This is a genomic window from Nakamurella sp. GG22, assembly GCF_052976845.2.
Genome location: NZ_JBRIIO020000005.1, coordinates 99402 through 213909 on the forward strand (window position 1 = coordinate 99402; position 114508 = coordinate 213909).

Annotated in this window: 104 protein-coding genes and 4 pseudogenes (2 of these 108 only partly in view); 42 read left to right on the forward strand and 66 right to left on the reverse strand. The window is 67.3% G+C overall.

Annotated elements, in window-relative coordinates:
• Positions 1 to 163 carry the end of a TetR/AcrR family transcriptional regulator gene (locus tag ACVBEQ_RS07795; protein WP_447152754.1) on the forward strand. The gene continues 557 nt to the left of window position 1, outside the view, so 163 of the gene's 720 nt are visible here — the last part of the coding sequence; the start codon falls outside the window, past its left edge; the stop codon is at positions 161 to 163.
• A 94-nt stretch (positions 164 to 257) separates the two neighbouring features.
• Positions 258 to 1430, forward strand: a complete 1173-nt coding sequence (locus ACVBEQ_RS07800) for a glycosyltransferase (RefSeq protein WP_473163169.1) — start codon at positions 258 to 260, stop codon at positions 1428 to 1430.
• Positions 1431 to 1714: 284 nt separating this feature from the next.
• Here ACVBEQ_RS07800 and ACVBEQ_RS07805 read toward each other — a convergent pair whose 3' ends face one another.
• Positions 1715 to 2437 (reverse strand): SDR family oxidoreductase, encoded by a 723-nt coding sequence (locus ACVBEQ_RS07805; RefSeq protein WP_447152756.1) that lies wholly within the window; start codon positions 2435 to 2437, stop codon positions 1715 to 1717.
• Between the two features lie 607 nt (positions 2438 to 3044).
• Between ACVBEQ_RS07805 and ACVBEQ_RS07810 the strand changes: the two genes are divergently transcribed.
• On the forward strand, positions 3045 to 3668 hold the full coding sequence (locus ACVBEQ_RS07810; protein ID WP_447152757.1) for an MBL fold metallo-hydrolase: 624 nt from the start codon (positions 3045 to 3047) through the stop codon (positions 3666 to 3668).
• Positions 3669 to 3840: 172 nt separating this feature from the next.
• Here the strand turns inward: ACVBEQ_RS07810 and ACVBEQ_RS07815 are convergent, their stop codons facing one another.
• From ACVBEQ_RS07815 to ACVBEQ_RS07825, 3 genes are all read right to left on the reverse strand, one after another.
• Positions 3841 to 4422: a dihydrofolate reductase family protein gene (locus ACVBEQ_RS07815; protein ID WP_447152758.1), complete on the reverse strand. Its 582-nt coding sequence runs from the start codon at positions 4420 to 4422 to the stop codon at positions 3841 to 3843.
• Between the two features lie 419 nt (positions 4423 to 4841).
• Positions 4842 to 5174: a hypothetical protein gene (locus ACVBEQ_RS07820; protein WP_447152759.1), complete on the reverse strand. Its 333-nt coding sequence runs from the start codon at positions 5172 to 5174 to the stop codon at positions 4842 to 4844.
• A 328-nt stretch (positions 5175 to 5502) separates the two neighbouring features.
• On the reverse strand, positions 5503 to 6051 hold the full coding sequence (locus tag ACVBEQ_RS07825) for a MarR family winged helix-turn-helix transcriptional regulator (RefSeq protein ID WP_447152760.1): 549 nt from the start codon (positions 6049 to 6051) through the stop codon (positions 5503 to 5505).
• A 103-nt stretch (positions 6052 to 6154) separates the two neighbouring features.
• On the opposite strand from ACVBEQ_RS07825, the gene ACVBEQ_RS07830 reads away from it, so the two are divergent.
• Together ACVBEQ_RS07830 and ACVBEQ_RS07835 are read left to right on the forward strand one after the other, a co-directional pair.
• A complete protein-coding gene (locus tag ACVBEQ_RS07830; protein ID WP_447152761.1) occupies positions 6155 to 6793 on the forward strand; it encodes an FMN-dependent NADH-azoreductase in 639 nt (212 codons plus the stop codon).
• 114 nt (positions 6794 to 6907) lie between these two features.
• Positions 6908 to 7177, forward strand: coding sequence for a hypothetical protein (locus tag ACVBEQ_RS07835; protein WP_447152879.1), 270 nt, complete (start codon positions 6908 to 6910; stop codon positions 7175 to 7177).
• A 36-nt stretch (positions 7178 to 7213) separates the two neighbouring features.
• On the opposite strand, the gene ACVBEQ_RS07840 is transcribed toward ACVBEQ_RS07835, so the two are convergent.
• From ACVBEQ_RS07840 to ACVBEQ_RS07850, 3 genes are all read right to left on the reverse strand, one after another.
• Positions 7214 to 7717, reverse strand: coding sequence for an SDR family NAD(P)-dependent oxidoreductase (locus ACVBEQ_RS07840; RefSeq protein ID WP_447152762.1), 504 nt, complete (start codon positions 7715 to 7717; stop codon positions 7214 to 7216).
• Positions 7675 to 8328 carry a ZIP family metal transporter gene (locus tag ACVBEQ_RS07845; protein ID WP_447152880.1) on the reverse strand — a complete coding sequence of 218 codons (654 nt, stop codon included), beginning with the start codon at positions 8326 to 8328 and terminating at the stop codon, positions 7675 to 7677. Before ACVBEQ_RS07845 ends, ACVBEQ_RS07840 begins: the two co-directional genes overlap by 43 nt.
• Before the next feature lie 96 nt (positions 8329 to 8424).
• Complete coding sequence (locus tag ACVBEQ_RS07850) at positions 8425 to 9183, reverse strand: alpha/beta fold hydrolase (RefSeq protein ID WP_447152763.1); 759 nt, start codon at positions 9181 to 9183, stop codon at positions 8425 to 8427.
• A 381-nt stretch (positions 9184 to 9564) separates the two neighbouring features.
• Here ACVBEQ_RS07850 and ACVBEQ_RS07855 point away from each other — a divergent pair, with 381 nt between their 5' ends.
• From ACVBEQ_RS07855 to ACVBEQ_RS07890, 8 genes are all read left to right on the forward strand, one after another.
• Complete coding sequence (locus ACVBEQ_RS07855) at positions 9565 to 13599, forward strand: GAF domain-containing protein (RefSeq protein WP_447152764.1); 4035 nt, start codon at positions 9565 to 9567, stop codon at positions 13597 to 13599.
• 232 nt (positions 13600 to 13831) lie between these two features.
• On the forward strand, positions 13832 to 14665 hold the full coding sequence (locus ACVBEQ_RS07860; protein ID WP_447152765.1) for an alpha/beta fold hydrolase: 834 nt from the start codon (positions 13832 to 13834) through the stop codon (positions 14663 to 14665).
• A complete protein-coding gene (locus tag ACVBEQ_RS07865; protein WP_447152766.1) occupies positions 14652 to 15143 on the forward strand; it encodes an alpha/beta fold hydrolase in 492 nt (163 codons plus the stop codon). The genes ACVBEQ_RS07860 and ACVBEQ_RS07865 overlap by 14 nt, the downstream gene beginning before the upstream one ends.
• A gap of 27 nt (positions 15144 to 15170) precedes the next feature.
• Positions 15171 to 15440, forward strand: a complete 270-nt coding sequence (locus ACVBEQ_RS07870) for a hypothetical protein (RefSeq protein WP_447152767.1) — start codon at positions 15171 to 15173, stop codon at positions 15438 to 15440.
• A 162-nt stretch (positions 15441 to 15602) separates the two neighbouring features.
• Complete coding sequence (bglX, locus tag ACVBEQ_RS07875; RefSeq protein WP_447152881.1) at positions 15603 to 17861, forward strand: beta-glucosidase BglX; 2259 nt, start codon at positions 15603 to 15605, stop codon at positions 17859 to 17861.
• A 174-nt stretch (positions 17862 to 18035) separates the two neighbouring features.
• Positions 18036 to 18377, forward strand: coding sequence for an ArsR/SmtB family transcription factor (locus tag ACVBEQ_RS07880; RefSeq protein WP_447152768.1), 342 nt, complete (start codon positions 18036 to 18038; stop codon positions 18375 to 18377).
• Positions 18378 to 18380: 3 nt separating this feature from the next.
• On the forward strand, positions 18381 to 18884 hold the full coding sequence (locus ACVBEQ_RS07885; RefSeq protein ID WP_447152769.1) for an SRPBCC family protein: 504 nt from the start codon (positions 18381 to 18383) through the stop codon (positions 18882 to 18884).
• Complete coding sequence (locus tag ACVBEQ_RS07890) at positions 18884 to 19504, forward strand: dihydrofolate reductase family protein (protein WP_447152770.1); 621 nt, start codon at positions 18884 to 18886, stop codon at positions 19502 to 19504. Before ACVBEQ_RS07885 ends, ACVBEQ_RS07890 begins: the two co-directional genes overlap by 1 nt.
• A 362-nt stretch (positions 19505 to 19866) precedes the next feature.
• On the opposite strand, the gene ACVBEQ_RS07895 is transcribed toward ACVBEQ_RS07890, so the two are convergent.
• Complete coding sequence (locus ACVBEQ_RS07895) at positions 19867 to 20520, reverse strand: phosphatase PAP2 family protein (RefSeq protein WP_447152771.1); 654 nt, start codon at positions 20518 to 20520, stop codon at positions 19867 to 19869.
• A 157-nt stretch (positions 20521 to 20677) separates the two neighbouring features.
• Between ACVBEQ_RS07895 and ACVBEQ_RS07900 the strand changes: the two genes are divergently transcribed.
• Together ACVBEQ_RS07900 and ACVBEQ_RS07905 are read left to right on the forward strand one after the other, a co-directional pair.
• Complete coding sequence (locus ACVBEQ_RS07900) at positions 20678 to 22024, forward strand: FAD-binding oxidoreductase (protein ID WP_447152882.1); 1347 nt, start codon at positions 20678 to 20680, stop codon at positions 22022 to 22024.
• Positions 22025 to 22041: 17 nt separating this feature from the next.
• The gene (locus tag ACVBEQ_RS07905) at positions 22042 to 22515 is read left to right on the forward strand and encodes a VOC family protein (protein ID WP_447152772.1); all 474 of its coding nucleotides are present in this window, start codon (positions 22042 to 22044) and stop codon (positions 22513 to 22515) included.
• Here ACVBEQ_RS07905 and ACVBEQ_RS07910 read toward each other — a convergent pair.
• Genes ACVBEQ_RS07910 through ACVBEQ_RS07925 form a run of 4 tightly spaced genes read right to left on the reverse strand, consistent with a single transcriptional unit; the run spans position 22487 to position 25778 of the window.
• Positions 22487 to 23611, reverse strand: a complete 1125-nt coding sequence (locus ACVBEQ_RS07910; protein WP_447152773.1) for an SLAC1 family transporter — start codon at positions 23609 to 23611, stop codon at positions 22487 to 22489. The two genes, ACVBEQ_RS07905 and ACVBEQ_RS07910, sit on opposite strands and share 29 nt — an antisense overlap.
• On the reverse strand, positions 23611 to 23976 hold the full coding sequence (locus tag ACVBEQ_RS07915; protein WP_447152774.1) for a cupin domain-containing protein: 366 nt from the start codon (positions 23974 to 23976) through the stop codon (positions 23611 to 23613). Before ACVBEQ_RS07915 ends, ACVBEQ_RS07910 begins: the two co-directional genes overlap by 1 nt.
• Positions 23973 to 24908 (reverse strand): alpha/beta fold hydrolase, encoded by a 936-nt coding sequence (locus ACVBEQ_RS07920; protein ID WP_447152775.1) that lies wholly within the window; start codon positions 24906 to 24908, stop codon positions 23973 to 23975. The genes ACVBEQ_RS07915 and ACVBEQ_RS07920 overlap by 4 nt, the downstream gene beginning before the upstream one ends.
• 6 nt (positions 24909 to 24914) lie before the next feature.
• Positions 24915 to 25778, reverse strand: coding sequence for an alpha/beta fold hydrolase (locus tag ACVBEQ_RS07925; RefSeq protein WP_447152776.1), 864 nt, complete (start codon positions 25776 to 25778; stop codon positions 24915 to 24917).
• 135 nt (positions 25779 to 25913) lie between these two features.
• On the opposite strand from ACVBEQ_RS07925, the gene ACVBEQ_RS07930 reads away from it, so the two are divergent.
• The 4 genes from ACVBEQ_RS07930 to ACVBEQ_RS07945 all read left to right on the forward strand — a co-directional run bounded on the left by ACVBEQ_RS07930 (position 25914) and on the right by ACVBEQ_RS07945 (position 31547).
• On the forward strand, positions 25914 to 26273 hold the full coding sequence (locus tag ACVBEQ_RS07930; RefSeq protein WP_447152777.1) for a response regulator: 360 nt from the start codon (positions 25914 to 25916) through the stop codon (positions 26271 to 26273).
• Between the two features lie 4 nt (positions 26274 to 26277).
• Positions 26278 to 26961, forward strand: a complete 684-nt coding sequence (locus ACVBEQ_RS07935; protein WP_447152778.1) for a response regulator transcription factor — start codon at positions 26278 to 26280, stop codon at positions 26959 to 26961.
• Positions 26958 to 31094: a GAF domain-containing protein gene (locus ACVBEQ_RS07940; RefSeq protein ID WP_447152779.1), complete on the forward strand. Its 4137-nt coding sequence runs from the start codon at positions 26958 to 26960 to the stop codon at positions 31092 to 31094. The genes ACVBEQ_RS07935 and ACVBEQ_RS07940 overlap by 4 nt, the downstream gene beginning before the upstream one ends.
• A gap of 90 nt (positions 31095 to 31184) precedes the next feature.
• Positions 31185 to 31547 (forward strand): VOC family protein, encoded by a 363-nt coding sequence (locus ACVBEQ_RS07945; protein WP_447152780.1) that lies wholly within the window; start codon positions 31185 to 31187, stop codon positions 31545 to 31547.
• 72 nt (positions 31548 to 31619) lie between these two features.
• On the opposite strand, the gene ACVBEQ_RS07950 is transcribed toward ACVBEQ_RS07945, so the two are convergent.
• The 3 genes from ACVBEQ_RS07950 to ACVBEQ_RS07960 all read right to left on the reverse strand — a co-directional run bounded on the left by ACVBEQ_RS07950 (position 31620) and on the right by ACVBEQ_RS07960 (position 35247).
• Positions 31620 to 32441, reverse strand: coding sequence for a class II glutamine amidotransferase (locus tag ACVBEQ_RS07950; protein ID WP_447152781.1), 822 nt, complete (start codon positions 32439 to 32441; stop codon positions 31620 to 31622).
• 207 nt (positions 32442 to 32648) lie between these two features.
• On the reverse strand, positions 32649 to 34034 hold the full coding sequence (locus tag ACVBEQ_RS07955; RefSeq protein ID WP_447152782.1) for an MFS transporter: 1386 nt from the start codon (positions 34032 to 34034) through the stop codon (positions 32649 to 32651).
• A gap of 286 nt (positions 34035 to 34320) precedes the next feature.
• Positions 34321 to 35247 (reverse strand): dihydrodipicolinate synthase family protein, encoded by a 927-nt coding sequence (locus ACVBEQ_RS07960; protein WP_447152783.1) that lies wholly within the window; start codon positions 35245 to 35247, stop codon positions 34321 to 34323.
• 159 nt (positions 35248 to 35406) lie between these two features.
• Between ACVBEQ_RS07960 and ACVBEQ_RS07965 the strand changes: the two genes are divergently transcribed.
• Positions 35407 to 36402, forward strand: a complete 996-nt coding sequence (locus tag ACVBEQ_RS07965; RefSeq protein ID WP_447152883.1) for a LacI family DNA-binding transcriptional regulator — start codon at positions 35407 to 35409, stop codon at positions 36400 to 36402.
• 121 nt (positions 36403 to 36523) lie between these two features.
• Here ACVBEQ_RS07965 and ACVBEQ_RS07970 read toward each other — a convergent pair whose 3' ends face one another.
• Positions 36524 to 36940, reverse strand: coding sequence for a DUF6223 family protein (locus ACVBEQ_RS07970; RefSeq protein ID WP_447152784.1), 417 nt, complete (start codon positions 36938 to 36940; stop codon positions 36524 to 36526).
• 240 nt (positions 36941 to 37180) lie between these two features.
• Between ACVBEQ_RS07970 and ACVBEQ_RS07975 the strand changes: the two genes are divergently transcribed.
• On the forward strand, positions 37181 to 38293 hold the full coding sequence (locus ACVBEQ_RS07975; RefSeq protein WP_447152785.1) for a sensor histidine kinase: 1113 nt from the start codon (positions 37181 to 37183) through the stop codon (positions 38291 to 38293).
• Positions 38290 to 38949: a response regulator gene (locus ACVBEQ_RS07980; protein ID WP_447152786.1), complete on the forward strand. Its 660-nt coding sequence runs from the start codon at positions 38290 to 38292 to the stop codon at positions 38947 to 38949. The genes ACVBEQ_RS07975 and ACVBEQ_RS07980 overlap by 4 nt, the downstream gene beginning before the upstream one ends.
• A 15-nt stretch (positions 38950 to 38964) precedes the next feature.
• Here the strand turns inward: ACVBEQ_RS07980 and ACVBEQ_RS07985 are convergent, their stop codons facing one another.
• The 3 genes from ACVBEQ_RS07985 to ACVBEQ_RS07995 form a co-directional block, all read right to left on the reverse strand.
• The gene (locus ACVBEQ_RS07985; RefSeq protein ID WP_447152787.1) at positions 38965 to 40236 is read right to left on the reverse strand and encodes a M23 family metallopeptidase; all 1272 of its coding nucleotides are present in this window, start codon (positions 40234 to 40236) and stop codon (positions 38965 to 38967) included.
• 91 nt (positions 40237 to 40327) lie between these two features.
• Positions 40328 to 40708, reverse strand: coding sequence for a hypothetical protein (locus ACVBEQ_RS07990; RefSeq protein WP_447152788.1), 381 nt, complete (start codon positions 40706 to 40708; stop codon positions 40328 to 40330).
• A gap of 177 nt (positions 40709 to 40885) precedes the next feature.
• Positions 40886 to 41470: an alpha/beta fold hydrolase gene (locus ACVBEQ_RS07995; RefSeq protein ID WP_447152789.1), complete on the reverse strand. Its 585-nt coding sequence runs from the start codon at positions 41468 to 41470 to the stop codon at positions 40886 to 40888.
• Positions 41471 to 41761: 291 nt separating this feature from the next.
• Between ACVBEQ_RS07995 and ACVBEQ_RS08000 the strand changes: the two genes are divergently transcribed.
• Positions 41762 to 42985, forward strand: coding sequence for an IS110 family RNA-guided transposase (locus ACVBEQ_RS08000; RefSeq protein ID WP_447152790.1), 1224 nt, complete (start codon positions 41762 to 41764; stop codon positions 42983 to 42985).
• 56 nt (positions 42986 to 43041) lie between these two features.
• Here the strand turns inward: ACVBEQ_RS08000 and ACVBEQ_RS08005 are convergent, their stop codons facing one another.
• Together ACVBEQ_RS08005 and ACVBEQ_RS08010 are read right to left on the reverse strand one after the other, a co-directional pair.
• On the reverse strand, positions 43042 to 43605 hold the full coding sequence (locus ACVBEQ_RS08005) for a dihydrofolate reductase family protein (protein ID WP_447152884.1): 564 nt from the start codon (positions 43603 to 43605) through the stop codon (positions 43042 to 43044).
• 144 nt (positions 43606 to 43749) lie between these two features.
• Positions 43750 to 44220 carry a class I SAM-dependent methyltransferase gene (locus ACVBEQ_RS08010; protein ID WP_447152791.1) on the reverse strand — a complete coding sequence of 157 codons (471 nt, stop codon included), beginning with the start codon at positions 44218 to 44220 and terminating at the stop codon, positions 43750 to 43752.
• Between the two features lie 272 nt (positions 44221 to 44492).
• Between ACVBEQ_RS08010 and ACVBEQ_RS08015 the strand changes: the two genes are divergently transcribed.
• Complete coding sequence (locus ACVBEQ_RS08015; protein ID WP_447152792.1) at positions 44493 to 45005, forward strand: putative immunity protein; 513 nt, start codon at positions 44493 to 44495, stop codon at positions 45003 to 45005.
• Between the two features lie 25 nt (positions 45006 to 45030).
• On the opposite strand, the gene ACVBEQ_RS08020 is transcribed toward ACVBEQ_RS08015, so the two are convergent.
• A complete protein-coding gene (locus ACVBEQ_RS08020; protein WP_447152793.1) occupies positions 45031 to 45375 on the reverse strand; it encodes a histone-like nucleoid-structuring protein Lsr2 in 345 nt (114 codons plus the stop codon).
• 184 nt (positions 45376 to 45559) lie between these two features.
• Here ACVBEQ_RS08020 and ACVBEQ_RS08025 point away from each other — a divergent pair.
• Positions 45560 to 46814 (forward strand): annotated as a pseudogene (locus tag ACVBEQ_RS08025) (MFS transporter).
• A 63-nt stretch (positions 46815 to 46877) separates the two neighbouring features.
• Positions 46878 to 47759 (forward strand): HAD hydrolase family protein, encoded by an 882-nt coding sequence (locus ACVBEQ_RS08030; RefSeq protein WP_447152794.1) that lies wholly within the window; start codon positions 46878 to 46880, stop codon positions 47757 to 47759.
• Positions 47760 to 47868: 109 nt separating this feature from the next.
• On the opposite strand, the gene ACVBEQ_RS08035 is transcribed toward ACVBEQ_RS08030, so the two are convergent.
• Entirely contained in the window at positions 47869 to 50235 is a 2367-nt protein-coding gene (locus ACVBEQ_RS08035) for a sulfatase-like hydrolase/transferase (protein WP_447152795.1), read from the reverse strand.
• 172 nt (positions 50236 to 50407) lie between these two features.
• Positions 50408 to 51679, reverse strand: a complete 1272-nt coding sequence (locus tag ACVBEQ_RS08040; protein ID WP_447152796.1) for an MFS transporter — start codon at positions 51677 to 51679, stop codon at positions 50408 to 50410.
• 285 nt (positions 51680 to 51964) lie between these two features.
• Here ACVBEQ_RS08040 and ACVBEQ_RS08045 point away from each other — a divergent pair, with 285 nt between their 5' ends.
• Genes ACVBEQ_RS08045 through ACVBEQ_RS08055 form a run of 3 tightly spaced genes read left to right on the forward strand, consistent with a single transcriptional unit; the run spans position 51965 to position 55166 of the window.
• Complete coding sequence (locus tag ACVBEQ_RS08045) at positions 51965 to 53338, forward strand: ABC transporter substrate-binding protein (protein ID WP_447152797.1); 1374 nt, start codon at positions 51965 to 51967, stop codon at positions 53336 to 53338.
• Positions 53339 to 53342: 4 nt separating this feature from the next.
• Positions 53343 to 54239 carry a carbohydrate ABC transporter permease gene (locus tag ACVBEQ_RS08050; RefSeq protein ID WP_447152798.1) on the forward strand — a complete coding sequence of 299 codons (897 nt, stop codon included), beginning with the start codon at positions 53343 to 53345 and terminating at the stop codon, positions 54237 to 54239.
• A complete protein-coding gene (locus tag ACVBEQ_RS08055) occupies positions 54240 to 55166 on the forward strand; it encodes a carbohydrate ABC transporter permease (protein ID WP_447152799.1) in 927 nt (308 codons plus the stop codon).
• 3 nt (positions 55167 to 55169) lie between these two features.
• Here ACVBEQ_RS08055 and alc read toward each other — a convergent pair whose 3' ends face one another.
• The 20 genes and pseudogenes from alc to aceB all read right to left on the reverse strand — a co-directional run bounded on the left by alc (position 55170) and on the right by aceB (position 79387).
• Positions 55170 to 56225: an allantoicase gene (alc, locus tag ACVBEQ_RS08060; RefSeq protein ID WP_447152800.1), complete on the reverse strand. Its 1056-nt coding sequence runs from the start codon at positions 56223 to 56225 to the stop codon at positions 55170 to 55172.
• Positions 56222 to 57577, reverse strand: a complete 1356-nt coding sequence (allB, locus tag ACVBEQ_RS08065) for an allantoinase AllB (protein WP_447152801.1) — start codon at positions 57575 to 57577, stop codon at positions 56222 to 56224. The genes alc and allB overlap by 4 nt, the downstream gene beginning before the upstream one ends.
• Complete coding sequence (locus ACVBEQ_RS08070) at positions 57574 to 58791, reverse strand: glycerate kinase (protein WP_447152802.1); 1218 nt, start codon at positions 58789 to 58791, stop codon at positions 57574 to 57576. The genes allB and ACVBEQ_RS08070 overlap by 4 nt, the downstream gene beginning before the upstream one ends.
• A gap of 8 nt (positions 58792 to 58799) precedes the next feature.
• Complete coding sequence (gene gcl / locus ACVBEQ_RS08075; protein ID WP_447152803.1) at positions 58800 to 60578, reverse strand: glyoxylate carboligase; 1779 nt, start codon at positions 60576 to 60578, stop codon at positions 58800 to 58802.
• Positions 60579 to 60632: 54 nt separating this feature from the next.
• Positions 60633 to 61529, reverse strand: a pseudogene (locus ACVBEQ_RS08080) (2-hydroxy-3-oxopropionate reductase); the annotation flags it as partial.
• An 81-nt stretch (positions 61530 to 61610) separates the two neighbouring features.
• Positions 61611 to 62465: a hydroxypyruvate isomerase family protein gene (locus ACVBEQ_RS08085; protein WP_447152804.1), complete on the reverse strand. Its 855-nt coding sequence runs from the start codon at positions 62463 to 62465 to the stop codon at positions 61611 to 61613.
• 112 nt (positions 62466 to 62577) lie between these two features.
• Complete coding sequence (locus ACVBEQ_RS08090; protein ID WP_447152805.1) at positions 62578 to 63894, reverse strand: guanine deaminase; 1317 nt, start codon at positions 63892 to 63894, stop codon at positions 62578 to 62580.
• Between the two features lie 89 nt (positions 63895 to 63983).
• The gene (gene xdhC, locus ACVBEQ_RS08095) at positions 63984 to 64847 is read right to left on the reverse strand and encodes a xanthine dehydrogenase accessory protein XdhC (RefSeq protein WP_447152806.1); all 864 of its coding nucleotides are present in this window, start codon (positions 64845 to 64847) and stop codon (positions 63984 to 63986) included.
• A gap of 3 nt (positions 64848 to 64850) precedes the next feature.
• A complete protein-coding gene (xdhB, locus tag ACVBEQ_RS08100) occupies positions 64851 to 67265 on the reverse strand; it encodes a xanthine dehydrogenase molybdopterin binding subunit (protein WP_447152807.1) in 2415 nt (804 codons plus the stop codon).
• Entirely contained in the window at positions 67262 to 68923 is a 1662-nt protein-coding gene (locus ACVBEQ_RS08105) for a xanthine dehydrogenase small subunit (RefSeq protein WP_447152808.1), read from the reverse strand. Before ACVBEQ_RS08105 ends, xdhB begins: the two co-directional genes overlap by 4 nt.
• 64 nt (positions 68924 to 68987) lie before the next feature.
• Complete coding sequence (locus ACVBEQ_RS08110) at positions 68988 to 70361, reverse strand: 8-oxoguanine deaminase (protein ID WP_447152809.1); 1374 nt, start codon at positions 70359 to 70361, stop codon at positions 68988 to 68990.
• Positions 70361 to 70912: a 2-oxo-4-hydroxy-4-carboxy-5-ureidoimidazoline decarboxylase gene (gene uraD / locus ACVBEQ_RS08115; RefSeq protein WP_447152885.1), complete on the reverse strand. Its 552-nt coding sequence runs from the start codon at positions 70910 to 70912 to the stop codon at positions 70361 to 70363. Before uraD (ACVBEQ_RS08115) ends, ACVBEQ_RS08110 begins: the two co-directional genes overlap by 1 nt.
• A pseudogene (gene uraD, locus ACVBEQ_RS08120) lies at positions 70910 to 72769 on the reverse strand (2-oxo-4-hydroxy-4-carboxy-5-ureidoimidazoline decarboxylase); the annotation flags it as partial. The pseudogene uraD (ACVBEQ_RS08120) and the gene uraD (ACVBEQ_RS08115), both read right to left, overlap by 3 nt.
• 165 nt (positions 72770 to 72934) lie before the next feature.
• Positions 72935 to 74350 carry a nucleobase:cation symporter-2 family protein gene (locus tag ACVBEQ_RS08125; protein WP_447152810.1) on the reverse strand — a complete coding sequence of 472 codons (1416 nt, stop codon included), beginning with the start codon at positions 74348 to 74350 and terminating at the stop codon, positions 72935 to 72937.
• A gap of 15 nt (positions 74351 to 74365) precedes the next feature.
• Positions 74366 to 75271, reverse strand: coding sequence for a factor-independent urate hydroxylase (pucL, locus tag ACVBEQ_RS08130; protein ID WP_447152811.1), 906 nt, complete (start codon positions 75269 to 75271; stop codon positions 74366 to 74368).
• A 5-nt stretch (positions 75272 to 75276) separates the two neighbouring features.
• The gene (gene uraH, locus ACVBEQ_RS08135) at positions 75277 to 75630 is read right to left on the reverse strand and encodes a hydroxyisourate hydrolase (protein ID WP_447152886.1); all 354 of its coding nucleotides are present in this window, start codon (positions 75628 to 75630) and stop codon (positions 75277 to 75279) included.
• A gap of 158 nt (positions 75631 to 75788) precedes the next feature.
• Positions 75789 to 76205 (reverse strand): helix-turn-helix domain-containing protein, encoded by a 417-nt coding sequence (locus ACVBEQ_RS08140; protein WP_447152887.1) that lies wholly within the window; start codon positions 76203 to 76205, stop codon positions 75789 to 75791.
• Positions 76206 to 76207: 2 nt separating this feature from the next.
• Positions 76208 to 76447, reverse strand: coding sequence for a thiamine-binding protein (locus ACVBEQ_RS08145; RefSeq protein WP_447152812.1), 240 nt, complete (start codon positions 76445 to 76447; stop codon positions 76208 to 76210).
• A 2-nt stretch (positions 76448 to 76449) separates the two neighbouring features.
• The gene (locus ACVBEQ_RS08150) at positions 76450 to 77739 is read right to left on the reverse strand and encodes a DUF6986 family protein (RefSeq protein WP_447152888.1); all 1290 of its coding nucleotides are present in this window, start codon (positions 77737 to 77739) and stop codon (positions 76450 to 76452) included.
• 64 nt (positions 77740 to 77803) lie between these two features.
• On the reverse strand, positions 77804 to 79387 hold the full coding sequence (gene aceB, locus ACVBEQ_RS08155) for a malate synthase A (RefSeq protein ID WP_447152813.1): 1584 nt from the start codon (positions 79385 to 79387) through the stop codon (positions 77804 to 77806).
• 254 nt (positions 79388 to 79641) lie between these two features.
• Between aceB and ACVBEQ_RS08160 the strand changes: the two genes are divergently transcribed.
• Positions 79642 to 80445 carry an IclR family transcriptional regulator gene (locus tag ACVBEQ_RS08160; protein WP_447152814.1) on the forward strand — a complete coding sequence of 268 codons (804 nt, stop codon included), beginning with the start codon at positions 79642 to 79644 and terminating at the stop codon, positions 80443 to 80445.
• 72 nt (positions 80446 to 80517) lie between these two features.
• Here ACVBEQ_RS08160 and ACVBEQ_RS08165 read toward each other — a convergent pair whose 3' ends face one another.
• From ACVBEQ_RS08165 to ACVBEQ_RS08180, 4 genes are all read right to left on the reverse strand, one after another.
• Positions 80518 to 81153 carry an MOSC domain-containing protein gene (locus ACVBEQ_RS08165; RefSeq protein ID WP_447152815.1) on the reverse strand — a complete coding sequence of 212 codons (636 nt, stop codon included), beginning with the start codon at positions 81151 to 81153 and terminating at the stop codon, positions 80518 to 80520.
• A gap of 178 nt (positions 81154 to 81331) precedes the next feature.
• Positions 81332 to 83608: a catalase/peroxidase HPI gene (gene katG / locus ACVBEQ_RS08170; RefSeq protein ID WP_447152816.1), complete on the reverse strand. Its 2277-nt coding sequence runs from the start codon at positions 83606 to 83608 to the stop codon at positions 81332 to 81334.
• Positions 83605 to 84060 (reverse strand): Fur family transcriptional regulator, encoded by a 456-nt coding sequence (locus tag ACVBEQ_RS08175; protein ID WP_447152817.1) that lies wholly within the window; start codon positions 84058 to 84060, stop codon positions 83605 to 83607. The genes katG and ACVBEQ_RS08175 overlap by 4 nt, the downstream gene beginning before the upstream one ends.
• Before the next feature lie 73 nt (positions 84061 to 84133).
• Positions 84134 to 85336, reverse strand: coding sequence for an ROK family protein (locus ACVBEQ_RS08180; RefSeq protein WP_447152818.1), 1203 nt, complete (start codon positions 85334 to 85336; stop codon positions 84134 to 84136).
• Positions 85337 to 85355: 19 nt separating this feature from the next.
• On the opposite strand from ACVBEQ_RS08180, the gene ACVBEQ_RS08185 reads away from it, so the two are divergent.
• Positions 85356 to 86570 carry an MFS transporter gene (locus tag ACVBEQ_RS08185; RefSeq protein ID WP_447152819.1) on the forward strand — a complete coding sequence of 405 codons (1215 nt, stop codon included), beginning with the start codon at positions 85356 to 85358 and terminating at the stop codon, positions 86568 to 86570.
• Between the two features lie 51 nt (positions 86571 to 86621).
• On the opposite strand, the gene ACVBEQ_RS08190 is transcribed toward ACVBEQ_RS08185, so the two are convergent.
• The gene (locus tag ACVBEQ_RS08190; protein ID WP_447152820.1) at positions 86622 to 87413 is read right to left on the reverse strand and encodes a hypothetical protein; all 792 of its coding nucleotides are present in this window, start codon (positions 87411 to 87413) and stop codon (positions 86622 to 86624) included.
• The gene (locus ACVBEQ_RS08195; RefSeq protein ID WP_447152821.1) at positions 87410 to 88330 is read right to left on the reverse strand and encodes a tail fiber domain-containing protein; all 921 of its coding nucleotides are present in this window, start codon (positions 88328 to 88330) and stop codon (positions 87410 to 87412) included. The genes ACVBEQ_RS08190 and ACVBEQ_RS08195 overlap by 4 nt, the downstream gene beginning before the upstream one ends.
• A gap of 294 nt (positions 88331 to 88624) precedes the next feature.
• Between ACVBEQ_RS08195 and ACVBEQ_RS08200 the strand changes: the two genes are divergently transcribed.
• Both ACVBEQ_RS08200 and ACVBEQ_RS08205 read left to right on the forward strand, forming a co-directional pair.
• A complete protein-coding gene (locus ACVBEQ_RS08200) occupies positions 88625 to 89041 on the forward strand; it encodes a hypothetical protein (protein ID WP_447152822.1) in 417 nt (138 codons plus the stop codon).
• A gap of 77 nt (positions 89042 to 89118) precedes the next feature.
• The gene (locus ACVBEQ_RS08205) at positions 89119 to 89613 is read left to right on the forward strand and encodes a nitroreductase/quinone reductase family protein (RefSeq protein WP_447152823.1); all 495 of its coding nucleotides are present in this window, start codon (positions 89119 to 89121) and stop codon (positions 89611 to 89613) included.
• A 21-nt stretch (positions 89614 to 89634) separates the two neighbouring features.
• Here the strand turns inward: ACVBEQ_RS08205 and ACVBEQ_RS08210 are convergent, their stop codons facing one another.
• Positions 89635 to 90603 (reverse strand): hypothetical protein, encoded by a 969-nt coding sequence (locus ACVBEQ_RS08210; protein WP_447152824.1) that lies wholly within the window; start codon positions 90601 to 90603, stop codon positions 89635 to 89637.
• 103 nt (positions 90604 to 90706) lie between these two features.
• Here ACVBEQ_RS08210 and ACVBEQ_RS08215 point away from each other — a divergent pair, with 103 nt between their 5' ends.
• Positions 90707 to 91528 (forward strand): dimethylarginine dimethylaminohydrolase family protein, encoded by an 822-nt coding sequence (locus ACVBEQ_RS08215; protein WP_447152889.1) that lies wholly within the window; start codon positions 90707 to 90709, stop codon positions 91526 to 91528.
• Here ACVBEQ_RS08215 and ACVBEQ_RS08220 read toward each other — a convergent pair.
• Positions 91515 to 92393, reverse strand: a complete 879-nt coding sequence (locus ACVBEQ_RS08220; protein WP_447152825.1) for an NmrA family NAD(P)-binding protein — start codon at positions 92391 to 92393, stop codon at positions 91515 to 91517. The genes ACVBEQ_RS08215 and ACVBEQ_RS08220 overlap by 14 nt on opposite strands.
• Positions 92394 to 92491: 98 nt before the next feature.
• Here ACVBEQ_RS08220 and ACVBEQ_RS08225 point away from each other — a divergent pair, with 98 nt between their 5' ends.
• Entirely contained in the window at positions 92492 to 93112 is a 621-nt protein-coding gene (locus ACVBEQ_RS08225; protein ID WP_447152826.1) for a DJ-1/PfpI family protein, read from the forward strand.
• Between the two features lie 56 nt (positions 93113 to 93168).
• On the forward strand, positions 93169 to 93615 hold the full coding sequence (locus ACVBEQ_RS08230) for a MarR family winged helix-turn-helix transcriptional regulator (protein ID WP_447152890.1): 447 nt from the start codon (positions 93169 to 93171) through the stop codon (positions 93613 to 93615).
• Here the strand turns inward: ACVBEQ_RS08230 and ACVBEQ_RS08235 are convergent.
• The 3 genes and pseudogenes from ACVBEQ_RS08235 to ACVBEQ_RS08245 form a co-directional block, all read right to left on the reverse strand.
• Positions 93584 to 94489 carry an aminoglycoside phosphotransferase family protein gene (locus ACVBEQ_RS08235; protein ID WP_447152827.1) on the reverse strand — a complete coding sequence of 302 codons (906 nt, stop codon included), beginning with the start codon at positions 94487 to 94489 and terminating at the stop codon, positions 93584 to 93586. The genes ACVBEQ_RS08230 and ACVBEQ_RS08235 overlap by 32 nt on opposite strands.
• Positions 94490 to 94543: 54 nt before the next feature.
• Positions 94544 to 95623, reverse strand: a complete 1080-nt coding sequence (locus ACVBEQ_RS08240) for an NADH:flavin oxidoreductase/NADH oxidase (RefSeq protein WP_447152828.1) — start codon at positions 95621 to 95623, stop codon at positions 94544 to 94546.
• 81 nt (positions 95624 to 95704) lie between these two features.
• Positions 95705 to 96040, reverse strand: a pseudogene (locus tag ACVBEQ_RS08245) (amidohydrolase family protein); the annotation flags it as partial.
• Between ACVBEQ_RS08245 and ACVBEQ_RS08250 the strand changes: the two are divergent.
• A complete protein-coding gene (locus ACVBEQ_RS08250) occupies positions 95979 to 96884 on the forward strand; it encodes a PucR family transcriptional regulator (RefSeq protein ID WP_447152829.1) in 906 nt (301 codons plus the stop codon). The pseudogene ACVBEQ_RS08245 and the gene ACVBEQ_RS08250 overlap by 62 nt on opposite strands.
• Before the next feature lie 95 nt (positions 96885 to 96979).
• Here ACVBEQ_RS08250 and ACVBEQ_RS08255 read toward each other — a convergent pair whose 3' ends face one another.
• Positions 96980 to 97840 (reverse strand): DMT family transporter, encoded by an 861-nt coding sequence (locus ACVBEQ_RS08255; protein WP_447152830.1) that lies wholly within the window; start codon positions 97838 to 97840, stop codon positions 96980 to 96982.
• A 225-nt stretch (positions 97841 to 98065) separates the two neighbouring features.
• Between ACVBEQ_RS08255 and pdxR the strand changes: the two genes are divergently transcribed.
• On the forward strand, positions 98066 to 99487 hold the full coding sequence (gene pdxR, locus ACVBEQ_RS08260; RefSeq protein ID WP_447152831.1) for a MocR-like pyridoxine biosynthesis transcription factor PdxR: 1422 nt from the start codon (positions 98066 to 98068) through the stop codon (positions 99485 to 99487).
• On the opposite strand, the gene ACVBEQ_RS08265 is transcribed toward pdxR, so the two are convergent.
• Positions 99459 to 100073, reverse strand: a complete 615-nt coding sequence (locus tag ACVBEQ_RS08265) for a hypothetical protein (RefSeq protein ID WP_447152832.1) — start codon at positions 100071 to 100073, stop codon at positions 99459 to 99461. The two genes, pdxR and ACVBEQ_RS08265, sit on opposite strands and share 29 nt — an antisense overlap.
• A gap of 71 nt (positions 100074 to 100144) precedes the next feature.
• Here ACVBEQ_RS08265 and ACVBEQ_RS08270 point away from each other — a divergent pair, with 71 nt between their 5' ends.
• Entirely contained in the window at positions 100145 to 100759 is a 615-nt protein-coding gene (locus ACVBEQ_RS08270; RefSeq protein WP_447152833.1) for a TetR/AcrR family transcriptional regulator, read from the forward strand.
• Between the two features lie 8 nt (positions 100760 to 100767).
• On the opposite strand, the gene ACVBEQ_RS08275 is transcribed toward ACVBEQ_RS08270, so the two are convergent.
• Positions 100768 to 100977 carry a hypothetical protein gene (locus tag ACVBEQ_RS08275; RefSeq protein ID WP_447152834.1) on the reverse strand — a complete coding sequence of 70 codons (210 nt, stop codon included), beginning with the start codon at positions 100975 to 100977 and terminating at the stop codon, positions 100768 to 100770.
• Positions 100978 to 101135: 158 nt separating this feature from the next.
• On the opposite strand from ACVBEQ_RS08275, the gene ACVBEQ_RS08280 reads away from it, so the two are divergent.
• Positions 101136 to 103937 (forward strand): helix-turn-helix transcriptional regulator, encoded by a 2802-nt coding sequence (locus tag ACVBEQ_RS08280; RefSeq protein WP_447152835.1) that lies wholly within the window; start codon positions 101136 to 101138, stop codon positions 103935 to 103937.
• A 215-nt stretch (positions 103938 to 104152) separates the two neighbouring features.
• Here ACVBEQ_RS08280 and ACVBEQ_RS08285 read toward each other — a convergent pair whose 3' ends face one another.
• The 8 genes from ACVBEQ_RS08285 to ACVBEQ_RS08320 form a co-directional block, all read right to left on the reverse strand.
• Positions 104153 to 104734 (reverse strand): dihydrofolate reductase family protein, encoded by a 582-nt coding sequence (locus ACVBEQ_RS08285; protein ID WP_447152836.1) that lies wholly within the window; start codon positions 104732 to 104734, stop codon positions 104153 to 104155.
• 63 nt (positions 104735 to 104797) lie between these two features.
• Positions 104798 to 105688: a helix-turn-helix domain-containing protein gene (locus ACVBEQ_RS08290; protein ID WP_447152891.1), complete on the reverse strand. Its 891-nt coding sequence runs from the start codon at positions 105686 to 105688 to the stop codon at positions 104798 to 104800.
• A gap of 98 nt (positions 105689 to 105786) precedes the next feature.
• On the reverse strand, positions 105787 to 107835 hold the full coding sequence (locus tag ACVBEQ_RS08295) for a hypothetical protein (protein WP_447152837.1): 2049 nt from the start codon (positions 107833 to 107835) through the stop codon (positions 105787 to 105789).
• Positions 107832 to 108857: a glycoside hydrolase family 130 protein gene (locus ACVBEQ_RS08300; RefSeq protein ID WP_447152892.1), complete on the reverse strand. Its 1026-nt coding sequence runs from the start codon at positions 108855 to 108857 to the stop codon at positions 107832 to 107834. Before ACVBEQ_RS08300 ends, ACVBEQ_RS08295 begins: the two co-directional genes overlap by 4 nt.
• Positions 108858 to 108919: 62 nt before the next feature.
• The gene (locus tag ACVBEQ_RS08305; RefSeq protein ID WP_447152893.1) at positions 108920 to 109756 is read right to left on the reverse strand and encodes a carbohydrate ABC transporter permease; all 837 of its coding nucleotides are present in this window, start codon (positions 109754 to 109756) and stop codon (positions 108920 to 108922) included.
• Between the two features lie 125 nt (positions 109757 to 109881).
• Positions 109882 to 110841 carry a carbohydrate ABC transporter permease gene (locus tag ACVBEQ_RS08310; protein ID WP_447152838.1) on the reverse strand — a complete coding sequence of 320 codons (960 nt, stop codon included), beginning with the start codon at positions 110839 to 110841 and terminating at the stop codon, positions 109882 to 109884.
• The gene (locus ACVBEQ_RS08315) at positions 110838 to 112142 is read right to left on the reverse strand and encodes an extracellular solute-binding protein (RefSeq protein ID WP_447152839.1); all 1305 of its coding nucleotides are present in this window, start codon (positions 112140 to 112142) and stop codon (positions 110838 to 110840) included. The genes ACVBEQ_RS08310 and ACVBEQ_RS08315 overlap by 4 nt, the downstream gene beginning before the upstream one ends.
• Entirely contained in the window at positions 112139 to 113287 is a 1149-nt protein-coding gene (locus tag ACVBEQ_RS08320) for a LacI family DNA-binding transcriptional regulator (RefSeq protein ID WP_447152840.1), read from the reverse strand. Before ACVBEQ_RS08320 ends, ACVBEQ_RS08315 begins: the two co-directional genes overlap by 4 nt.
• A gap of 562 nt (positions 113288 to 113849) precedes the next feature.
• On the opposite strand from ACVBEQ_RS08320, the gene ACVBEQ_RS08325 reads away from it, so the two are divergent.
• Together ACVBEQ_RS08325 and ACVBEQ_RS08330 are read left to right on the forward strand one after the other, a co-directional pair.
• Positions 113850 to 114506, forward strand: a complete 657-nt coding sequence (locus tag ACVBEQ_RS08325) for a YkoF family thiamine/hydroxymethylpyrimidine-binding protein (RefSeq protein ID WP_447152841.1) — start codon at positions 113850 to 113852, stop codon at positions 114504 to 114506.
• On the forward strand, positions 114503 to 114508 hold the beginning of the coding sequence (locus ACVBEQ_RS08330; RefSeq protein ID WP_447152842.1) for an ECF transporter S component. 621 nt of this gene lie beyond the right edge of the window; 6 of the gene's 627 nt are visible here — the first part of the coding sequence; its start codon is at positions 114503 to 114505; its stop codon lies beyond the right edge, outside the window. Before ACVBEQ_RS08325 ends, ACVBEQ_RS08330 begins: the two co-directional genes overlap by 4 nt.

The window sequence follows — 114508 nt, forward strand, 5'->3', positions numbered from 1 at the left end:
CAGCGCTATCGATCCGGAATCACACCCAAACCTCACCGCCGCGCTCGCCCGGTCCGATCCGTCCCCGCATGAAGTGGACCTCTTCGAACGGACGATTCGGAGCGTCCTGCTGGGCTTGTTGACCGATGCGCCGGTGGGGCGCCCCTTGAATGAACCGGGTTGACCCAGGTGACAGACACCTGTTGTACCGCAACGCGTTCACGAATTGGCCATTTTAATTGATGGCGTCGATGCGTTTTCCGCGATTGACTTGACGGGTGAGGATCTTGTTCAGCTCATGGCCGGCGTACGGCCACGCGTTACCCATGCTGCCGCTGGCCAGAGCCGCGGTACGGGCCGGTCACGATGTTGTGTTTTCTTCCGGTAACGACGTGACCCGGCTCATCGAGCGGCGCGGGTTCACCGCGCACCCTGCGGGCCCGACGCTCGAGCAGTCCTATGCTGCGGCCGCCAAGAGCATGGCCGAACTCGGTGGCCCGTCCCAGTTCGGCGACCTCGCACCCGAACAAGAAATGGCGCTGTCCGCGGAGTACTTCTTCGGTGCGGCAGCCGTCCTCCGTGCTCGCGACCTCCTGCCGACGTTGACCGACCGCAGACTGGATCTCGTGATCCACGACAACCTGGAACTGGGCGCGCCGGCAGCGGCGGAGGTACTGGGTATCCCACATGTCACGCATTCCTACGGGCCGATCGTTCCAGGCACCGACTGGTTCGCCGACGTCCTGGGTCGCACCCTGGCGGCGGCCGATCTACCCGACCCGATCCACAGTGTCTTCCAAGCTCCTTACGTCGATATCTGCCCGCCAAGTCTCCAACCCGGCGGGAGCAGCGCGCCGTGGTCCCAGCGGGTCGCGCTGCGCCCTGCTGCGGGCGAGATCGGTGCTGATGACAAGCTTCCCGCCGTATTCGCCGACCTGCCGCATCCATGGACGGTCTACCTGACGTTGGGCACGATTCTGAACCAACGGCCCGAAGTGTTCCGCGCTGTGCTGGCCGGCTGCGCCGACCATCCGGTGAACGTGGTGACCACCGTCGGTCCGGGTGTCGACCCTGCCGTCCTGGGTCCGCAGCCTGCCAGCGTGCTGATCGCGTCCTATCTGCCGCAGGCCCTGGTCCTGCCGCGCTGTACGGCCGTCGTCTCGCATGTCGGGGCCGGCACCATGCTCGGCGCGTTGTGCTTCGGGCTACCCCAACTTGCACTGCCACAAGGCACTGATCAGCCGAACAACGCCGCGGCGCTGGTCGCCTCGGGAGCCGGTATCGCGCTCGCACCCGCAGAGATCAGTCCCGACAGTGTCTCGGCGGCGTTGGGCCGGGTGCTGACCGAACCGGGCATCCGTGCGCGGGCGGAGGACATCAAGGCCGAGATCGACGGAATGCCGAACGCCGACACGGTGCTCGCCGAGCTGATTGCCACCTTCGCCCGCTGACGTCGGTAGACACCGCCCAGTGCGGACATCAGCTTGTCGAGCTGTGACGCTCTGCGCCCGGATGAGTTCCAGCACGACCGGACATTGCGGTCACCGTGCAACGGCCGAGTCATAAGGATGTACGACGTCAGCGGTTCCATTGTTGACTCCCGCTCGCTCACAGCCCCCAGGCGCCCAACCCTGTCGTCGACGGTCGCCGGGGCGAGCGCATCCGGGGACGCCGGCCATCGCCGGACGGCCGGCGCCCACAACCGGGACGCTGACCTGTCATCCCACGGCGCTGATCATTCGGAAGGTCTGCGTTGAGGCTGCAGCGTGATCTCGGTGGGACAGCCGGTGCCGGGGAAAGTGACCACGAATGCGACTGCCGCGGCAACGTCGCTGGGCTGCAGCAGAGTGTCGGGACTCTGACCCGCCGGTGAGGTCAGACCCGCTCCGGCCGCAACGAGCCCGGGAGAGACAAGGCTGACCCTCACTCCTCGATCACGGACGTCCAGAAAGACCCCACCGGCGAGTCCGGCGAGCCCGTGTTTGCTGGCGATGTACGCGGCGTTGTTCGGGAAGACCTGGCGTGAACTGCCCGAACCGATATAGACAAGGGCGCTGGGACTGGCAGCGATCAACCCAGGCAGTACCAAACGTGTCAGCGCGGCCGCAGACACAAGGTTGACATCGAACAGCCGATCCCAGGTTTCGACGTCGGCAGCATCCGCCGTCGCCCAATCGAAGAGGCCCGCCGCCCAAATCACCGCAGTGAGCGGCCCTCTCGCTGCCACCGCTTGAGCCGCCGAAGTCAGCTGACCACGATCGGTGACGTCGACGTGGTCGACGACCGCCTGGCTGTAGCGCAGGCAGTCCTTTCTGGTCTTTGCCAAACGGGTGCCGTCCCGTCCCCAAAGGGTCAGGTCGTAGCCCAGGCGTCCGAGGCTCACCGCAATCGCTCGGCCGATGTCGCTGGACGCACCGACGACCAGAGCCTGCCCCTTCCTCTGCGGTCCATCGGTCACTGGCCCATGATCGCAGATCGTCACTGAGACATGACGCCGCCGCTGAGTGCCGATCCTCGGTGGCCGCGGTCGACAGGCAATGCCAATACCGCAATTCCCATTCGAATGGAGAAGGACCCGGACGGCGATCACTCGGACACGATGCGATCAGAAGCAGGTCTACGCCGACCACCCGGCGATCAATCAGCTGCCGGGAACTACTCCCGGCGTGCCGATGGGGCTGCCCGAGAACGCAACTACGGTCCGAGTGGAAGGCGGCAAGGTCGTGCCAACGGCCGGACCGTTTCTCAACACGCATGAGGCTGTCGGCGGATGGTTCATCCTCGAGGCCGACAACATCGACGCAGCCGTGGAGGTGGGCGGCCGGCGTCCCCGCAGCGCGCTACAGCGGCGCGGTCGAGATCCGCCCCTCGGAGGTGTATTGGTAGCGGGCATGTCGCATCGCGGTCGAGGATGTTGCACGACCGTGGGGATGAGTTTTCCACCCGTTCGCCGTCATACACAGCATGAACTCCGTGACCGACGAACTCCGGCCGCCCGACGACCTCGACCGAGCGTTGTTCAAGCACTTCGATCTGCCCGCCATCGACGCGTCAGGTGGTTCTCGATGAATACCCCCGGCTCCATCACCGTTACGCCGGTCTTCGTGGCCGACCTGCTCGCCGAGGAGGAACGGATGCCGGTGTACGTCCACGTCATCGACCACCCCGATGCGCGTGTCCTGGTCGACACCGGCCTGACGGCGCAACACCCGTTGGTGGCCGATATGGATCCTCGCCTGCAGCCGCTCAACGAGCAGGAGTTCGATCTCTCCGGCATCGACATCATCGTCAACACCCACCTGCATTTCGACCACTGCGGCGGCAATCATCTCTTCGCGGGCAAGCCGATCTACGTTCAGCGTCGTGAATTGGAGGATGCCCGCACCCAGGACGACTACACCATCCGCGAGTGGGTCGACCCACCCGGCGTGCGCTACGTGGCGGTCGACGGCGAGCTCGAGCTGCTGCCCGGACTACGACTCGTCCCGGCGCCGGGCCACACCCGCGGCTCCCAGGTGGTGGTGATCGACAATGGCGGCCCCCCGACCGTCATCGGCGGCGACATGGCAGTCTGGTTCGGCGAACTCGACGATCCGCACACCGAAGGCCAGCTGCTGGTGCGGGCGCTTGACCCCGAGCTGGTCTGGCTCGCGCACGAGCACCAGCCCTGGCGACCCCGCTCCGTCTGAGGCAACGGCGGTGATGCCTGCAGGCAGCTGTTCGTCCTACGCCGTCATCAGCTCGACCGGGGGCGGCACGATTCCATGGTGGCGGAAGAATCGAGCGACACCGCGCGCTGCCACCGGTTCATCAATTGCATCCAGCGGGGGACTCGATGGCCGACGATGCCCGGTTCGATGATCAGGCGCGGTCGTAGGTCGGGACGCGCACGCCCCCATCCAGCAGGACCTCGCCTGCAGGGCGGAACACATGTGGCACGAACGGACCCTCGAACATCGGCACTCCCGCGCCGATGACAGACGGGCTGATCTTGAGCACCAGCCGATCGATCTCGGGGAGCAGAGAGTGCGCCAGCGTTCCGCCGCCGACAAGCCAGATATCCAAACCGTCTTCGGTCTTCAGTTCGCGGATACGGCTGCACGGATCGCTGCGGACAAGCTCGACACGGGGATCGGGCAGCTCCGCGAGTGTGGTGGAGAACACGACGTGACGAAGGTGCGGATACGCGTCGGTGAGACCGGCCGCGAGCCCGATCTCGTAGGACACCCGGCCCTCGACCACCGTGTCGAATTGCCGTCCCGGACCGGTGATGGCCATCGCTTCACGCGCGGGTGCGGGCATCGTCTCCGGGTAGTGCTGGACGATGAAGCTGACGAGGTCACCGGTGATCGGGAAGAACGACTGCCCGGTGGGGTCGCCACGGTCCGGGGCAGCAATGAACCCGTCGAGTGTGGTCGCGACGAAATAGACCAGCCTCCGCATCTTATCCTCCCGCCGTCGCCCCCGGGTATCGGTTCAACCCCGGCCCGGCCTCCGGAGGCGGTTGACCAACCCCGCGATGAGCGGGGATCAGACCCTTCTCCGGCCGCCGCGTCCCATTCTGTACAACTTTGGGAGCGGTCGGCCACCCGAAGCCCAACCCTCACCGAAGGAAGCCGGTTAACGCCGTGTTTCCGTCATCTTTGACCGTTTCGATACTTCCCGGGCGGCGAATACTCAATCACGCTGAGCACAGCAATGGGGCTACCCGCCACCGCCGGGCCGGGAGTCAGGCACACCCCACCGGTGCCTGACTCACGGCCCGACCCCGACAGGCGGGCGATCACCGATCAGCCGCTGGGCCTCCCGCGTCAAGCCGGGCAGTGAACCCTGGTGATCGGCCCCGTCGCCGGCTCACCCGCTCAGACACAAGCCGGGACAGCTGAGTCCAATTGGATTGCCGCGCGCGGACCGAATCCCAGTCCGCCGGCCAACATGAACCATTTGTCGCTACCGCCGACCACTTGGCCGTTCACCCAGCAGCGGGCCTCGACAGGGGTTCCCTTGTGCAGGGTGGCAGTCAGCGGCGCTGACAACAGCGGGTGCGTATGTGTTGTCGTGAGGGACGTGACGACACCCTTTGTCGTCGCTGCGACCGCCGGATTCGCCTGTTCCGCCGACGAGATGCCGACCGCGGTCAACGAGATTGCGGCAATACCTACCCCGGTCACAATTGCCTTGGAAAGTGCTCGCATGGTTTCCTCCTGCGATGGTGGTGTGGAGTTCTGCGCTCCCGAACAACTCCAAGACTGCTATCTGCAGCGCGAAGTCGACATCCACCGATCCCCTGATGAACCGGTTGATCCCGGTGTCCACCGATCGGTGGACACCGGGGCATCACGGCGTTGAACAGCCGCGCCGATCGCGGTGACGGGCCGGTGGCCGAGTGGCCAGAAGATCGCCAGAGTCGGGATGACGCGCCCCTGGGCTCAGGACCCGGGCGTAGCGCAGGCACACTGTCCAGCCGTGCAGGACAACCGGATCAAGAGCGGTTCGTCATGCAGCACATCCCGTGCCGATTGCTCAGCAGACGCCTTGACTCGCGGTGGAATCGGGCTGCTCGACTGCCGACGGGGTGGCACAGCGAATGCGTTCTGCGATGAGACAAGTGATGGTGCGGAGAGCTTCGACCTGGTCGGCGGAGAGCGGGTCGAAGATGAATTGCCGAACAGTGTTCACGTGTCCGGGGGCGGCCCTCACCACGCACTCCCAACCATTCTCGGTGAGAAATGCGTTGGTGTAACGACCGTTTGTCGGGTCAGGTGCGCGGCGGACGAGTTCTCGTTGTTCCAGGCGTTTGACGACATTGGACAGCCTGGACAGTGATCCTCTGGTCAACTCCGCCAGTTTGCTCATGCGAAGGGTGCGTTCGGGCGACATCGACAGCCAGGACAGCACCGAGTATTCGTAGAACCCGATGCCGGAATCGCGTTGCAGTTGGGTATCCAGGACCCCGGTCAATTGCGTCGCGATGGTCGCGACGCCCAGCCAGGCCTCGGTTTCTCGCTCGGTCAGCCATGCAGGCTCGGGGTCGACGACGGCCTGTACACCGGGCAGCAGCGCTTCGGTCATCCGCACACAGTATCGGCAGCAGGCACTTGACTTCAAGCATGAAGTGTTGCAAGCTCACTTCAGCCTTGAAGTGACAAGGTTCCACCGTGGTCGAGGAGAAGACATGACGTTGTTCCGTTTGGACGCCAGCATCCGGGTGGCGGGATCCGCCAGTCGCGAGATCGCCGACATCGTCGAGGCCGAGTGGCTTTCCAATCATCCCGGCGACACGGTGGAGCGCAGGCACATCGGTGTCGACGTCCTACCGTCAGAAGCCTGGCCGCATGCGGTCGCCGCCGCCGTGGTGCCGGAAGCCGAACGCACGCCGGAGCAGAAGTCGGCCGTCGCATTGGCCGCAGCCCTGGTGGACGAGTTGCTCGCCGCGGACGCCATCCTGCTGGCGGTACCGCTGTACAACTTCGGTGTCTCACAACACTTCAAGACGTGGGTCGACCTGATCATCACCGATCCGCGCGCCACGCCCGGCGGTCCGGGTCTGCTGGCGGGCAAGAAGGTGGTGCTGTGCACGGTGCGCGGCGGTGCCTACGGAGCCGGCACGCCACGCGAAGGCTGGGACCACTCCACCAGCTACCTGCGCCGCATCATCGGTGATGTCTGGGCCGCCGACCTGACCGTGGTCGAGCGCGAGTTCACGCTGGTCGGGGTCAACCCTGCGCTGGACTCTTTCACCGACCTGGCCGCGTCGCTTCATCAGGGGGCTCTCGACTCCGCACGCGAAGCCGGTAAAGCGCTGGCCGCCTGACCGACCCGCCACACTGATCGGGACCGGCGGGGCACGTCATACGGTGGGTGTCCGGCCGCCCGACGCCGGCCGGATACCTCCACGTCCACGAGCCTTATGCTGCCGCGCATGGACATCGATGATGACCTCGCTCGCCTCAGCCAGGAGGAGCTGATTGCCGAGGTGCGACGACTCCGGGCGGGGATCCGCGCCCATCGTGACAGCTCGGGACACGACCTCTGCTGGCACCACCCGCAGCTGTGGGGCCTCCTCCCGGAACCCACTGATCCGGAGGTTGCCGTGCCTCCGTGGCCGCGCTTCATGCAGGGCTGCGTCCGCTATCGGGAGTCGCTTGATCGTGAGTTGCCCGGCGCCGCCGTTCATGACCGTGAGTACGAGGCATAGTGGCCATGTTTCGGGCGACGATCTGCAGTCGTGGGGTCAGACCTGGTTGACGCCGCCGTCGACGAACAGTTCGATGCCGGTGATGAAACTGGCCTCATCGGAGGCGAGGAAGGCCACGGCATTCGCGATCTCCATGGGTCGCCCCACTCGGCCGAGAGGGATCTCGGAGGCGAACTTCTGCAACATCTTCCGTCCGTCTTCCGGGGTTGACGCCAGGCCGACGAGGCCGGGTGTCTCCACCGGGCCGGGAACCAGGGTGTTGACCCGGATCCGGCGCCCGGCCAGTTCGGCGGCCCAGGTTCGCCCGAACGATCGAATCGCTGCCTTTGAAGCGGCGTAAACACCGAATGCAGCGCTGCTCCGGGTGGCAGAGGTCGAGCCGGACAAAATGATCGAGGCCCCATCGTTGAGTACGCGCAACGATTTCTGCACCGTGAACAAGGTGCCGGCGACATTGCGTTCGAACGTGTGGTGGTAGTGCTCGCGCGTGATGTCGCTCAGTGCACCGAACTCCCCGCCTCCGGCGTTGGTGAACAGCACGTCTCCTGCTGTCTTGCCGGTGATGGAAGCCGCGGCGGCGTCCAGGGCGTCCGGCCGTCGCCCGGTGATGACGATGTGTGCTCCTTCGGCGGCCACCGCTGCGCGGCGGCGAGACCGATTCCGCTGGTGGCGCCGGTGACCAGAGCTGTCCTGCCGTCCAGTAGTCCCATGTTCGGCGCCTCTGTTGTCCACTGCGATGTGTGGGGTCGATTCATCAGGACACCCGCGAAGAACCCGAGATAGGCGCCCAGCACGGATTGTGAGATGGTGACGGCAAGCGACAAGGTCGCCCCGAGGATCGGCGCCGCGGCGTCGGCGCCGAGCAGGAGCAGGCCCCGACGACGGTCATTGCCGTACAGAGTGGTCAGTGTGTAGGTGTTGAAGCCGTCAGCGAAGTCGTGGGCGATGACCGCGATCGAGACGGCGACGCCGATCTGCATGTCGACCTGGAATGCGCACGGGCGTGACATCACCTGTGTCTTGTTCTGCTGCAACGATTCCGGTAACAGTTCGAAGCCAACCACCCCGAGCATGACACCAGCTGCCATGCCGAGGACGAGGTGGCGATAGCGATCGGCGCGAAGGGCGGCCAATCCACCGGCGAGCGTCATGACCGCCGACCCGAATGCCACGATGACGGCTGTCACCCGCTGTTCCTCCTGCCGTGCGCGTCATCACGAGGTGAGCCTGCAGGGGACGAGGACCGATCAGTGCTGCGATGGTGCGGCCGATGAGGACATGCTGTTGGACATGACAGACGTCGCCGCTTCCTTGATCAGGCCCACGACAGTGGCCGCCTCGGGAATGGCGACCGTGTGCGAACCGCCGGCCAGTTCGACCGTGCGTTGGGAATCGGCGCGTTCGGCCATGAATCGGTGCACGGCGGCGGGAATGTTCCGGTCCTCTGCACCGAACAGGAACCACGACGGCACCCGCCGCCAGGCCGCGTCTGCGGACTGTTCTTCGAGGCCGGACTGGGTGATGGGGCGTTGTGTTGCGGCCATCACCGCTGCGTCGGCGGCGGAGGAGTCGGCGGCGAACTGGCCGTGATACCGGTTGGCACGGATGTAGAGCTCCGTCCCACCGTCGGGCAAGGAGACGGATCGCAAAGTATCGGCCAGAGTGCTTCCCGGGAAGCGCGCTGACAGGGTGGCGGCGCTGTCGCCGACATCGGGAGCGAATGCGCCGACGAAGACCAACGCCCTCACCCGGGTGCTGGTGACATTGCTGGTCACCATTCCCCCGTAAGAATGAGCGACGAGAACGACCTCACCGTCGACGTTGTCGAGCACGCTCGACAGGTAAGCGGCGTCGCTCCGGACCCCTCGGAGGGGGTTCGCCACGGCCAGCACCGGGTACCCGTCGTCGATGAGTCCGCTGATCACGCCGTTCCAGCTGGCGGATTCCGCAAACGCGCCGTGCACCAGCACGATGGTCGGCTTGCTTGTCGTGGATGAGTGGGTCACTGTGCGCCTCCGTTGGGATGATGATGTCCGGCGGCACTACGGCCGCCTTTTGCTGCTGCCCGTTTCTGTCGAAGCTGCCGTCGTTCGGTGACGGTTCGGACCAGTGGTGATGACGATGCCGCCCATCGCCGTGATTGACGATCTGGCCCGCCATAAAAGGGGTAGGGCTAGCCCGATCTCTGTCGGCGAAGTTTCCGGTCAGCCCTACCTCATGCCTCCGAAGTCCGTGAAACCCTGAGCCTGTGGCGTATCAGGTGTTGTTGTGGATGACGACCTTGCCTTCCGTGACGTTGCCTTTCGTGACGTTGCCTTCCGTGACGTCGCCGCGACGGCGGCGGGGGCGGACGCAGTGGCGTGCCACCTGAAGCGTCGGGCACGTCGATGACCGAGCCCTCAGCGCCCGGCGATACCGCTCCGCTGACACTTGCTGATCGGTACTACGCCGCATTCAACGCCCGGGATCTCGACGCGTGGCTGGAGATCCTTGACGAAGACGTGGAGGTCGTTGTCGATGCCAGGGTGATGCGGGGCCGGCAGGCGGCCCTCGCCTACATGAGCGGCATCCTGCAGGCATACCCCGGGGTCACCGTCTCCTCCCGCAGGGTTGTCGCCGCTTCCAGCGACGCGGTGGTGTCGGAATTCCAGCTCACCAACCCGATAGCGGTGCCGGAGGCTCATGGTTCGAGTCCAACCGACCCAACTGCCGCGTGGAATCTTGACGGTGTGAACTGTGAGGTCCTCCGGGTGCGAGGGAACCGGCTGGTCTCGCTGCACAGTTATTACTCCCCGGCTGTCACCGACCGAACCCCGATCGCCCTGGTGCCGTCGCGCGCAGAGGCCGCCCGAATAGCCCACCGGCAGGCGGCGCTCGGGCGGGTCGCGACCCAGGTTGCCGGCGGTGCCACGGAACGAGACCTCGTTGCGGTGATCAACGAGGTGATCGCGGAGTTCGCCGGTGTCGACGTCAGCCTGATGATGCGTGTGGAAGCCGACGACACAGCGGTGCTCATCGCAGTGTCGGGCTTGCTGGATGGCCCCGTCCCCATCGGCGAACGGTTGGTCATCTCCGATGACATTCGAGCGGTACGGGACAGCGGGCGCACACTGCGATTCGGTGCGAACGGATGGCCCCTTCAGAAGTCCGCCACCCACTCGGCACCCGGCCAGAGACTTCGTTGGTGTGTCGGTGTCCCGATCATGCTGCACGGCAGGGTGTGGGGGATCAGTCTGCTCGGCTCCAGTCAGCATGAGTCGTTTGCCGACGACATCGAGGACGGCATCATCGCTTTCACCCAGTTGGCATCCACCGCCCTGGCCAACGCGCAAGCCAATGACGAACTGCGGGAACGAGCGCGCGAACAAACGGAGCTTCTCCACGTCGCGGAGATCGCGGCGGCCGGTGCGGACCCGATGGAGGTCTTCGCCGCAGTCGTACGATCAGCATCCACGGTGCTGAACGGTCAGCTGACCACCCTGATGCGGTTTGTCGACTCCGAGGTGGCGGACGTCCTCGCGTTCAGTGGCCCGGGGATTCCGGCGACCGGTGAAAGACTGGTGATCGACCCGGGAAGCGTCACGGCGCGGGTCCAGCGCACCGGCCGGCCTGCCCGCATCGACAACTACCGAGATGCACCGGGCAACCGATTCGCCAACGACATCGCCAAACTCCATGCGTCCGCCGGGGTGCCGGTCTCGGTGGATGGTCAGTTGTGGGGCGTGCTGGCCGCGACATCGATGGACGGGCCGCTGCCGTCCGACATCGAGAGTCGGCTCACCCAGTTTGCCGGGACCGTCGCCACGGCCATCGCCGGTGCTCAAGCGCGCGCCGAGCTGCGGGCTCTCGCCGAGAAACAAGCGGCGCTGCGGCGTGTCGCAGAAGTCATCGCGCGCGCGCCGGAGGACAACCAGATATACGACGCCGTCTGCGCGGAGGCGGCGAGGATCATCGACGAGGACACCACGCTGGTTCGACTCGACGAAGCGAACTCCTGCACAGTGGTCGGAAGCAGCAGCGATATGGCGGCGATCGGCACTCGCATCGAATTGCCAACGGACGACGACAGCGTGGTGTCGGAGGTCCTGCGGACGCGAAGTGCGGCCAGGGTAGAGCGGTTCGTCGAGGCACCCGAACAGCATGGTTACCACCTTGACGGTCTCACATCCAGCGTGGGCGTGCCGATCATTGTCGGTGTCCGAGTGTGGGGTGTGCTGAGTGCAGCGACAGCCCGTCGCCGGCTTCTGACGACCGCGGAACAGAGCCTGCAGCAGTTCGGCGGTCTGATGGCTGTTGCCGTCGCGAACGCCGAGGCACATGGCCGGCTCAGGGATTTCGCCGATGAACAAGCCGCACTCCGCAGGGTTGCAGAACTCGCCGCTCACGACGCTCCAGCAGAAGAGGTGCTGCGGGCCGTGGCGGTCGAGGCGTCCGGACTTGCGGGTGTCGAGTTCGGAATGGTGCTGAAGTACGAGGGCATGGACGGTGCGAACCGCATCGTTGCGCTCAACGGTGCGCCCGACAACTTCGCGGTCGGGATGCGGGCGCCAGGCACTGGGGAAAGTGCGGTGCAACGGGATTGGGGCACCGGCCGGGTCGCGCGGGTCGACGACCTCGGCGAGATGACCGGTCTGTGGCCGGGGTTGGCCCACGAGCGCGGGTTCAAGGCCAGTGCCGGGGTGCCGATCGTCATTCACGGCGTGCTGTGGGGTGCCTTGATCGTCTGCGGTCGCGACGGCCCCGTCCCGCGGGCAGTCGAGGAGCACCTGGTGAATTTCGCCGAGCTTGCCGCGACGGCCATTGGCGCCGCCAACGCACGGCAGGAACTCAGGTTGCTGGCTGACGAGCAGGCCGCGCTCCGACGCGTCGCCGAGCTTGCCGCGCGCGAGGCGCCGGCCGAGGACGTTCTTGCGGCTGTCGCCGCAGAAGCGTCGGCGTTGGCCGGGGTCGAGTTCACCACCCTGCTGCGCTACGGCCGGGATGGCAGCACCGTCATCGTCGCTGCGGCCGGAGCTCCGGAAGGCATCACGGTCGGTATGCGTTCGCCAGGGACGGGTGATGCTGCCGTGCAACGAGTCTGGCGCACCGGGCGACCCGCCAGGGTGGACAAGCTCGCCGAGATGACGGGAGTCTGGCCGCTGCTGGCGCACAGTAAAGGGTTCACTGCGAGCGCAGCGGTGCCGGTCGTCCTGCACGGACAACTCTGGGGAGCGTTGGTCGTGGTCGGACGAGCCGAGGCTTTCCCGCTGCCCATCGAGGAGCACCTGGCCAACTTCGCTGACTTGGCGGCAACGGCGGTGTCCGCAGCCGACGCACGCCAGGGGCTCAGGCAGCTCGCCGGCGAACAAGCCGCCGTGCGACGGGTGGCAGAGCTCGTCGCCCGCAGTGTCGAGTTGGATCAGATCTTCAACGCCGTGACGACCGAGACCTCCTCGCTGCTCGGTGATGCGGCCGCGACACTGCTGCGTTACGAGCGAGCCGCAGATGCCACTGTGGTCGCGAGTACCAACGATCGAACACCCCGCGAACGTCGAATGCCCGTTAAGCCAAGCTTTGAACGCGACCCCGATGTCCTCCGCCCCACGGGCCCGCGCGTCCCGGGCGGAATTCCCGTGGACGCGGGCGACAGGGTGGTCAAGGTGCCGGTCACCGTCGAAGGGCACACCTGGGGTGCCCTCACCGTGGTCACTTCGGGTCCACCGCTTCCAGCAGGAAGTGAGGAGAAGCTGAGACCCTTCGCCGAGTTGACCGCCGTCGCTGTCGTGAATGCCGAGAACAAATCGAAGCTCACCGCCTCCCGTGCGCGCGTCATCGCCACTGCCGACGAGACCCGTCGACGGATTCAACGGGACGTCCACGACGGTGCCCAACAACGGTTGGTGCACACCATCATCGTCCTGAAACTGGCGCGCGAGGCTGCGTTGGAGGGCCGGTCCACCAACGAGTTGGTGAACGAGGCCCTGAGTAATGCCGAACGGGCGAGCAAAGAACTGCGGGACATCGTCCACGGCATCCTGCCCGCTTCACTGACCCGCGGCGGCCTGCGCAGCGGCCTGGAGTCGCTCCTGCTCGACCTCGCGCTACCGGTCGAGCTCACGGTGGGCGCCCCGAGGCTCTCACCGCAGATAGAAACAACCGCGTACTTCATCGTTGCCGAAGCGATCACCAATGTCGTGAAACACGCGCAGGCGAACCGCGCCACCGTGGACATCAAGGTCGAGAATTCGACCTTGATCATCCATATCGCAGATGACGGCGTGGGTGGTGCGGTCCCCGGTGACGGATCCGGCCTGACCGGACTACTCGACCGGGTCGAAGCCGGAAACGGAACCTTGACGGTGACCAGCCCCGCGGGAGGTGGGACCATGTTGCGCGCGAAGCTCCCGCTCGATGGGCAGTCCTACGCTCTGATTGCGCCCTAGCGCTTCTCGCGCACTCACTGCGGCGGCATGAGACACGCCCACTCGACCCTTGTGCTCGAAGCGGGCCCATCGAAACGAGTGTCCGGGGTAGGGCTGTCCGGAGACATGAGATCCGGGCAGCCCCACTCACCTGTCGGGCCAGTGGGGATGTGGTCCGTCCCGCGAATTGCCATTCTGAATGCGCCTCCGACACAACCATTTCCCGTCAGAAACCAACAGAAGGGCAACCCCAATGCCAACAGTCACCGTCGGCCAGGAAAACGGCCACGACATCGACATCTTCCACAAGGACTGGGGGAGCGGGCAGCCGGTGGTGTTCAGCCACGGGTGGCCCTTGACCTCGGACGTGTGGGACGGCCCCGCCAACTATGTGGCCTCGCAGGGCTTCCGGGCCGTCGCGCACGACCGTCGCGGCGGTGGCCGCTCCAGCCAACCGTGGGGCGGAAATGACCTGGATCACTACGCCGACGACCTCGCCGCAGTCATCGAGTCGCTGGACCTCGAGAACGTCGTTCTGGTGGGTCACTCCACCGGCGGCGGAGAAGTCACCCGGTACATCGGCCGCCATGGAACGGCGCGAGTGGCGAAAGTGGTCCTCCTCAGCGCCATCCCGCCCCTGATGCTCAAGACCGACGCCAACCCTGAAGGGCTCCCCATCGCACCGTTCGACGAGATCCGCAACGGACTGCTCACCGATCGATCCCAGTACTACCGCGACCTGGCGTACCCGTTCTACGGAGCCAACCGGGACGGGTCCACGGTTTCAGCAGGGGCAAGAGACGCATTCTGGCTGATGTCGATGACAGTCGGTCTCAAAGGCGCCTACGACTGCGTGAAGGCCTTCTCTGAGACAGATCTCATCGAGGACCTCAAGAGGATCGACGTCCCCACCCTCATCCTCCACGGAGATGACGACCAGATCGTCCCGATCGGGGCAGCGGCCCTCAAGTCATCCAGGATCGTGCCGAACGCGACCCTCAAGATCTATCCCGGTGCCCCCCACGGACTCACCGGCGCCCACGAGCAGGAATTCAACAAAGACCTGTTGACCTTTGTCGACAGCTGATAGGTCCACGCCCCGCGCCGAAGCCGACCATCGTTCTCGTCCACGGAGCGTTCGCGACGCGCCCGGCTGGAACGGTGTCGCTGAGCGGCTGATCCGAAAGGGCTATCCGGTCATAGCACCCGCCAATCCGCTACGCGGTCTCAGCGCTGACTCGGCTTATCTGCACAGCTTTCTCAGCCAGGTCGACGGGCCGGTGCTGCTGGTGGGCCACTCCTATGGAGCCGCCGTGATCACCAACGCCGCCGTCGGCGCGAGCAACGTCGTCGGCTTGGTGTATGTCTCCGGGTTTGCGCCGGACGAAGGTGAACGATTGATCGATGTCGAGGCCGGGTCGAAGGACAGCGTCCTGGATACCGCTCTGGTATCGACGAACTATCCCACAGGGTCGGCTCGCAAATCGCTGTCGAGTATTCGATCGACCGCGCAAAATTCCGCGCAGTGTTCGCCGCCGACCTCCCTGCCCGGCAGACCAGGCTGATGGCGATCACGCAGCGGCCGACCGCCGATGCGGCGTTTCCGAGGCGTCGGGCCCGGCGGTATGGAAGTCGCTGCCGAGCTGGGCTGTGATGCCACCGGCGACAAGGCCGCCGGGAGCGACGTCCTTGTGTCCATGGCTCACAGGGCCGGCGCCGAGATCACCATGCTCAAGGGCTCCCACGTCATCATGATCTCCAAGCCGAAGCGGGTCGCCGACGTCATCATCGACGCCGCGGAGACGACGCGTCGGCACTCCTGGACACTGCCCCGAGCACCCGGTCGAGGTCCCTCTGAGTGAGTCACAGCCGTCGGGGTTTGGGCTCAAACCGGACTTCTGACGCGGACGGGCGTATTGATCCGATCGTCATGCCGCCCGCAACCTGCGCGAGCAAAATCGACTCGTTGCCAGTCGCCCCGGCCGGCACTCCGCTGGGAGGAGTCAACGATGACTGATCATCAGATGTCCCGTCGCTCGGCACTGGTCGGCCTCGGCGGAACCGCCGTCGGGGCTGCACTCTCGACCTCCCTGCTGGCCGCCCCCGGCGCTGCTGCCACCACCACCCAGCACGCGGCTCCGGTCACTTCCGCGGGGCGGTCGCGTACCGACCGAAGAATTGAGCGACTGCTGAGCAGGATGACGTTGGAGGAAAAGCTGGGTCAGCTACAACTGCTGAGCACGCCGGAATTGGCGACGGCGTCGCTGGCCACCGGAGCGCCCTGTGGTGGGGTCTTCTCGGTGGTCGGCGCCGCCACACTCAACCGGTTGCAGAGGCTGTCGGTCCAGAACACCCGACTGCGCATCCCGCTGATCTTCGGCCTGGACGTCATCCACGGATACACCACCAACTTTCCGATCCCGTTGGCGCAGGCCTCCAGCTTCGACCCGGGAGTCGCCAAGACCGACGCAGTGGTCTCGGCGGCGGAGGCCCGGCGCAGTGGGATCACCTGGACGTATTCCCCGATGATGGATGTCACGCACGAACCGCGCTGGGGGCGGATCGCCGAGGGGAGCGGGGAGGACCCGTACCTCACCACCCGGATGGCTGTCGCCAAGGTACGGGGGTATCAGGGTGACGACTATTCCGCCCGCGACAAGCTGGCCGCGTGTGCCAAGCATTACGTCGCCTACGGCGGCGCTGAGGGAGGACGCGATTACAACACTGTGGACGTCTCTGTCCACGAACTGCACAACCAGTACCTTCCGCCGTTCAAGGCCTCGGTGGAGGCGGGCGTGGCGACGGTGATGGCGGCGTTCAACGCCATTTCTGGCGTGCCGGCGCATGCCAATTCCTACACGCTCCGCGACATCCTCAAAGGTGCCTATGGTTTCGACGGATTCGTCGTGAGCGACTACACCGGCATCCAGGAACTGATCATGCACGGAGTGGCGGGCGACGGCGCCGATGCAGCAGCGGCGGGTCTGACCGCCGGGGTCGACATGGAAATGGTGTCCACCAATTACGTGGACTTCGGCCGGTCCCTGCTGGATCAGGGGCGTGTCACCCGGCGGGAGATCGACGACGCGGTCCGCCGGATCTTGCGGGTGAAGTTCGCACTCGGCCTTTTCGACCGTCCCTACGTCGATGAATCAAGAGAAGTGGTCAGCGTCTCCCCAGCGGCGCGGGCCAAGGCCCGGGCGGCCGCCGGGAGGTCGATGGTCCTCATGAAGAACGACAACGCTCTGCTGCCGTTGCCCGCGGCGACCAGGGTCGCAGTGATCGGCCCGTTGGCCACTGCGACCTACGACCTCAACGGCACCTGGTCAGGGCTCGGAACCGGCGCCGGCACCACACCGCCGGTCACCGTGCTGGACGGCATCAGGGCTGCGGCGGCAGATCCATCGGCGGTCAGTTATTCCCAGGGCTGCGAGATCGAGTCCGACGACACCAGTGGGTTCGCTGCGGCCGCAGCTGCGGCGGCTGCGGCGGATGTGGTCGTCCTCGCGCTCGGCGAGAGCGCAGCGATGAGCGGGGAGGCCTCGGCCCGCAGCGACATCGACCTGCCCGGCGTCCAGGAGGGTTTGCTCGCAGCGGTGGTGGGTGCCGGAAAGCCCGTTGCGGTGGTGCTTTTCAACGGCCGGCCGCTCACCCTGCAGTCGACACAAGACACGGCGACCGCGATCCTGGAGGCGTGGGCCCCGGGTGTCGAGGGCGGGAACGCTGTTGCGGACGTCCTGTACGGCAAAGTGAACCCGGGCGGCAAATTGCCGGTGTCGTTCCCACGGGCGGTGGGTCAGGTCCCGATCTACTACAACCACCTGAACACCGGACGGCCGGCGGACCCGAACAACAAGTACACCTCCAAGTATCTCGACCTGCCGAGCGGGCCGCTCTACACCTTCGGCTTCGGGTTGAGCTATACGACATTCACCATCAGCGCCCCGCGGCTCAGCTCCAACCGGATGAAGCGGCGCGGCGGCCGGATCGAGGTCGCGGTGGACGTCAGTAACACCGGCGCCGTGGCCGGTGACGAGGTCGTGCAGCTCTACCTGCACGATCCGGTGGCCTCCATCTCCCAACCGGTGCGGCGGTTGCGCGGATTCCGCCGGGTCACGCTGGAGTCCGGGGAAATGAGGACGGTGAGGTTCACCGTCAGCACGGCCGACGTCGGCTTCTACGACAACCAGGCCACGTTCATTGTCGAGACCGGGGCCATCGAGGTTTATGTCGGTAACAGCTCCGACGCAGATCAGAAGGCCACGTTCACTGTGGTGTCCTGACACCGGGCCGACCGGGAAATGCGTTTGTCAGTCAAACGCGGCCGGGAACTCCCGACGGTAGAGGGGATCGACTGAACGTACCGACCTCGGCATCGTTGGTGACAGACGCGGATTCGTCGCTTGTCGTGCCGGGCGTCGCTTGACGTATGCCCATATCGGCATATGATTGCCGACATGGCTCGGGCAGCGACGACGTCGGACGTGTTCAACGCGATTGCCGAGCCGCAGCGCCGGAAGATCCTGGTGCTGCTGCGCGGCGGTGAGCGGCCGGTGACGGAACTGGCGAGGGAGCTGGGGATGACCCAGCCGGGCGCGTCCAAACATCTGCGGGTGCTGCGGGAGGTCGGTCTGGTCCGGGACCGGACGGCGGGCAAGCAGCGCGTGTACAGCCTTGACGTCCGCGGGCTGCGACCGGTCCACGAGTGGACCGGGGGGTTCGAGCGGTTCTGGAACGAGAGTTTCGATCGGCTGGACGAGTACGTGCAGGACCTGAAGGCGACCAAACAGGAGGACTGACTGATGACAGCAGCAGCTCGGAGAGCAACGGCGCAGTCCGTTGCAGATCGTGAGATCGTGATCTCCCGGACGATCAGCGCCCCACGGGAGTTGGTGTTCGAGGCGTTCTCCGAGGTCCGCCACCTGTCCCGTTGGTGGGGACCGGAGGGGTTCACGACCACCACCCGGGCGTTTGAGTTCCGGGTCGGCGGGGAGTGGGACTTCGTGATGCACGGACCGGACGGGACGGACTACCAGGAGTGGATCCGCTGGACCGAGATCGCCGCGCCGGATCGAATCACGCTGCGGCACGGAGAGTCTCGCGATGACCCGAACGCCTTCGAGTCGGTCCTCGCGTTCGCGTCCGACGGTGCGGGAACCCGCATCGAGATGCGCACCGTGTTCCCCACCAAGGAACTGCGAGACGAGGCGGTAGAGAGGTACCACGCGATCGAGGGCGGCCAACAGACACTGGGCAACCTGGCTGACTACGTCACCGAGTTGCTGGGGAACCACGTGGAGGGCTGATGGCCGGGCGGGTCTTCTTCAGCGTCTCGATGTCGCTGGACGGGTTCATCGCGCCGGGGTCGCTCGGGGAGTTGATGGGTCGGCAGTGGGTGGAGTTGCAGCGGTGGGTGTTCCCGACGCGGTTCTTCCGGGAGAACCTGAAGCTCGGCGAGGGCGGCGAGGAAGGGCGCGACAACGAGATCCTGCGGGAAACCTTCGAGCGCACCGGTGCGAGCGTCATGGGTAAGCGGATGTTCGACGCCGGCGAGCAGATGTGGCCGGCGGAGGCGCCCTTCCACACACCGGTTTTCGTCGTGACGCATCAGAAGCGTGACCCGTGGGAACGCCCGGGTGGGACCACCTTCCACTTCGTCAACGACGGCATCGGGGCGGCGCTCGACCGGGCCCGCGAGGCCGCCGGCGACCGGGACGTGCGCATCGCGGGCGGCGGCCGGGCGATCCTGGAGTACCTGAACGCCGGCCTGATCGACGAATTCACGATCGCCCTCTCGCCCGTGTTGTTCGGCTCGGGAATCCGCCTGTTCGACGGTGTAGACGCAGGCAGGGTGGCACTGGAACCGGTCCGCACGGAATCGACACAGCGGGTCACCCACCTGACCTACGCGGTCCGGCAGCGCTGACAAATCTGCCTCCTCTTGCCGCCGTTGAAGCCCGGCAGGCACACGATTGTTTTCGGCGGGGCAGGGATCCTCGGCGAGAGTCTCGTCCAGAACACGACCTACCATCTCAGGGTGCGTGAGAAATTGCGCCGATGGAGTCCTGCCATTGTGTTCCCGGCAGACCGTTCGATCGGGCCGGTGCGTCGTCCCCGGCCGGCAGGCTGTGCCAGATGTCGTAGGCCACAGATGCCGCCTGTTGCACAGCCACGCGCTGTTCGTCTCGCAGTCCGGCGTCGTTTCCGACGTCATTGCCACTGCGGCACAGAACGCGGCGGTCAGCGTCGGCTGAGTGCACCGGTTGTTGCTTGCGACTCTGGGCGCATTCAGTCGGTGTTCCGCCGTGACCGGCGAAGAGCGTCCGACGTGGCCGCCACAATGGCCGCGGTGCCGGCTCCGAGAATGGACCCGATGGCGACGTCTCCCGGGTAATGCACCCCGGTGTGCACTCGGGAGTAGGCCACCCCGCCGGCGAGCAACCGGATCGGCACGGCCAGCACGGGCACATGTCGGCCGACCGCGTAGGCAAACGCGAACGCCGAAGCGGAATGTCCCGACGGGAACGACGTGGACTTCGGCATTGATACGAACCGGGCGTCGGACGAGGTGGCCGATGCCCGTTCGGGCCGTTTCCGCGAGGCGATCGGTTTGATCCCGAGATTGACGGCTGCCGAGGTGGCACCGATCGCCAGGACACCTTCCAACGCGGCTCGGCGTCCGCGTTGACCGCCGACTATTGCTACAGCGGCGGATATTCCGAGCCACAGACGGGAGTAATTCGCCGCGTTCGAGAGCCGCCGCACGTGAGCGTCCAGCAGTGGTGTCGGTGTGTCGGCGACGGCCCGGTAGACGGCCCGGTCAACAGCGCCGAGTTCCCGTAGCGCTCTGGCGACGGGGGAGCCTGCACCCCGGCGGGCCTGGACACCGTCTGCGAGTGCGTCTTCCGGTGGACGCTGCTCTTCGTCGACCCGCTCCGTCATCCCTCGCACCTTTCCCTCACTCCGATGGTGGCGGTGCGAGCTTCTCATTCTCATCACTTCGCCGCTCGGTACCCAGTCCATGTGCCTTCAGCGCCAACCGCGAGCTCAGCGGAGCATCGCACCGATGACTCGCCGGGAGGATCTCGGTCTGAGGATGATGGACGCTGCCACGCACGCGCTTTCCGGCTCACTCGACGGGTCGGTGCTGCTCCCCGGCGACCCGGAGTACGACGACGCCAGGAGGGTCTGGAACGCCATCGTGGACCGACGTCCGCGGGTGATCGTCCGGTGCGCCAGTGTTCGGGACGTCGTCACGGCAGTCCGGACGGCGACCGAGTTAGGCCTGGAGATCGGCATCAAGTGCGGTGGACACAGCGCTGCCGGTCACGCCGTCCCCGACGGCGGGCTGATGATCGACCTGACGCCCCTGCGCGCGGTGCGGGTCGACCCGGGCCGGCGCACGGCGGTCATCCAGGGCGGCGCACTGCTCGGTGTGCTCGACCGGGCAACGCAGCAGTACGGGCTGGCGGTGACCGCCGGCAACGTGTCGCACACCGGTGTCGGCGGACTGACCCTGGGCGGCGGAATGGGTTGGCTCGCAAGGCAAGCGGGCCTGGCCTGCGACAACGTCACGTCGTTCGAGGTCGTCACCTCGGCGGGCGAGGTGCTGCGGGTGAGCGAGGGGCAGAACCCCGACCTCTACTGGGCGTTGCGCGGCGGCGGAGGCAACTTCGGTGTGGTCACCGAATTCGAGTTCCGGCTGCATGACATCGGCACCAGAGCATTGTCGGTCGAGGTGGACTTCCCGGTCGACCAGGCGGTGTCCGCACTGCGGGGGTGGCGGGACCTCGCGGAAGGGGCACCACGGGAGGCGACGTTCACCGCGGGGATCGGCGGCGGCATCGCGACGCTGGGCTATGTCTGGGTGGGGGAAACGCACCTGGGTGAGGCTCTGCTTCCCGCGGTGCGCGCGTTGGGCCGCCCGTCATCCGAGCGCGTGACAGAAATGACGTACCTCGAATTGCAGTCCCGCGACGACGTTCTCGACGGTCACGCACGGCGGAGGTATTCGAAGGGACACTACTTCCGCGGGCTGACCGACGAGGCCATCGACGCGATCGCGGCCGTGGTCGACGTCGGCCCCTTCGCTCCGGGGGTCGGGCTGCAGGCCTACGGCGGGGCGATCCGTGACGTGGCCGAGGACGACACCGCATTCAGCCACCGCCAGACGGCTTTCGAGCTCGGTGCCAGCACCGGGTGGACCGACCCAGGCGAGGACGACGTACGGATCGGCACCGCGCGGACCTACGCGGCCACCCTGGAGCCGTTCGCTTCCGGGGTCTATGTCAATGTCCTGGGCAACGAGGGAACCGCCGGTGTCCGGCGTGCCTACTCGGCCGAGAAGCTCACCCGACTGACGGCGGTCAAGGACATCTACGATCCGCACAACGTGTTCCACCTCAACCAGAACATTCCACCGTCCGGTGCTCCGATACCCGGCTGATGCGGGCATCACCCCACGTGCGGGACCGGATGCCGACACGACGAACCATGGGCCGTTCAGCTGAACGCTGGGGGATCGGTGTTGTGGTCAATGCGGTTGGGTATCAGCTCGGCATGCACAGGATCCTGCTGCGGGAAGTCGTTGTCGATGCACCGGCCGACACGTTCGCTGCAACGCGCGACTTCTGGGCGGCCGCACTGCTGACCGAGGCAAGGCAGGTCGAAGCTCATCCGGAATTCACAGCTCTGCCTGATGCGGCGTCGCTGTCCTGGGTGGGACTGCAGAACATCGGCACCGGCGTGGCGCGCTTTCATCTGGATATCGAGACCGACGATGTGGCCGCTGAGGTCGACCGGTTGACCGGCCTGGGCGCGGTGAAGATCGCTGATGGCCGGACGTGGGTGGTGATGCAGGACCCCTCGGGCCTGGTGTTCGACGTGGTGCCGTACCAGTCGCCATTCTTCACCGAGCGAGCCCGCCAGGTCGGGTAGCTGGGTTCAGATCTCGGGTGGCATTCTGGTGGATCTGCTCCGACGCGTTCGGCGGCAACGACTCAGCGCGCCGCCCGGTTGGCGACGGAACCTGTGCGGGCGTGGTGCGCCTTGCTGCTTCCGGCGGTTCGCGGGAGATACGTGCGCCGACGAGGCCGCGAATGGTCATCACGAGAAGCAGTCCGATGGCCAGCGTGATCAGGGCCAGAAGTGCGTAGGCCAGTGCGAGCTGCTGGCTGACCTCGGCTGCGGCCAGCCACCGCACGGCCACCGTGACTGCCGCGGCGTAGGAAAATGCATACGCCCATGCGCCTGGACCGAAAGGCACCCGACGATAGGCGGAGACAAGGCGGAACTGCATCATCACCATGAGAATTCCGTATCCGGCCAGCAGGTAGGCGACGGAGTCAGGCCGATTCCCGTTGATGGCGAACCAGGCGGTGCCTGCGACGACAGGTGGAGCCAGCTCGATCGCCATCGTCGGGATCAATGGCGTCGGCAGCGCGGGCTGGGTGAACAGACGCAGCATCAGGATTGATCCGAGAACAAGCCAGCTCACCAGGCCGTAGCCGAACATCAGCATTGCCAGCTGGTCGTAACCCATGGCGGCACTCCCGCCTGCCGCGACCAGACCGCCCGCCACCGTGGGGAGAAAGTATCCGGGATGCCACTGCGCCAGGGTGATGTCCTGCAGGATCCAGCCGCCGGTCAACCAGCCGCCGAGCAGAACGGTGACGATCAGCCCAGCAAAGAACAGGACGTCTCCCGCCACGGGCTGGTAGCTCGCCAGAGGCACCCCGATCAGCATCGGCACGATGCCGATCAATGCCGTGAACGGCGTGAAGATCGGGTCGGTCAGTTCGGTTCGGAGTCGGCCGGTGGCAACCACATTGGCGCCGTAGCCGACCACCGTGATCAGCCATGCCAGGCCGGCCAGGGCCCACAGCAGAAGACCCGGCCACGCCGGCACACCACCCTCCAGTGCGCTTGCGGTGGACCAACACTGAGCCAGGCCGCAGAGCCCGAAGGACAGACCGAACAGATTGGCCGTCAGGTGCACGGTGGAGAGCTCCTGCTGTGGTCGCGACGGCGGCATCAGTGCGTGAACGACGCTAGCGGCTCGTTCGGATCGACGATGTAGGTGGACAGCATCTGGCCGGTGCCGGGGCCGAGGTCGAGCGCGTTGTGCGGAACGCCCGGGGGGATCAGGAACCCGTCACCGGCCTGCAACTGCAGTGTGGGTTGGTCCTTGATCTCCATCTGAACGGAGCCCTCGACGATGTACCCGACTTCTTCCCCGGGATGGACGTGCCAACCCGATGACACCCCTACCGGGATCTCGGTCCGCACCTGCACGATGATCCGACCGGGAATCGAGGAATCATGGCGTTGAATTTCCGTGCGTTGCAGGCCGGCGGTCAGGTCGTCCTTACGGTTCGATGAATCGACATCCGTTGTCATGATGAGCCTCTCGATGATCCAGATAAAGGGGAAAGGAAATCCGAACGACCAGCCGAGAGCAGCGCCAGGATCTCCCTGGCGACTTCCTCCGGTTGGTCCTCGACCAGGAAGTGCGTGGCATCGAGGCCGCGGCCGGTGACGTTGTCCGCCCAGGGGCGCCACACCTCCAGCACGTCGCCGTAGAGGCGGGGCAGCGCCCCGCGGCTGCTCCACAGCAGCAGGAGCGGGCACTCGATGCGGCGCTTGCCGACATCGGCGTCGTCGTGCTCGCGGTCGAGGGTGGCGCCGGCCCGGTAGTCCTCGCAGATCGCCTGCACCGTGCTCGGATCGTCGAGCAACTCCCGGTAGGCGGTGACGAGCTCCGCGGGATACCGTCCCGGCGTTCTCCCGATCCCCAGTGCCCGCACGTGATGGTCGAAGAACGCGCCGGGATCGGCATCGATGAGCCGCTCCGGAAGCGGGGCCGGCTGCGCGAGAAACGACCAGTGCCAGTACAGCAGCGAGAGCTGGGCGTCGGCCCGCGCCCACACATCCCCGGTCGGCACCACGTCGAAGGCCGCGGCCGCGGTGATCCGGGTGGGGTGGTCCAGTGCCATCCGGTAGGCGATCCGCCCGCCGCGATCGTGGCCGGCGACAGCCCAGCTCTCGTGGCCGAGCTCCCGCATCACCTGGACCAGGTCGACCGCGAGGGCTCGCTTGGAATGCGGCGCATGATCGGGCTCCGGCGTGGGCCGGAACGATGCACCGTAACCGGGTAGGTCGACGACGACGACCGTGTACTGCTCCGCCAGCAGACCCGCGGCGGCATGCCACATGAGATGGGTCTGCGGGTATCCGTGCAACAGCAGCAGCGGGGGACCGTCACCGCCCACCCGGGCGAACACCGACCCGCGGTCGGTCGGCACGCGCTGTTCGGTGAATCCGGCGAACATGAGCACTCAGCTCGAGGTTGTGGGCGTGGCGGCGCCTGCGTCGGCGAGGAACGTCAGCAGCGCGCTGTTGACCTCCTCGGCGTGGGTCACCACCCCCAGGTGCGGTCCGCCGTCGATCTCGACGTAGGTCGCATCCGGCAGCGCGGCGTGCAGGCGTCGGCCCTGCCCGTCGATCGGCAGGATGCGATCGGCGGTGCCGTGGATGATCAGCGTCGGCACGTCGACATGCGTGATGTCGTCGCTGAAATCGGTCAGCCAGCCGGGCGGGCACGCCCAGGTCGCGTACGCGCCTGCTTCGACGCCTGCGTTCCACAACGCCCGGACGGTGGCCTCGCTGACCCGTTTGCCCTGGTAGTCCTCCAGGTTGAGGAAGTCGTTGATCAGTCCGGTCAGCCAGGTGTAGCGGTCGTCCAGGATGGCGCTCTGGACGCCCGCGACACCTGCGGCGTCGACGCCCTGCGGGTTGGCCTCGGACTTGGCGAAAGACGGTGCGAGGCTTTCGATGAACACGCAACTGCGCAGTCGCTCGGTGCCGCTGGTCCCGATGTACCTGGCCAGTTCACCGGTGCCGAGGGACAGCCCGACAACGGTCGCGTCGCGCAGGTCGAGCTGCGTCATCACCTGGTCCAGGTCCGCGGCCAGGGTGTCCCAGTCGTACCCCACCGTCGGGCGGCTCGATCGTCCGAAACCCCGCCGGTCGTAGGTGATCACGCGGTACCCGGCGGAGATCAGCGGGTGGAATTGCGGTTCCCAGGACCGGCTGTCCAGCGGCCACCCGTGGAGCAGGACCACCGGCCTGCCGTCGCCGTTGTCCTCCACGTACAGCTCGATCGGCTGCGAATTCTGCTGCCCTACAGAGATTGTCGCCATTTCAGGCCTCCCGGGTCGGTGTGTTGACCTCATGAGGTTCCAACGCTGGACGCGAAGCCAGTAGGCCCGCTCGCCGGAAAAACATTTCCGGCCAGCCCTACCCTCGGGCGAGGATGTCCGTGCGATCCTCGATTGGTGGCGCATTCGGTGTTGATCGTCGATGACGATGCGGACTTCCGTGACCTCGCGTCCCGGGTCGTCGTCGGCTGGGGTCATACCGTGGTCGGCCTCGCCGGGAGCGTTGCCGAGGCGCTGCAGCGGGCCGCGGAGCTACAGCCCGACACGGCGCTGGTCGACATCGGTCTGCCCGACGGTGACGGTTTCGCCCTCACCGCACGACTGGTCGCCCTACCGTGGCCGGTCCGCGTCGTCCTGATCTCCTCGGACTCCGACCCGTCGAATGCCACCGCTGCGAGGAGGGTGGGCGCGTGGGGATTCGTGCCGAAGGACGAACTCTCGGGTGCTGAGCTCCGCCGCTGGATCGAACAGGGCTGATCAGATGGCGTCGACACTGCCCAGGCAGGGGCTGCGGGTGTGCATCGGTGAGGACGATGTGCTGCTGCGGGAAGGGATCGTCCGGATCCTGGTGGGCGCTGGGCTCGACGTGGTGGCGCAATCGGGCGATGCCGAGGAGTTGTTGCGTGAGGTACTGGCCTTCCGGCCGGACGTGGCGATCTTCGACGTGCGCATGCCGCCGCGGCACGAGGACGACGGATTGGTCGCTGCCATGCAGGTGCGCCGGCAGCTGCCCGGCACCGGTGTGCTGATCCTGTCTCAGTTCTGCGAGCCGAGTTTCGTCATCGATCTGATCGGTGATCGTCCGGAGGGTGTCGGGTATCTGCTCAAGGAACGGGTCGGTGATGTCTCGGCCTTTCTCGATGCCGTCGAGCGGGTGGCCGGCGGTGGAAGCGCGCTCGATCCCGAGGTCGTCGCCCGGATGTTGGGGCGTCCCGCACCGGGTGACGCGCTGTATCCGCTGACGCCGCGCGAGCGGAGCGTTCTGGCCGCCATGGCGGAAGGCCTGTCGAACCTGGGGATCTCGAGGTCGTTGCTGATGAGCCAGGCGGCGGTGGAGAAACATGTGACGGCGATCTTCCGCAAGTTGGGTATCGCCGCCGCGGACACCGAGCACCGACGGGTGCTGGCCGCTCTCACCTATCTGCATTCCCGGGACCGCCGGTGACACCGAGCCAGGCCGGGACCGATCCGAGTCGGCCACCTGGCGCCGGCGCTGCCGCAGGCGGTCCACCGGCCGGCAGAACATCGACGGGGGACTCGGTCGTCGACCGATACTACGAGGCGTTCAACGCTCGCGATTTCGATGCCTGGGTGGAGACGCTGGACGAGGACGTGGAGGTCCTCATCGACGCCGGGGTGTTGCGTGGACGAGTGGTCGCGCGCACCTACCTCATCGGGATAACCCGGGCCTACCCCGGGATCGCAGTCGCCAACCGACGTGTCGTCGCCGAGTCGCCCAACGCCGTGGTGTCGGAGTTCCAGCTCCTCAACCCGACGGCGGCACTGGTTCCGGATCCTTCGCGTCCGGACCGGCCGGGCGTGCCCTGGCGCTTGGACGGTGTGACGTGCGAGGTGCTCAGGTTGCGCGGCGGCCGGATCAGTTCCCTGCACAGCTATTACTCGCCCGCTCCGACCGACCGGACTCCGGTCGCCGAGGTTCCGTCGCGCGCTGAGGCGGCACGAATAGCCCATCGGCAGGCTGCTCTGGGGCGAGTCGCGACCCAGGTCGCGGTCGGCGGGTCGGAGCGGGACCTCGTCACGGTGATCAACCAGGTGATCGCGGAGTTCGCCGGTGTCGATGTCAGCCTGATGATGCGCTTCGAGACCGGTGACACCGCGGTCGTGCTCGCAGTTTCGGACATGGTCGAAGACCCGTCCGCGCTTGGCCGACGACTGGTGCTCCACGACGACATCCGCGCGGTGCGCGACAGCGGCCTCGCCCTCCGGTTCGGGGCGAACGGATGGCCCCTGCGTGGACCACTCGACCGGTCGGCGCCGGCAAAGAAGCTGCGGTGGTGCGTCGGTGTCCCGATCACGCTGCACGGCACGGTGTGGGGCGTCAGTCTGCTGGGTTCAACCCAGAACGAGCCATTTGCTGACGACATCGAAGACGGCATCGCTGCTTTCACTCAATTGGTGTCCACCGCCCTGGCCAACGCGCAGGCCAACGACGAGCTGCGGGAACGGGCGCGGGAGCAAGCTGAATTGCTGGAGATCGCCGAAATCGCGGCCGCCGGTGCACAGCCGCCTGAGGTGTTCGCAGCGATTGCCAGGTCGGCTTCCGCGCTGCTGGATGGCCTGCCGACCGTCCTGATGCGGTTCGTCGACGAGGGCTCGGCGGATCTGCTCGCGGTCAACGGCATCGACGCGGATGTTCCCCGGGCCGGTAGGAGGGTCATCGTTGATCCGGGCGGCGTGGCGGCCGAGGTGCATCGGACCGGTCAACCCGCGCGCATCGACGATTACCGCAAGCCACCCGGCAACCGACTGGCCGAGCAGGTCGGGCTCCGCGCGTCGGTGGGGGTTCCGGTTGCGGTCGGCAGCCGACCGTGGGGCGTCCTGGTGGCGAGTTCCATGGAGACAGCGCTTCAGCCGGCGGCCGAAGGGCGTCTGGCGCTCATCGCGGACACGGGCGCGGCGGCGATCGCCGGCGCCCAGGCCCGCGGCGAACTGCTTGCCCTGGCCGAGGAGCAGGCCGCTTTGCGCCGGGTTGCCGAATTGGTGGCGCGGGGGGTCGGCCAGTACGAGGTCTTCGACGCGCTCACCGCCGAGGCGACCGGCTTGATCGACGAGCCGACCACCCTGATCCGATTTGACGAGGCACAGGATTACACCGTCGTCGCCACCAGCGGCGGTCTGCTGCCGGTCGGCGCGCGGGTCGGCATCGCCGAGGGAAGTCTGTTGGCAGCGATCGTGCGAACCAGGCGCCCCGCTCGGATCGACGCCGCCGAACGAACCGGACGGATCGACGGGACCGACGGTCGTGATCATGATGGTGGCTCTTCCGAGGTCGGCGTGCCGATCATCGTCGGCGTCCGGTTGTGGGGCGTGTTGAGCGCGACGAGTACTGACCACCGGCTGGCGACCACCATCGAGCACCGCCTGCGGCAATTCGTCGGAATCATGGCCGTGGCGGTGGTCAACGGTGAGGCCCGTGGACAACTGCAGGCTCTGGCCGCCGAACAAGCCGCGTTGCGACGGGTTGCCGAGTTGGCCGCCCGTGACGCACGGGCGCAAGAGGTTCTTGCGGTCGTTGCCAGAGAAACATCCGTGCTCGCAGGCGTGGAGTTCGGGATGGTGGTCCGCTACGCCGACCGTCACGGCGCAAGCCAGATCGTGGCCCTGGACCGGGCTCCCGCCGATTTCGTCATCGGGATGCACGCACCGGGCACCGGTGACGGCGCGGCGCAACGGGTCTGGCGCACCGGACGGTCGGCCCTGATCGACGACCTGGGTCAGATGGACGGCCGCTGGCCCCAGATGGCGAGCGCCCACGGCTTCACGACCAGCGCCGGGGTGCCGATCGTCATCCGTGGCGAACTCTGGGGTGCGTTGATCGTCCTGGGACACCAGCGAGGCTTCCGCCAGGACATCGAGGAGCACCTTGCCCATTTCGCCGAACTCGCAGGCACCGCGATTGCCACCACCGAGGCGCGTCAGACGCTGCGGGACCTCGCCGACGAGCAGGCCGCTCTTCGCCGGGTGGCTGAACTGGCAGCCCATAACGCGCCGGCGGAACAGGTGCTGCAAGCCGTTGCCAGCGAAGCAGCGGCGCTGACCGGCGTCGAGTTCACGACCCTGCTCCGATACGGCCCGGAGGGCAGCAGCCAGATCATTGCACTCGACGGGGCACCCGAAGGCATCGCGGTCGGGATGCGCTCACCAGGGACCGGTGACGGTGCGGTGCAACGGGTGTGGCGCACAGCGCAGCCGGCACGCATCGACAACCTTGCCGAAATGTCCGGCGCCTGGCCGCAGCTTGCCGCGCGTCACGGGTTCACCGCCAGCGCGGCCGTTCCGATCGTCATCCGCGGCGCGCTGTGGGGCGCTCTGGTCGCGGTGGGCCGGGGTGAGGCTTTCCCGCGGCCGATCGAGCAACACCTGGCCAACTTCGCCGAACTCGCCGCGACCGCGGTCTCCGCTGCCGACGCGCGCCAAGAACTGACGCTGCTGGCCGAGGAGCAGGCAGCGCTGCGTCGCGTCGCGGAACTGGTCGCGCGCGGCGCGGTCCTCGACGAGATCTTCCGCGCAGCCGCCACCGAGGCGTCGACCCTGTTGGGGAACCTGTCCGGGGCCCTGTTGCGGTTCGAGGCAGACAACGCGGTGGTCGTCGCGGCCTGCAACAGCCCGGTGGCGCTGGGACTGACCGTGCCGATCGACGACGAGAACAATCTGGGCACAGTCCGTCGCACCGCGCGGCCCAGTCGGGCCGACACTTTCGAGGGGACCTCGCTGGCGGAGATCGCCACCGCGGTCGGCGTCGGCGCGGGCGTCGCCGTTCCCGTCGTCGTCGAGGGCCGCGTCTGGGGCGCGCTCACCGCGAGCACCCCGGCCACACCGTTACCGGATGGAAGCGAGGAGCGGCTCACCCCGTTCGCGGAACTCGTCGCGGCGGCCATTGCCAACGCCGAGAACAGGGCCAAGCTGACCGCGTCCCGTGCGCGGGTGGTGGCCACCGCCGACGAAACCCGCCGCCGCCTGCAACGCGATGTCCACGACGGAGCGCAGCAACGGTTGGTGCACACCATCATCGCGCTGAAACTGGCGCGGGACCTGTTGTCCCCCGAAGACCCGGCGTCTGCACTGCTGCGAGAGGGACTGAGTAATGCCGAACGGGCGAACAGCGAGTTGCGGGACGTCGTCCGCGGAATCCTGCCTGCCGCGCTGACGCGCGGCGGACTCCGCAGCGGGCTCGAGTCGCTGTTGGCTGATCTCGCCCTGCCCGTCGACCTGTCGGTCGTCGCGCCACGCCTCCCAGCGCATATCGAGACGACCGCCTATTTCCTGGTGGCCGAGGCGATGACCAACGTGGCCAAGCATTCTCATGCGAATCGGGCAAGTGTCGATGTCCGTGTCGACGACAGCACGCTTGTCATCGACGTTCGCGACAACGGCGTCGGTGGGGCGGATCCGAATGGCGGTACCGGACTCACGGGGTTGTTCGACCGGGTCGAGGCCAGTGATGGCACGTTGTCGGTGACCAGTTCCGCCGGCGCTGGAACACTGGTCCACGCCGAAATTCCCTTTCAGGAACATATGACGATCACCCGCTTCGACGACGTCGGCCTCAGCCCGTGATGTGGTCGACCACCGCAGAGATCGTCCCCCGGGTCCTCGACGGCGGGTGGACCCGTTCGCTGTCCGGAGTCGGGGATCTACCCTTCGGTGATGCCGGTGGAGTGGGAACAGGTCGTCATCGATTGCGCAGATCCGCTGACTCTCGGGCGGTGGTGGGCGGACGCGTTGGGATGGACCTACTTGAGTGAGGCCACCGACGAGGTGGAGATCCGGCCCACCGAGGACCGTTTGCCGGGTTTGATCTTCGGTGTCGTGCCCGAGCCGAAGACGGTCAAGAACCGGCTCCATCTCGACCTTCGACCGGACAACCAGAACGCCGAGGTGGAACGGTTCCTGGCGCTCGGCGCCACCAGGGCCGATGTGGGGCAACGCAGCCAGTCGTGGGTGGTCCTCGCGGACCCGGAGGGCAACGAGTTCTGCATCCTCGGGTCACGCCGCCCCGCCGGCCAGTGATCCCGTGCTGACCGCCGCGGCGCCGTCGGTGATGACGTCGATCGCACGGTCGCGGCCGCGACGCCTGGACCGCTATCCCGGCGGAGCGGGTCGGAACGGATGGAGTTCGTCCTGGCCCGCTTTGACGACTCCCCACGATGCCTCGGGCACCTCGTTCCAGGCTCCCTCCAGATCCCCCAGTGGCTCGGAGACCACCAGGCGGGCCTCATCGCTGAGTGTCCGCAGCACAGGCACTTCCGGATGCTGCTGGCGAAGGGTCACCACATCGGTGGAATAGAACAGCGACCGCGACCGGCCCGCGCTGGAGTAGCGGAACGCCCAGATCGACGAACCGTCACTGGTGGCAACGGTCATCTGAATCGGATGGTCGACACCATGACGGCGGCCGACGTCTTCGACGAATCCGACCGCCCGCTCGACCGCACCTGGTGGGTCGTCCTTCAAACCGAAGGTCAATGCGAGGAAGAACAAGGTCTCAGAATCCGTCGATCCCTCGATGTCCGGGTACAGCATCGGATCGATGGCGAGAACCAGATCGCGCTTCACCTTGTGGAAGTCGCTGATCGACCCGTTGTGCATCCACAACCACCGGTCGTACCGGAAGGGGTGACAGTTGCTGCGCTGGATCTCGGTGCCGGTCGATGCCCGGATGTGCGCGAACAGCAAGCGGGTACTCACCTGGCCGGCGAGTTCACGCAGATTCTGGTCGTTCCACGCAGGTTCGATCGCCTTGAACACCGCGGGTGAACCCCTATCGCCGTACCAGCCGATGCCGAACCCGTCGCCATTGGTGGTCGTCGCGCCCAACCGGGAGTGCAGACTCTGGTCGATCAACGAATGTCTTGGCCGGAAGAGCAAGTCCTCAGCCAGGACCGGGTCACCTGAATAAGCCATCCACCGGCACATCGCCGCTCACTCCACCGCCTGTCGTCCACTTCACCAGCCTCCGGGCATCCGCGCTACTCCGCGGGCGACAGCATTCAGGGACGAGCCCGACCCGGCGTCGCGTGCCCGGGGAGCGTGCAAGGCGCAGGACGGGGAGACGAGCGCGTCCCGCCCGCAGATGCTTCCTGCGGGCGGGACGGCTGCATTCGGTTTGGGTCAGGGTGAGAGTTCTTCCAGGACCTGTCCTTTGGTCTCGACCCCGAAGAACTTGGTGGTGAGTCCGCCGACGACCGCGATGACGGCGAAGAGCATGAACACCCATTGGATTCCCACGCCGGCGACGATGAAGCCGACCAGCACAGGGCCGAGCGAGGATCCTGCGCGGAGCCACGCGCTGCCGAATCCGGTACCGACTGCGCGGAGCCGGGTCGGGTAGAGCTCGGCGGAGTACAGGTAGAGGGAGAACGCGATCGTCTGCAGGATGGCGTAAGTGACTGTTGCGCCGACCAGGACCTGCACAGCGGAGGTGGCGCCGAGCAGGGCGAGCGCGACCAGCGGGACCACGGCGAGCAGGAAAGCCGCGGTGTACCAGCGTTTCCGGCCGACCTTGTCGATCAGCAGAGCACAGGCGACGGATGCGGCGACACCGAACGCGGAGGTGGTCCACCCGTAGAGCAGGCTGGTCTGCAGGGGCACGTCGAACACCTGGGTGTACAGGGTGGGCAGCCAGGTGATCATGCCGTTGTTGATGGTGTACACGGCGATCCACAGGACCCAGATCATCAGGGTTCGCTTGAGGTAGATGCCCTTGAAAAGCTCCCGCCAGTCCGACTTCTGGGTCGCTCTCGGGTCGACCGGGCGGATGACCGGTTCGGGCAGCGGCTTGCCCTCCTTGACCGCTTCGTTCTCCAGCATGGAGACAATCTTGTCGGCCTTGCCGATCCGGCCCTTGGAGGCCAGCCAGCGGGGGGATTCGGGCATCAGAACCCGCAACGGGATCATGATGAGCGCCGGGATGATGCCGACGATGAACAATGCCTTCCAGCCGAAGTTCGGGACCAGGAAGTAGGCGGAGATGCCGGCGAACAGCAGGCCGATCGGGAAGATCAATTCGTAGAGCAGGAAGAACCTGCCACGCTTCTTGGCGCCGATGAATTCGTTGATGTAGGCGGAGGCCACCGGGACCTCGCCGCCGGTTCCGATGCCCTGCAGGAACCGGAACAGCATCATCGATGCCCCGTTGAAGGCGAACAGGCAGGCGACGTCCATCGAGACGAACAGGATGATGGTGATCAACAGGGTGGGAAGCCGGCCGATGCGTTCGGCCAAGTAGCCGAAGCCGATCGCGCCCACGAGTTGCCCGACATACCCTGCGGACAGGATCATCCCGACCTCGGCCGGGCTCAGGCTCCATTCCTTCACCAGCTGTGGCATCGCGAAAGCGATGACCAGCACGGTGTAAGCATCGAAGAAGGTGGCGGATCCGATGATGACGCGGATCCACAGCAATCGTCGGGTGACCGGAATCCGTTCCAGCCGGCCGACCAAAAGGGCGTTCGCATTGGCGTTGGCTTCTGCCTCGCCGGTGACATGAGTTGTCATGATCGTTGGTTTCCTCGCCCTCCGCTGGGCGCGGAGTCCGTCGGGACTGCATTGTCTCCGAACCAGGTCCCACAGACGGCGCTGAGCGCCTCTTGCATATTTGGGGTGTGGTCCCGGTGGCCGGGGCCGCCGCGGCGTGCGGCGGCCCCAGCCCTGATCCGCGCAGGCGACTGCCCAAAGGCGGATCGGTGCAGGGCTCGGTCGATCGGCCCGGGCGGCATGCCCTGGTCCGGTACCGACCGGCCGGACCATCAGCGGGCGTCGGCCGATACTGATGGTCGGTGGGTCAGATGATGCCCGCGGCCTTGAGGGCGTCGGCGATCTCGACGTCGGCACCCTCGGCCAGCGGCAGCAGCGGGCTGCGGACGGTGGCGTGGGCCAGGACGCCGCGGGAGACCAGGGCGTGCTTGAGGGCGACGGTGCCCTCCATGTGCGAGCCCCGGTGGTAAACGGCCTTGGTCAGCGGCAGCAGCTGATCGTGGATCTTCTTGGCGGCGGTCCAGTCCTGCGCCTTGCCGGCCTTGATGAACTCGACCAGCAGTTCGGGGGCCATGTTGCCGTAACCGACCAACAGGCCGTCGACGTCCATGATGGTGTGCAGCAGATACTCGTCGTGGCAGGAGAAGATCTGCAGGTCCGGGTACTCGCGGCGGAGCACCGGGATCTCGGTGTCCCAGCGGCGCATGTTGCGCACACCGTTCTTCGTCCAGAACACGCCTTCCTGGCCGGCGATCTCCAGCTGGGTGTCCAGGTTGTAGTTGGCCTTGGTGTTGTCCGGGTACTGGAACATGATCTGCGGCAGCCCGGCACCTTCCCAGATGGCCTTGTACCGGTCCTGCGGGGCGCCGTCCTGGTAGCCGAAACGCAGCCAGCCGTGTGACGGGTAGGTCAGGGCGGCCTTGGCGCCGGCGGCGACGGCCCGCTGGGCCTCCTCGACGGCGACCTTGGTGCCCTCACCAGTGATGCCGGCGATGATCGCGACCTGGTCGCCGACCTCGTCGACGAGGGTTTCGATGACCTTGACCTGCTCGTCCTGGGTCAGGAAGGTGCCCTCACCGGCGTGCCCGAGCACGACCAGTGACTTGACCCCGTCGACCGAGGCCAGGAACTTGCCCAGGTCGGACAGAGCGGCGTAGTCCACGTCGCCGTCGACCGTGAACGGGGTGACCGGGGCCGGGTTCAGACCACGCAGGTCCAGATTTCCGAGAGACATCGTCGGCTCCTCCTAAGAAGCTTTGCGGGAACGTTCCGGTCAGGCGGCGCCTTGACTGCTGGAACGTTTACGGGAACGATTGCAACTATGACCGCTGAGCGTGCCGACGTCAACCCCCTCTTCGACGAGACCGCCGTCACACCGATTAGGCTCGCCGGTGTGGTGACGCTGCGGGATGTGGCCCGGGTGGCCGGTGTGAGCATCTCCACCGCATCCCGGGTGCTGGACGAACGGCTGCCGGCCTCGAAGTCCGCTGCCGCGGAACGGGTTCGGGTGGCAGCCGCCGACCTCGGCTATGTCCGGGATCCGCTGGCGTCCGGACTGCGGCGTTCCGGCACCAGCACCGTCGGGGTGATCGTGCCGAGGCTCACCGACACCGTGATGGCGATGCTCTACGAAGAGATCGCGGCCGCTGCCGCCGCGCGCGGCCTCTTCGCTGTTGTCGCCACCACAGGTGACCGGCCCGAGGCGGAACGCGTTGCGGTGCAGTCGCTGCTGCACCGCCGCGTCGACGGGATCATCCGGGCCACCGCCCGCACAGGTTCCCCGCTTCACCTGGACGGGGACAGTCGGCAGGTCCTGGTCCTGCGTACCGACGGCATCCACCCGGCCTCGATCGGCGACGACCACCTCGGCGGGTACCTGGCCACCCGAAAACTCATCGACCACGGCCACCGCAGGATCGGCCTGATCATGGGCCCGGAGTACGCGACGACCGCCGTGCAACGCCGTGCCGGGTACCGGGCCGCCCTCACCGAAGCCGGCATCGGCCTAGACGACTCACTGATTGCCGGCGACGCGTACACGATGGAGGCCGGCGAGGCTGCGGCGACCATCCTGCTCGATCGCCCCGACCCGCCCACCGCGATCTTCGCCGTCAACGACAACAACGCCATCGGCGCGATGGCAACGGCAGCCGCCCGGGGTCTGGTGATCCCCGATGACCTGTCGATCATCGGCTACAACGACATCCCGGTCGTCAGCCGCCTACCGGTTCCGCTGACGACGATCCGCGAGCCCTTCAACCACATCGCCCGCGGTGCGATCGATCTCCTGCTGGACGAGTCGCCCCACCACGACGGTGAAGTCCGCACCGTCGTGGCCACCCCCACCCTCATCCCCCGGAAGTCCACCGCCGCACCTCGGTCGCGCTGACACCTGCGGCGTCAGGGCTGACCGAGACAATCCGCAAATGCGGGGTTCACGTTGCGGAAGTTGTCGACGCTGCACCAACCGTTGAGGTGCTCTTGGCGAACTGACGTCCGCTCCCGACAGATCAGGCTCGAGACGTGATCCCGACCGGTTGATCGGCTCGGTGGGACCGTTTCAAGACGCGGCCACCGACCGCCATGGCGAGCAATCCGATCAGGACGGCCAGGAGTCCACCGACAATTCCCGACCCGCTGCCGGGACCACCGTCGGCGAACAGCACGACGGTTCCGCCGATCACCGAGCCGGCCAGCCCGGCCACCAGTGCCAGGATGGCTTTTCTCCGCTGAGTTCTGGGACCACCAAGAATGCGGGCCCGTGCCGCCCCGCCCGTGACCAACCCGATCAGCCCGACCGCGGCTGCGACCAGGGACCAGAGACGGCCCGCGGTCAGCGTGTAGGCAGAGGTGTCGGCCTGCTGTAGTGCCGTGTCGGCAGCCGCCGGTGAGGCAAGCGCGAGGAATGCGATGAGAAACGCGACCATTGTGACTGCTTTGCGCACGGACATGAAATGTCCCTCTCTCCGTCGGATTGGATGTCATCAATCCTTTCCGACGGGCACATCACTCGTCGTCCGGCAGGCGCCGACAATTCGAACGGCACCCGCGACGTATCCGGGCTACCGCGGACGCGGTGCAGGCGCCGAAAGTACCGCTGCGGCGGTAGGCGAATGCTCATCCCGGCGGTGGACGCGACGACGCCGGTGACTGGCTATCGTGAGAATGTGGCCAAGAGACGTTCCAGCGTCGTGGACTGGGCGGTCGCCGCGGCTGTGACAGCGGCGTTAATGATCACTGCGCTGCCCGCTGCGCCATTCTCGGGCACCCTGGAACTCCTGGGTGTGGGGCTGGTGGTCATATCCGGTTTGGCCCTGGCTGCGAGCCGGTGGGCATCGGTGCCGGTGCTCGCCGTCACCGGGTCGTGCGCGCTGGGTTACGTCGCCGTTGGTGTCGACGTCCCTGCGATCGCCTTTCTGGTGGCGGTGTACGGCGCATTCCGGGCAGGACATCGAATGGTCGCGGTCGCCGCATCGGTGGTCATGCTGATTGCCGTTCCCTTCGCCTTGTGGGCAGCACATCAGGATTGGCCCTTCGCTGACGTGCTCATGCAGTCGCGGGACATCCTGCCGCTGGCCTGGTTGGTCGCCGCTGGTGCGGCGGGTGAAGCCCTGCGGCAGGCCGAACGCCGGGCCGAAGAGGCCGAGCGCACTCGTGAGGAGGTGGCTCTGCGCCGGGCGGACGAGGAGCGGCTGCGCATCGCGCGCGAGCTGCACGACTCGCTCACCCACCAGATCTCGGTCATCAAGGTGCAAGCGGAAGTCGCCGTTCATCTCGCTCGCAAACAGGGAAAACCGGTGCCGGAGTCCCTACTGGCCATCCTCGAAGCCGGCCGGGAAGCGACCAGGGAATTGCGGTCGACCCTGGAGGCGCTCCGGCACGACGAGACACCGGCGCCCGGACTCGACAGCCTCCCGGCCCTCGTGCGGCAGGCCCACAGTTCGGGTCTGGAAACGCATCTCACCATCGACGGGGACCAGACCAGTGTTCCGACGGCGGTGGACCGAACCGCGTACCGGATCGTTCAGGAATCGCTGACGAACATCACCCGGCACGCCGCCGCCACAATTGCGTCGGTACGCCTCGATTACCGTCCTGACGCTCTTGTCATCCAGATCGATGACGACGGAACCGCCACGTCGGACGCCGCACCGGCGCCCGGCGTCGGGCTGCTCGGCATGCGTGAAAGGGTGACCGCCCTCGGGGGACAGTTGCACGCGGCACCGCGCAGTGAGGGCGGTTTCAGCGTGCACGCCGAGCTTCCGGTGCGTCCGACATGATCCGCGTCCTGCTGGTCGACGACCAGCCCCTGATCCGTAGCGGGTTCCGTGCGCTGCTCGCGGCCGAGGACGACATCCAGGTGGTGGCAGAGGCTTCGGACGGCCGGCAGGCGCTCGAGCTGGCGAGGGAACACCTGCCCGACGTCGCGCTCGTCGATATTCAGATGCCGGTCCTCGACGGCATCGAGGTGACCCGGGGCATCGCCGCGGACCCGACACTGGCGACGGTGCAGGTCGTCATCCTGACCAACTACGGGATCGACGAGTATGTGTTCCAGGCCCTCCGCGCCGGCGCCGCCGGATTTCTGGTCAAGGACATCGTTCCGGAGGACTTCCTGCACGCCGTCCGGGTCGCCGCAAGGGGTGATGCGCTGCTTGCGCCGTCCATCACCCGCAAACTGATCGAGACCTATGTCAGCAGGCCGACTGTGGCCCGCGGCGATGCTGACCTGAGCGGACTGACCAACCGGGAGAGTGAAGCCGTCGCCCTCGTCGCACAAGGACTGTCCGACAGCGAGATCGGTCACCGGATGGTGATCAGCTCGGCGACCGCCAAAACCCACGTCAACCGCGCCATGACCAAACTGCACGCTCGCGACCGGGCTCAGCTTGTCATTTTCGCGTACGAATCCGGTCTCGTCGGGCGCACGGCCTGAGTGGGACGCTCGGGTTCACGGAGTCGGGAACTGCACGATGTCCGCGCTGAGCGGCAGCTGGTCGGTGCGGGGACCGGAGCCTGTGGTGTCGACCTCGATGGGAGTGGTGGCCGGGTCGTTGGCCAGCAGGTCGGCGAGCGCGGGGCCGCGTCCGGTCAGGGTGAAACTGTCGAACTCGTACGGTAGGCCGTCGGCGGCCAGCGCCGACGGCCGGTCCATCAGTTGGAAATGCAGGTGCGGCCCGGTGGAGCTGCCCGAATTCCCGGTGCGGGCTATTTCCTGGGCATTGGTCACGCGGTCTCCCGTCGTGACCCGGACGGACCCGGGTTTCAAGTGCGCGTAGAACGCGTATCGGCCGTCCGCCAGTTCGAGGATGACGAAATTGCCGTTTGCCTGCTCGAGGGTGACAGGCTTTGCCGCTTCCGGGATCTGATCCGGGTAGCCATCTTGGGCGGCCGCAACCTTCGCGTCGGCAATGGCCAGCACCGGTTGGTCGTAGGTCGGCCAGCTCTCGTTCTTCGCCTTGTCTCCGACCACCAGGAAACCCTGTTGATTGATTTTGTTGAAATCGATGGCGAATCGTTGCGCTACCCACAATCCGTTGTTGACCGGTTGGGCGGTCCTGCGGTGCGGGCCATCGCAGCAGCTGCCCACCGCGAACCAACCGGCACCTTCCAGCGGTGGTCCGATGACGGTGGGCGGGTTGGTGTCGACGTCGGCGGCGCCGCCCTCGGACGTGATGGATTCGGGCACGGGCAGATCCGGCGGCACGCTGACGGTGAGCCGGTGGTCGATGCGGGCGGGCACTGCGACCGGGTCGTCCAGCGTGACGTCCATCCAGAGGACGCCCACCGTCGACGGCGCAAGTTCGGTAGTCGGTGTGCTGCTGGCGGTGAGCACGGACATGGCCGCGGTGAGCCGGTCCGCGGTCAAGGTCTGCAGTACGGTGCCCGTTGCCGCGTCTCTGACGGCGACCTCCGTGATGGTGGAGGCGACCGGGAATGCATTGGTCAGGTGCAGCTCGTAGACCAGATGCACCTTGGCATCGGTGCCGGTGAACCAGCGGGGTGTCGACGGCACTCTCATGAGTGCCGGGGTGAATTGGTCCGTCTGCCCGTCGGAGGGTGCCGTCGTCGGTGCGGTGGTCGATGCGGTCGTCGCGCTGACATTCGCTTGATCTGCAACGGTGCCGGTGGTGCACGCGGCCAGCAGCAGGACCACGCATCCGAATGCGGCGATCCGCACGATGTTCGTCGCCCCTGTGCTGCGGTGACCTCGACGCGTCATGCTCGGCCTCCCCGGATCCGGTCGCATCCGGTCGAGCCTAAGCGGAGGATCCGGCCTTCGCCGGTGTCACGACCGGTCCCCGCAGCCGGGGTCAGTTCGACCGGGAGGCAAAGAATGCATTTGCTCTCGACGAATACAGGATCAGCAGGATGACCAGGCTGACGATGGCGGAGCCCAACGCGGAGTTCCGGGTCTGATTGTTGTCGGAACTGATCCACGTGAGGACGGCCGACCCGATTTGAATGACCGACACCACGGCGACGATGAGCCGGGCCGTGTTGTTGCCGTCGGCCAACCCCTTCGCCACCGCGAGGTAGATGAGGCCGAGAACAATGAACAGGATGCCGGCCCAGGCAACGCCGGTTGCCGTGACGGCGATGATCCCGGCGATGATCGACCCGATGCCGCCGATGACGGTCAGCACGACCACCACCGTCACGAGCCCGGGCCTGCGAACTGTTGGTGCTGTCATGACGGCGAGCCTTTCGTCCGGGACCGCTACATCGCGGCGTGATCCTGATGACTCTGTCCGACGGTACGAGCGAATACTTGTCCTGCCATTGAGTCCGCCCCCCAATGTTGTGGCCGGGCTGAACCCCTGTAACCCCTAGGGGAGCGCCAAATCCACGTCCGAAGCCAGCGGCCGCCGTCAGCCGTTGAGAACGCGCTTGTCGATGAAGTCCAAGACCGACGCGGCCAGCGCGTCCGGGTGGGTCACCGGCACCATGTGCGCACCACCGTGCAGTGTCTCGGAGGACCCCCGCCCGGTGGACGCGGCCAGTTCGGCGGCCCAGTCGGCCGGGCAGATCGCGTCGTGTGGGCCCCGGACGACCAGCACCGGGCAGGTCACATCGGCCAACGTGCGGTCAATGCGATGCTGCCGCGCGGCGTTCATCCCCCGTGCCATGGAGACCGGACCGGTCCGTGCGTAAGCCCCCACCAGAAGTGGCACCTGGCTGGGGCGCTCGTGGACCGCGGTACGCAGCCAGCGGCCGCCGAGCGCCGACCAGGTGGTCGCGCGGGGGTCTGTGGTCGGGCCCACCAATACGAGACCGGCGACGCGGTCGGGTGCGAGAACCGCTGCTTCGGCAGCGATCTGGCAACTCGCCGAATGCCCGATGATCACCACCGGGCCGCCGACCGGCACCTCACCCAGAAGGAGCGTCGCAAGCCGCTCCGGTGCCGGGTCGATCCTGCCGGACGCGCGGCGGCCGAACGCCGGGAGCAGGATCACGGTGCGGGCAAAGCCGATGAGCCGGTCCAGCGTGGGCCGTGCGACGGCGACCGAGAGCCCTAATGGGAGTACAGCCGACGGTGTGCAAGTCTGCTGTCCGAGCCGCCGGCGCGGTGAACACTTTGCCAAACCCAGGCACGCGATGCCTAGGGCTAGATCGTGTCCCGCGCTGGTTGGTGAGGAGTCTGTAGGGCTGGTGGGATGTCGTGCCGATGTGAGCACTGATCCATTAGGTAGCACCCGGTCTCCTCGTGGCTCGCCGATGTTCCTGCGGCGTGAGGAGGACGCCAGGTGTTGTTCGTGGGTGATGACTGGGCCGAGGACCACCACGACGTCGACCTCGTCGGCGACGACGGCCGCCGGCTGGGTAAGAAGCGGTTCCCGGAGGGTGTGACGGGGCTGGCCGGTTTTCACGCGTTGATCGCTGATCACTTACCGGAGGATGCTGATCCGTCGGACGTGGTGATCGGGATCGAGACCGACCGCGGTCCGTGGGTGCAGGCGTTGATCGCAGCCGGGTACACCGTGTATGCGGTCAACCCGTTGCAGGCAGCCAGGTATCGGGAACGGCACGGCACCTCCGGATCGAAGAGCGACCCGGGCGATGCGCATGTGCTGGCCGAGCTGGTGCGGCTGGACCGGGCGCATCACCGACCCGTGGCCGGTGACAGCGACACCGCCGAACACGTCAAGATCCTGGCCCGCACGCACCAGAGCATGATCTGGTCCCGGCAGCGGCAGGCGAACATGCTGCGCTCGATGCTGCGGGAGTTCTACCCCGCTGCGTTGCTCGCCTTCGGTGACGACCTGACCGGGAGGGACGCACTCGCGGTTCTCGCGGCCGCGCCAAGCCCGGACCAGGGCAAACGGCTGACCACCGCACGGGTGATCACCTTGCTGCGGCGAGCAGGACGGCAACGCAACCATCAGGCCGCGGCGGAGCGGATCGTTGCCGCGTTACACACCGAGCAGCTGACCGCGCGACCCGGCGTGGTCACCGCCTACGCGGCGAGTACCTCGGCGTTGGTCGCGATCCTGTCGGAGCTGTCCCGGCAGGTCGAGGCGCTGGCCGAGCAGGTGGGTGCGGGTTTTGGCCGGCACCCGGACGTTGAGATCTACCTGAGCCAGCCCGGGCTCGGACAGATCCTCGGTGCCCGGGTGCTTGCCGAGTTCGGCGACGACCCCAAGCGTTACGCCGATTCCAGGGCCCGGAAGAACTACTCCGGGATGGCCCCGGTGACCAAGACGTCCGGGAAAAGCCGGGTCGTGCTCGCCCGGCACACCCGAAACCGACGCTTGGCAGATGCGTTGTACCAGCAGGCGTTCAGCGCACTCACCACATCGCCCGGCGCTCGCGCGTACTACGACGCGCACCGAGCCCGCGGCAACACCCACCACCAAGCCCTCCGCGCCCTGGGCAACCGCCTTGTCGGGATCCTCGACGGCTGCCTTCGGCACCACACGAGATACGACGAGCAGATTGCCTGGCGCATCCTGACCGCGGCAGCCGCTTGACAAGTTGCAGCCGTGGGATATCTAGCCCGGGCACCGCGACGATGGTCGGGGATGGGTCAATGCGCCTGCTCGCGGACTCGTCGGTAGCACTCATAGATCACCCGCGATCCGAAGGTCCTGGTGTCAACTAAATCCAGCGTGATCTCACGGGTGACCGGCGGCAGGAAGGGCGTCCCGCCACCCACAACGACCGGATTCCGGAACATGCGCAGCTCATCGACGAGGTCGAGTTCGATCGCTGCGGCGGCCAGGCCGGCGCCGCCGATCGAGATGTGCTTGTCGGTCGCGTGGAGTGCCGCGGCGACCTCCTCGGCGATCGATCCCTCGGCCAGCCGTGCGTTGCCCTGAACACTGTCGAGTGTGCGGCTGAAGACGACCTTCGGGATCGCAGACCAGATGTCGGCGAACGCCGCCCCGTCCTCGTCGTCGCGCATCGACGGGTCCGTCTCCCACGGCAGCATCGTCTCGTAGAGCCTGCGGCCGCACAGATGGACGCCAAGTTCACGTATCTCGTCGGTATGGAACCGGAATTGCTCCTCGTTGGGGACCGACCACCCGAACCCGCCGGCGCGGTCGGCGATGAACCCGTCCGCCGACACGCTCATCGAATAGATCAACATCATTCACGCCCGTCCCGGGCGGGGGACGGACATGGCCGCGACGAATTGTCCTGATGAGGCTGACATCGGCGATCTCCGTTTCTGTGCAGGCGGCCGGACCGGGGCCGGGACAGATCATCCGGCGGCACGACCATAGCGCGACGTTCACATGGCCCGTCGCTGGGCGATGTGCGCTCCGAGCGGGCGGTGGTCGGCCGATCGTCGGGAATGGATCGCGGTCACGATCAGGCCGAGACCGTTCAGGCGTCGCGTCAGCTCGGCTGCCGACCACCACCAGGCCGAAAACCAGGTGAGCACGCCGCCAAGTGATCCGTCTTTGACACCGAGGTCATCGAAGGCGCCGGTCCGGAACGTCGCATTCGGGAAGTTCCGGTGTGCCATTTCGACGAAGCTCGTGGTCGGGTCGATACCGATCGCGTCGATGCCCACGTCATTCAGCAGAGCCGTCCATTGTCCTGGGCCACATCCTGCATCCACCAGCGGACCGGCCACGGAGTCGGCCCACTGCAGGACAAACTCGCGGTCGTCCGGATGCAGGGCATCCACCGACCCGAACAGGGCGGCGTACTCGTCCGCCCGTGCGGCGTAGGCGTCGAAAACCCGGGTGTCAGCCACACCGGCAGCCTAGGAGAGCATTTGGCTCACCGTGGCATGCCGCCCCGAGGTCTGGAGCGCCGGATGATCGGAATTATCGGGATGAAGATCATCAACCGCGGCATACCTGTTAGGCGCGCGGCATTCGCGGGAATTGTGAGAACAGGTCGCTGTGTTCCCATGCCCCGCGTCCTAGGCCCGCGCGGTACAACAGCGCGCCGCCGGGCCGCCCCCACAACCGGTGCGGCCGCGACCCGGCACGGTCGTCGGCTCTGGGTGATACAAGTGCCACCATGATCCTGCCGAAGGTCCGCGACCCTCGCTTCGTGACGATCCGCCGCGGTGGGACCCTTACCGACGCGGATCACCATCACCTCGCGCTCTGGGCCGCGACGTGCGCAGAACACGTCCTGCACCTTTTCGAATCGGCTCGTCCGGCGGATCCCCGGCCGCGTCAGGCGATCGAGCACGCCCGCGCCTGGGTACGCGGCGAGGTCACGATGACCCAAGCCCGCGCGGCCGGCGGCCATGCGATGGGGGCGGCCAGGGACTTGCGGGGTGCCGAACGGCATGCCGCCTATGCAGCGGGCCAGGCCGGTGCGGTTGCGCACGTTGCCGCGCACGAACTCGGCGCGGCTGCCTACGCGATCAAGGCCGTACGGGCGGCGGCGGACGGCGATGTCGAGCCTGCAGGACGACGTGAGTGCCACTGGCAGCGTGACCAGCTTCCGGTGGCGATCCGTGAACTGGTGTTGGACGACCAGCGGCTGCGCAACGACATCTGTTGGTCGGTGTTCGACTGCTGAGATCCACTCCGACCGACGGCTCCGCTCAGTGCGCGGCGTCGAACGCTTCCTGGATCGACTTCGAGATCCGGCCGCGGTTGGAAATCTCGAACCCGTTGCTGCGTGCCCATTCCCGGACGGCCTGCGTCTGGTCGCGGCTCGGCCGGGCCACGGGCGCCTTTGCGCCACGCTTCACCGGGCGGGCCTTGACGGGCTTGACCGGCGACGCCGCGTCCACGAACTTCGCCAGCTTCGCGCGGAGACGCTCTGCATTGGCGGCGCTGAGATCGATTTCGTAGTCGGTGCCGTCGAGGTTGAACGTCACCCTGCTGACGTCGTCCTCGGAACCGTCGAGGTCGTCGGCCAGGTAGGTGCGGGTGATGAGAGCCATGCCCGCGACCGTACCTTTGTCGCCGATATGTCAGGCACTCAATGGCGGAGTGTCGGGAGCTTTCCTGGCGTATATCTCGCAGCAGGAACGTCCCCTTCGCGGTGGACCGCCGACATGACGGCGAGAACCGTTGCCCACAGCGAGTCGCAAGCGGCCGAATGCCTCGGCTCCGTGCGACTAGGCTCTGCCGATTGTGATTCGACTGGCCGAGTTGGTGGCCCCGTCCCGATTGGGCGTCGGGTTCCGCTGGCTGTTGCCGTCATCGTGGCTGACGAACCTGGGCGACGGGTTCGCACTGGCGGCGGGTCCATTGCTGGTGGCGTCACTCACCGACGACGCATTCCTGGTCGCGTTGGCGGCGACGTTCCAGTGGTTGCCGCCGCTGCTCTTCGCGCCGATTGCGGGTGCCGTGACTGACCGGCACAACAGGCTCCGGATTGTCGTGCTGGTCAACCTTGCGCGGGTCGGCATGCTGGCCGTGCTCGTGCTCGTGCTCGCGATCGTCACCGGCAGAGGATCCATTGGGGTCGTGCTGGCGGCGCTGTTCCTGCTGTCCACCGCCGAGGTCTTCGCCGATACCAGCACCCAGACCCTGCTGCCGATGCTCGTGGCCCGAGACGACCTGGCAATCGCCAATTCTCGGCTCCAGACGGGCATGATCACCTTCAATCAACTGGCCGGCCCGCCGCTGGGTGCGGCGCTGTTCGTCATCGGGTCGGCGTGGCCGTTCGGTGCGGAGGCGCTGGTCGTGGGGCTGGGCGCGGTCCTGGTCTCCCGGGTTGTGCTGCCGGCGAATTCCGTTGCCGAGCGCCGGGACAGCCCGCCTGCACCACGACATCGCGGAAGGCTTCCGTTGGGTGGTTCATCACCCGGCGGTGCGGACCTTGGTGCTGACGATCTTCATCTTCAACATCACCTTCGGCGCGGCGTGGTCCGTCCTGGTGCTGTACGCCTCTCAACGGCTGGGGCTCGGCGACATCGGATTCGGTCTGCTGACCACCGTGATGGCGGCCGGTGGTCTGCTGGGTACGGCAAGCTACGGCTGCATCACCCGCCGGGTCAGCCTGGGCAACATCATGCGCGCCGGGCTCATCGTCGAGACGCTGACTCATCTGGCGCTGGCGCTGACCACCACCGCATGGGTCGCGGTGCCGGTCTTCCTGGCGTTCGGCGCACACGCCTTCATCTGGGGCACCACCTCGATCACCATTCGTCAGCGGGTGGTGCCGACGCATCTGCAGGGCCGGGTGGGCAGCGTGAACATGGTCGGCACGTATGGCGGCCTGGTGATCGGCTCGGGGATCGGCGGTGTGCTCGCCCAGCATTACGGTGTCACCGCGCCGTTCTGGTTCGCCTTCGTCGGTTCGGCCGTCTTCGTGGTGGTCATCTGGCGTCAGCTGAGCCATATCGCCCATGAGGATCGGCGGCCGAGCCGGTGACGGCGCCCGGTCATACATCGCTCGGCCACAGGTGAACCGTCGCGGCAGGTAGCGTCTCCAGGCGTGCAGGCTGGGGCGAACGCGCGAACAACCACCGGGAGTCGGGCAGTCTTTCTCGATTTCGACGGGACCTACGCGGACCACGGAGTCGTACCGGACGGCCACGTCCGGGCGGTGCGTGCGGTGCGCGCAGCGGGCCACCGGGTCTTCCTGTGCACCGGACGGCCGCGCTCGATGATCGATCCGGCCGTGCTGGCCGAGTTGGACGGGTTCGTCGCGGCGGCCGGCGGCTACGTCGAGATCGACGGAAAAGTGTTGACAGATCACCGATTCCCCCGGGATTTGGCTGCGCAGGTGGTGTCCCTCCTGGACGAGCATGACGTCGCGTACCTGCTGGAGGCACCCGAGGCGGTGTACGGCCCGCTCGGCGTCGACCGGCGTCTGGCTGCCCTGTTGCTCGTACACCTGCGGTCCGCCGATCAGCCGGAGCGGGAAGGACCACGGGACATCCTGGACGTGCTGCGCATGTCGGACGACCTGACCGGCGCTTCCTTCAGCAAGATCACCTGCTTCGAATCCCCGGCACCCGTCACAACCATCGCCGAACAGATCGGACCCGAGATCGGTGCGCTGCCCAGCTCGATCCCAGATATGGGAGATTCCGCAGGCGAGCTCTACCTGTCCCGCATCAACAAAGCACTCGGGATTCAAACGGTCATCGATCACTTCGGAATCGGGCGGGACGATGTCGTCGCGGTCGGGGACGGACTGAACGACATCGAGATGTTGCAATTCGCCGGTACGCCCGTCGCGATCGAGGGGAGCGATCCACGGGTGATGACCGTGGCCGACCATATCGCCGCGGGACCACATCAGGAGGGCCTTGTTCCGCTTTTCGCCCAGCTCGGATTGATCGATGCGGCCCCACGCCAAAGCTCGCGATAGCGGCCCGGTGGTCTGTTCCGGTTCAACGCCATTACCCGCTTCGAGCTCGCACCAAGGCTCTGCAGTCGTCGATCACCCCGTACAGCGCAGCCTGATTCGCGGCTGCCGATCACTGTCGCGAGATCGCCACCATGGCGACCTGTTCGGGGTCGATCAGGTGGGAGTGATCGTCGTCGCCGACGTCGATCTGAACGACATCGATGCGTCCGTTGAACCGGCTGGCACCGGCGTAGTCAGGGCTGACGGGCATGCCGTAGTCGTCGCCGATATCCGTGGTTTCATCCGCGGAGAAGATCAGCGGCTGTGTCATATCGACCCGGCCGGTGCCGACACCGGTGCCGTCGTAGTACAGCGTGACGGTGCCGCCCTTTGCGAGGCCACCGCCGTCGTAGGCGAACTCGGCGCGGACCTGGTGCTTTCCGGCCGAAAGGTCCTCAGTCGCCTCGGTGACGAATTCCTGCATGCCCAGGACGTTGTAGACAAATTTGACCCGGTTCTGTTTGAGATAGAACGCCCAGCCACCGAACCGACCGCCCTGAGCGATCAGCACGCCGCTCGAGGGATCGTCGGAGGTCGTGTGGATGGACGCGGTCACACTGAACGACCGGTTCTTGATGTCGATGACGCTGCCTTCGCTGAGCCGTTTCATCCCAGCGAACAACACCTGGCTGGTGCCGGTGATCAGCTGCGGTCGGCCGGCGATGGTCGCGTTGAGCCTCTCGAACCGGCGGTCGTCGATCGGCAGCACGTTGTACTTGACAGCTTCGATCAGCCAGAGCCGTTGCAGTTTGGCGAGCCGCTCCGGCTGCTCCGCAGCAAGGTCCCTGGCCTGGGACCAGTCGGCGCTGCCGTCGTAGAGCTCCCACACGTCATCGTCCAACGCGGGCACCGCCGCCGCAGGCAACCAGGGAATGCTGTGCTGGGTGACGGCGCTCCAGCCCTTGAAATAGATGCCCCGATTGCCGGCCATCTCGAAGTACTGCAGGTCGTGACGTTCTGGGGCATCCTGCGCCTCGAAGGTGTACACCATGCTGGTGCCCTCGATCGGCGATTGCTGCACACCGTTGACGAAGTCCGGCTCTGGGAGGCCCGCCGCCTCGAGAATGGTTGGAGCAACGTCGATGACGTGGCAGAACTGTGACCGGAGCGCACCCTTGGCGGTGATCCCGGCGGGCCAGTGCACGATGGTGCCGTTGCGGGTGCCACCCCAGTGCGAGGCGACCTGCTTGGTCCACTGGTACGGGGTGCACATCGCCCACGCCCAGCCCACGGCGTAGTGGTTGTAGGCGTCCACGGTGCCGAGTTTGTCTTTCACCGATTCCATGAATTCGGGTGTCTCGATGGCGGACATGCCGTTGAAATTCGCCATTTCGTTGAACGCGCCGTTGACCGTGCCCTCGGCGGACGCACCGTTGTCACCGATGATGTAGTACACCAGTGTGTTGTCCAGGGCGCCGATGCTCTCGACGGTGTCAATCAGCCGTCCGACGTGGTAATCGGTGTGTTCCAGGAACCCGGCGTAGATCTCCATCTGCCGTTCAAGCACAGGTTTGAGTGAGTCGTCCATGTCTGCCCAGGCCGGGATCTCCTGCGGCCGCGTAGTCAGTTCAGCGTCCTGGGGCACGACCCCGAGCTGTTTCTGCCGGGCGATGATGGCTTCGCGCTCCGCGTCCCATCCCGCGGCGAACTTGCCCGCGTATTTGTCGGCCCATTCCAGCGGCACGTGGTGCGGGGCGTGCGTGGCACCCGGGGCGAAGTAGACGAAGAAGGGCTTCTCCGGGGCAAGCGCCTTCTGGGTGCGGATCCAGTCAATGGCCTGGTCGGTCAAGTCCTCTGTCAGGTGGTATCCCTGCTCCGGGGTCTTCTCCGGCTCGATCGGAGCCGTCCCGTCGTAAAGGGCGGGGTAGTACTGATTGTTCTCGCCGCCGATGAAGCCGTAGAAGTGTTCGAACCCACCACCACCCGTCGGCCACGCGTCGAACGGGCCGATCGGCGAGGTCTGCCACGGCGGCACCTCGTGGCACTTGCCGAACTGGGCGGTCGAGTAGCCGTTGAGTTTCAGTGTCATCGCCAACGCGGCTTTTGTGTTGGGTCGTACGCCGCTCGAACCAGGTGCCGCCGTCGCTGTCTCGGTAATCAGGCCCATCCCGACGGAGTGGTGATTGCGGCCGCTGAGCAACGCCGCACGGGTCGGCGCGCACAGTGCGGTCGTGTGGAAACGGTTGTAAGTCAGCCCGCCGCCCTGCAACCGTTCCGCCGTAGGCATCTGCGCGGGCCCACCGAACGGACTGCCGGCGCCGTACCCCACGTCGTCGAGCAGGACGATCAGGACGTTGGGCGCTCCCTCGGGTGGCAGCAGGGGCTCGATCGGAGGGAACGTGGTGTCAGGGTCTTTCGCGTCGTACGTGGTCAGTCCCAGGTGTTGGCGATCTGGAATAGGCAGACTTCCTCGACGCGCACCCAAACGATCCACCATCACGGCTCCTCCACCTCGATCAACTCCGGATAACTGTGCCCGACCACCCGGACCCGCGGATGACACAAAGAGGATGAGACCACCAGCCCGCACCGGCGAAGTTCGGTCGCACGCGACCCGGCTGACGATGCGGACGCGCGGCGCGGTCGCCGCTGCTGTCAGGACCGGGGAATCAACCTCGTCGTCTCGGACTGAATGCGGTTCCCTCCCGCGGAACGACCAGGTCCGGCTGAGCGGGCGGTTTCGCGGCGGGTGCGGTTTCCGGGGAGCGAACAATGGCAACCAGTGCGGCCAGCGCCCAGAGCGCGAGATAGGCAGGGACGGCCGCCGGGGGAGCATGACGGCTCAGCAGGGTGGCCACCAGCGGTGCGGTGCCGCCGACGACAGCACTGCTGATCCCGTAGGCCAGTCCGACACCGGTGGCCCGGAACTCGGTCCGGAATTGCTCGGCGAGGAACGCCGGCAAGACGAACGCCCCGATGACGGTCCCGATGATCACGCTCCCGGCGAGGCCGGCCAGCATCGACCCGCTGCTCATCCACCAGTACAGCGGCACGGCAGCAATGGCGAGTGCCCCGGCAGCGGCAATCAGCACCGGCCGCCGGCCGATCGAGTCCGACACTCGGCCGAACACAGGGGCGGTCACAGCAATGGCCAGCAACCCGGCCAGTGCTGCGACCAGTGCGGCCGCCAGCGACGTTGCACCGGTTCCGGTCAGGTAACTCGGCAGGAACAGGAACCACACCGTGAACGACGCGCTGTAGGACCCCGAGATGAGGAAGCACCGCCGCACCGTCGGAAGATTCCCGATCAGCACGTGCAGCGGGCGAATGGCGTGTTCCGCAGCGCGGAAGACCGGCGATTCCACCTGACGGCTGCGCAGGTACACGCCGACGGCGCCGAGCGGCAGTGCCAACAGAAATGGAATCCGCCATCCCCAGGACTGCAAGTCGGTCGGATCGAGCAGTGCGGCGAGGACAGCGGAGATGCCGATCCCCGCCGCGAATCCCGCGGCCACCGTCGCGACGTACCACTGGCCGTATCGCCCGCGTTCGCCAGGGGTGCTCGTCTCCGTCAGGTAGGCGACCGATACGGCGATCTCGCCGCCGGCCGAGAATGCCTGCAACGCCCGCAGAGCGAGCAGGCACAGCGGTGCGGCGACGCCGATCACCGCCCACGGGGGCAGCGCGCCGATCGCCGCCGTGGCGGCCGACATCAGCAGGATTGTCGCTGCAAGGGTGTGGCGCCGGCCCGATCGGTCGGCCCGCATCCCGATGAGCAACGAACCGATCGGCCGGAACAGGCAGGAGACGGCCAAGACGGCGAACACCGTGAGGAATCCGTCCCACCCCCCGGGCGTCAGCACCACGGACAACACGGTCGCGAGGCCGGTGTACAGCGCGAAGTCGTACCACTCGATGACGTTGCCCAGGCACGCAACCACGCGTGCACGCTTCCCGCCGTCAGGCGGAACTATCTGTGGCGATGCTTCCGCAGTCACTACGCGAGCGTAACGATCAGGTGACATCCGGACAATCTGCAATTCCGCTCGCCGTCAGTACCGATCCGAAAAGACGCTTTCTCATCATTGTCCGTTTGACTCATCCTGTGTGGCAGCCACTTTGCATCCGGCGCGGCAACTCGGGCGGTAGTACTGCGGTCCCACCTCGGATGTTCATCGAGGGTCGGATCTCCGTTCCAGTTCCGTTCTTGCCGAGAGGTCCTCGCCATGACCATGTCCCGCCGCCGTTTTCTGTTCGGTTCCGTCGGATCCGTCGCAGCGCTCGGGTTGGCCGCCTGCTCGTCCGGCGACACCGGGATGGGCGGCAACAACGCCGACAGTGGCGGCTCGGCGTCGGCCGCCCCGGCCGAACTCGGCGCGAAGGCCGACACCGGTCCCGTGACCGGGACGATCTCCTTCGCATTCTGGGGCGGCAGCGCCGCCGAACAGGCGGGCTTCGAATACGCCAAGTCGATCTTCGAGAAAGAGAACCCGGGCGCCACCGTCAACCTGAAGGTCTCGCCCTACGACGGGTTCTACTCCGGCGTCGACCGCAGCATCCAGGCGGGCAGCGCGCCCGACGTCTTCCGGGTGGACTACACGACGTTCGGGCGCTACGCATCCAAGAAGGTGCTGCTCGACATGTCGCCGTACTACACCCAGGAGGAAGTGGACGAGTTCATTCCCTCTTTCTGGAATGCGATCTCGGTCGACGGCGCGCCGTACGGGGTGCCGCATCAGACGGATACGTCGGCGATCATCTTCGACGTCGCGGCACTGGAGAAAGCCGGGATCAGCAGCGTGCCGACCACGCTGGAGACAGCGTGGACGTGGGACGAATTCGGCGAGGTGGCGCAAAAGCTCCGCGGAAGCCTCGGCGGCAATCAATTCCCCTTCGCGTACAACTGGACCCAGGCCGGCGCCTACCGCTGGCTGTCCTGGCTGTACCAGGCGGGCGGCACCCTGCTGAACGCCGATCTGCGCTCGGCGGCGATCCCGAGCGAACCGGCTACCACGGCACTCGATTTCACCAAGAGCTTCTTCACCCAGAAGTGGGTCCCGGACACCAACACCATCCAGGGCACCCGCTACTCCGATGATTTCTTCCTCAAGCAGACCACCGTCATGTCGTTCATCGGCGACTTCTCGATTCCGGCGGTTGCGGACAAGGCGCAGGGGTACAAGGCCGAATGGGGAGCAACCTTCATGCCCCGGAACGCCGGTGCGGCCTCCGACCTCGGTGGCAATTCCATCGTCGCCTACGCAAAGACCGAGCAGGCCGACACCGCGGCGGCTTTCGTCAAACTGATGGGCCGCGAAGACGTCATGAAGTATTTCTGTGCCAATGCAATGGAGTTGCCGACGCGCAAGCGGCTGGCCGACACCGGGATCGACTTCGTGTACGTCCCCGACAAGATGGCTGTCTTCTCGCAGCAGGCGACCACGGTGTCGGAACAGGTGGTGGCATCAACGGTGACCCCCGCCTTCAACGACATCAACACGGCCCTGCAGGCCCAGCTCGAGTCGGCGTTCAAGGGCGCATCGACAGCGGAATCGCTGGAGAAGCTGGCTGCAGCGGTCAACTCGGCTGTCGGGGCCTGACAGAATGACGGTTCTCACCCGCCGAGCGAAGGGTGAAGGCCGGGCGGCTCTGGGGTTCCTGGCGCCCAACCTGATCATGATCACGCTGTTCCTGTTGGTGCCGTTGGGATACGCGTTCGTCATCAGCACGCAGCGCTACGAATCGCTGGGGGATCCGGTCAACATCGGGCCGGCGAATTTCATCGGGTTGCTCAACGACGCATTGTTCTGGCGATCAATCCTGAACACTGTGGTGTTCACGATCTGCACCGTACCGGTGGGGATGGCCGCGGGGTTGGCCGTCGCCGTCCTGCTCAATTCGGTCGTCCCCGCGCGGGCGTTCGTCCGGTCCGCGGTGTTCCTGCCGCTGGTCATCGCCGGGGTCAGCGTCGGGATGCTCGGGGCGTGGATCTTCGACCAGTACGACGGGTTCGTGAACAATCTGCTCCGCGTGTTCGGAATCCAGGGGCCGGACTGGCAGTCCAGCCCCGGCTGGGCGATGGTCGCCGTCGTGCTGGTCACGCTGTGGATCCGGATCGGCTTCGACATGATCATCTATCTGGCCGGTCTGCAGGCCATCGATCCGCAGCTCTACGAGGCGGCCCAGCTGGACGGTGCGACAGGCTGGCGCCGGTTCACCTCGTTGACCTGGCCGCTGCTGGGGCCGTCGACGTTCTTCCTGCTCATCATGAATCTCATCTACTCGTTCCAGGTCTTCGACACCGTCTTCGCCATGACCAGCGGCGGGCCTGACAACGCGACCACCATGCTGGTGACCTACGCGTACCGCACCGGTTTCGACGAGCACGGTCCGGGACAGCTGGGGTATGCAGCGGCGGTCGGTGTCGTCATTTTCGCGATCACCATGCTGATCACGACGATGCAGTGGCGGTACAGCAGAAGTAGGGACCAGGTGGGCTGAGTGAGCGCGATTCCATCCTTTCCCTCCGTCACCGGTAGCGATACGCCGCCGCGACGAGCGGAGGACTCTCAGCAGCGAACCGTCGTGGCCCGGGGTCGTCGCCGGCGGCACTCGGCCGGCTACTGGGTGCGGTTCGGCGTTGCCATGCTACTGGCGGTGGTCATGCTGTTCCCGTTCTACTGGATGGTGCAGACCGCGTTCTCCACCCGGGATGCGTTGTACGCGCCGGGACTGCACCTGTGGCCGACCGAGTTCACCTTCGAGAACTTCACCGAGCCGTTCACCCGTTATCCGGTGGGGCAGTGGTTCCGCAATTCACTGCTGATCGCGACCGTGACCACCGCCATCACCGTGGTGATCAACCTGCTGGCCGGCTACGCGTTCGCGAAGATGAACTTCCGGTTTCAGGGCCTGCTGTTCCTGGTCTTGTTGTCCACGATGATGATCCCGGTGCAGGCGATCATGGTGCCGCAGTTCAGGCTGATCGCGACAGTCGGCCTGTACGGCAACATCTGGGCGGTCATCCTGCCGACGGCGGCGGCCGCGTTCGGGATCTTCCTCGCTCGACAGTTCTTCCTGGCGATCCCGGACGAGTTGCTCGAGGCGGCCCGGGTCGATGGTGCCGGACGGATCCGGACCTTCGTGAGCATCGTGCTCCCGCTCAGCAAACCGTTGATCGCGACGCTGACCCTGTTGACCTTCATGGGGGTGTGGAACGACTTCGCCTGGCCGCTGATCGTCTTCTTCGGCAACGAACAGGCCTTCACCCTGCCCATCGGGTTGGTCACCGACTTCCGCGGTCAGTACTCCGCCAACTACGGCGCCATCATGGCGCTCACCTTGGTGATGGTGACTCCGATGGTGGTGCTGTTCCTGCTCTTCCAGCGCTACTTCGTCCAGGGACTGGCGCGGACCGGGATCCGCTGACGATCAGAGATCAGCCGCCGAGGCCGCGCGGAAGTGCACGTCCGGCAGGCTCTCCTGCCACACCGTGGTCAGCTCACCGAGGGTGGCGTCGTCGATCTCGCCATTGATCCGCAGCCGGGCCAGTCCCCCGTCGGGAAAGACGTCCAGCCGAACGTGGGTCACCGGAAGTGTGCTGGCGGAACCGAAGAAGTGCCGGGTGTCCGGCTGCAGCCTGGTCTTCGGCACGATCTGAACCCAGGCAGCGGCGTCATCGAGATCCGCTGCGGTGGCGTCGATCCCGTACAGCGCGGCCCAACCGGCCGAATTGCCGATGAAGTACGAGGTGTCGATCTCCACCCGCCGGATCGAACCCCTCGCGGCCAGTCGGACCGTCACATGGTCGTTGCCGTTGTCGCGTCGCCGTGCGTTCTCCCAGCCGTCGCCCATGATCCGCGCCCGGTCGGGTCGCAGGATGTTCAAGGGGGATGAGTAGAACATGTTCGAGCAGTCGACGACCGTTCCGCCGTTCTCCAGGCCGGCCAGGTCGATGGTGCCGGTCAACAGCCGCGGATCGGGCAGCGGATCGCCGTGCACCCGGAACCGTGCCACTCCGCCGTCCGGGTAGATCGTCAGCCGGACGTGGGTGTAGCGGTGCCGGTCGCTGACGTCTAACGGATTCTCGCTGTCTCCCTTGACCTCCGACTTCTCGACCAGGGTGACCCAGCCGGCGGATTCCAATTCGGAGACGGTGGGGAACCCTTCGATGCTGGTCGCCTCGACGGAGATGTGCGGCGGGTAATTGCCCTTGAACCACGCCGTGTCGACGACGACGCCGTGGATGATGCCGGGAACGCCGAGCCGGACGATCGCGTAGTCGAACCCCGCCTCGCGCCGCCGCCGGGTCTCCCAGCCGTCGTAGATCTTGCCCTTGTGCCCGAAGCTCTCTGTCGAGAACACCGCCGGTTCCGGCTTGATCAGGTTCTCCCGCTCGGCGAAGAGTTCGTCGTTGGCGTACACCACACTGCCGGCCAGGGTTCGGGATGCCAGATCGGGTAGCGGGCGGAAGTCGTTGGTCCTCATGCGTCTCCTCTGCTCAGGAGACGGCCGCGGCGGTCTCCGTTCGTCTCGACATCGGCACTGATGTCGGTTCCACGGAGCCAGGTGCGACGCACCCGCCCCGTGAGCGTTCGGCCGGCGTACGGCGTCACGGCGTTCTTGTGGTACAGCAATTCCGGGTCGACCACCATCTTCTCGTCGGGGGCGAAGACCGCGAAGTCCGCGTCGTTCCCCACCGCGATCACGCCCTTGTGCGTCAGGCCGGCCTGGGCGGCGGGGTGTTCGGCCATCCACCGGATCACATCTGTCAGCCGGTGACCGCGCGTGCGGGCCTCGGTCCAGACGGCCGGCAGTCCCAGCTGCAGGGACGAGATCCCGCCCCATGCCTCGGCGAAGTCGCCCAGGTCAAGCCGCTTGAGTTCGGGGGTGCAGGGCGAATGGTCGGACACGATGCAGTCAATGGTCCCGTCGGCCACGGCGGCCCACAGCTCGTCCCGGTTGGCCGCCTCCCGGATCGGCGGGCAGCACTTGAATTGGGTTGCGCCGTCGGGGATCTCCTCGGCAGCGAAGATCAGGTAGTGCGGGCACACCTCCACCGTCAACCGCAGGCCGTCCCGCCGGGCGGACCGGATCATCGGCATCGCGTCGGCCGAGGACACGTGCAGGATGTGCAACCGGCAGCCGGTCCACCGGGCGGCCTCGATCGCTTCCGCGATGGCCAGGTTCTCCACTCCGCGCGGCCGGGAGGCCAGGAACCCGCCGTACTCACGTCCCGCGGCGGCCGGTGCGTGTTCCAGCGCGTGCCCGTCTTCGGCGTGCACGATCATCAATCCGTCGAAGGTCGCCACCTCGCGCAGCGCCGCGACGAATTGCCCGGATTCCAGTTGCGGGAATTCCTCGACTCCGGAATCGGCCAGGAAACACTTGAATCCGAAGACCCCGGCGTTGTGCAGCGGGCGCAGGTCACCGACATTGCCTGGAATGGCACCGCCCCAGAAGCCGACATCGATGAAGCAGTTGTCCTGCGCAGCCTTGCGTTTCACCTCCAGTGCGGCGACGTCGACGGTCGGCGGCAGGCTGTTCAACGGCATGTCGATGATGGTCGTCACCCCGCCCGCAGCCGCGGCCCTGGTGGCGCTGACGAAGCCCTCCCATTCGGTGCGTCCGGGGTCGTTGACGTGCACATGGGTGTCGACCAGGCCGGGGAGCAGAACCTCATCCGCATCCAGCCGCAGCACCTGCCTGCCCGCGAGATCGGAACCGGATGGCTCGACGGCTGCGATCACGCCGTTCCGCACCCCAACGGTGCAACCGATTTCCTGCCCGCCGACCATGGCGCGCCGCGCATGGATCACCAGGTCGTAGGTGCCGGTCATCTTCCTCCCGCCCTTCTTGATGCTTGCAGTTGATCGGCTGCGACGGCCTCGGCGAGCCGCTCCAGCAGCGGCCCGGCGTCGCTCATGCAGCGCGCCGGGTCCGGTTCGATGTCGAGAAGGCTGTAGGCGGCAACGATGCCGGCCGCGCGAAGTTGCTCGCCAGACAGCAGGTTCCGCCCGCAGACCGCCACCACCGGGACGCCGGCGGCAGCCGCCGCCGTCGCCACTCCCGCCGGAGCCTTGCCGTGCAGGGTCTGTTCGTCCAGGGAGCCCTCACCGGTGATGACGAGCTCCGCTCCCCGCAGCTGATCGTGGAAGCCGACCAGGTCGAGCACCAGGTCGATCCCGGGGCGCAGCGACGCGCCGAGCAACGCCAGCGCCGCGAACCCGACCCCGCCCGCCGCGCCGGCCCCTGGGGAATTGCGAAGATCGGAACCGGTGGCCGCTGCGACGGCATCAGCCCAATGACCCACCGCGGCATCGAGCACGACGACGTCCTGACCGTGCGCCCCCTTCTGCGGGCCGTACACCGCGGCTGCGCCCCGGGGGCCGGTGAGCGGGTTGTCCACATCGCACGCCACCACGATCTCGGCGCCGGCCAGACCGGGATGCAACGCACTGAGATCGATCCGATCGAGGTCGGCGAGTGCGGCTCCACCCTCGGCGATCTCCCGACCGTCAGCGCCGAACAGCCTGGCGCCGAGGGCGCGGGCCATGCCGGCCCCGCCGTCGGTCCCCGCGCTGCCGCCGATGCCGACCACGACGCGCCGGCAGCCGGCGTCCAGTGCCGCGGCAATGACCTCGCCGGTACCCCTCGAACCGGCGGTCAGCGGGGCGAGCCGTCCACCGGGTAACTGCGACAGCCCGCACACATCCGCGAGTTCCACCACCGCAACGTCACCGAGCCTGGCGTAACAGGTGTCGACCCGTTCACCGGTCGGCCCGGCCGCTGACACCGGGACCCGCAGGTACCCGGCCGCGAGCGCGGCCGCGAGAGTGCCGTCACCCCCGTCGGCCACCGGAACCACGACGACATCGAGGTCCGGCAGCACCCGCAGCAGCCCGCTGCCGACGGCCGCCCCGACCTGGGCGGCGGTCAGTGAACCCTTGAACTTGTCCGAGGCGATCAGGACACGTCTGCCACCGGTGGGCAGGCCTGTGCTGCTGCCCGGGGTGTGCGCTGCCTCGCTGCGGGCGCTGGGGACGGAGGTCATCGATCAGCTCAGTCCAGCATGGAGATCGCGGTGGGGGCGTGCTCGCCGCGCTCGGCCAGTTCTTCGAACTCCACGACGTTCGCGATGTCGGCGCCGCCCATGGAGATGTTGGTGACGCGCTCCAGGATGACCTCGACGACGACCGGAACCCGGAACTCGTGCATCATCGCCTTCGCCTTCTCCAGTGCCGGCGCGATCTGGTCCGGCTCGAACACCCGGATCGCCTTGCAGCCCAGGCCCTCGGCCACCTTGACGTGGTCGACGCCGTAGCCACCCAGCTCGGGGGAGTTGACGTTCTCGAACGACAGTTGCACCTGGAAGTCCATCTCGAAACCGCGCTGCGACTGCCGGATCAGGCCCAGGTAGGCATTGTTCACCACGACATGGATGTACGGCCGCTGGAATTGCGCCCCGACCGCCAGTTCTTCGATCATGAACTGGAAGTCGTAGTCGCCGGACAGCGCCACGACGGTCGCGTCAGGGTCGGCGGTGGCCACCCCGAGAGCGGCGGGCAGGGTCCAGCCCAGCGGTCCGGCCTGTCCGCAGTTGATCCAATTCCGGGGATGGAACACGTGCAGGAACTGCGCGCCGGCGATCTGCGACAGCCCGATGGTGCTCACGTAGCGGGTGCTCTCGTCGAACGCCTTGTTCATCTCCTCGTACACCCGCTGCGGCTTGATCGGCACGTTCTCGAAGTGGGTGCGGCGCTGCAGGGTGCTCTTCCGGACCTGACATTCCTTGGCCCACACTCCGTAATCCGGCAGCTCGCGGGCCTCGCTCCGTTCGCGGGCCACCTGAACGAACAGTTCCAACGCCGCCACGGCGTCCGAGACGATGCCGTAGTCGGGGGCGAAGACCCGGCCGATCTGGGTCGGCTCGATGTCCACGTGGACGAACGTGCGGCCCTTGGTGTAGACGTCCAGGGCGCCGGTATGCCGGTTGGCCCAACGGTTTCCGATACCCAGCACGAAGTCGGACTCGAGCATCGTGGCATTGCCGTAGCGGTGCGAGGTCTGCAGACCGACCATGCCGGCCATCAGCGGGTGGTTGTCCGGGATGGCGCCCCAGCCCATCAGGGTGGGGATGACCGGGACCCCGGTCAGCTCTGCGAACTCGACCAGCAGTTCGGCGGCGTCGGCGTTGATGATGCCGCCACCGGCGACGATGAGCGGGCGTTCCGCGGCAGCCAGCAGGTCGAGGGCCTTCTCCACCTGGGCCCGGCTCGCGGCCGGCTTGTAGACCGGAAGTGGCTGGTAGGTGTCCGGGTCGAATTCGATCTCGGTCATCTGGACGTCCATCGGCAGGTCGATCAGTACCGGCCCGGGACGGCCCGATCGCATCAGGTGGAACGCCTGCTGGAACGCCCCGGGGACCTGAGCGGGCTCCAGCACGGTCATCGCCATCTTGGTGACCGAGGAGGCGATGGCGGCAATATCGATCGCCTGGAAGTCCTCCTTGTGCAGTCGGGAGACAGGTGCCTGCCCGGTGATGCACAGGATCGGGATGGAATCCGCGGACGCGGAGTACAGCCCGGTGATCATGTCGGTGCCGGCCGGCCCAGACGTGCCGATGCACACCCCGATGTTTCCGGGGGCGGCGCGGGTGTAGCCCTCGGCCATGTGCGAGGCACCCTCGACGTGCCGCGCCAGGGTGTGCGAGATCTCGCCCTGGTCGCGCATCGCGCGGTACACCGGGTTGATGGCGGCACCAGGCAACCCGAAGACGTTCGTGACGCCCTCCAGGCGGAGTATCTCCACCGCGGCGCGTGCTGCGGTCATACGAGGCATGACAGTTGACCTTTCGAATCAAAACAGAAGAAGGAGGTGGCCGCGCGGTTGTCGCTAGCGGCCGGAGAGGCGCTCCACGCCCCGGAGTAGAGCGGAATGGTCCAGGCCGCCATCGCCCACGGCCTTCGCGGAGGCCATCAGCTGGGCCAGCAGGCCACCGACCGGAATGACGACGCCGGCCTCCCTGGCGGCCGAGGTGACGATGCCGAGATCCTTGTGGTGCAGCTCGATCCGGAAGCCCGGATCGAACGATCGGGTGAGCATCTTCTCGCCCTTCTGGTCCAGTACCTTCGACCCGGCGAGCCCGCCGCCGAGTACCTTCAGCGCCGCGGTCGTGTCGACGCCGTAGGCCTCGAGGAAGATCACCGCTTCGGCGAGCACCTGGATGTTTGCGGCGACGATCAGCTGGTTCGCGGCCTTGACCGTCTGCCCGGAACCATTGGGTCCGACGTGCACGATGGTCTTCCCGACGGCCTGCAGGATCGGCTCCGCCTCGGCAAAATCCTCCGCCGTGCCGCCGACCATGATCGACAGCGCGGCGTTGATCGCGCCCGCCTCGCCACCGGACACCGGTGCGTCGATGAGCCGGAAGCCGCGCGCCACAGCTTGTTCGGCGAGCTCCACGGTGACATCGGGACGGATGCTGGAGAAGTCGATGATCAGCGCGCCCGGCTTCGCCGCATCGAAGACGCCGGCCGCGTCCGGTGAGCCGGCCAGCACGTCGCGGACGTAGGGGGAGTCGGGCACCATCACGGCGATGACCTCCGCGCCGGAGACGGCCTCGGCCACCGAGCCGGCGGCGCGCCCCCCGGCGTCGACGAGCGGGCCGGTCTTCTCCGGGGATCGGTTGTAGCCGACGACGTCGTGCCCGGCTTTTGCCAGATGGACGGCCATCGGGCTGCCCATGATGCCCAGACCGATGAAGGCGATGGAGGTCATGCGAGGCTCCTGTTCAGGTGTGTCGAGGGTGGTGCGTCGGAGGTGTGCCGACGGGGTCGCGGATGACGGCCGACGGCTGTGGTGTGCTGGACTTCAGCGCGCCGCAGCCGCGTCGACCGACCGGCGGGACCGGGGCAACCAGGCGAAACTGGCTGCGGTGTCGGCGTGTTCCGGAGATGCCTTGTATTCCAGGCCGACCCAACCCTGGTAGCCGCGCGACTGGAGGTCGGTGAGCTGACGCTCCAGCGGGAGCTCGCCGGTGCCGGGCGCTCCGCGGCCGGGGGAGTCCGCGATCTGCACGTGCGCGATGCCGTTCGGTGCACCCGTGTGGTCGGCGATGACCTTGTCCACGTCGTCACCGTTGACGGCGAGGTGGTACAGGTCGGCGAGCAGTCCGATGTTGGTCGGCCCACCGTTCGCGGTGACCCGGCCGATCACCGTCGCCACGTCGGCCGCGGTGAGCAGTGGGTAGCGGGGCGAACCGCTGACCGGTTCCACCAGCACGGTGCCGCCGATGTGGGCAACACCCTGAGCGGCCAGCGTGAGGTTCTCGGCGGCCAGCTCGTCCTGCTCGGCAACCGGGGCGTCGTCGACCCGGTTGCCGTACAACGCGTTGAAGGCTTTACAGCCCAACCGTTCCCCGATCGCAGCCACCACCGGGATGTTCGCCCGGAACTCGGCCGAGCGGGCCGGCCAGGAGACCAGTCCGCGGTCACCAGCGGGCATGTCACCGGCGAAGAAGTTCAGTCCGACGAGGGAGACCCCGGCGTCCTGGATCGCACGGACGAAGGCGTCCACCTCGGAATCCTTCGGCTCAGCAACGGCGAACGGCCACCAGAACTCGACGGCATCGAACCCGGCCGCCTTGGCCGCGGCGGGCCGCTCCAGCAGCGGCAGTTCGGTGAACAGGATCGAGCAGTTGACCTCGTATCGCAGCGAGTGGCTCATGGGGATCTCCGTTGATCTATCGTTCGTATGATTTCGTATGGTGGAAAAGTAGTTCTGCTGTATGGAAGATACTAATGGGCGATGCACGGGTGGGTCAAGGGTCGGTTCGCCATCAGGCGTCAGGTCCCGGGACCAGTTCTCCGCGCAACCAGACCGATGCCACATCGGCGGGGGTGGCCAGTGCGAATGTGCGCGCCAGCGCATCGACGGCGTCGGCCGCGTTGGCCAGATTGACCCCGTAGGTGCTGCCGGCCGCGGGTCGCAGCCACACTGCGTCGAATTCCTTCCCGGGAGTGAAATCGCCGACCCGATCGGCGATCCCGAGTGCGGTGGCACCCGCCGCGGTTGCCAGGTGGAGCAGGTGAACCGGGCCCAGCGTCCAACCGTCGGCGCCCAGCAGCTGCTGCATGAAGTACGCCTGGAGGGCCTCCTTCGGCAGGAACAGTCCCGTGCCCGCACCGACATCCGAGCCGAGGGCGACGCCCACTCCATGCTGGCGGTGCCGCCGCATCGGGAAGAGTCCGCTGCCGAGTGCGGAGTTGCTGGTCGGGCAGTGCGCCACGAAGGCCCCGTTCGCGCCGAGCAACTCGAGTTCGGCATCGGAGGCGTGCACGTTGTGCGCGAGCACAGAGTGGTCGGTGACCAGCCCGTGCTTGTCGTAGGTGTCCAGATAGTCCCGGCTCCCCGGGAACAGCCCTGCGACGGTCGCTACCTCGGCGAGGTTCTCGTTGATGTGGGAGGTGAACATGACGTCGCCGCCCTGGATGTCGCGGTCCTGCATCAGGTCGCCACACGCCGCCAGCAGGTCCTCCGACGCGGAGAGCGAGAACCGCGGGGTGACGGCGTATCTCAGCCTGCCGCGGCCGTGCCAGCGCTGCATCAGGGCCCGGCTCTCGGTGAGACCCTGCTCGGGCGAGCAGAGCAGGTCCGGGCGCAGCATCCGGTCGCTGAGCACCAGTCCGGCGGTGACGTTCAACCCGCGTCGCAGAGCCCCCGCGAACAACACGTCCATGGCGGACGCGAAGTGCGAGCCGAACACCAGGGCGCTGGTCGTTCCGCAGCTGAGCAGACCGTCCAGGAACTCGTCGGCGACCGCGGCCGCGTATGCGGGTTCGACGAGCCGGCTCTCCTCGGGCAGCGCGCAGCGCTCCAGCCAGTCGAGCAGTGGCATGCCGAGCCCGCCGATGGCCCGGATCTGCGGGTAGTGCACGTGGGTGTCCACGAATCCGGGCAGCAACAGTCCGCCGTCGAGCACGGTGACCGGCTCCTGCGGATGGGCTGCCCGCAGCGTGGCGAACGCGCCGCGGGCCATGATGATCCCGTCCCGGACCAGCAGGCCGCCGTCCTGGTCGGCGACGAGGGATGCCGCGGGATCGCCGTCGAACGGGTCGCCGGTGGTGTCCATGATGGTGGCGCGAAACAGTGTCATCTGGTTGTCCTGACGTTCGGGTCCTCGGAGCGGGATGAGCGTCCGAGCTGATGCCGCACAGCCGCATCGGTTCTGTTCGACTCGGGGGCTCACCCGGCGGCGACAGCGGCGTTCGGCTCGGAGTCCGTCGTGGCGGACCGGTCCGCACGGGCGCTCGCCTGTTGCTGCATCGACAGCACCAGCGAGCAGGCGACGCTGACCGCGATCACCGCCGGCTCCTTGCCGGCAATGCCGGGCATGCCGATCGGGGAGGTGATCCGATCGATCACCGCGTCGGCATGGCCCTCTGCACGGAGCCGGCGCCGGAACCCGGTCCACTTGGAACTCGATCCGATCAGGCCGATGCTGCCCAGGTGCGGCAACCGCACAGCCGCGTCGCACAACGCGAAATCTTCGGCGTGGTCGTGCGTCATGATCAGCACGTGGGCGCCGCGCGGTAGCCGTTCCAGCACCTGCTCGCCGAGCAGCGCGTGGTGCACCGTGACGTCGGCAACGCCCTCGGTGACGCCGGCCAGCCGGAACTCATCCACCTGGTCGGCGCGGGAGTCGACCAGATGCAACGCGATCTCCAGCCGAGACAGGATCCTCGCGAGTTCGTAGCCGACGTGCCCGATGCCGAAAACCGCCACCACGGGTCGGGCGGGCAGGGGTTCGAGCAGCAGGGTGACCTCCCCGCCGCAGCACTGCCGACCGTGCCTGTTCCTGGCATGCTCGTTCAGCCTGAACTCCTGTGTCTCGGGAACGGTTGCTGCGGAGGCGATCAGCTCACGGGCGCGGCGCAGCGCGGCCTCTTCGAGATTGCCGCCGCCGACGCTGCCCCAACTGTGGTCTGCGCCGACGACCATCTTCGCTCCGGCATCCCGCGGTGCGTGACCGCGGACTGTCATGACCGTGACGAGCACCCCGGGTAGCGCGTCCCGGCGCAACTGCTCGACAGCGCTGAGCCAGTCCACTGCTCAGACCCCCGTCAATACAGCGGGCGTCGAGGATGCAGCCGATCGACCACCATGTGCGCGGGGATCCGCGGCCAGTCCGTCCTTCGCCGTCCGGACCGCCCAGTACACCGCCTCCGGAGTTGACGGGCAGCCCAGATCCACCGACCAGCCGGGCGGCCCGAAGGCCGCGGCCGCTTGCCGCAACGCTTCTCGCACACTGAACGCGTGCATCAACGGCGGTTCGCCCACCGCTTTGGAGCCGTACACCACACCGGACTCCGTCGCCCGGTCGTACAGGTGGACGTTGAACTGCTCCGGCATTTCCGAGAAGCTCGGGATCTTGTAGGTGCTGGCCGCCTGGGTGCTCAGCCGGCCGCGATGGGGGCCGTCAGTGGTGTCCCAGCGCAACTCCTCCAGGGTCAGCCAGCCGGCACCCTGGACGAAACCTCCCTCGATCTGCCCGATGTCGATCAGCGGCGACAGGCTGTCGCCGACGTCGTGCACGATGTCGGCGCGCAGCAACCGGTAGGCGCCGGTGAAGCCGTCCACCTCGACCTCGGACACCGAGGCCCCGTAGGCGAAGTACTTGAACGGTTCGCCCTGCATCCGGGCGGCATCCCAGTGCAGGCCGGCCGTGCGGTAGAAGCCCGCGGCCCACAGCTGCACCCGCTGGAAGTAGGCGTCGTGCACCAGTTCTGCCCACGGGATCTGCCTGTCGTGGAAGCCGATTCCGGTGATCACGCCGTCGACGTACCGCACGTCGTCGGGGTGGATGCCCAGCTTGCCGGCCGCCACGATGTTCAGTCGCCCGCGGATCTGATCGCAGGCGTTCTTGATGGCGCCGCCGTTGATGTCCGCGCCCGAGCTGGCCGCGGTGGCGGAGGTGTTGGGCACCTTGTCGGTCCTGGTCGGGGCGAGCCGGACGTACCCGAGCGGCACCCCGAGGGCGGTGGCCGCGACCTGGATCATCTTGGTGTGCAGGCCCTGACCCATCTCGGTGCCGCCGTGGTTGATCAGCACGGAGCCGTCCTTGTAGACATGGACCAGCGCGCCGGCCTGGTTGAAGGCCGTCAGGTTGAACGAGATGCCGAACTTCACCGGTGTCATGGCCAACGCCCGTTTGGTGTCCGGATGCGTGTCGTTGAAAGCCGCGATCGCTGCCTGCCGGCGGGCGAAGTCACTGCGATCGTGGAGGATCGACCAGATGTCGGCCAGCCGTTCCGCGTGCCGCACCGGCTGCCCGTAGGGGGTCGCCTGTCCTGGCTGATAGAAGTTCCGCCGCCGCAACTCGTCCGCCGGGATGCCCAGCAGCGGGGCACACCGTCCCAGGATGTCCTCCATGACGATCATGCCCTGCGGGCCGCCGAACCCGCGGAATGCTGTCTGTGAGGTCTTGTTGGTCCTGGCGATCCGCCCGTGCACGACGATGTTCGGAACCCAGTAGGCGTTGTCGATGTGACACAGGGCGCGGGCCAGGACCGGTTCGGACAGATCCAGGCTCCACCCGCCGTCACTGGTCAGGGTGGCGGTCAGAGCGCACAGCCGGTGATCGGCGTCGAAGCCCACCTTCCACACGGCGTGGAACGGGTGCCGCTTCCCGGTCATCGTGATGTCCTGGGTGCGGTTGAGTCGCAACAGCACCGGCCGGCCGGTGAGGGTCGCGCCCAGCGCCGCGATGGCGGCGAAGCCGTGCGGCTGCATTTCCTTCCCGCCGAAGCCACCGCCCATCCGCAGGCACTGCACGGTGACGTGATGGCTGGCCAGACCCAGTACGTGCGCGACGATTTCCTGCGTCTCGGACGGGTGCTGGGTGCTGGACTGGACGAAGATCTGGCCGTTCTCGTCCACCAGAGCCAGGGCCGCGTTCGTCTCCAGGTAGAAGTGCTCCTGCCCGCCGAACTCGAACTCGCCCTCGAACGTCGTCGCAGCCGCGGCGAAACCGGCGTCGATGTCACCACGGGCGACCGTCCGCGGGGTGCCCTGGAAACTCTCGGCCTCGATGGCCTCGGTCACCGTGAGCAGTGACGGCAGTGGGGTGTACTCGATCCCGATGGCGTCGGCGCCCTTCCGGGCCGCGTCGACGGTCTCGCCGAGCACCCAGACCACCGCGTGGCCGTAGAACATCACCTCCGTGGGGAACAGCGGCTCGTCGTGCTTGACGCCTGCGTCGTTCACTCCCGGGACGTCGGCGGCCGTGAGCACCCGGACCACGCCGGGCACGGCGTAAGCGGGTTCCACGTCCAGCCGGCTGACCCGGGCGTGGGCGTGCGGCGCCTGCAGCGGCCACGCGAACAGCGCATCCCTCGTCCTGGCGACCAGATCGTCGGTGTAGAGGGCCTTTCCGGTCACGTGCAGGGCGGCACTCTCGTGCGGGATCTCCAACCCGACCTTCGGGTTGTTGGGCCGATCGGCCAACGGGCCGTGTGCCTTGCTCATCGCTGTCCGGCCTCCTGGAACTGTCCCACCGGGTTGGGGGGTGCTGGGTTCTGGGCATGGAACTTGCGCAGGGACTCACCCAGCATGGCCGCCCGGTAGCCGGCGCTGGCCCGGTGATCGCTGATCGGGGTGCCTTCGGCGGCGAGGATGTCGGCCGCGGCAGCCACCACCTCGGGCGTCCAGGGTTGTCCGGCCAACGCGGCCTCGGTGTCCCGTGCTCGCAGTGGGGTGGCGGCCACCCCACCGAGCCCGATCGTGATGTCACCGACCACCGGCCTGTCCCGCCCGGGGCTCTCGTCGAGGCGGAGCGCGAAACCGACGGCGACACTGGAGATGTCGTCGAACCGTCGCTTGGCGATCTTGTGGAACGCGCTGATCGGCGCGACCGGGGTGGGAACGCGGATCACCTTGATCAGTTCCCCGGGTCGTCGCACCGACGTGCGGTAACCGGTGAAGTAGTCGGCCAGCGGCACCTCGCGCTCACCGTCGCTCGAGGCGAGCACGAGCGAGGCGTTCAGCGCGAGCAGTGCCGGCGGGCTGTCACCGATCGGGGAGCCGGTGCCGAGGTTGCCGCCGAGGGTGGCGCCGTTGCGGATCAGCCGGGACGCGAACTGCGGCAGCATCTGGGCCAGCAGTGGGATCCGCCCGGCCAGGCCACGTTCGATCTCCGTGAAGGTCAACGCGGCACCGATGTCGATCGAGTCGTCCCCGACGACCAGTTGCCGCAGCTCGGCGAGTCGGTCGATGCCGATCGTGAGCGACGACCTCCGGTGCCGGATGTTCAGCTCCACTCCCCAGTCGGTGGAACCGGCGACCAGCAGCGCGGACGGCGTCTCGGCGAGCAGTCGGAGGACCTCTGCCAGGTCCGCCGGGCGGACATAGGTGCCCTCGTCGCTGGTGATCCGGGTCGCCGCCGGAGCCGGTGCCGGTCGGCCGAGGCGGGCGAACAGCGGGTCGTCGGCAGCCGGCTCGCCCAGGGCGTAGGCGGCGTCCCTGATCGGCCGGTACCCGGTGCACCGGCACAGGTTTCCGGACAGCGAGTGCAGGTCGAACCCGTTGGGACCGTGCTCGTGATCGGGTGCGTGGCCCGGTGCCGTCGGGTCGACGGCCGACGGCCCGAGGAAACGCTCCGCGGCAGACCCGCTGCCATCGGGTTCCACCTCGGCAACCCGTTCGGTGCCGTTCGGGTTCCCTGTCGGCGGCAGGTGGTGGCTGACGCTGCCGGCAACACCCGCCCGGGTGGCGGCGGCGCCGTTGCCGGAGCCGTTGGAGCGACCCGGCCGGTAGAACTCCGAGGCCATCGAGCAGATGAAACCTGGTGTGCAGTAACCACATTGAGACCCGCCACGGTTCGCCATCTCGCGCTGGACCGGGTGCAGGTCGTCCGGTGCACCGAGTCCTTCCGCGGTGATCACCTCCTGGTTGTCCAGGCCGGCGGCCGGCACCAGGCACGCGTTGATCGCAGTCCAGCGGGAATGGCCGTCGCCGTCGGGGCGGGAGACCAGCACGGCGCAGGCACCGCATTCACCCTCAGCGCAGCCTTCCTTGCTGCCGGTGAAGCCGCTGCCGCGCAGCCAGTCCAGCAGGGTCACGTGACCGCCGACGTCGCCGAGCTCGTGCGCCGTGCCGTTGACCTTCAGGTGAGGTTCCCCGTTCACGAAACTCCCTCTCAATCTGTGGTGCAGTTCTGTGGTGCGGTGGTCAGGCTCTGATGCTTGTTCATCAGCCTGCTCTGGCCAGCAAGGTCTTCCCGGCCGCGCCGACTTCCCGGGTCAGGGCGTCCACGTCGACGGTGAGCAGACGATCCCGTTCGAGCACCGTCCGGCCGTTCACGACAAGGCGTTCCAACGGCGGCGGCGCACCGAGCACCAGGGCGGCGACCGGGTCGGCGATGTCGAGGTGCGCCAGCGTGTCCAGCCGCCACACTGCCAGATCGGCCAGCTTTCCGGCCTCCAGCGAGCCGATCTCGTTCTCTCGGCCGAGGACTCGCGCGCCGCCCATCGTGGCCATCTCCAGCGAGTCGCGCACCGTGAGGGCGCGCGGGCCGCCCTTCGCTCTGGCGAACAGCAGCGCGTGCCGGACCTCCTCCAGCAGCGAGCAGGCCTCGTTGGACGCGGCGCCGTCGACGCCGAGCCCCACCGCGACGCCGGCGTCGCGCAGGTCCCGGCTCCGGCAGATGCCCGCGCCGAGCCGGGCGTTGGACGTCGGGCAGTGCGCCACCGAGGTGCAGGTGGCGGCCAATTCGGCGATCGCCGCGTCCGACAGGTGCACCGCGTGTGCCAGCCAGACATCGGGTCCCAGCCAGCCGAGGGACCCGGCGTACTCGACGGGGGAGCAGCCGAACGACTCCCGGCAGAACTCCTCCTCGTCGAGTGTCTCGCACAGGTGGGTGTGCATCCGAACACCCTTGGCCCGAGCCAGTTCCGCGGCCTGCCGCAGCAGGTCGCCGGTCACCGAGAACGGGGAGCACGGCGCGACTCCGATCCGCAACATCGAATCGAACGACGCGTCGTGGTACTTGTCGATCGCCGCCGCGGTCGCGGTGAGAATGGCGTCGATGTCTTCAACGACATTGTCCGGTGGCAGTCCACCTTTGCTCTGCCCCAGGTCCATCGATCCGCGGGTGGGGTGGAACCGCAACCCCACCCTGGACGCGGCGCTGATCTCCGCGTGCAGGACGTCGCCGCCGTCATGCGGGAAGACGTAGTGGTGGTCGGTGGTGGTGGTGCAACCGGTCCCGGCGAGCCAGGCCAGCCCACCGCTCGCCGCGGTGTGCACCAGGTCGGCGTCGATCCGCCCCCACACCGGATACAGGGTGGTCAGCCAACCGAACAGCGTGTCATCGACCGCCTGGCCCCTGGTGATCCACTGGTACAGGTGGTGGTGGGTGTTCACCAGGCCCGGCGTGACCAGGCATCCGGTGGCGTCGACGTACTCGGCGCCGGGGATGTCCCGGGGCGCCGGTCCCGGGGCCACGGCGGTGATCGTGTTGTCGGTGATCACCACGTGGCCGCCGGCGTACTCGGAACGCGCCACGTCCATCGTGACGACGTGGGCGCCGTCCAGGACGAGGGATGTGCGAGGCCCGTCGGGCATCAGGCCAGCACCTTCTCCAGCCGGGTGAGCGCGATCTCCCGCAACTGGGTGACCACCTCGGCCCGCTCCGCAGCGGGGGTGTTGTTCAGCCGGCGACGCAGTTCGCTGAGGATCTCGGTGGCCGGTCGGCCGGCCGCGCGGATGAGGAACACCCGATCGAACCGGTTCTCGTACTCCGCGTTTCCGGCCCGGATCGCTGCGGTCACGGTCGGATCGGCGTCGCCGACGGCCGCCTGCTCCCTGGCTGAGAACTCGGCGTCGTGACCGGCCTGCGCCCGCTCGCCGATCCTGGGATGACGGGCCAGTGCCGTCTCGATCTCCTCATCGGAGAAGGACGCCGCGGCGGTCCGTGCCCGGTGCAGCACCGCAGGCGCCGAGTCGTACGGCCGTCCGGTCAGGACATCGTCCACCCAGCGCGGCACATCCAGGCAGGTCTGCAGCGTTGCCCTGGCGTCAGCCTCGGACTGCTGGTTGAACCGCACCAGACCAGCACCGGACCCGCTGTGCCCGGGGGTGTGCCGGCTCGGACCGGAGAACGGCGCAGCCTCCATCCTTACCGCCCTGGCACCCAGGATGGGGCTGGCGTCGGCGACCAGGTCGTCGAACCGGTGGTTGGCGATCTTGGCCACCTCGATGATCGCCGCTGCGTGCTCCTGGGTCGGCGCGTTCTGCATCCGCTCCCAGCCGGTCGTGAGGATCTCGTCGCGCTTGTCCACGTCCCGCACAGAGACGATCAGCGGGATGCCGAAGCGGTCCCGGTAGGCCTCGGTGAGATGCGCGAATTCCTCATGGTCCTCGTCGTTGAGCATCGTCAGACCGACCGAACCCTGGTCCCGTTCGGTTTCCTCGCTACGTGTCTCGCCATCGACGGCGTCGCTGCCGAGGTCGGGGTAGAACGACAGCAGGTCGCGCTGCTCGGTCCGATCGGCCGAGAACAGCGATTCCTGGAAGGCCATCCGCAGGTCGTGGGTGTCGCTGAACGGGCGCTGGTCGTAGGCCCGCTCCACCACCCAGGTCGGGCCCTGGAACAGCCGGCCGAAGGTCTCGACAAAGGTTTCCCGGCTCATCTCGTTCACCTGGTCCAGCCGGATCACGCCGGTGCCCGGGGTGCCGGCCACCGCCGGCCCGAAGTTCTTGCCCACGTGGTGGAAGACCAGGTTCAGCAGGATGGCGGTGAGGCTGCCCAGGGTGATGCCGCTGCCGAAGATGATCTGTGCCCACTCCGGAACCGCCTTCGCCACATCGGGTTGCACCGTGACGAACATGGCCAGACCGATGCTGGTGCCGACGATGACGACGTTGCGGTGATCGTGGAAGTCCACCCGCGCGAGGGTCTGGATACCGACAACGGCGACGGTCGCGAACATCGCGATGGCCGCGCCGCCGAGCACCGGCGGCGGGACGCTGGCAACCAGCGCACCGGCCTTGGGGATCAGGCCGATCAGGATCATGAAGACACCCGCGGCGGCGACCACATAGCGGCTCTTCACCCGGGTCAACCGGACCAGCCCGACGTTCTCCGCGAAGCAGGTGTACGGGAAGGAGTTCAGCACCCCGCCGATGAAGGTGGACAGGCCGTCGGCCCGGAGTGCCTTGGAGACATCCTCTGCACCGACCCGCTTCTCGACGATCTCGCCGGTGGCGAAGACGTCGCCGGTGGTCTCCACCGCGGTGATCAGCATGACCACGATCATCGAGATGATCGCGGCGGCCGAGAACTTGGGGATGCCGAAGAAGAACGGTGTGGTCACGCCGAACCACTCCGACGTGCCGACGCTGCTGAAGCTGGCGTCGCCAAGGAAGAAGGCGACCGCGGTACCGATCACCAGACCGGCCAACACCGCCACCGTTGCCATGAAGCCCTTGAACACCCGCTGGATGATCACGATGACCGCCAGCGTGCCCATGGCGTAGGCCAGATTCTTGCCGCTGGTCGGATCCGGGTTGGCCCCACCACCGACCGCGTCCAGTGCGGCGACCGGCAGCAGTGCGATGCCGATGATCGTGATGACCGTGCCGGTGACGACCGGTGGGAAGAACCGGATCAGCTTGGCGAAGTAGGGCGCGATGAAGAAGGTGAACAATCCGGCGACGATCACCGCGCCGTAGATGTACAGCAGCCCTTCGGTTCCGCCGCCGGCAGCCATCGCGATGGCGATCATCGGAGACACCGCGGTGAACGTCACGCCCTGCAGCAACGGCAGTCTGACGCCGATCTTCCAGAACCCGATGGACTGGATGATGGACGCGATACCGCAGGTGAACAGGTCCGCGTTGATCAGGTGGATCAACTGCTCCTGGGTCAGCCCGATGGCCGACGCCAGCAGGATCGGCACCACCACCGCACCGGCGTAGAACGCCAGCACATGCTGCAACCCATAGATACCGAGCTTGGGAATCGGCAGCATCTGGTCGACCGGATGCTTGATCGACTTCTTCCGACTCGTCGGGGATTTGGTGCGAGACGTCATGGTGACCCCTTAGGTCCGCGAGAATTTTCAGCGGGATTCGGTACTGGCCCGAACGGCCGTCTTCGTTGACTGCGGGTGAGTGTGCTTCCGACTGTTTGTCGGTCAGTGACCGGGGGTGCCCGGCAGGTTGCCCCGTTGGTCCGGGGCCGCGGCGATGACCGAGGGCGCGGATGATCCCCGACTGCGGATGTGGTTGAAGAGCACGTTCAGCAGCACCGCGACCAGGGCTGAGGCGCTGATCCCGGAGTGCATGATCGTGCCGAGCCAGGTCGGGAAGGCGCTCCAGAATTCGGGCGCGGCGATCGGGATCATGCCGACCGCGATGGACACCGCGACGATCACCAGATTCAGGTTGTCCTCGTAGGACACCCTCGACAGGGTCCGGATCCCGCTGGCTGCAACGGTTCCGAACAGGACGATCCCTGCGCCACCGAGCACCGGCAGCGGGACGGCGGCAACCGCGCGGCCGATCACCGGGAACAGTCCGAGCAACACCAGGATGGCACCGCCGGCCGCGACGACATAGCGGGACTTGATCTTGGTGAGGGCGACCAGCCCGACGTTCTGCGCGAAGGCACTGCAGGGGAACGAACCGAACAGCGGCGCGACGGTGGTGGAGATCATGTCTGCCCGCAAACCGGCGGCGACCCGCTTAGCATCCACCTCCGTCTCGACGATCTCGCCGATGGCCAGGATGTCGGCCGTGGTCTCGGTCATGATCACCAGGATGACGATGGTCATGGACACGATGGCGGCGATGTCGAACGTCGGTGACCCGAAATGCAGCAGAGAGGGCAGCGCAAAGACCGGCCCGGTGCCGACCCGACTGAAATCGGCCATTCCCAGGGCGGCGCCGATCCCGGTGCCGGCGACGATGCCGATCAGGATGGACAACCGGGAGATGGCGCCGGAGAAGACCTTGCTGATCACCAGGATGATCACCAGGGTGAGCCCGGCGAGCCCGATGTTGGACATCGAACCGAGGGTGGGTGACCCCGCGCCGCCCATCGCCCAGGTGAAGGCGACCGGCAGCAGGGAGAGCCCGATGACCGTGATGATCGTGCCGGTGACAACCGGCGGGAACAGCCGGACCAATTGGGCGAAGAAAGAAGACAGCACCAGCCCGATCAGTCCCGCGACGATGATCGACCCGAACACCGGTCGCAGGCCACCCTCGTTGGCCACTGCCACCATGGTCGACACGCTGGCGAACGAGATGCCCTGAACGATCGGGAGTCTCGCCCCGATCGGACCGATCCCCAGAGTTTGCAGGAGGGTCGCGGCGCCGCTGATGAACAGACCGGCGGTCACCAGGAGACCGAGGTCGGCCGGTGACAGTCCCGCCGCGCCACCGACGATCAGCGGCGGGGCGATGACACCGCCGTACATGGTGAGGATGTGTTGGGTGCCGTAGGCGATCAACAGCCGGGAAGGGTATTTCTTGTCCTCAGGTCGCTCGATGACGGCAACGCTGGAATTCTGGGTGGCGGTCTTGGCACGCCGACGGGAAAGTCGCATCACTGTCCTTGTGCCTCAGCAGAATCCGGGGACGGTGTTCCAGGCGGACCCCGGCGCTGTGGCGTCGTCGCGCTCGACGGTGGCCTCGATCAAGCCGTACGGCCGGTCTGCCGCGATGAAGACCTCGCCAGGGTTCTCGAGGTCGAAGGCCGACAGGTCGACCAGGAAGTGGTGCTTGTTCGGCGCGCTGAACTTGATCTGCGCGACCTCCGGGATCTCCTCGAGAACCGACTCGCCCATGGCGTACAGCGTCTGCTGGAGCGCGTAGCTGTGCACCTCGGCAAACCGCTTGAGCAGCATGGCCCGGATCTGCTGGTAGGACTTGTCGAAGTCGACATCGAGTGTGTCGTAACGCCAGCGGGCCACCAGCGAGGTGGCCAGGATGCGGTCGGTCGTCTCCTTGAGCGTGGTGTACTCGTCCTTCAGGTACCCCCAGAACTCCGAACCGGTTGTCTTGGCCACCACCAGGTCCTTGAGACCGGAGACCACCCAGGCCCTCCGGTCCTCGCCGCGGCCCTCGACGGTCACCACCGTGGTGCGGGTTTCGCCGCCGTTGCGGACGAAAGCATGGTCGTGCGGGGCGCCATCGACCGAGATGCGATCCCAGGTGTACTCCTCGATCTCGACCCGGGCGCCGGTCGCCTTCGGGGTCTGGTGGATGAAGTGATCGCCGAGGGTGAGCGCGAACTCCTCGATCGACCGCACACCCTTCTCCTTGGCGAATGCGAACACCGTGTTCTTCTGGGTGTCGGTCGGCAGGATCGCCTGCTGGTCGCCGGTGACGTGCGCGTCCCGGAAGTCCCCGCGAAGGGCGGACGACACATTCAGGTCGCGAATCTCGTGACGTGCGGTGTCTCGGTAGACGCGAACCAGACGGTTCTCGGCTTTCCCGTACTGGTTGTCACCCAGGACGATGGTCATTCTCGTCAGCTCCCTTGGTAGGTCGAGTAGGCGAAGGGGCTCAGCAGGACCGGGACGTGGTGGTGCCGAGCGGGGTCGATCACCGTGAAGGTCACGGTGACGGTGGGGTAGAAACCGGTCTGTCCGGTCTGCTGGAAGTAGGTCGCGGTGTCGAACGTCAGCCGGTAGTTCCCGCGTTGGATGTGGTCGGGTCCGAGGGAGCCGACCCGTCCGTCGGAGTCGGTCACGCCCGAGACGCTTGTCGGAGGCGTTCCCTCCGGGTGGCCGGCGCCGGCGCCCAGATGTTCGAGCCGAACCGGGACCCCAGCCGCCGGGCGACCGAGTGCGGCGTCCAGGACGTGGGTGGTGATGGCGCTCATCGGGTACGCCTCGCTCTCCATTGAGCCGATCGAATACGGAATCTTTCTTCCGCAGATCGAAATATAGAGGGTGACGCACGCCACGTCAACAGTTTGTTGAAGTCAAATTCCGAAGGATCGTAGCGTGTCTCGGCCGGGCGCGAAGCCGATCGACCTGGTTATTCGCGGTCCCGGTTCAGGTAGTTGTAGACGGTGAACCTGCTGACGCCCAGCGCGGCTGCGACGGCCTCCACGGACTTGCGGTAGGAAAAGGCGCCGGACTCCTCGAACATCCGCACAGCCCGTTGCTTGCGCTCGCGGGAAAGCTCGGTCAGCGGGCCGCCGAAGGAGCGCTCGATGTCCTCGATGATGCCGTCCAGGCCACCGGTATCCGTGTCGGCGGCGCGGTTCTGTGCGCTGGCACCGACTGCATCGACGACCGAATGCGTTGCAGGCAAACGGATCCCGGCAACGAGCAGGCCGTCCCACTCGAGCGGGACGTCCCCGTCCCGGAGATCGGCCGGTGCGACGACGGTGGCCCCGATCCGGCTCACCAGCGGCTGGACCGCCGTCAGCAACGGGTGCGTCGGGTCCACGGTCACGCTTCGGGTGTCAGCTGGATCGTCACCCTAGTGGCGCCGGCATCGAGGGCCGCGCCGAGAACGGCACGCAAGGTGTCCAGCACCTCCTCGACCGGGCCGGCGAACTGGGTGCCGAGGGGACCGAACTCGGCCTCCAGGCCGGCGCCCTCGATCACGTCCCACGCCCGCTGGGCGTGTGCCGGCGGGGTGCCCTCGCCGCGGTAGGGCTCGGTGGTGAATTCAGCGACCAGACGCACGGTCAGAGGTTACGCCGCGACAGGGGTGATTCAGGAGTCTCGGCGAGACCTGCGGTGGTCAGGTCGCTACCGCCGCCCTTGCGGCGGGCCAGGACGTCCAGCTGCGGTCGATCGAGGCCGGTGCGAGCGGTGATCTCCGTCTGGTCGACGGCGCCGCATTCGATGGCCCGCACGATGAAACCGGACAGCGCGACGGCGGTTGCCGGTTCGTCGAGATACCCGGAGTCCGTCCGCTGGACGTAGGCCCTGAGCCGGTCGATCGCGGAAGGCAGACCGCTGCGGTAGAACAGGTAGACCGCGAGATACCGGGTGGGGAGTTGCGCCGGGTGCATGTCCCAGCCCTGGTAGATCCCACGCTCCAGGGAGCGCCTCACCAGCCTGGCGTGCAGCCGCCAGGCGGCCTGGACGGCCACCCGGTCGCCGACCGGCAGTACGTTCGTTGAACCGTCGCTGACGTGCACGCCGGTGCCGGCGGCGGCCACCTGCATCACCGCCTTCGCGTGGTCGGCGGCCGGATGCTCCATGCTCTGATATTCGGCGGCGATCCCGCAGGACGCCGAGTAGTCGTAGGTTCCGTAATGCAGCCCGGTGACCCTGGGTGCGCCGGCATGGATCATCGGGGCAACCAGTGCCCGGCCGTCCGGTCCGAGGATGGACTGCGGTGTCTCGATCTGGATCTCGAACTTCACACAACCGGCCGAGAGGCCATGGGCCGCCTCGAGTTCGGTCGTGATCTCGACCATCGCCTCGACCTGGTCGACGGAGGTCACCTTGGGCAGGGTGAGGACGAACCCGTCGGGTATTCCTCCGGAGCCGGCCAGTTCGCCGACGAAAAGGTCCAGCGTGCGCAGACCCCGGCGACGGGTGGGTCGCTCGAGATTCTTGAAGCGGATACCGAAGAACGGTGGTGCCGTGCCTGTCTCGACGGCGCGCCGCAGGTTGCGAGCGGCGGTGATCGCGGCCTCGTCCTCCTCGTCGTCGGGACGCGGGCCGTAGCCGTCCTCGAAGTCGATCCGCAGGTCCTCGATCGGCTCGGACCCGAGCTTGCCGACCAACCGTTCGTAGACGGAGGCGACATCCGCCGGGTTGGCGCCGACGGCCGCGGCCAACTCCTCCGGCGTCCCGCCGTCAGCGGTCAGCGCCGCGCGTGCCTGGCGGCCCCAGTCCTGCGCGAGGTCCGCGGTGAACCGGTCGGCGGGGACGTAGACCGTGTGCACCGGCTGACGCACGCCGCGGTCGCCGGGATACAGCTTGGCCAGCCGCGCGTCGGCCGATGCCAGCCGGTCGTCCATCCTGCTCGCGATGTCCTCGAAGAAGCTCACGCGATCACCCTTGCAGTGTCGACCCGGTGCGGCATCAGCGGATCACCTCGTAGGCGGGCAGCGTGAGGAACTCGGCGTAGCTGTCGTCCAGCGCGACGGCTTCGAAGAGGGTTCCGGCCTGACCGAACATGCCGGCGGCGAACGCCTCCTTGCCGATTCCCTCCCGGATCTCGGCCAGCTCGTCGGCCACCACCTGCCTGACCAGTTCTGTGGTCACCGTCCTGCCATCGTCCAGCGGTGAGCCGTTGTGCACCCACTGCCAGATCTGCGAACGCGAGATCTCAGCAGTGGCAGCGTCTTCCATCAGGTTGTTGATCGCGACGGCGCCGCCGCCGCGCAGCCAGGACGCCAGGTACAGCAGCGCGACGTTGACGTTCCCGGCGAGCCCGGCTGCAGTGATCTCGCCCGGTGTGGACGTGATGTCCAGCAGGTCATCGGCGGTGACGTCGACGTCCGGGCGTTGCCGATCCAGCTGGTTGGGCCGGTCACCCAGCACCGCGTCGAAGACTTCGCGGCACACCGGGACCAGATCCGGATGCGCCACCCAGGACCCGTCGAAACCATCGCCGGCCTCGCGTTCCTTGTCCGCCCTGACCTGCGCGAAGGCGACTCTGTTCACCTCCGGGTCGCGGCGGCTGGGAATGAAGGCCGACATGCCGCCGATGGCGAACGCGCCCCTCCGGTGACATGTCTTGACCAGCAGTTGCGCGTAGGCCCGCATGAACGGGGCGGTCATCTTCACGGCGTTCCGGTCGGGGAGCACGAAGGACGGCCCGGAGTCGCGGAAGTACTTGATGATGCTGAACAGGTAGTCCCATCGACCGGCGTTCAGACCCGAGGCGTGATCGCGGAGCTCGTAGAGGATCTCGTCCATCTCGAACGCGGCCGGGATCGTCTCGATGAGAACGGTCGCCCGGACCGTGCCGTGCGGGATGGCCAGCCGCTGCTCGGCGAAGGTGAAGATGTCGTTCCACAGCCGGGCTTCCAGGTGGCTCTCCATCTTCGGCAGATAGAAGTACGGACCGGACCCGCGTTCCAGCAGTTCCGCCGCGTTGTGGAAGAAGTAGAGCCCGAAGTCGACCAGCGCGCCGACCACCGGTGTGCCGTCCAGCAGCAGATGGTGTTCGTCGAAATGCCAACCTCGGGGCCGCATCACGATGGTCGCCAGTGGTGCGTCGTCGCGCAACCGGTAACTCCGGCCGTCGCCGGCGTCGAAGGTGATGGTCCGGCGGATCGCGTCGTAGAGGTTGACCTGACCACCGACGACGTTGTGCCAGTGCGGGGTGCTGGCGTCCTCCATGTCGGCCAGCCACACCTTCGCCCCGGAATTGAGTGCGTTGATCGTCATCTTGCGGTCGGTGGGCCCGGTCATCTCGACCCGCCGGTCGAGCAGGTCGGCCGGCGCCGGTGCGACTGACCATTCAGCCGCCCTGATCTCCGCCGTCTCCGGCAGGAAGTCGAGCCGGTGGGTCCGGGACACCTGGTCGCGCTGGAGTGTGCGCCGCTGGAGCAGTTCGTCCCGTCGGGCGCCGAACCGGGCCTGCAGTTCGGCGATGAAACGCAGCGCCTCGGCGGTGAGAATCGTTTTTCCGCCTGGAATGTCGATGTCCGTGGACACGGTCAGGCCTGGAGAGGTTACAGGGGTAGCGGTCACGAAGGAGGTCGACCTTTCAGGGCGGTGGATGGTGGTGGGACGGCTGGCACCATGCCGTCTTTTCTGCCTGACGGAAGAATCGTTCTGTAGAGTGGATACTAGTGTCCGCTCTGCGGAAGTCAAGGTGGGGTGGCCAAGAATTGCGCGCCTGGCGACCGTATGATTCCGACATCCGGAAAAACCGCTGCACCGGCGACTGCGCAGAAGGGTTCAGCACCATGGCCGTCACCGAGGAATTCACCGAGCTCGACGCCGTGGTGACGGCCGACGCCGGCAAGCAGCGATCGGCCGGCGGGGTGCAGTCGATCGAGCGAGCGTTCACCATCCTGGAGGCGCTGGCCGCGAACGGCGGGGTGATGGGCCTGTCCGCGCTCGCCGCCGAATCCAAGCTGCCGCTGCCGACGATCCATCGGCTGGCCCGCACCCTGGTCGACCTCGGTTACCTGCGCCAGGAACCGTCCCGGCAGTACGCGCTCGGGCCCAGAATCCTGCTGCTGGCCGAGAGTTCGTCCACCATGCTCAGCGTCATCGCCCGCCCGCACCTCACCCGGTTGGTCGACGAACTCGGCGAAACCGCCAATCTGGCATCGCTGGACGGCGACCAGATCGTCTACATCTCACAGGTCCCGTCGAGGCACTCGATGCGGATGTTCACCGAGGTCGGCCGGCGGGTTCTGCCGCACTGCACCGCGGTGGGTAAGGCGATCATGGCCGGCATGCCGCCGGCCGAGGTGCGAAACCTGTTGCAGCGCACGGGGATGCCACGCCACACCGAACACACCATCACCGACCCCGAGACGTTCGCCGAGCAGCTCGCCTGGTCCGCCGAGCATGGCTACGCCATCGACGACGGTGAGCAGGAACTGGGCGTGCGCTGCGTCGCGGTTGCCGTACCCGGGGTCCGCGCGCACCTCGCGCTGTCGGTGTCCGGCCCGGCTGGTCGGATGACACCGGAAACCGTCGAACGCGCCGTGCCGCTGCTCACCGCGGGCGGCGCCGCTCTGGCTGCCGACCTGGCCTGACCGACTGCACCAGGGTGCTGCCTCCCGGCCGGCAATTCCGAGCGCGCGGCAACCGGAGTGCCCGTCGGCGCGCTACCTGATCCTGATCATCCAGTCCCGAAGGTGATCGGGCAGCTGGGGTGCCTGCAGCGCTCGGGGTATCAAGCTGCGGTCCCGGAGCAAGGCATCGAAGACAAGGCGCATCGTGACCCCGTGGTCCGGGGTGTGGGTCACCGTGATCTCGTCACCCGCTTGGAGTGTGCCTTCCCCGATGATGCGCAGATAGGCACCGGGTCGTGATGCCTGTGCGAACCGCCGGACGAACGTGGGGTCGTTCATCCGGATGGCCAGCTTGAAACAGGGCATTCTGGGCTGGGCCACTTCCAGCAGGGTGGTGCCTATCCGCCAACGCTGTCCGACGAGCGCGCCCGATACGTCGATGCCTCTGGTTGTCAGGTTCTCACCGAACGGCGCACCGTCCAGTTCGCGGCCGAGATCGGTTTCCCAGTCACGAATTTCCTCTGCTCCGTAGGCATAGACCGCCTTGTCCGGTCCGCCGTGCACCGACCTGTCGGCCTGGGTGTCGCCATCGACGTTGATGCCGCTGATACGCACCGGGCCCTCGACGGGTTTCTTCCAAATGGCGGTGTCGACGGTCCGCCGGCCGGTGGACACCGGCCGTGGTTGTCCGACGTTGACGCTCAGGACGTGGGCTGAGGAGGGGTCCACGAGGTCATCCGCTCTTTGGGGGAGTCAGTAGAGCTTGTCCCGATCAGTGTGCCCTGCTGTCGTTGGTAAGTACCCGCCGCCGCGATGCTCCGGCCGGACCGGAGCATCGCGAGCGCCGAGATACTGTTTGCACTGATTTTGCGGTGCACCGTTTCGCGGTGCACTGTTTCGAGCGAGGTCAGCGCAGATCGAAACGGTCCAGTTCCATGACCTTCGTCCACGCCGCCACGAAGTCGGCCACGAACTTCTGGTCGGCGTCCTGGCTGGCGTACACCTCCGCGAGGGCCCGCAGCTGGGAGTTGGAACCGAAGACGAGGTCGACCGCGGTGGCGGTCCATTTCACCTCGTCGGTGCTGACATCGCGGATTTCGTAGACGTTCTCGTCGGACTCGGACGCCTTCCACCTGGTGCCGGGGGAGAGGAGGTTGGCGAAGAAGTCGTTGCTGAGCACGCCCGGCCGGTCGGTCAGAACCCCGTGCGGGGAACCGCCGACGTTGTTGCCGAGCGCGCGCAGGCCACCGACCAGGACCGTCATCTCGGGGGCGGTCAGGTTCAACATGTAGGCGCGGTCGACGAGAAGGGTTTCCGGCTGGAGCTTCTCGCCGGCGGGCAGGAAGTTGCGGAACCCGTCCGCACGCGGTTCGAGCACCGCGAACGACTCGACGTCGGTCTGCTCCTGGGTGGCGTCCGTGCGACCCGGGTGGAACGGCACGGTGGTATCCACGCCGGCCGCCTTCGCCGCATTCTCCACGGCCGCCGAACCGGCCAGCACGATCAGGTCTGCCAGCGAGATCTTCGCGCCGCCCGCCTGGTTGAACTCACTCCGGATGCTCTCGAGGCTCTCCAGGACTGCTGTGAGCTGGTCGGGCTGGTTGATCTCCCAGCTGCGCTGCGGCTCCAGCCGGATCCTGGCACCGTTGGCACCGCCGCGCTTGTCGGTGGACCGGAAGCTGGCAGCGGAGGCCCACGCAGTCGAGACCAATTGTGCGGTCGTGAGTCCCGACTCCAGCACCTTCGCCTTGAGTGCGGCGACATCGGCGTCGCTCACCAGTGGGTGATCGACGGCCGGCACCGGGTCCTGCCACAGCTGAGGCTCGGCGACCCACGGCCCCAGGAAGCGGGTGACCGGACCCATGTCGCGGTGCAGCAGCTTGTACCAGGCCTTGGCGAAGGCCAGCGCGAACTGATCCGGGTTCTCCATGAAGCGGCGGGAGATGGGCTCGTACACCGGGTCGAAACGCAGCGACAGATCCGTGGTGAGCATCGTCGGCTTGTGCTTCCTGGCCGGGTCGTACGCGTCCGGGATGATCGCCTCGGCGTCCTTGGCGACCCACTGTTTGGCGCCGCCCGGGCTCGTGGTCAGCTCCCACTCGTAGCCGAAGAGGATCTCGAAGAAACGGTTGCTCCACTGCGTCGGCTTGTCGGTCCAGGTGACCTCGAGCCCGCTGGTGATGGTGTCCGAACCCTTGCCGCTGCCATTGGTGCTGAGCCAGCCGAGACCCTGGGTCTCCAACGGAGCACCCTCGGGCTCCGGACCGATGTGGTCATCGGCGGGCGCTGCGCCGTGCGTCTTGCCGAAGGTGTGGCCGCCGGCGATGAGGGCGACCGTCTCCTCGTCGTTCATTGCCATCCGGCCGAATGTCTCCCGGATGAAGTGCGCCGCTGCCCGGAAGTCCCCGCTGCCGCGGGGCCCTTCGGGGTTGACGTAGATGAGTCCCATCTCCGTCGCACCGACGCCCTCGGCCATCGAGTTGTCGGAGACATACCGCTCGTCACCGAGCCAGGCGTCCTCCGGACCCCAGAAGATCTCCTCGGGTTCCCAGACGTCGACCCGGCCGAAGCCGAAGCCGAAGGTCTTGAAGCCCATCGACTCCAGAGCGACGTTGCCGGCGAGCACCAGCAGGTCGGCCCACGAGATCCGCTGACCGTACTTCTGTTTCACCGGCCACATCAGTCGGCGGGCCTTGTCGAGGTTGGCGTTGTCCGGCCAGCTGTTCAGGGGTGCGAAGCGTTGGCCGCCGTCACCGGCGCCGCCGCGACCGTCGCCGATGCGGTAGGTGCCCGCGGCATGCCAGCTCATCCGGATCATCAAACCGCCGTAGTGGCCGAAGTCGGCCGGCCACCAGTCCTGGGAGGTGGTGAGCACCTCGGTGATGTCCCGCTTGAGCTCTTCGACGTCGAGCTTCTCGAATTCCTTGGCGTAGCTGAAGCTTTCGCCGAGCGGGTTGCTCTTCGATGAGTGGGCGTGCAACACCGAGAGGTCGAGCTGGTTGGGCCACCAGTCCCGGTTGCTGTGGGGGCGACCACCGGTCTTCGGTGTCGGCGAGTCGATCGCCGGGTTCTCACTCTCACTTCCGTGCGCCGTCGCCGAGTCGTGTGCGACCGGGCAGCCGGCCGCGGTCATCTCGTCGACGCCCTGAGCACTGGCCGATACGTCGTTGTGGGGGTCACTCATAGATTTCCTTCCGAACGGGCGGATTGTCGGGAATTGCCGGTGGTCACGCAGTTGGTGCAGGTGCCCCAGTAGACGATCTCCACCTCGTCGACCAGGTAACCGTGGTCGTGCGAGGCGGTGAGGCAGGGGGCATGGCCGACGGCGCACTCGACGTCGGCGATCGCACCGCAGGAGCGGCACACGAGATGGTGATGGTTGTCTCCCACCCGCGACTCGTAGCGAGCGGTCGCACCGGCCGGCTCGATGCGCCGCACGAGACGGGCCTCGGTGAGCGCATGCAACACGTCGTAGACCGCCTGCCGGGAAACCGTGGGGAGATCGGCCCGGACGAGCGAGAACACCGTGTCGGTATCGATGTGCGGGTGATCGCGCAACGCCGCGAGCACAGCCAACCGGGGCCGGGTGACGCGCAAAGTGGCTCCGCGCAGCTGAGCCTCGAAATCCGACGTCACGCCGAGGAACATAGTCGACTTTTCTGGAACTGATCAAATCTTGGACATCGGCGACGACGGCGTGCCGGTGGATTCACACCAGCAGGCGAGGGTCGTCCAGAAGGGGCTGCAAGGCGATTTCACCGGCGCCAACGAGCGCTGCTGCAGCGATATCGGCGGTCCGTAGCTCGATCCGTGCGGCCTTACCCAGAAAGGAGTGCCTGTTGATGCCCGAACGCAGCTGATCCTCTTCGGCCCTGAGGATCTCGGCGTGCAGGCCGCCCAGGACAATCCGGTCCGGATCCAGAATGTTGATCAGCGAGGCCAGTCCGCGCGCCAGTCGTCCGGTGATGAGGTCGACGGCCGCGCGCGCCTGCGCATCGATCGAGCGCCGGCCGATCACCAGTCGCGCAGCCTCGAGGGTCGGTGCAGAGCTGCGGATTCCGGCGGCGGCCAGGAGCGCGACGGGGTCTGCTTCGACCTCGAGGCATCCACGGTTTCCGCACCGGCAGGGTCGATCGCCCGGTGGAACCGGGGTGTGTCCGACCTCGAGGGCGTAGCCCGTGCTTCCCAGATGGAGCCGGCCATCGATGACCAGGCCACCGCCGACCCCGATCTGCGCCGTCATCGCGTACAACATCTGCGCCGCTCCCTGGCCGGCGCCGTGCCGGGATTCCGCGAGAGCTGCCAGGTTGGCGTCGTTGCCGATGTGGACGCCGACATCGCGGTGACCGGCGCCGGCGAGCAGTCCGGTGAGCATCCGCCGGGCGGGCACCGACCGTGGCCATCCGAGGTGGTGCGCGGCGAGCGCCGTCCCGTCGGAACCGACCGCGGACGGCAGGGCCAGCCCGACGGCGAACGGCGGGCGGTTCGTGGTGGCCAGCCGCGCCGACACGAGTTCGGCGACCAGGGCGAGGACGGCCTGCGGGGTGGTGGGTTCAGGCAGCGGGATCTCGTCGATCGTGCCGAGTGTCCCGCCCAGGCGCACCGGTGCGATCAGGACCGATGTCGCCTGTACCTGCACTGCGAGAACTGTTGGGGCATCGGGATGTATCTCGATGGTGTGCGATGGGCGGCCGGTCGTTGGGCCACCGGCGTCCGCGCGAGTCGTCGACGCGGTCCGGATCAGAGACAGGTTCTCCAATTCGCGCAGGACCAGACCGGTGGCGGTACGGGTCAGCCCCAGCCGTTCGGTCAGATCGCTGCGAAGCGCCACCCGACGCGTGTGCGCAAGGGTCAGCGCCCTGGACAGCGAGGTGGCAGCCCTGGTCGGCGACATCTCGGGCGCGGCCGTCACAGGTCTATGGTATCTCTTTGTGAAGCGACTGGACAAAGCAGCGACCGGTGCTGCGCCGACTGCCCTCCTGGTCCGCGACCGACTGACCGTGGTGCTCTATGCCGCGCTGGGCATGCTGGGTTTCCTGCTCAACGGCATCGGCGCCATCCTCGCCCCGCTGCAGGACCAACTCGGCGTGACCCGTGCTGAGGTTGCCTTTTACCCCAGCCTTTTCGCGGTCGCGCTGATCATCACCGGGGTGTTCGGCGGTCCGTTCGTGCGGCGGGTCGGCCACCGGTTCGGACTTGTCGCGGCCATCACCGGGCAGATCGCCGGCGCCCTGCTGCTGGCGTCGTCGGTCCGGGTTCTGACGCTGATCGGCGCAGCGCTGCTCGGGTTGGCGTCGGCCCTGGTGATTCAACTCGTCCCGGCGGCGCTCGGCGCCCGCCATCCGCGCTTCACCACGGCCGTCCTGGGCGAGGCCAACGCTGTCAGCAGTTTCGCGAGCCTGCTTGCGCCCGCCGCCGTCGCCGGTGCGATCGGTCTCGGCGTCGGATGGGCAGCCGGGTACCTCTTGCCTGTGCTACCGGTGGCCGTCGCCCTTCTCATCCTGTTGCTGCTGCAACGCCGGGATTGGGAACAGACAGCGGACGCTGTCGGCGCGCAGTCAGAGCCGACGCCGGGACCCGGACTGGAGGCCGGCCGGCTCCTTCCGCGGTGGATCGTGTTGGTGCTCGCCATCAGTGTGGAGTTCTGTCTGGTCTTCTGGGCCGCTGACGCGTTCGCCGAATGGCACGGCGTTGGACCGGCGGCAGCACCGGTGCTCGCCGCAATGTTCCTGCTCGGCATGGCAGTGGTCCGCTCGGCGTCATCCCGGCTCACCGCGGGGCGGCATCCGCTGGTCGTCATCCTGTCGGCGTCCGGTGTCGCGATGATCGGATTCGCCGCGTTCTGGGCCTTTCCGAGCGCCATCGGAGCGGCGATCGGCTTGCTGATCGCCGGCGGCGGCGTCGCACTGCTGTACCCGGCGGCGCTGGCGCGATTGGTCGCCGCGTGGCCGCACGACCGGGACCGTGCAGCGGCCCGCGGTGCTCTGGCGTCCGGTATTGCAATCGGCGGAGCTCCGTTCCTGCTGGCCGCACTCTCCGACGCCTTCGGGTTGCGCGCGGCGTACCTCATCGTCCCCGGGTTGCTGATGACGCTGGCCGCGCTGACCGTGGTCAGCATGAGAACCCGGACGCGCCCAGGCGTCTGAATCCGAGCGCTCTGCCGCTGCGAGCTCACCCTCCCGCCGCGGCAGATCGGGTCAACTCGCCGTGACTGTGGCGGTGTTGCTCCAGAGAGTCCCTGTCAGGTCCGACCTGTCATCCCTTTCGTCGTTGGCCGAAAAGCTCAACGTGGTCCCGGGAGCGCAGGCGAAGTTGATCTCGTGGGAGAGCTGACCCGAAGAATCGGAGGTGCTGTCGAAGAACACATTCACCAGATTCGCAGTGTTCACGACACGGATGTGCACAACGTGGCTGGGAACGAACTTGCTGCCCGTGACGGTGAAGGAGGCTTGCCCGGCCGGGCCCCGGTAATCGACCGAGATCACCGGCGGGAGTGGCGGAAGTGGAATCGGTACCGGAGGTGGTGGCGGCGTCGGGACGTTTCTGACGGCGACCGTGGCGGTGCGCACGACCCTCGAATAACCGGTGCTGCCGACACCCTGGGCGGCGGCTTCGATGACGTAACTGCCCCCTTCGGTGAACCGGTGATCAAAACCCGACAGCGACGGGGCGTTGCGTATCACCTGGCCGCCTTTGAGGACCCGGAAAGTGAAGTCCGGTGGATTGCTGAGCACCCCGCGAATGCGCTGGCCGACAAATGGCCCGTATCCCGTCGAAGTTTGCAGCGGCGCGGTACCACTCGTCGGCGTGACGTCCAGGGAGAAGTCGAACGGCGCGGGAAATGCCTCGAAACCGCTGATCAACGAGCGGAGCGACGGCAGTTCGCTGACCTGGTCGTCAGGGGGAGAAAGGTGCTGACGAAGGCTCACCATACTGACCGACGGGAACGGGTAGCCGACAAAACCTGCGAACTGGCGGATCGACCTCATGTGGTGGTCTCCGAGTGCCGGGTGATGGAGCCCACCTGATCAGTCAGGCCGTCGATCAGCGCTTGCTGTTCCTTGACCACCTTGGTGAGCACGGCCACGATGTCCATAGGGGACAACCGATCGCGCTGTTGGTGCGATACCAGCTCGGGCGCATCCTCGGCGATGAATCCGACATTGCGGTGTCGACTGGAGTCCGCCTTGTACCGGAAGGTGACCGGGTTCAGGTCCCGGAGTGCGTCCATCGCCTGCTCGCCGGAGAGCTCCGTGACGTCGTCCTTGAGGGTCGCCGAGGAAGCCTGGCTGATCGTGCCGCCCACCTTGACGTTTCCGTGCACGTCCAGACTTCCGTCGACGCTGAGATTGTCGTTGAAATGGCTCTGGCCCTGAGCATTGAAGCCGCCGGTGACACGCGCGTGGGTGAAGATCGTCACCCCGGTCGAGTTCTTCACGCCGATTGCCAGTCGTTCGGTGACCTTCCCGTTGGAGAGCGGCCCCGTGAATTCGAGCCAGGCGCCGTCGTTGTCGCAATACCAGATCGCATTGCCTTTCGCCGGCCCCTGGCGGTTGAAGAATTGAAAGCCGGCTTCGGGCCCACCGGTCGAGACCAGGCCCTCCTTGCTGAAGGTGGCGACGTCCTCGCCCCGAGAGTCGGCGAACAATCGCGCGTTTCCCGCATGGGAATAGAGGACCCAGCGCTGCTCGCCAGGCTTGGTTCGGTCCCTGAATGCATAGCCCGCCAGCGGACCGGTGTTCTGCACTTCGGCGTCGGCGAGGTCGATGGTGTTCTCGTTCAGACGGATGTCACTGGGCATCGCGGCGTTTCCCCTGTCGATTGAGTGCGGCCGAGGGGCCGCTCCGGTGTGCCGGCAGGTTGCGGGCACCACACGACTGTGCAATCCCGGTGCACGGCGGCGCATGGGCAGGACGTGCCCATTTCAGGGGTGATCGCTGCGCAAACTTTCGCGCGGTATTGACGATGGCAGAGCCGCATTCGGGGCCGCCCGGTCCCCGATGAGGCCGCAGCGCCCTCTCGACGGCAGCACGATATCGAAGCTGCGGCCGCAGTAGGCCGACCCTTGGTGGCCGGCGCATGGCGCGCGCGGCCGATCAACGTCCCCTTGGAGTGACGTCCACGGTGCCGGTGCGAACCCGCGCCGGCCCGGCCCGCGTCATGTCGGTCGCCGGCGGCACTCATAACAGGTGCAGCACTCGTGACGGGGCGCGCAATCGAGGGTCCGTCGCTGCAGGTTCAGCCGTGGCCTTGGCGGAGGTGGTGGCCGTTCCGGTTCATCCGACCCTGTCCGCACAACCAGATCGGTGAGGTGATGATGACGCTGACCGAGATCGAGGATCGTTTCGAACAGATCAGCGAGCGGTGGCACTCGGACACCCGGTTCGAGAAGCAACGGGATCTGGCGGATCTGGATGACCTGTTGGCTGAACTCGACGACCTGGCCGCCGCTTCGGGAGCAGTCGCTCGAACCGTGGACGAATTGCGCGGGCGTATCGAGATCCTGATGGACGACGTCGACGCCTGCCTGGGCGGCGTGGCAGTGGTGATAGACCGCTCCGCCGGGATCAGTTCCCGGCGCAGAGCCGATTCCGGTGGGGCAACCGCCAGGTCGTGACTTCCTGCCCTGTCGCAGACTCCGACACGCGGACCACGATGGCATCGAGTCGGTTGCCTGTCCGAGGAGGTTGTGCGATGGACTCTCCCGTCCACCTGAGCTTCCACTGGCTGTATCCCGTCAAGCGCTGGATGTACCGCGGCGGGCACCCGAACTGGCTTGCACGGCAGATGAACCGCTTGGGCGCTCTGCAGTACTCGAAGGGGCTGTTGTCGCCGACGGAGGCCGTCACGCTGCACGTCCGCGGGCGAACCTCGGGAAAGACCATCACGTTCCCGCTCGTCCTGGTGGACCATGACGGCGAGCACTATCTGGTGTCGATGCTCGGCCCCGATGCCAACTGGGTTCGCAACGTCCACGCGGCAGGTGGCCGCGCGGTGCTGGAACGGGGTACGCCCAGGGACGTGCGCCTCGATGACGTGCCAGTCGATCTCCGCGGGCCCATCCTTCGCGATTACCTCGCGGTCGCTCCCGGGGCCCGGGCGCATCTGCCGATCGATCGACAGGCCCCGCTGTCCGATTTCGACCGGATCGCCGACCAGTTCCCCGTCTTCCTGGTTCGGGACCTGTAGGTCCCGAACCAGGAGAAGCCGTCAGCGCGTCGGCAGCGGCCGGTTCTCCAGACCTATCAGGCTGCCGTCGAGCATGACGTCGTCCTGCGCGGTGGCGATGCAGGTGATGTAGGTATCGCGGAGCACGCCGTCGGATGGTTCGACAACGCTGACCTTGTCACGGAAGTCGAGGATCTCGAAACGAATGGCGCCGTCGCGTGTGGGATCCTCCGAGCGCAGCAGGCGGCCGGCATAGGTCGCGCAGGACTGCTGCACCTCCGCGGCGGTGTACGCGGCGCTGCCCACCGCGGTCGTGCCGAGCAACTCGACCCCGTGTGGTTGTTCGCAACCCACCTGCTCGGAGTCGTCGAGCTGGTTGGTCAGCCAGCAGTTGCCGAAGTCGAAGGGCAGGACGCCGGAGTCCAGGACCCCTGCCAGCCTTCCGACATACGGCGTGCCGGTCGGCGCACCGATCACGCACGCAGACCAGTCCTGACCTACGAGGCGCTGGATGGCGGTGGGGCCGACCGGGGTGTTCTCGAAGTTGATCGCCGGAGTCCAGACGATGCTCGGCCGATTCGGCGAACCGTCGACGACCGGCGGGATCGATCCGGTGTAGGCGATGCTCTCCAATGCGCATTGCGACGAACTGGTCTGGTAGTCGATCATCGGTATCCGGTCCGGGGCGCCGGCGGCGAGATGAACCGACGACACCTCGCCCATGATGGGCCCGTCGCAGAACCCGAATACCGCGCTGGGGTAGTCGATGCCGTCTTCCCAGCCGGAGTCGGAACTGCCGTCATCCCACACGCCATTTCCGCGGTAGCTTCCGCCATCCAGCAATACCCGGATGTCGGGCACGGAAGTCACGCAGTCGCCGACCGCGGGCGGTCCGGCAATCACCACCGCCACGGCCTCGCCGGCGACGCGGCGCTGGGACCAGTTGGGCGCCACGACCGCGACCACCAGGACAGCGAGAACGACCACGCCACCCATCAGTCGTCTGTCCACCCCTCGACGGTAGTGCGCGGGAGGGCCGAGTGCCGACGCTGTTCCCGCACGGGGGTCGCCGCATGCGAACATGGCGCCACCTCTGAGCGACGTGGCGGTGCGGATGACGGGTGGCGCGGTGCGGGATCGATTGCTGCCGGACGCTCGGCAGGGGCGGGTGCTGGTCCGCCGGCCGGGCCCGCGACTGTCGGAAGGACTCCTCACCCACATCGACCGCTCACCGGTCGACCCGGACAAGGCGGCGCATCAGTGGGCCGGCTACGTCGCCGCCTTCGAGGCCAACGGCTGGCCGGCGATCGAGGTCGAGCCCGCCCCGGACTGCGCCGATGCGCCGTTCATCGAGGACACGATGGTGGTCAGCGGTGATTTCGTGGTGATCGCCCGGCCGGGAGCTGTTGCGCGGCAGGCGGAGACAGTAGGTGCGGGCGACGTTGTCCGCGCCCTCGGGATGGGCGCCGTCGAGATCATCGCGCCCGGGACGCTGGACGGCGGGGACGTCCTGAAACTCGGACTGACCTGGTTCGTCGGCGTCGGCGGGCGCACCAACGACGAGGGCTTGCGGCAGCTGATCCAGCTCACCGCCCCCCGCGGCATCACCGTGGTGCCGCTACCGATCTCCGGTGTGCTGCATCTGAAGTCGGCGATCACCGCACTGCCGGACGGAACCCTGCTGGCGAATGTGCCGGCCATCGGGCGACCGGACCTGTTACCGCCTCTGACACCGTCACCGGACCGCGGTCCGTGGCGGATGATCCTGCTCGGTGGTGACCGGGTGCTGCTCTCGACCAGCGCGCCGCGCACCGCGGAACTGCTCGTCGACCGCGGCTACACACCGATTGTGGTGGACATTTCCGAGTTCGAGAAGCTCGAGGCCAGCGTCACCTGTCTCAGCGTCCGCCTCAGGGGGAGCCTCACTGCCGGCTGAGGAGCGGTCGCAGCTGATCGAAAGCCCATCCACCCAACCGAGTCGGCGTCGACGTCCGAACGGTCCTTCGTTGTTCCGCGGTGAATCCGTCCCGCAGGCCCGTTGACATCGCGATCAGCGCGTCGATCGCCTTCGCGCCGAACCCGGCGCTCGACAGCATTCCGCGCATCTGCTCATCGGCGATCTGCTCCGCGCGCACGCTGATTCCGGTTGCGTCACTGATGATGTCCGCCACCTGGCGCCAGCTGAGATCCATCGGGCCGTGTACCGCCTGCACCTGTTGCCCCACGACGTCCCCGGCCAGCAGCCGGGTGACGGCGACCTCGGCGATGTCCCGCGGCGCAACCCAGGCGAGCGGATGGTCGACCGGCAGAACGATCGGGATGACGCCAGCACGGATGGCGTCAAGCTCGAAGAGCAGGTTGGTGAAGAAGTACCCGCACCGCAGATGCAGCACATTCCGCCCGGTCGCGTCGAGGAGTTCCTCCGTTCTCGCCAGGCCGTCGATCTCGCCCGCGCCCTGTCGCTTCTCGGCCCCGACGCTGCTCTGGAAGACCGTGCGCGGAATGGCATTGTGGGTCACCGCCCGGGCCACGTTCTGCCCCAGCTGGGTGTAGCCGGCGATCGGATCCTCCCGATCAACCTGCGGACTCACCCAGAACAGCCCGTCGACGCCCGCGGTCGCCTCGACGACCGCGTCACCGTCGCGCTGATCGACCTGCACGACGTCGGCCGCACTTCGCACATCGCCGTCCAATCGATCCGGATCACGAACCAGCAGCCTGGGGCGGAGCCCCGCCCGCAGGAGTAGGGCTGTGACATGCCGGCCGACGTTGCCGGTGGGTGTGGTGACCGCGATCAACATGGGGCCTCCTGTTACGAACGATGGGGACCACGGTAGGGACGAGCACCGACAGGACCGTCGGCCTTGACAGTCTGCTGTCAACACGACAGAATGCTGACATGACCTCATTCGTGTACCTCGCCGTCTACGACGGGCTGACCGACTGGGAGACCGGCCACGCGGTCGCCCACCTCAACGATCCGGAGCACCAACGTGTGCCCGGTCGCTACGCCGTCCGCACCGTCGCGGTGTCCGCCGCGCCGATCACCACCATGGGTGGCGTGCGGATACTTCCCGACGTCACCCTCGACGACCTCGATCCCGCCGCGAGCGCGATGCTGATCCTGCCCGGAGCACCCATCTGGGAGAGCGGCGGCAACGGCGAAATTGCCGCCGCCGCAACCGCTTTCGTCGAGGCGGGGGTCCCGGTGGCGGCGATCTGCGGAGCCACTCTCGGGTTGGCTCGAGAGGGCCTGCTCGACGACCGGCGACACACCAGCAACGGGGCCGACTATCTGGCGTCCAGCGGTTATGCCGGCGCCGCCCACTACCTCGACGAGCCCGCCGTCACGGACCGCGGGGTGATCACCGCCGGCGCGCTCTATCCGGTCCAGTTCGCCGCAGCGATCTTCGAGACCCTCGACGTCTACACGCCGGCGGTGCTGGAGGCCTGGACCGGGCTGTTCGGTACCGGCGATCCGTCGTGGTTCCCGCGGTTGATGCAGGCGGTATCGGCGTGACCATCAGGGTCACCGAGGCGGGCCCGGTCTCCGGCCGAACCGCGGCGGGCGACGCTCTGACGGAGATCGTGCTGGCCACCTTCGCGCTGAACGGGCGGTTTCTCGCGGCGGCGGAGGTGCTGTCCCGTCCCGCCGGTCTCACCGCGGCGCGCTGGCAGGTACTGGGGGCGGTGCTGCGTGAGCCGCTCACCGTGTCCGGCGTCGCCCGTGCCATGGGGCTGACCCGGCAGAGCGTGCAAAGGCTCGCCGATCTCCTGGTCGATCAGGGACTGGCCGAGTATCGGTCCAACCCGGCGCATCGGCGGGCCATGCTCCTGGCCGCCACCCCGGCCGGGCTGGCTGCGGTTCGCGTCATCCACGCCGACCAGGTTCAGTGGGCGGACCGGATCACCCGCGACATCGGCGCCGATGAGTTGGCGGGCATGCTCGCCACGATGGAACGTCTGCTGACGGCGCTGGACCGAGATCCGGTCATTGCCGGGGGTCGGCCAGCAACGCCGTGAGGACGCGTGACGCCTCGGCGGTGCCCATGTCATGGGTCGCTTGGGCGTGCCTGGTTCGGCCTTCGCGTTGGGTGATCAACGCCTTCCACAGCGCCCAGCCGCGTCCCCTGGCCCAGCGGGCGGCATCCGGTGCGAGGGTCGCGCGGAACAGTTCCCGGGCGTCGGCGTCCAGCAGTGTCCAGCCGATGACCAGATCGCAGGCAGGGTCGCCCACGCCGGCGCAGCCGAAGTCGATCACCGCGCCGAGGGTTCCGTTCCGGATCAGCAGGTTTCCCGGCGCGACGTCACCGTGGAACCACACCGGAGGGCCGTCGAACGGTGCGTCGAGGGCCGTCTGCCAGATCCGGGTGGCGACGACCGGATCGACCAGATCAGCGATAGCTTCGATGGATTCACGGGTCTCGGCGTCATACCAGGAGAGCGGGCCGCCGCGGTACCCGGTGTGCAGGCCGGGGCCGGGTCCGTCGGCGGGATCCACCCGGTAGAGCGCGAGGAGGAAGCGTGCCAATTCGACGCCGAGAGCGTTCAGATCGACGTCGGCGCCCTCCAGCACCGTGCGGCCCGCCAGCCACCGATAGACCGACCACGGAAAGGGATAGCCGGTCCCCGGCTCGCCGAGACCGATCGGCTCCGGGATCGGCACCGGAAGTTGCGGGGCCAGCGCCGGCAACCATCGCTGTTCCTTCGCGACCTGCACCGCGTAACCCTCGGCGCTGGGCAAGCGGACCAGCATGTCGTCGCCGAGCCGGAAGGTCCGGTGGTCCCAGCCGCCCGGTACCACCGGCTCGATACGAAGGTGCCCCCACTGCGGGAACTGGGCGCGGATCAGCGCACGCACCAGGTCGGTGTCGATGGTGACCGGCGCCGCAGACATGGCAGGCATCATGACTGCCGTCCGCGTCGCCGTGCCAGCCGATATCCGTCCGGATCAGCGCCAGGCGCCGCGGGTGTACTGCGCCGGGTAGGGGGCCTGCGCTGCCGGGATGCCCGATTCGTGTGCCGCGCGCAGCGGCCAGGCCGGTTCGCGCAGGCCGGCCCTGGCCAGCAGCACGAGGTCGGCCGACCCCTCGTCCAGGATCTGCTGCGCCTGCGCCGGCTCGCTGATCAGGCCGACAGCGCCGGTGGCGATACCCGCCTTCGTTCGCACATCACGGGCGAACGGCACCTGGTAACCGGGCTCGACGGTGATCTTCTGGCGCGGGTCCAGGCCGCCGGAGGAGACGTCGATCAGGTCGACGCCCTTGGCCGCCAGCACGGAGCCGAGTTCTGTGGTGTCCTGGATCGTCCATCCGCCGTCGACCCAGTCGGTCGCCGACAACCGCACGACCAGCGGTTTGTCGTCCGGCCAGTTCGCGCGGACAGCGTCCACCGCCTCCAGCAGGAAACGACAGCGGTTCTGAAAGCTCCCGCCGAAACCGTCCGTACGCCGGTTCGACAGCGGTGACAGGAATTGGTGAGCGAGATACCCGTGAGCCCCATGGATCTCGATGAGGTCGAACCCCGCGTCGACGGCGCGGCGGGCAGCGTCGCCGAAGGCGACAACGATGTCGGCGATCTGGTCGACGGTCAACTCGGCGGGCTCGGCGTAGTTGCCGAAGGCCACCGCCGATGGTGCGTGCGCCTGCCATCCTCCCTGGTCGGCAGGGACCGAACCCGTACCGCGCCAGGGCGCATACGTCGACGACTTGCGCCCGGCATGACCGAGTTGCACGCCGATCCTGGTGTCCTGTTCGTGCACGAAGTCGACGATCCGCCGCCAGGCCCTGACCTGCTCGTCGTTCCACAGTCCGGTGTCCTGCGGGCTGATCCGGCCGTCCGGGGTGACCGCCGTCGACTCGGTGATGATCAGCCCGAAACCGCCGACGGCACGGGACCCGAGGTGGACCAGATGCCAGTCGGTCGGCACGCCGTCCTCGTGTTCCACGCTGTACTGGCACATCGGGGAGAGCCAGATCCGGTTGCGGGCGGTGAGCCCGCGCAGCGTGATCGGATCGAACAGGGACGTCATGGGAATCAGTGCCTTTCGTGGCTATCGGTGCGGCTCAACGGCCAAGGAAAGCGCGGCCGTTGGCGCTCAGCGTGTGCGGTCGGGCGCGCTACCCTCACCATGCACGAAACAGATTCGCAGGAGCGGTAATTCCTCGATGACACCGCCGAGAAGTGTCGCGGCGACGGCGGTGGCGGTTTCCGTCGGGTTGCCGATCAGATTCGCCAGGTAGTGCTCGGACCACTCCGGTCGGGGCAGCTGCATGGGGTGGATCAGGACCGCGAGATCGAGAGCCGCTGCGGTCCCGACGATCTCCCTTAGCACTCCGCCGTCAACCGAGCGGCCGGCGACGAGCGGGGGGACCGCGACACCCGCGATGCCCGGTGTCGCCGCGAGCGCCGTCAGCTGGGCCCGGCTCGTGTCGGCGTCCTCAGTGCGGCGGACAGGGCCAGCTGGGCCGGCTCCCACTTGCGCAGCGCCGCCCGGATGTCACCGTCGGCCTGCTGCAGGGCGTCGTGCAGTGCCCAGACGTCGGCGGCGGCCTTGGCGGTGCCGAGCGGAAAGGCTGGGTCGCGACCTCTCCCTCCGCCATGTCGCGATCGTGGGATTGCCGACGGTGGTTGACGCACAACGGTTGTCGCACCTCGAACAACGCTCGCTGACCGCGGTGGCCGAGGTGGCCGCGAGGCGTCGCCCTCGCCCCCTGGTGGCGATGTACCGGGGGCTGCTGGTGACCCTCTGGCCGACCGGCGACACCGAGCCCGCCGGCGGACTGTTCGCCCGGCAATCGGGCGACATCGTCCGGCGCGCGATGAGGTCTGTCCCGGACGTGACCGGCGCGACGGTGGCCGTGTCCGCGGCCGGCCACCGCAACTACCCCGAGGCGTATCGGACTGCCCGCGGTGCGCTGGAGCTCGCCACCCGGTCCGGGCGAACCGACAGCACCGTCACGCTGGAGGATCTTGGCGTCGCAGGCCTGCTCCTGCAACTCGACGACGCCGACCAACTGCTCGAATTCGCCGACCGCACCCTGGCGGAGATCCGACGGCACGACGTACAGCGGGGCTCCGACCTGCTGCGCACGCTGCGGTGCTACCTGGACAACCGGCAGAGCAGGGCCGCCACTGCCCGTGCGCTCCATGTGCACCCCAACACCGTCACCCAACGGTTGCATCGGATCGAATCGCTGTCCGGTGTCGACCTCGGCAAGCCGGACACGATCGTCCGTATCCAGGCGGCGCTGACGCTGATCGACGTCGCACAGGTGGACCGGCAGCTCTAAACGCGGTTCCCACCGCGGCGTCACGGCGACCACCGCGCCGGCGATCCTCGGTCGGTGGCCGGCCGACGGTCTTCTCAGCAGGGACATCCGCCCGGTCAGGTGCCTCGATTCCCTGCTGGGACGTCACTCGACAGTCGGCCGGAGCGCCGAGTTCCCAGATACAGCCCGATGACGACAACCGCGATGCCGCACCACACCATCGGGCCGGGGGCGGGTGCCCCGAGTGCCAGTCCCACGAGCGCCGCCGCGACGGGGGCAACGCCGGTGAGCAGACCGGCACGTCCCGCCCCGAGCGCTCCCACGCTCGAATACCAGAGGACGAAGGCGATGGCGGTGACGCCGACCGCCAGATAACCGATCGCCAACCACTCCTGAGCGCGCAATTCAGTGATGGCGGTAGGACCTTCGGTGACGAGGCCGAGACATCCGAAGACCACCGCGGCCATCCAGGTCGCATGCACAGAGACGCCCCAGGCGCCGTGCCGGCCGAGCACCGGAACCGCGAGCAGGGTGAAACCGACCTCGCAACCCAGCACGGTCGCCGCCCAGACCAGGCCCACCGCATCGCTGCGTCCGACTCCGGTCACCAACGCCGCGCCGCAGGTGACGACCAACGCCGCAACCAGCAGCGCGGGTCGGGGGCGTCGGCCCTCGAGCAGCGGACCGGCAATGCCGAGGACCAATGGGACGCACGCGACAGCAACCCCCAGGACCGCCGGTTCGGCGTGCCGGGAGCCCTGTACGAGGGCGAGGTTGAAGACCACCAGTCCGGTGATCACCACTCCGAGCAGCCAGCACCACTCCCGGCCCTGCGGTCGCAGCACGCGGCGTCCGGCCACTCTCGCGATTGCCATCAGCAACAGGCACGCCGCGGCGTATCTGAGTGCCTGTGCGGTGAACATCGGCCCGCCCACGAGGACGGCGGAGATCGCGACGCTGCCGCCGACGAAGACCATCGCCGACGCTCCGGCCAGGACAGCTCCGGTCAGGACAGCCCCGGTCGGGACCGCGGGCCCGGTCTTCTGCGGTGCCGGGAGAGCTGGCGATGCGGAAGGAAACACAACGGGGGTGCCGACTGGATCGGCTGGAGAGGAATTGCGCACGCCTGCAAGACTGGGCGCGGATTGGTTCGATGAGAAGAACCACTTTGTGTCCGATGACATGGACCAATGAGGTGACCGATGAGCAACGCAGGGACGGACTTCCTGCAGTTACACCGGTCGGCGGCGCCCGTGCGGGGGCTGACCGACTGGCTGGTCAGGGAGCTGCGCTCGGCAGTGGCCGACGGGCGTCTGCCGGCGGGCACGGAACTCCCGCCGAGCCGGACGCTGTCCACCGACCTGGGTGTGTCGCGCGGTGTCGTCGTGCAGGCCTACCAGCGGCTGGTCGACGAGGGCTTGCTGCTGACCAGGACGGGATCGGGCACCACCGTGGCGTCGGTGGACAGGCAACCCACCGTTCCTCCTGGTGAGCAGGCTGCCGAGCCGCCCGACGTCAGCGTTGATCTGTCGCCCGGGCTGCCGGACCTCGCCGCTTTCCCGCGCGCCGCGTGGCTGCAGGCGGAACGTGCTGTCCTGCAATCGGTACGGACGTCGGACCTGGGTTACGGAGACCCCCGCGGCTCGGCTGCGCTGCGGGGTCAGCTCGCCGGATGGCTCGCCCGCACCAGGGGGCTTCGGGTCGAGCCCGGCCAGATCATCGTGGTCGCCGGAGTCGCCCAGGCGCTGGCACTTCTCGCGCAGACGCTGTACGGGCGCGGTGTCCGGCGGATCGCCGTCGAGGACCCGGGGTCTCGTGGGGCACGGGAGGAGATGGCGCATTGGGGCCTTGAGCCGGTGCCCGTGCGGGTCGACGAGCACGGGATGGACACGGCCGAGTTGAGCGACTCCGATCTGCGGGCCGCGCTGCTGACACCCGCCCACCAGTTCCCGATCGGGGCCGTGCTCGCGCCGGAGCGACGGCGCGAGGTCATCGCATGGGCCTGTGGCACCGACGGGCTGATCATCGAGGACGACTACGACGCCGAGCACCGGTACGACCGCGCCCCGGTCCCGGCCCTGCAGGCGTCGGCGCCCGAACACGTCGCACACACCGGCAGCACCTCGAAAACCCTGGCCCCGGGTCTTCGGCTGGGCTGGTTGGTGCCGCCCGCCCATCTCTACGACGACCTCGTCCGGGCCAGGTACAACAGCGACCTGGGCAGTCCTGCCATCGGTCAGCTGGTCCTGGCGGAGCTGATCTCCAGCGGTGCGTACGACCGGCACATCAGGGCGGTCCGGAGCCGGCAGCGTGTCCGCCGGGACGCGGTCGTGGAGGCACTGAGCCGGCACGTGCCGGATGCTCGGATCGAAGGTGTTGCCGCCGGTCTGCACGTCGTGGTGACCTTCCCTGCCGCGGTGGATCTGGACGACGCAGTGCTGGCCGAGAGATTGCGCGCCGCAGGCATTCTCGTGCAGCCGCTGTCCTGGCATCGGATCAAACCGGGACCGCCGGGGATCGTTGTGGGCTACGCGGCCCACCCACCCGACCGGCTGCGGCAGGCCGTGGAGGCCATGGCCGCGCCGATCAGGGAGCTCACCGCGCGCCGGACGGCGCGCTGTTAGCCGCTTCTCGTCGCCACCTGCGGTGCTGCACCAGCCTGACCGTCATCAGCCCGACGGCGCCGACCAGGAGCAGCCACGACGCCCAGCTGAGGGCCTGCTTGGCGAGGGAGGCAATTCCCATCAGCTCCGCGGCGGTGCCGGGGTCGGCCGGGTATACGGCCAGCGCAACCCAGGCCGCCGCGTTCTCCAAGTAGTCAAAGGCGCTTGCGATCAGGGGGGCCGCCGCAAGCGCGACGACCGGGCTGCCCGGTCGGCTCACCCGGGAGAGGGTCAGAGCGAGGGCGGAAGCAAGGAAGACGGCGAAGATTGCCGGGTAGAACAGATCGGCGATCTGCAGATTTTGATAGGCCTCCCGCCCCGCGGCACCACACCCGGCCAGGAAATCCCGCAGGTCGTCCGCGGAGCTGTAGAAGCGGACGTCCGGGGGCTCCTGTCCGCAGCGCGCCGTGACGTGGCCGATCGAGAAGGAAAGCGAGGACGCGAAGAGCGCCGCCGCCGAGACCAGGAACAGGGCGCCTGCGCCGATCAGCAATCTGACGTCGGCGAACCTGCGCATCAGGGACGACACAGCGATCACGGCACTCATGGGACCTCCTCGGTAGGGATGATAGTGTGAACAGTGTTCACGAAATGAACGACGTACACAAGGAGTTTTCCGTGATCGATGGCGAATCCAGCCAACTCCGCCGACGCGGCCGCAACCGCCAGGCCATCCTGGATGCGGCGCTGGAGCTGATCGAGAAGTCAGGAGTCGACGGCTGGTCGATGCGGGAGCTCGCCGGCCGGGTCGACTACACACCGGGCGCGCTATATCGGTACTTCGACAGCAAGGCAGCCCTGCTCGAGGTCTTGACAGCCGATGCCATGCAACAACTTCGAGCGCGGATGATCGAGTGCCGATCCGATGACGGACCGCTGGCGCTGCTGGAAGAACTGGGCCTGGCGTACCTGGACTTCGCCGCCACGCGGCCCACGTTGTTCCGGATCGGGCTGATCCAGACGCCTAGCCGGCGCACCTCGCTGAGCAGCGCACCCGGCGCTGCAAGCCCGTATGCGGTGCTTCTCGACGCGGTTCGAGCGGCGGTGGCCGTCGATGACATCACGACGGGCAGCACGTTCACGGACGAGCACGTCGCCTTCACGATCTGGGCGACGGTGCATGGCATGGCTGTGCTGGAGCAGACTCACCTGAGCGAATTCGATGCCGATTTCGCGGCCATTCACCGTCCGGCACTCCGAAGATTGATCACCGGGCTGGCGACCGGGACGTGATCTGCGGGTCACGCTTCCTTGAGATCGGTCCGCGTCAGGTAGGCCAGGGTGACCGGTTGGCCCTTGAGCTCCGAGGGCCAGAAAGTCACGGTGTAATGCGACGGGGTGGCATTGCTGACACCTGTTATCTCGCCAGGAGTGCCTTTTCTGATGACGGGCGAACGCCCCTTGCAGATGTCATGGGTGGCGACGACCGGGAACGGGATGCGAGCCATCATCGTCGACTCCTGTCTCGAAGTGCTTGTGACGCTGAGTGTAAGTCGTAGCGGCGAACGGGTGAAAGAGCACGAACGGGTGCACCGCTTCTCGATGGTGTGACGGTCGGTCGAAAGCGCGGATCCAAGTCCTGCCGTCGGTGTGCCCTAGGGTGGTCGCCATGATTGTCGGGCAGACGGCTGTCTGCGCGCGGCTCGAGGAACTGCTGTCGGCCGTGCGTCGTGGGGACGGCGGGTCACTGGCTCTGATCGGCCCGGCCGGAATCGGAAAGACAACGCTGCTCCAATTCGCCGCCGATCGGGCCGCCGGACTCCGGATCCTGCGTGCGACCGGATCTCCGGCCGAGGAAGGAATTCCGTATGCGGGATTGGCTCAGGTTCTGACGCCAATTCTCGAATGGTCGGAGTTGCTGCCGCCGATGCAGTCCGCGGCCATCGACGCGGCGCTGGCCATCGGCCCTTCCGCCGGGCCGGACGCGTTTCCGGTCTACGCCGGAACGCTGGGACTGCTCGCAGCGGCGGCGGCAGACACCGCAGTGGTCGTGCTGGTCGACGACGCCCAGTGGCTCGACGCGGCGTCCCTGCAAGCGCTGATGTTCGCGCAGCGGCGGCTGGTGCACGACCATGTGGTCGTCATCCTCGCGGCCCGCCCGCAACCCGACTCCACGGCGGCGTGGGCCGACCTGCCCAGCCTGGAGATTGCGGGGCTCGGTGTCGAAGCGGCCAGACTCCTGATGCTCGATCGTGGTCTCACCGTGAACGACGAGGTTCTCGGCTGGCTGGTGCGTGCGACCGGCGGCAACCCACTCGCGATTCTGGACCTCCCGACCTACCTGCCGTCTGCGGAACTCGACGTCCAGGCGCACCGGTCGCAGCCGGCACCGGTCGGACCGGTCCTGACAGCCGCCTACGGACAAGCGATGTCGACGATGACCGCGGAGCAGCGGCAGGCACTGCTGATAGCGGCGATGCTCGACGACACCGACCTCTCGGTCCTGCACCGGGCGCTGCAAGCGGCGGACCTGTCGGTTCTGCAACTGGAGGGCGCCGAGGACGCCGGCTTGCTGGGCCTCGAGGGGCCCACCGTGGCCATGCGGCACCCGCTGGTGCGTTCCGCGGTGATCCAACTTGCCAGCCCGAGCAATAGGAGGGCCGCTCATGCGGCCTGTGCGGAGGCGTTGCGGCAGTCATCGCGGCGCACCGACGCCGATGCGAGGGTGTGGCATCTGGCCGACGCCACGGTCGGCGCCGACGAGACCGTTGCGGCACTCCTGGAGGAGCAGGCGAAGGCAGCCGCGGCGCGAACCGGTTACGCGGCAGCATGTTTGATCAACCAACGCGCGGCGGAGTTGAGTGCACCCGGCGATGGCCGGACACGGCGCCTGCTCGCTGCGGCGGAGGCCGGTCTGGCGGCGGGGCTGTCGGCCGAGAGTCTGAAGCTGCTCAGCAGGCTCGACGGCGAAACCCTCACGTCCGATGTCCAGACCGCGCAGATCGCCCACCTGCGAGGAAAGCTCCGCAGCGCGGCGGGGGACCCTCCTGGCGCGGCACGCGAGCTCGAACGACAGGCCGAGGCCATCCGGCACGTCAGCCCGGACCTTGCGGTCCGCATTTCGGTCGACGCGGCGTTCTCCGCAGTGCTCGCCGGCGAGATGGATCGGGCGGTGGCAGCCGGCAACCTCATCGCCGCCGTGCCGGGCGGTCCGGTCACGGCGGCTATGGCCGACCTGATCCTGGGGACGGTGCATGCCCTGCAGGGCGCGGGCACGGACGCCCGTCCGCAGTTGGACAGCTCCCGACGGGTCTTCGACGTGCCGGACCCGAACAGCCAGCTGCTGGAGCCGCTCGTCTATCTGGGCACCGCCTACACCTTGATCAATTCCTTCACCGACTCCGCGCCGCTGCTCGAGCGTGCCATTGCGGCTGCCCGCCTTCGGGGGGCCATCGGAATTCTGCCGTTCGCGCTGGCGATGTCGGCGACGACGGCATATCGGACGGGAAACTGGGACACCGGCTACGCGCAGGCATCGGAGGCCGCGGCCCTGGCCGCGGACAGCGGCCAGGCGCACATCTGGCCGAATGCCGTCGTGGTGATCGCCCAGATCGACGCCGCGCGCGGCCTCGAGCGCGCACGGGCGCACATCGTCTCGGTGATCCGGGAGTCGTCGGCGATGGGCACCAGGTTCCTCGAGGCGCAGGGTCACAGCATGCTCGGGTTGCTGGAGCTGAGCCTGGGTCGTCCGGCGGACGCGGTGCAGCCACTGGAGACCTGCGGACGGTTGTCGCGGCAGTTCGGGTTGTTCGAGTTGGGTCACCTCCAATGGGCGGCCGAACTGATCGAAGCCGAAACCCGGAGCGGACAGAACGCCTATTCCGCCGAGACCCTGCAGGTGATGCGTGGCGCGGCCCATCCCGGCGCCACCACGCTGAACCGCGCACTGCTGGCGCGCTGCGAAGGCATCCTGGCCACCGATGGCAGTTGGGAGGACAGCTTCCGCCGTGCCATCGAACTGCACGGCGGGCCGAACCTGCGGCCTTTCGAGCTCGCCCGGACCCGGCTGTGCTTCGGCGAGCGACTGCGGCGGCATCGACGGCGCAGGGACGCACGCGACCAGCTGTCGCAGGCGTGGGAGACCTTCGCGCATCTCGGGGCCGACGCGTGGGCGCAGCGGACCTCGCAGGAGATCGCGGCGCTGGGCGGTGGCGCACCCGGACCGGTCCGGCATGTCACCGACCTGCTGACGCCACAGGAATTCCAGGTTGCTGCGACGGTCGCGGGTGGAGCGACGAACCGGGAGGCGGCCAGCGCGCTGTTCCTGAGTCAGAAAACGATCGAATTCCACCTCAGCAACATCTATCGGCGCCTGAGGGTGCGGTCCCGCGCCGAGCTCGCGCTGGCATTGGACGGGCGGAACCGGTTGGCGGAACCCTCGCCGCACCCCGATCCGGATCCGGCGGAGTGAGACGGTCGGTGATGTCCGCGCCGGGCGTGCAGCGTCGACCCACATCATCCGGGCGGGGCCAACAACGTGGCCACCCCTCGAGGCCACCAGGTCAGTAGTCCGGTGCTCGTTCGATCACGCCCCGCCCGGTAGCGGGTCGAGGCGTAGTTAGTCATCCGACCGGTGGTCCGCGCATCCGGGGGGCACCCTGGTTGCGGGCTCTTCACGATCGAGGGTCAACGGCGCAGCCGATAGCGCAGGTGAAGCACCCGGTTGCCCTGAACAATGACGTCCGGCCCTTCCAGCAGGTGCTGCGCGTCGACGGAGCCGAAGTAACGCTTACCGGACCCGAGAACGACGGGTGCGACGTCCATGCGTACCTCGTCGACCCAACCTGCGGCCAGCGCCTGGCCGCCGACGTCGCCAGCAGCGAACTCGACAATGCGGTCACCCGCAAGCTCCCGCGCCTTGGCCACGGCCGCCTCGATGCCGTCGACAAAGTGGAACGGTGCCTGGAGGTCCCAGTCATCGGGGGCACCCCGATGACTCACCACGACCACATGGTCGATCCCACTCGGAGGCGTCCCGTCCCAGCCGTCGGTGATGTCGAAGGCGTGACGGCCAACGATGGTCACCCCGACCTCGTCCCAGTACGGCCGGACGTAGTCGAACGATGCCTGCGACACCTTCAGAACGCCACTGTCGTCCAACGGCACGTCACCGCTGACCAGCCACTCGAAGATCGGACCGGGATCGTCGTCCTCAGCCGCGATGAAACCATCCACCGAAACCGACGCGTTCATGACCACTTTGCCCATGGATTCCTCCTCTGTTCGGAGTCCCGAGTCTTGTGCGGCATGAGCTGTCGCTCTTGTACGAAATCAATCGGCCGGGAGCGGCCAGCCGTCCAGGACGTGGTCGGGATGATCGCGCAGGAAGTGCCGCCGGACTTCGGCGTACCGGGTCGGCGTCAGCCCGGTGAACTCGCGGAACTCGCGCACGAAGTGGGCCTGGTCGAAGTAGCCCGCGCCAGCGGCAACGTCTCCCCAGTCGATCGGTGCAGCGACGTCGAGCGCCAATACGGTGGAGCTGAAGCGGTAGCTGCGAGCCAGCCGTTTCGGCGTGACACCGATGACGGCCTTGAACCGCTTCGCCACATACGTGCTGCTGGCTCGGGCCGCCACACCGATTTCGCTGATCGGCACTGTCCCGCCTGTCGCCGCGACGGCGCTGCTCATGTGGCGGACCACGTCAAGACCGTCGATCGCCCGCAGCCGTCGCACCAGTTCCGCCTCGAGCAACATCAGCATTTCGTGCGGTGCGTCCGCCAGGGTCAGTCGGTGTCGCAATTCAGCGATCGCGGGGCGGCCCCAGATCTGCTCCACCGTCGCAGGTCGGTCGCACAACTCGGCCGCGGGCACCGTGAGAAACGGTGCGAGGCCCCACGGCCTGAAGTGGACGCCCACGGACCGGGTCGGGGTCGGGTAGCCGAACTCCCACGCACGCGTGGGCGTGCTGACCGCGCAACCGTCGGCGTACTCCACGGCGTCTATCTCGGTGCCCGCGCGGATGAGAAATGGCGCCCCCAGGTTGACGATGAGCAATGGCGCGGGCGCCGCCGGCAGCATCAACCGGGAGTACGGCGGTGTGCCCTCCAGGTAATAGAGGTCGTCGATCAGTCCGTCCAGCGGCGGACCGGGCACCTTGGACAAATACTCCACGCCGACATCATTGCCGACCGCCCATCCGGCATCACGCGCCACCGCCAGCATCGAGCGGGCGCCGTTGCGTGAGAAGCGCCCCGGCGCAGTCGGTCCCGACGACACCCTTCGTTCTAGGTGCCGCGGCAAGCGCACACGATGCCCGGGCGTCATCGGGTGAGAACGGTGAACCCACCCGCCTCGATCCTCACGCGCGGATCAGCGGACCCGCTCGTCGTCCGGCTGACCAGGCGCCCTGACCGGTCGTAGGCGGCGACGGTGGCAGCGCCGGTGCCGCCGAGATCGACACTGCGGCGCTCGGGTGTGGCCGACTTCGACGTGAGCAGGGCGGTGTGGTGTTCTGCCCCGTCGCTCAGCAGCGTGGCGACCTCCGGCATCACCATCAGCGCATCGAGAAGCCCGGTGCCGCGGGTGGTCCGGACCGAGACCGTGGTGGCCCTCGCCGTGACGTCACGGCGCATTTCGATCGGCAGCAACTCGATCGGCGACGGCGCATTGCCCTGCGCGCCGACCGCGCCGTACCGGATTGTTCCGAGCCTGAGCCGGTCGGAGAAGACGGTGCTGCGCGCGGTCGAGCCCTGTTGCAGGCCGACCACCGGTTGAACCAGCCGCGGCTGCGTGCTCTTCGGCAGTCTCCAGGTGACGGTGCTGCCGGCCGAGGCGGCGACATATCCGTTGCCACTCCAGAGCGACTCGCCCGTCCAGCCGTCTTTCAGGGTGGTGATCACCGCACCGGCCGTCAGCCGGGCGTCCTCCGCCTCCAACACCGCCAGGCCGTCCCGCACACGGATCGACGCCGACGCCCGGGCGAGCGCGGCCAACTCCGGCCGGGCGTCGAGCACCTGCATGGTGAGCAGGCCGTGGATGGTGGATTCCGCACCGGAGTTGCGGTTGACCGTTCCGTCGGGCTGCACACCGTCGTAGGTGACGCCGGTCGCCGGGTCGTAGACCGGGACGCCGGCAGCGTTCTGGCCGAAGAACCAGCCTGCCGCGATGCCTGCAACGGTGCTGATACCGGGCCGGTGTGCGGCCGCCCCGACAGCGGCCAGGCCCTGCACCCGGGCGTCCGCGCCGTAGGCGATCTGGACCCGATCTCCGGAAGTGGGCAGGAGGCCGTTCACCGGGCCGGTGGAGGTGAGCAGTTGCGGGGTGAAGCCCGCCGTGTCAGCGACCGCCGTCCGGAGCAGGGCGCGGTCACCCAGCACCCTGCTCGCCGCGGCGAGAGCCGCCGGCATGTTCGCGCCCCAGGCATGCCAATCCGATCGGGACAGCGCCCACGGCAGGATCGCCCGGTACGGCCAGCTGCGCACCGACCCCGCGGACATCTTGGCGATACCGACCGACAGCTGACGGAGCGCGATCCGGGCGGCACTGTCACCCGACGCCGCGACGTACGCAGCCAGCCCGAGCACCGCCTCCGAGCTGGCGTCCGCCCCGTCGACGATCAGCCAGTTCGGCACCCGCACACCATGGATCACCTGGTAGGTGCCGTACCGGACGAGCACGTCCCTGCGCAACGCGGTGACCGCGAGATCCATTCTGGCCTTGAGGAACTCGGCGAATTCGGCGTCGGCCTCCTTGAATGCGGCGTATCCCTCACCCAGCGCCCACAGCGTGCGGGCCAGCCAGTAGGAGGCGTCGGAATCCGACGGGTCCGGTAGCTCGACGGGAGTCGGTGAGGGGTTGAGCGTGCCGTCCGGCTGCATCCAGAGCACGACCTCCCCGGCCTTGGGCCCGGTGAGCGTCTGCAGATAGGTCAGTCCGCGGAGTTGCTGGTAGGCCTGCTCCTTCGCCGCCTCGTCACCGGTGGCCCGCCATTGCCGCAGGTACACCACCGCGGCCCTGGAGATGTCGTCGGCGTCGTAGGCGCCCTGACTGTAGGTGTTGGTCGCGGCATCGTAGGGACCGCCGCCGACCCGCTGGAACGTACCGCCGTCGCGTGCATCCGCGTACACCCACAGCACACCGACGGTCGGCTCCTGCGCGAGCCGATACGTGCTGTGTGCGGCCGTGTCCTTGACGGCGACCTGCTCGGTGAGGAAATCCAGGTGCGCGAGATTGGTGAGCGGCGCGCTCGGGCGCGCGGGGCCGGCGGCCTGCCCGACGGCCTGTCCGACGGGACCGACCAGCGTCACGGCAAGGGTCAAGGTGAGCGCTGCACTGATCGCCCTGCCGGCCAGCGTTCCGGTTCTTCTCACGAGTCCTCCTGAATGCGGTCGAGTTCGGCCACCCCGATACGGGAATCGGCCATGCCGTAGAACACGAACTGCCGCGCGTCGATCTGCTCGACGGCGGTGGGAAAGACGACGTTGGGCACGATGCCGCTGCGTTCCTCGGTCAATTCGGCTGTGAGCAGCGGGCTGCTGGTACGGGCGAGCACGACGCCCGGGTCGTCGGCGGCCAGGATCATCGCGCCGGCGGCATAGTTGACCAGGGGTTGGTGGTCGACACCGGGCAGCAGCCTGCCGGTGACGCCGTGGTGCACCAGCAGCCAGCCCTCGGGGATGCGCAGCGGCGGGGGACCGGCACCGATCTTCAATTCCTCGAAGGCGAACTCCGGCAGCGCGACGAGACGATGGTCTCGCAGCCGGGTGAGCGCGGTGATGTCGGCGAGCACTTCCTCGACCGGCACCGACGAGAGCCAGATACCCGGGCGGTCGTCGGTCAGCCCGGCTGGAAGGTAGGTCCCGATGCCGGGCGCTACCAGGTCCAGATCCCAGGTGGGGCGGTGCAGCGCCGCGAAGCACGGCCGGCCGTCAGGCCCGGGGATCGGCCCGGGAAAGAAGACGACATCCTTGTTCGTGAAATGGTTGAGGTCGATATCGAGCGCCGGCTGATACCCGAACTGCAACGGACCCAACCGTTTCCACTCTCGCACGTCGGTGGCCACGGCGAGTGCCGTACGGGGGCCGAGCGGACCGTAGGCGACATAGGTCATCACATGGGCAGCCAGGTCCGGGATCCAGGTGATCCGTGGATCTTCGACGCCGCCATGGGTGCGCGCCCGCTCCCAGCCGGCATCGGGCGCGAGAACAACACCCTCGCGTTCGACGCCGACGGGCACGCCGTCCCTGATGATCACCCTGGCAAGCCCGACCCTGGACCGGTTCCCCGCAGCGACCAGCCGGGGGAGCAGATACAGGGTGCCGTCGGAGTCCCGTGCGGTGCCGGGGTTGAGAACGCCCTCCACCTCGTTCGGGTCGTCCGGGTCGGGCGTCATGACCACGCCCAGCCGCCGCACCGCATAGGGAACCGTGGTCGGGAGTACGGAGTGCACGGGGCCTACCCCTTCACGCCCGAGCCGAGATCGGTCGAGACGAAATGACGTTGGAACAGCAGGAACAAGCCGACAGCGGGAATGGCCAGCACGCAGGCGCCGGCCAGGATCGCGCCGTAGGGATTGGCCGTCGTGGTGGTCTGGACCGTGGTGATGTAATTCGCCAGCGAAACGGCAAGCGGCTGTTTCGACTGGTCCTTGGTGATCAGGAACGGCCACAGGAACTCGTTCCACGGGCCGATGAAGGTCAGCAGGACCGCCGTCAGCAGCGCAGGTCGGACCAGCGGGAGCGCAATCGACCACAATGTTCGGAGTTCGCCGGCGCCGTCGATGCGGGCCGCCTGGAACAGTTCTGCCGGTAGCTGGAGGAAGTACTGCCGAAAGATGAACACCGCGGTGGAGTTGATCGCAAAAGGCAGGATCATTCCGAGATAGCTGTCACCCAAGCCGTAGTCACGGGCGATCAGCACGTACAGCGGCACCATCAGCAACTGGAACGGCACCACCAGGACGAGCAGCATGGTCAGGAAAACCGTGCCCCTGCCACGGAATTGCAGCATGGCCAGCGCGTAGCCCGCCAGCACCCCGAAGACGACGGTGCACAGCAGCACCCCGCCGGTGAAGATGCCGGAATTCAGCAGCGACTGCCCGAGATTCAACGTCGCGTTGATCTGGATGTAATTCTGGAACGTGATGTTGGCGGGCTGCGGGAAGGCCCCGGACAGCGACGTGTTCGGCGATGTCTGCAGCGACCCCATCAGCATGTAATAGAAGGGGAAGAGGAAGACCAGCGCGCCGACGAACAGGATGACCATGACGACGGCGGCTCGGCCCTTCGACATCGGCGCGACCGCCGCGACGTCGCGCTGCGCCGCGGCTGCGTCCGGCTCCGATTTTCCGGTCGGGGGGACGGCAGACGGCGGGGTGGCGGCAGCCGGCGTCGTCCCGGGCGGGGTGATCCCGGAGGTCATGACGACCGGCTCTCGTTGAGCCGGCGGGTGGCCAGCGCGATGATCAGCACCATGATGACCAGCACAACGCCGATGGCAGAGGCGATGTCAGGCTTGCCCTGTTGGATCCCGAGTTGGTACATCAGCAGTACCGGGGTGGTGGAGGCGCCGTCCGGGCCGCCACCGCCGGTGAGCAGGTACGGCTCGGTGAACAGATTCGCGCCGGTGATGATGGCAAGGAGCAGCACCAGCGCGGTGGCCGGCCGAACGCCCGGGACCGTGACGGACCGGAAGCTGCGCCAGGCGCCGGCCCCGTCGACGGATGCCGACTCGTAGAGCTCCTTCGGGACGTTCTGCAGCGCCGCCAGGTACAGCAGGATGAAGAAGCCCAGCTGCTTCCAGGTGACGAACAGCGCGATGATCGGCATGGCCCAGGTGGAGCTGACCAACCACGACGGGTCTGGCGCGAGTGGCCCGAGAATCTGGTTGACCAGGCCGTCCGAGCGGAACAGGAACAGCCACACCGCCGCGACAGCGACACTGGCGGTGACGTACGGGACGTAGTAGGCCGCACGGAAGAAGGTGCGGAACCGGATCGCCCTGTTCAGGGCGACGGCCAGCACCAGGGACAGCACGACGGTGAGCGGCACGTTGATCAGCAGGAAGACGCCCACGTGCACGAACGACGCGAGGACGGCCGGGTCGGCGAGCACCGTCTTGTAGTTGTCGATGCCGACGAATGGATGTGGTACCGACACACCCGGCGCGGTGAAGTAGTAGTCGTGCAGCGACATCCACACCGCAAAGCCCAAGGGAAAGGCGAAGACCACGCCGATGAACACGACGTACGGCGCGGTCAGCAGGATGCCGATCGGCTGGCGGCCGAAGATCCGGCTGACGACCGAGTTCCGGCGGGCACCGCCCGCCCCGGTCGGGGCGGGCGCGCGATCCGAGGATCGGACGGCCGCGGTGGTCACGACTGGCCGGCCAATCCGTCCACCTTGGCGGCCGCATCCGTCAACGACTGCTGGACGTCGGCCTTGCCGAAGATCACCGACGACGTCCAGGCGTCCCGGAACGTCTGCCAGATCTCCACCGAGTTCGGGATGTTCGGTACCTCGACCGTCCTGGCGGCCTGCTCTGCGAACAGCGTGTACTGCGGATTGGCCTTGAAGTACTCGGGATAGCTGGTCGGCACGTCCTTTCGCAGCGGCATCTGCCCGCTCAGCGTCAGCAGCTGGCCGTCCTGCTCCTTCGAGGTGCTGAACTTCATGAAGTCCCAGGCAGTCGCCTGCTTGGTGCAGGACACATACATGCCTACGTTCTTGGCGTCGGAGAAGGTGTGGATCTGGTCGACAGCCTTTCCGTCGGCGGTCGGGACGGGCACGACGCCCCAGTCCACCTTGTCCTTGTAGGCCGCGATCGCCCACGGTCCGACGATGGCCATCGCCGACTTGCCGTCGGCGAAGGAATCACCGGTGTAGGTCTCGTTCCCGGACAGCTTGTCGGTGTACATCTGCTTCCAGAAGTTGGCCACCGCAAGGCCTTCGGGGCCGGCGAACTGGCTCTTGCCGTCGACGACCAACTGCTTGCCGCCGGTCGCGGCGGCGAACAGCGGGTAGAAGTCGAACCACGACTGGAAGAACTCACTGCTCGGCGACGGGTAGATGGCGTATTGCGCGGCCTTGGAATCGACGATCTTCTTCGATGTGTCCAGGAACTCCTGATACGTCGCGAGCGGTGGCTTCTCGGCATCCACCCCGGCCTCGGTCATCATCTCCTTGTTGTAGAAGATCATCACCGGGTTGGCTTTCCATGGCAACTGGTAATAGTTGCCGTCGGGCGACTTGTACTGCTGTGCCACATCCCCGCTGCGTTCCTCGATGTAGGACGCACCGTCGGCGAAACTGTTGAGATTGATCAGCCCGCCCTGCTTCTGGAAGCCGGGAACGGCGGCCGGCGAGGTGTTGTAGATCAGGCACGGCTCGGTGCCGGCGGTGATGGCCGCGCCGATGACCTCCTCGGAGGACTTGCCGGCCGGGATCTCCTGGGCGGTCACCTTCTCGTCGGGGTGCTCCTTGTTCCAGGCGTCGACGACCTGCTTGCCCCAGGCGATCTCCTGCGCATTGTTCGAATACCAGATGGTGATCGGACCGCGTGCCGCAGCAGCCTCACTGCCGCCACCGCCACTGTCGGAACCGCAAGCGGTGAGGACGAGTGCAGCGGCCAGTACCGCGGCGGCCATGCCACGGGTTCCTGATCGGGACAGGAGTTTCATGGGCGTTCCCTTTCTGATCGGTGCGGCGCCGTCCTGGTGGGATTGCGACGCGGTGGTTCGCCGGTGCTCCGGTGGGGGGTGTGGGGATGGGTGATGGTGCGGTGTCTCGCGGGACGACGCGCCGGGCGCCGTGGGGCGGGACCCGAGGTCTCGCGGATGATGAGAGCTGCTGAAGGAAGGTTGATGTCGTCCAGCACGGCGCCGTCCACCTTGGCGAGCAGGGCAGTGCCGACGGCCCCGCCCCAGCCGTACGCATCTGTCCGGATGGTCGTCAGTGGCGCGGTCAGGTAGGCAGACAATTCGCTGTCGTCGAATCCGACGACGGAGAGGTCCTCCGGTACCCGTACGCCGCGGCGGCGCGCGGTCGAGATTCCGGCAACGGCCATCAGATCGTTCGCGAAGAGGATTGCTGTCGGGGGGATGTCGGCGCCCAGCATGGACCCGGTCGCTGCCGCTCCGCCCGCGGCGCTGAAGTCCGCTTCGATATACGGGCCCTCCGGCACGGAATGATCCCGAAGGGACTCGGCCCACAGATCACGGCGCCGTGCCGCGTGCAGGTAGTCCGACGGCCCTCCGACATGACCGATCACGCTGTGCCCGAAGTCGACGAGATGGCGGACCGCTGCCCGAACGGCGGGTCCGTCATCGACGCACACCGCGGTGGCGTTGGACCGCACAGTCGGACGGTTGAGGGTGACAGCGGGCATGCCGAGCCCGTCCAGCAGCGATGGCCGCTCGTCGTTCGCCCGGAGATCGGTGACAACGACACCGTCGACCCGGCCGGTGCGGGCGAGCTCACGGTAGGCATCGGTTTCCGCGGCCGGGTCCGCGACCACCCGCACCAACAGGAAGTGCCCGGACGGCGCGATGGCGGATTCGATACCGGCGATGAACGCGGGGAAAAACGGGTCGGCGCTGAGGGTCTCGTGCGAGCGGGCCATCACCAGGCCGATGTTGCCGGAGCGCCGGTTGGACAGGGCCCGCGCCGAGGAGTTGGCGGTGAAGCCCAGTTCGGCGGCCGCGAGCAGGATGCGTTCCCGTGTCCCGCTGGACACGCCGGGACGGTTGTTCAGGGCGAACGAGACTGCGGCCTTCGACACGCCGGCGCGCGCGGCAACGTCGGAGATCGTCGGCTTCGTCGCCATGGTTGACGTCCTGTCGGGAACGGACGAAACAGCGCCGAAGGTCGGCGACGTCGCCTCGTTTCAATAGTTAATAAACCGGTTTAGAAGTGGTGTGTCAATGCCTGTGACCAAGCGGAGATGTTGTGCCGCAACGTTTCGGCCCTGGTGTCCTGGATGGGTGATTTGCGACACTAATGTGCGCCGCCGATTTGCCGGGCGGGATATTGGCCGGAACGAGCGAATATGACCGGCCGCGTGTACGCGCGTCGGCGATGTGGATAGCATCGTGCGCACCACGGGAGTCCGGTGAGCCGGGCTGAGAGGAAGGTTCTCCAACCTTCGACCGTCGAACCTGATCTGGATCATGCCAGCGCAGGAAGGCCATCTCAGGGCCATCACCGCAGCCTCGGTTGCGGGATGGACCACCCGTGTCCCCATCGCCGCGCCGAGAGGACACCAGATGACCGGAACGACACTGCCTTCCGAAGTGAAATTGCCTGCGGAAACGGCACTGCCTGAGGGAACGACACTGCCTGAGGGAACGACACTGCATGCCGCAGTTGCGGCTGCGGACCCAGCACCGGTGCAGGCCCGACTTTTCTCGCCCGCCGAGTTGGGGATCGGCGCCAGAGTGACGGTGGCCGCGATGACGGACGATTACGTTGCAGTGCTCACCGACGCCCTCCATGCCGCCGATGCCGCGGTGCCACCGGTCGTGCGGGAGACCGACGCAGTCAGCAGCTTCGTTCGCGGCACCGAGCAGGAGATCGTGGACTACCTGGCGGTGCTGCTGGCCGCTGCGGGCGGGTCCGGTCGACACGTCAGCGCGTCGATCCTGTTGTCCAGGGGCTGCCCCGGCGAGCTGCACTGTGAGGTGCCGCCCGATCACGAGGGGGCGGCAGATTCGCCGGTGCTGCGGCCGACCGGGCAGTTCGCGAGAGGTCAGTGGTCTCTCTACCCGCTAGCGGACGGTGCATCGGGCGGTGCGGCGGGCGGTGCGTCGGACGGTGCGTCCGGCGACCGGCCAGCGGATCACATGCGGACCATCACCGAGGCGATCGAGCTGTCGAAATCGAACGGGACATTCGTTGGCACCCGGCATTTCGTCACCGAACTGGCCGGCGACGTCGCCGATGTCCTGATGACCGTGGCCTCCGCCTGGGTGTCGGTGGGGCGGACGGTCCAGCACACGGTCTGCCACCTGACCCTCTCCTTGAACAGCCCGGGAGAGCAGCGATGAGC

Coding starts and splice junctions, on each gene's coding strand:
- ACVBEQ_RS07810 (WP_447152757.1), top strand. CDS start 3,045: ATGAATACCCCCGGCTCCATCACCGTTACGCCGGTCTTCGTGGCCGAC.
- ACVBEQ_RS07815 (WP_447152758.1), bottom strand. CDS start 4,422: ATGCGGAGGCTGGTCTATTTCGTCGCGACCACACTCGACGGGTTCATT.
- ACVBEQ_RS07820 (WP_447152759.1), bottom strand. CDS start 5,174: ATGCGAGCACTTTCCAAGGCAATTGTGACCGGGGTAGGTATTGCCGCA.
- ACVBEQ_RS07825 (WP_447152760.1), bottom strand. CDS start 6,051: ATGACCGAAGCGCTGCTGCCCGGTGTACAGGCCGTCGTCGACCCCGAG.
- ACVBEQ_RS07830 (WP_447152761.1), top strand. CDS start 6,155: ATGACGTTGTTCCGTTTGGACGCCAGCATCCGGGTGGCGGGATCCGCC.
- ACVBEQ_RS07845 (WP_447152880.1), bottom strand. CDS start 8,328: ATGACGCTCGCCGGTGGATTGGCCGCCCTTCGCGCCGATCGCTATCGC.
- ACVBEQ_RS07855 (WP_447152764.1), top strand. CDS start 9,565: ATGACCGAGCCCTCAGCGCCCGGCGATACCGCTCCGCTGACACTTGCT.
- ACVBEQ_RS07860 (WP_447152765.1), top strand. CDS start 13,832: ATGCCAACAGTCACCGTCGGCCAGGAAAACGGCCACGACATCGACATC.
- ACVBEQ_RS07870 (WP_447152767.1), top strand. CDS start 15,171: ATGCGGCGTTTCCGAGGCGTCGGGCCCGGCGGTATGGAAGTCGCTGCC.
- bglX (WP_447152881.1), top strand. CDS start 15,603: ATGTCCCGTCGCTCGGCACTGGTCGGCCTCGGCGGAACCGCCGTCGGG.
- ACVBEQ_RS07880 (WP_447152768.1), top strand. CDS start 18,036: ATGGCTCGGGCAGCGACGACGTCGGACGTGTTCAACGCGATTGCCGAG.
- ACVBEQ_RS07885 (WP_447152769.1), top strand. CDS start 18,381: ATGACAGCAGCAGCTCGGAGAGCAACGGCGCAGTCCGTTGCAGATCGT.
- ACVBEQ_RS07890 (WP_447152770.1), top strand. CDS start 18,884: ATGGCCGGGCGGGTCTTCTTCAGCGTCTCGATGTCGCTGGACGGGTTC.
- ACVBEQ_RS07895 (WP_447152771.1), bottom strand. CDS start 20,520: ATGACGGAGCGGGTCGACGAAGAGCAGCGTCCACCGGAAGACGCACTC.
- ACVBEQ_RS07900 (WP_447152882.1), top strand. CDS start 20,678: ATGGACGCTGCCACGCACGCGCTTTCCGGCTCACTCGACGGGTCGGTG.
- ACVBEQ_RS07910 (WP_447152773.1), bottom strand. CDS start 23,611: ATGCCGCCGTCGCGACCACAGCAGGAGCTCTCCACCGTGCACCTGACG.
- ACVBEQ_RS07915 (WP_447152774.1), bottom strand. CDS start 23,976: ATGACAACGGATGTCGATTCATCGAACCGTAAGGACGACCTGACCGCC.
- ACVBEQ_RS07920 (WP_447152775.1), bottom strand. CDS start 24,908: ATGTTCGCCGGATTCACCGAACAGCGCGTGCCGACCGACCGCGGGTCG.
- ACVBEQ_RS07925 (WP_447152776.1), bottom strand. CDS start 25,778: ATGGCGACAATCTCTGTAGGGCAGCAGAATTCGCAGCCGATCGAGCTG.
- ACVBEQ_RS07935 (WP_447152778.1), top strand. CDS start 26,278: ATGGCGTCGACACTGCCCAGGCAGGGGCTGCGGGTGTGCATCGGTGAG.
- ACVBEQ_RS07945 (WP_447152780.1), top strand. CDS start 31,185: ATGCCGGTGGAGTGGGAACAGGTCGTCATCGATTGCGCAGATCCGCTG.
- ACVBEQ_RS07950 (WP_447152781.1), bottom strand. CDS start 32,441: ATGGCTTATTCAGGTGACCCGGTCCTGGCTGAGGACTTGCTCTTCCGG.
- ACVBEQ_RS07955 (WP_447152782.1), bottom strand. CDS start 34,034: ATGACAACTCATGTCACCGGCGAGGCAGAAGCCAACGCCAATGCGAAC.
- ACVBEQ_RS07960 (WP_447152783.1), bottom strand. CDS start 35,247: ATGTCTCTCGGAAATCTGGACCTGCGTGGTCTGAACCCGGCCCCGGTC.
- ACVBEQ_RS07970 (WP_447152784.1), bottom strand. CDS start 36,940: ATGGTCGCGTTTCTCATCGCATTCCTCGCGCTTGCCTCACCGGCGGCT.
- ACVBEQ_RS07980 (WP_447152786.1), top strand. CDS start 38,290: ATGATCCGCGTCCTGCTGGTCGACGACCAGCCCCTGATCCGTAGCGGG.
- ACVBEQ_RS07985 (WP_447152787.1), bottom strand. CDS start 40,236: ATGACGCGTCGAGGTCACCGCAGCACAGGGGCGACGAACATCGTGCGG.
- ACVBEQ_RS07990 (WP_447152788.1), bottom strand. CDS start 40,708: ATGACAGCACCAACAGTTCGCAGGCCCGGGCTCGTGACGGTGGTGGTC.
- ACVBEQ_RS08005 (WP_447152884.1), bottom strand. CDS start 43,605: ATGTTGATCTATTCGATGAGCGTGTCGGCGGACGGGTTCATCGCCGAC.
- ACVBEQ_RS08015 (WP_447152792.1), top strand. CDS start 44,493: ATGATCCTGCCGAAGGTCCGCGACCCTCGCTTCGTGACGATCCGCCGC.
- ACVBEQ_RS08020 (WP_447152793.1), bottom strand. CDS start 45,375: ATGGCTCTCATCACCCGCACCTACCTGGCCGACGACCTCGACGGTTCC.
- ACVBEQ_RS08035 (WP_447152795.1), bottom strand. CDS start 50,235: ATGGTGGATCGTTTGGGTGCGCGTCGAGGAAGTCTGCCTATTCCAGAT.
- ACVBEQ_RS08045 (WP_447152797.1), top strand. CDS start 51,965: ATGACCATGTCCCGCCGCCGTTTTCTGTTCGGTTCCGTCGGATCCGTC.
- ACVBEQ_RS08050 (WP_447152798.1), top strand. CDS start 53,343: ATGACGGTTCTCACCCGCCGAGCGAAGGGTGAAGGCCGGGCGGCTCTG.
- alc (WP_447152800.1), bottom strand. CDS start 56,225: ATGAGGACCAACGACTTCCGCCCGCTACCCGATCTGGCATCCCGAACC.
- allB (WP_447152801.1), bottom strand. CDS start 57,577: ATGACCGGCACCTACGACCTGGTGATCCATGCGCGGCGCGCCATGGTC.
- ACVBEQ_RS08070 (WP_447152802.1), bottom strand. CDS start 58,791: ATGACCTCCGTCCCCAGCGCCCGCAGCGAGGCAGCGCACACCCCGGGC.
- gcl (WP_447152803.1), bottom strand. CDS start 60,578: ATGCCTCGTATGACCGCAGCACGCGCCGCGGTGGAGATACTCCGCCTG.
- ACVBEQ_RS08085 (WP_447152804.1), bottom strand. CDS start 62,465: ATGAGCCACTCGCTGCGATACGAGGTCAACTGCTCGATCCTGTTCACC.
- ACVBEQ_RS08090 (WP_447152805.1), bottom strand. CDS start 63,894: ATGACACTGTTTCGCGCCACCATCATGGACACCACCGGCGACCCGTTC.
- xdhB (WP_447152807.1), bottom strand. CDS start 67,265: ATGAGCAAGGCACACGGCCCGTTGGCCGATCGGCCCAACAACCCGAAG.
- ACVBEQ_RS08110 (WP_447152809.1), bottom strand. CDS start 70,361: ATGCCCGACGGGCCTCGCACATCCCTCGTCCTGGACGGCGCCCACGTC.
- uraD (WP_447152885.1), bottom strand. CDS start 70,912: ATGGAGGCTGCGCCGTTCTCCGGTCCGAGCCGGCACACCCCCGGGCAC.
- ACVBEQ_RS08125 (WP_447152810.1), bottom strand. CDS start 74,350: ATGCGACTTTCCCGTCGGCGTGCCAAGACCGCCACCCAGAATTCCAGC.
- pucL (WP_447152811.1), bottom strand. CDS start 75,271: ATGACCATCGTCCTGGGTGACAACCAGTACGGGAAAGCCGAGAACCGT.
- uraH (WP_447152886.1), bottom strand. CDS start 75,630: ATGAGCGCCATCACCACCCACGTCCTGGACGCCGCACTCGGTCGCCCG.
- ACVBEQ_RS08150 (WP_447152888.1), bottom strand. CDS start 77,739: ATGGACGACCGGCTGGCATCGGCCGACGCGCGGCTGGCCAAGCTGTAT.
- ACVBEQ_RS08160 (WP_447152814.1), top strand. CDS start 79,642: ATGGCCGTCACCGAGGAATTCACCGAGCTCGACGCCGTGGTGACGGCC.
- katG (WP_447152816.1), bottom strand. CDS start 83,608: ATGAGTGACCCCCACAACGACGTATCGGCCAGTGCTCAGGGCGTCGAC.
- ACVBEQ_RS08190 (WP_447152820.1), bottom strand. CDS start 87,413: ATGAGGTCGATCCGCCAGTTCGCAGGTTTTGTCGGCTACCCGTTCCCG.
- ACVBEQ_RS08195 (WP_447152821.1), bottom strand. CDS start 88,330: ATGCGCCGCCGTGCACCGGGATTGCACAGTCGTGTGGTGCCCGCAACC.
- ACVBEQ_RS08205 (WP_447152823.1), top strand. CDS start 89,119: ATGGACTCTCCCGTCCACCTGAGCTTCCACTGGCTGTATCCCGTCAAG.
- ACVBEQ_RS08215 (WP_447152889.1), top strand. CDS start 90,707: ATGACGGGTGGCGCGGTGCGGGATCGATTGCTGCCGGACGCTCGGCAG.
- ACVBEQ_RS08220 (WP_447152825.1), bottom strand. CDS start 92,393: ATGTTGATCGCGGTCACCACACCCACCGGCAACGTCGGCCGGCATGTC.
- ACVBEQ_RS08225 (WP_447152826.1), top strand. CDS start 92,492: ATGACCTCATTCGTGTACCTCGCCGTCTACGACGGGCTGACCGACTGG.
- ACVBEQ_RS08235 (WP_447152827.1), bottom strand. CDS start 94,489: ATGTCTGCGGCGCCGGTCACCATCGACACCGACCTGGTGCGTGCGCTG.
- ACVBEQ_RS08240 (WP_447152828.1), bottom strand. CDS start 95,623: ATGACGTCCCTGTTCGATCCGATCACGCTGCGCGGGCTCACCGCCCGC.
- ACVBEQ_RS08250 (WP_447152829.1), top strand. CDS start 95,979: ATGCCCGGTGTCGCCGCGAGCGCCGTCAGCTGGGCCCGGCTCGTGTCG.
- ACVBEQ_RS08255 (WP_447152830.1), bottom strand. CDS start 97,840: ATGGTCTTCGTCGGCGGCAGCGTCGCGATCTCCGCCGTCCTCGTGGGC.
- pdxR (WP_447152831.1), top strand. CDS start 98,066: ATGAGCAACGCAGGGACGGACTTCCTGCAGTTACACCGGTCGGCGGCG.
- ACVBEQ_RS08265 (WP_447152832.1), bottom strand. CDS start 100,073: ATGAGTGCCGTGATCGCTGTGTCGTCCCTGATGCGCAGGTTCGCCGAC.
- ACVBEQ_RS08275 (WP_447152834.1), bottom strand. CDS start 100,977: ATGATGGCTCGCATCCCGTTCCCGGTCGTCGCCACCCATGACATCTGC.
- ACVBEQ_RS08280 (WP_447152835.1), top strand. CDS start 101,136: ATGATTGTCGGGCAGACGGCTGTCTGCGCGCGGCTCGAGGAACTGCTG.
- ACVBEQ_RS08285 (WP_447152836.1), bottom strand. CDS start 104,734: ATGGGCAAAGTGGTCATGAACGCGTCGGTTTCGGTGGATGGTTTCATC.
- ACVBEQ_RS08290 (WP_447152891.1), bottom strand. CDS start 105,688: ATGCTGGCGGTGGCGCGTGATGCCGGATGGGCGGTCGGCAATGATGTC.
- ACVBEQ_RS08300 (WP_447152892.1), bottom strand. CDS start 108,857: ATGACGCCCGACCCGGACGACCCGAACGAGGTGGAGGGCGTTCTCAAC.
- ACVBEQ_RS08305 (WP_447152893.1), bottom strand. CDS start 109,756: ATGTCGAAGGGCCGAGCCGCCGTCGTCATGGTCATCCTGTTCGTCGGC.
- ACVBEQ_RS08315 (WP_447152839.1), bottom strand. CDS start 112,142: ATGAAACTCCTGTCCCGATCAGGAACCCGTGGCATGGCCGCCGCGGTA.
- ACVBEQ_RS08320 (WP_447152840.1), bottom strand. CDS start 113,287: ATGGCGACGAAGCCGACGATCTCCGACGTTGCCGCGCGCGCCGGCGTG.